Source organism: Pseudolabrys sp. Root1462, assembly GCF_001426945.1.
Classification (GTDB): Bacteria; Pseudomonadota; Alphaproteobacteria; order Rhizobiales; family Xanthobacteraceae; genus Pseudolabrys.
Map to the genome: position 1 here is coordinate 113,249 of NZ_LMFS01000004.1, position 93,354 is coordinate 206,602.

92 protein-coding genes and 1 pseudogene (1 of these 93 running past the window's edge) are annotated in these 93,354 nt (G+C 64.6%); 50 read left to right on the forward strand and 43 right to left on the reverse strand.

Going from position 1 to position 93,354, the window contains the following annotated elements; translation table 11 throughout:
• The 5 genes from ASD45_RS21440 to ASD45_RS21460 form a co-directional block, all read left to right on the forward strand.
• A protein-coding gene (locus ASD45_RS21440; protein WP_056913748.1) for a 4-hydroxyproline epimerase crosses the window boundary here: on the forward strand, positions 1 to 800 show its 3' portion. It extends 202 nt beyond the left edge of the window; only the last 800 of its 1,002 coding nucleotides appear in the window; the start codon falls outside the window, past its left edge; its stop codon occupies positions 798 to 800.
• Positions 801 to 840: 40 nt separating this feature from the next.
• Positions 841 to 1,806 carry an alpha/beta hydrolase gene (locus ASD45_RS21445; RefSeq protein WP_056913749.1) on the forward strand — a complete coding sequence of 322 codons (966 nt, stop codon included), beginning with the start codon at positions 841 to 843 and terminating at the stop codon, positions 1,804 to 1,806.
• Positions 1,807 to 1,815: 9 nt separating this feature from the next.
• A complete protein-coding gene (locus tag ASD45_RS21450) occupies positions 1,816 to 2,658 on the forward strand; it encodes a DUF1989 domain-containing protein (RefSeq protein ID WP_056913750.1) in 843 nt (280 codons plus the stop codon).
• Between the two features lie 594 nt (positions 2,659 to 3,252).
• Complete coding sequence (locus tag ASD45_RS21455) at positions 3,253 to 4,641, forward strand: Spy/CpxP family protein refolding chaperone (protein WP_156381028.1); 1,389 nt, start codon at positions 3,253 to 3,255, stop codon at positions 4,639 to 4,641.
• Positions 4,642 to 4,764: 123 nt separating this feature from the next.
• The gene (locus tag ASD45_RS21460) at positions 4,765 to 5,007 is read left to right on the forward strand and encodes a hypothetical protein (RefSeq protein ID WP_056913752.1); all 243 of its coding nucleotides are present in this window, start codon (positions 4,765 to 4,767) and stop codon (positions 5,005 to 5,007) included.
• Positions 5,008 to 5,071: 64 nt separating this feature from the next.
• Here the strand turns inward: ASD45_RS21460 and ASD45_RS21465 are convergent, their stop codons facing one another.
• Positions 5,072 to 6,694: a phosphoenolpyruvate carboxykinase gene (locus tag ASD45_RS21465; protein WP_056913981.1), complete on the reverse strand. Its 1,623-nt coding sequence runs from the start codon at positions 6,692 to 6,694 to the stop codon at positions 5,072 to 5,074.
• A 294-nt stretch (positions 6,695 to 6,988) separates the two neighbouring features.
• Between ASD45_RS21465 and ASD45_RS21470 the strand changes: the two genes are divergently transcribed.
• Entirely contained in the window at positions 6,989 to 8,200 is a 1,212-nt protein-coding gene (locus ASD45_RS21470; RefSeq protein WP_056913753.1) for a histidine kinase dimerization/phosphoacceptor domain -containing protein, read from the forward strand.
• Positions 8,201 to 8,256: 56 nt separating this feature from the next.
• On the opposite strand, the gene ASD45_RS21475 is transcribed toward ASD45_RS21470, so the two are convergent.
• A complete protein-coding gene (locus tag ASD45_RS21475) occupies positions 8,257 to 9,051 on the reverse strand; it encodes a DUF2470 domain-containing protein (RefSeq protein ID WP_244485602.1) in 795 nt (264 codons plus the stop codon).
• A 156-nt stretch (positions 9,052 to 9,207) separates the two neighbouring features.
• Here ASD45_RS21475 and ASD45_RS21480 point away from each other — a divergent pair, with 156 nt between their 5' ends.
• The 7 genes from ASD45_RS21480 (at position 9,208) to ahcY (ending at position 16,066) form a co-directional block, all read left to right on the forward strand.
• Positions 9,208 to 9,906, forward strand: coding sequence for a response regulator transcription factor (locus ASD45_RS21480; protein ID WP_056913754.1), 699 nt, complete (start codon positions 9,208 to 9,210; stop codon positions 9,904 to 9,906).
• A 261-nt stretch (positions 9,907 to 10,167) separates the two neighbouring features.
• Positions 10,168 to 11,883, forward strand: coding sequence for a sensor histidine kinase (locus tag ASD45_RS21485; protein ID WP_156381049.1), 1,716 nt, complete (start codon positions 10,168 to 10,170; stop codon positions 11,881 to 11,883).
• Positions 11,884 to 11,912: 29 nt separating this feature from the next.
• Positions 11,913 to 12,371, forward strand: coding sequence for an HPr kinase/phosphatase C-terminal domain-containing protein (locus tag ASD45_RS21490; RefSeq protein WP_056913755.1), 459 nt, complete (start codon positions 11,913 to 11,915; stop codon positions 12,369 to 12,371).
• Between the two features lie 262 nt (positions 12,372 to 12,633).
• Complete coding sequence (locus ASD45_RS21495; RefSeq protein WP_056913756.1) at positions 12,634 to 13,035, forward strand: PTS sugar transporter subunit IIA; 402 nt, start codon at positions 12,634 to 12,636, stop codon at positions 13,033 to 13,035.
• Complete coding sequence (locus ASD45_RS21500; RefSeq protein WP_056913757.1) at positions 13,032 to 13,343, forward strand: HPr family phosphocarrier protein; 312 nt, start codon at positions 13,032 to 13,034, stop codon at positions 13,341 to 13,343. The genes ASD45_RS21495 and ASD45_RS21500 overlap by 4 nt, the downstream gene beginning before the upstream one ends.
• Before the next feature lie 124 nt (positions 13,344 to 13,467).
• Complete coding sequence (locus ASD45_RS21505) at positions 13,468 to 14,526, forward strand: linear amide C-N hydrolase (RefSeq protein WP_056913758.1); 1,059 nt, start codon at positions 13,468 to 13,470, stop codon at positions 14,524 to 14,526.
• Between the two features lie 127 nt (positions 14,527 to 14,653).
• A complete protein-coding gene (gene ahcY, locus ASD45_RS21510) occupies positions 14,654 to 16,066 on the forward strand; it encodes an adenosylhomocysteinase (protein ID WP_056913759.1) in 1,413 nt (470 codons plus the stop codon).
• Between the two features lie 129 nt (positions 16,067 to 16,195).
• Here the strand turns inward: ahcY and ASD45_RS21515 are convergent, their stop codons facing one another.
• The 3 genes and pseudogenes from ASD45_RS21515 to ASD45_RS24135 all read right to left on the reverse strand — a co-directional run.
• A complete protein-coding gene (locus tag ASD45_RS21515; protein WP_056913760.1) occupies positions 16,196 to 16,999 on the reverse strand; it encodes an NAD(P)-dependent oxidoreductase in 804 nt (267 codons plus the stop codon).
• Positions 16,992 to 17,602, reverse strand: a 611-nt coding sequence (locus ASD45_RS24130; RefSeq protein WP_244485604.1) for an NAD(P)-dependent alcohol dehydrogenase, incomplete at its 5' end; no start/stop codon positions are given. The genes ASD45_RS24130 and ASD45_RS21515, both read right to left, overlap by 8 nt.
• 1 nt (position 17,603) lies before the next feature.
• Positions 17,604 to 17,962: pseudogene (locus ASD45_RS24135) on the reverse strand (alcohol dehydrogenase catalytic domain-containing protein); the annotation flags it as partial.
• Between the two features lie 85 nt (positions 17,963 to 18,047).
• Between ASD45_RS24135 and ASD45_RS21525 the strand changes: the two are divergent.
• Positions 18,048 to 18,398: a MerR family transcriptional regulator gene (locus tag ASD45_RS21525; protein WP_056913761.1), complete on the forward strand. Its 351-nt coding sequence runs from the start codon at positions 18,048 to 18,050 to the stop codon at positions 18,396 to 18,398.
• A 99-nt stretch (positions 18,399 to 18,497) separates the two neighbouring features.
• Here the strand turns inward: ASD45_RS21525 and ASD45_RS21530 are convergent, their stop codons facing one another.
• Genes ASD45_RS21530 through ASD45_RS21545 form a run of 4 tightly spaced genes read right to left on the reverse strand, consistent with a single transcriptional unit; the run spans position 18,498 to position 22,458 of the window.
• Positions 18,498 to 19,730, reverse strand: a complete 1,233-nt coding sequence (locus ASD45_RS21530; RefSeq protein ID WP_162249481.1) for a glycosyltransferase 87 family protein — start codon at positions 19,728 to 19,730, stop codon at positions 18,498 to 18,500.
• 40 nt (positions 19,731 to 19,770) lie between these two features.
• The gene (locus tag ASD45_RS21535) at positions 19,771 to 21,282 is read right to left on the reverse strand and encodes a glycosyltransferase family 39 protein (protein WP_056913763.1); all 1,512 of its coding nucleotides are present in this window, start codon (positions 21,280 to 21,282) and stop codon (positions 19,771 to 19,773) included.
• A gap of 49 nt (positions 21,283 to 21,331) precedes the next feature.
• A complete protein-coding gene (locus ASD45_RS21540; RefSeq protein ID WP_056913764.1) occupies positions 21,332 to 21,856 on the reverse strand; it encodes a GNAT family N-acetyltransferase in 525 nt (174 codons plus the stop codon).
• Positions 21,857 to 21,867: 11 nt separating this feature from the next.
• A complete protein-coding gene (locus ASD45_RS21545; protein WP_056913765.1) occupies positions 21,868 to 22,458 on the reverse strand; it encodes a helix-turn-helix domain-containing protein in 591 nt (196 codons plus the stop codon).
• 134 nt (positions 22,459 to 22,592) lie between these two features.
• On the opposite strand from ASD45_RS21545, the gene ASD45_RS21550 reads away from it, so the two are divergent.
• Positions 22,593 to 23,711, forward strand: a complete 1,119-nt coding sequence (locus tag ASD45_RS21550; protein WP_348271251.1) for a glycosyltransferase family 2 protein — start codon at positions 22,593 to 22,595, stop codon at positions 23,709 to 23,711.
• A 164-nt stretch (positions 23,712 to 23,875) separates the two neighbouring features.
• A complete protein-coding gene (gene lepA, locus ASD45_RS21555) occupies positions 23,876 to 25,687 on the forward strand; it encodes a translation elongation factor 4 (RefSeq protein ID WP_056913766.1) in 1,812 nt (603 codons plus the stop codon).
• A gap of 12 nt (positions 25,688 to 25,699) precedes the next feature.
• Here the strand turns inward: lepA and ASD45_RS21560 are convergent, their stop codons facing one another.
• Complete coding sequence (locus tag ASD45_RS21560) at positions 25,700 to 26,011, reverse strand: hypothetical protein (RefSeq protein WP_156381030.1); 312 nt, start codon at positions 26,009 to 26,011, stop codon at positions 25,700 to 25,702.
• 221 nt (positions 26,012 to 26,232) lie between these two features.
• Here ASD45_RS21560 and ASD45_RS21565 point away from each other — a divergent pair, with 221 nt between their 5' ends.
• Positions 26,233 to 26,898 (forward strand): RraA family protein, encoded by a 666-nt coding sequence (locus ASD45_RS21565; RefSeq protein WP_056913768.1) that lies wholly within the window; start codon positions 26,233 to 26,235, stop codon positions 26,896 to 26,898.
• On the opposite strand, the gene ASD45_RS21570 is transcribed toward ASD45_RS21565, so the two are convergent.
• Positions 26,895 to 27,788: an alpha/beta hydrolase gene (locus ASD45_RS21570; RefSeq protein WP_056913769.1), complete on the reverse strand. Its 894-nt coding sequence runs from the start codon at positions 27,786 to 27,788 to the stop codon at positions 26,895 to 26,897. The genes ASD45_RS21565 and ASD45_RS21570 overlap by 4 nt on opposite strands.
• A gap of 231 nt (positions 27,789 to 28,019) precedes the next feature.
• Here ASD45_RS21570 and ASD45_RS21575 point away from each other — a divergent pair, with 231 nt between their 5' ends.
• The 4 genes from ASD45_RS21575 (at position 28,020) to ASD45_RS21590 (ending at position 32,365) form a co-directional block, all read left to right on the forward strand.
• Positions 28,020 to 29,111, forward strand: coding sequence for an ABC transporter ATP-binding protein (locus ASD45_RS21575; protein ID WP_056913770.1), 1,092 nt, complete (start codon positions 28,020 to 28,022; stop codon positions 29,109 to 29,111).
• 51 nt (positions 29,112 to 29,162) lie between these two features.
• Positions 29,163 to 30,209 (forward strand): ABC transporter substrate-binding protein, encoded by a 1,047-nt coding sequence (locus tag ASD45_RS21580; protein ID WP_056913771.1) that lies wholly within the window; start codon positions 29,163 to 29,165, stop codon positions 30,207 to 30,209.
• Between the two features lie 139 nt (positions 30,210 to 30,348).
• A complete protein-coding gene (locus ASD45_RS21585) occupies positions 30,349 to 31,521 on the forward strand; it encodes an ABC transporter permease (protein ID WP_082541130.1) in 1,173 nt (390 codons plus the stop codon).
• A gap of 10 nt (positions 31,522 to 31,531) precedes the next feature.
• Positions 31,532 to 32,365 (forward strand): ABC transporter permease, encoded by an 834-nt coding sequence (locus ASD45_RS21590; protein ID WP_056913773.1) that lies wholly within the window; start codon positions 31,532 to 31,534, stop codon positions 32,363 to 32,365.
• A gap of 53 nt (positions 32,366 to 32,418) precedes the next feature.
• Here the strand turns inward: ASD45_RS21590 and trpS are convergent, their stop codons facing one another.
• The 4 genes from trpS to ASD45_RS21610 all read right to left on the reverse strand — a co-directional run bounded on the left by trpS (position 32,419) and on the right by ASD45_RS21610 (position 35,019).
• The gene (gene trpS, locus ASD45_RS21595) at positions 32,419 to 33,435 is read right to left on the reverse strand and encodes a tryptophan--tRNA ligase (RefSeq protein WP_056913774.1); all 1,017 of its coding nucleotides are present in this window, start codon (positions 33,433 to 33,435) and stop codon (positions 32,419 to 32,421) included.
• 234 nt (positions 33,436 to 33,669) lie between these two features.
• Positions 33,670 to 33,840, reverse strand: coding sequence for a hypothetical protein (locus ASD45_RS21600; protein ID WP_156381032.1), 171 nt, complete (start codon positions 33,838 to 33,840; stop codon positions 33,670 to 33,672).
• 12 nt (positions 33,841 to 33,852) lie between these two features.
• Complete coding sequence (locus ASD45_RS21605; RefSeq protein WP_156381033.1) at positions 33,853 to 34,089, reverse strand: hypothetical protein; 237 nt, start codon at positions 34,087 to 34,089, stop codon at positions 33,853 to 33,855.
• A gap of 234 nt (positions 34,090 to 34,323) precedes the next feature.
• Positions 34,324 to 35,019, reverse strand: coding sequence for an SDR family oxidoreductase (locus ASD45_RS21610; RefSeq protein WP_056913777.1), 696 nt, complete (start codon positions 35,017 to 35,019; stop codon positions 34,324 to 34,326).
• Between the two features lie 442 nt (positions 35,020 to 35,461).
• Here ASD45_RS21610 and ASD45_RS21615 point away from each other — a divergent pair, with 442 nt between their 5' ends.
• The 3 genes from ASD45_RS21615 (at position 35,462) to ASD45_RS21625 (ending at position 36,652) form a co-directional block, all read left to right on the forward strand.
• Entirely contained in the window at positions 35,462 to 35,803 is a 342-nt protein-coding gene (locus ASD45_RS21615) for a tRNA-binding protein (protein ID WP_244485606.1), read from the forward strand.
• Positions 35,804 to 35,882: 79 nt separating this feature from the next.
• Positions 35,883 to 36,278 (forward strand): rhodanese-like domain-containing protein, encoded by a 396-nt coding sequence (locus tag ASD45_RS21620; RefSeq protein WP_056913778.1) that lies wholly within the window; start codon positions 35,883 to 35,885, stop codon positions 36,276 to 36,278.
• Positions 36,279 to 36,349: 71 nt separating this feature from the next.
• Complete coding sequence (locus ASD45_RS21625; RefSeq protein WP_056913779.1) at positions 36,350 to 36,652, forward strand: hypothetical protein; 303 nt, start codon at positions 36,350 to 36,352, stop codon at positions 36,650 to 36,652.
• Positions 36,653 to 36,700: 48 nt separating this feature from the next.
• Here ASD45_RS21625 and ASD45_RS23210 read toward each other — a convergent pair whose 3' ends face one another.
• From ASD45_RS23210 to ASD45_RS23770, 3 genes are all read right to left on the reverse strand, one after another.
• Positions 36,701 to 37,330, reverse strand: coding sequence for a L,D-transpeptidase (locus ASD45_RS23210; protein WP_200949771.1), 630 nt, complete (start codon positions 37,328 to 37,330; stop codon positions 36,701 to 36,703).
• Between the two features lie 64 nt (positions 37,331 to 37,394).
• Complete coding sequence (locus ASD45_RS23215; RefSeq protein WP_244485608.1) at positions 37,395 to 38,258, reverse strand: L,D-transpeptidase family protein; 864 nt, start codon at positions 38,256 to 38,258, stop codon at positions 37,395 to 37,397.
• Positions 38,259 to 38,458: 200 nt separating this feature from the next.
• Positions 38,459 to 38,770: a hypothetical protein gene (locus ASD45_RS23770; RefSeq protein WP_162249482.1), complete on the reverse strand. Its 312-nt coding sequence runs from the start codon at positions 38,768 to 38,770 to the stop codon at positions 38,459 to 38,461.
• A 160-nt stretch (positions 38,771 to 38,930) separates the two neighbouring features.
• Here ASD45_RS23770 and mepA point away from each other — a divergent pair, with 160 nt between their 5' ends.
• Positions 38,931 to 39,878, forward strand: a complete 948-nt coding sequence (gene mepA, locus ASD45_RS21645; protein ID WP_056913781.1) for a penicillin-insensitive murein endopeptidase — start codon at positions 38,931 to 38,933, stop codon at positions 39,876 to 39,878.
• Here mepA and ASD45_RS21650 read toward each other — a convergent pair.
• A complete protein-coding gene (locus ASD45_RS21650) occupies positions 39,875 to 40,354 on the reverse strand; it encodes an Lrp/AsnC family transcriptional regulator (RefSeq protein WP_056913782.1) in 480 nt (159 codons plus the stop codon). The two genes, mepA and ASD45_RS21650, sit on opposite strands and share 4 nt — an antisense overlap.
• 247 nt (positions 40,355 to 40,601) lie before the next feature.
• Here ASD45_RS21650 and ASD45_RS21655 point away from each other — a divergent pair, with 247 nt between their 5' ends.
• The gene (locus tag ASD45_RS21655; protein ID WP_056913783.1) at positions 40,602 to 42,995 is read left to right on the forward strand and encodes a hypothetical protein; all 2,394 of its coding nucleotides are present in this window, start codon (positions 40,602 to 40,604) and stop codon (positions 42,993 to 42,995) included.
• A gap of 42 nt (positions 42,996 to 43,037) precedes the next feature.
• On the opposite strand, the gene ASD45_RS21660 is transcribed toward ASD45_RS21655, so the two are convergent.
• Positions 43,038 to 44,663 (reverse strand): GMC family oxidoreductase N-terminal domain-containing protein, encoded by a 1,626-nt coding sequence (locus ASD45_RS21660; RefSeq protein WP_056913784.1) that lies wholly within the window; start codon positions 44,661 to 44,663, stop codon positions 43,038 to 43,040.
• 229 nt (positions 44,664 to 44,892) lie between these two features.
• Between ASD45_RS21660 and modA the strand changes: the two genes are divergently transcribed.
• From modA to ASD45_RS21685, 5 genes are all read left to right on the forward strand, one after another.
• Positions 44,893 to 45,657 (forward strand): molybdate ABC transporter substrate-binding protein, encoded by a 765-nt coding sequence (modA, locus tag ASD45_RS21665; protein ID WP_244485632.1) that lies wholly within the window; start codon positions 44,893 to 44,895, stop codon positions 45,655 to 45,657.
• Positions 45,658 to 45,666: 9 nt separating this feature from the next.
• On the forward strand, positions 45,667 to 46,359 hold the full coding sequence (modB, locus tag ASD45_RS21670; RefSeq protein ID WP_056913785.1) for a molybdate ABC transporter permease subunit: 693 nt from the start codon (positions 45,667 to 45,669) through the stop codon (positions 46,357 to 46,359).
• Position 46,360: 1 nt separating this feature from the next.
• Complete coding sequence (gene modC, locus ASD45_RS21675) at positions 46,361 to 47,020, forward strand: molybdenum ABC transporter ATP-binding protein (protein ID WP_056913987.1); 660 nt, start codon at positions 46,361 to 46,363, stop codon at positions 47,018 to 47,020.
• A gap of 23 nt (positions 47,021 to 47,043) precedes the next feature.
• Positions 47,044 to 47,901, forward strand: a complete 858-nt coding sequence (locus ASD45_RS21680) for a cobalamin-binding protein (protein ID WP_244485610.1) — start codon at positions 47,044 to 47,046, stop codon at positions 47,899 to 47,901.
• A 77-nt stretch (positions 47,902 to 47,978) separates the two neighbouring features.
• Positions 47,979 to 48,524 carry a DUF6580 family putative transport protein gene (locus ASD45_RS21685; RefSeq protein WP_156381035.1) on the forward strand — a complete coding sequence of 182 codons (546 nt, stop codon included), beginning with the start codon at positions 47,979 to 47,981 and terminating at the stop codon, positions 48,522 to 48,524.
• Positions 48,525 to 48,527: 3 nt separating this feature from the next.
• Here ASD45_RS21685 and ASD45_RS21690 read toward each other — a convergent pair whose 3' ends face one another.
• From ASD45_RS21690 to ASD45_RS21710, 5 genes are all read right to left on the reverse strand, one after another.
• Positions 48,528 to 50,309, reverse strand: a complete 1,782-nt coding sequence (locus tag ASD45_RS21690) for a potassium/proton antiporter (protein ID WP_056913788.1) — start codon at positions 50,307 to 50,309, stop codon at positions 48,528 to 48,530.
• 132 nt (positions 50,310 to 50,441) lie between these two features.
• A complete protein-coding gene (gene ybaL, locus ASD45_RS21695; RefSeq protein WP_056913789.1) occupies positions 50,442 to 52,133 on the reverse strand; it encodes a YbaL family putative K(+) efflux transporter in 1,692 nt (563 codons plus the stop codon).
• An 87-nt stretch (positions 52,134 to 52,220) separates the two neighbouring features.
• The gene (locus tag ASD45_RS21700; RefSeq protein ID WP_056913790.1) at positions 52,221 to 53,516 is read right to left on the reverse strand and encodes a TRAP transporter large permease subunit; all 1,296 of its coding nucleotides are present in this window, start codon (positions 53,514 to 53,516) and stop codon (positions 52,221 to 52,223) included.
• 25 nt (positions 53,517 to 53,541) lie between these two features.
• On the reverse strand, positions 53,542 to 54,057 hold the full coding sequence (locus tag ASD45_RS21705; RefSeq protein ID WP_056913791.1) for a TRAP transporter small permease subunit: 516 nt from the start codon (positions 54,055 to 54,057) through the stop codon (positions 53,542 to 53,544).
• A gap of 26 nt (positions 54,058 to 54,083) precedes the next feature.
• Positions 54,084 to 55,019 (reverse strand): 3-keto-5-aminohexanoate cleavage protein, encoded by a 936-nt coding sequence (locus tag ASD45_RS21710; protein ID WP_056913792.1) that lies wholly within the window; start codon positions 55,017 to 55,019, stop codon positions 54,084 to 54,086.
• Between the two features lie 133 nt (positions 55,020 to 55,152).
• Between ASD45_RS21710 and ASD45_RS21715 the strand changes: the two genes are divergently transcribed.
• A complete protein-coding gene (locus ASD45_RS21715) occupies positions 55,153 to 56,067 on the forward strand; it encodes a DMT family transporter (protein ID WP_162249483.1) in 915 nt (304 codons plus the stop codon).
• 141 nt (positions 56,068 to 56,208) lie between these two features.
• A complete protein-coding gene (locus tag ASD45_RS21720) occupies positions 56,209 to 57,561 on the forward strand; it encodes a mechanosensitive ion channel domain-containing protein (protein WP_056913794.1) in 1,353 nt (450 codons plus the stop codon).
• Positions 57,562 to 57,602: 41 nt separating this feature from the next.
• Here ASD45_RS21720 and ASD45_RS21725 read toward each other — a convergent pair whose 3' ends face one another.
• Positions 57,603 to 58,784: a pyridoxal phosphate-dependent aminotransferase gene (locus ASD45_RS21725; RefSeq protein ID WP_056913795.1), complete on the reverse strand. Its 1,182-nt coding sequence runs from the start codon at positions 58,782 to 58,784 to the stop codon at positions 57,603 to 57,605.
• A gap of 346 nt (positions 58,785 to 59,130) precedes the next feature.
• On the opposite strand from ASD45_RS21725, the gene ASD45_RS21730 reads away from it, so the two are divergent.
• The 10 genes from ASD45_RS21730 to ASD45_RS21775 all read left to right on the forward strand — a co-directional run bounded on the left by ASD45_RS21730 (position 59,131) and on the right by ASD45_RS21775 (position 67,930).
• On the forward strand, positions 59,131 to 59,868 hold the full coding sequence (locus ASD45_RS21730) for a LuxR family transcriptional regulator (protein ID WP_056913796.1): 738 nt from the start codon (positions 59,131 to 59,133) through the stop codon (positions 59,866 to 59,868).
• Positions 59,869 to 60,036: 168 nt separating this feature from the next.
• Positions 60,037 to 60,678, forward strand: coding sequence for an acyl-homoserine-lactone synthase (locus ASD45_RS21735; protein WP_056913797.1), 642 nt, complete (start codon positions 60,037 to 60,039; stop codon positions 60,676 to 60,678).
• Entirely contained in the window at positions 60,668 to 61,042 is a 375-nt protein-coding gene (locus tag ASD45_RS21740; protein ID WP_056913798.1) for a hypothetical protein, read from the forward strand. The genes ASD45_RS21735 and ASD45_RS21740 overlap by 11 nt, the downstream gene beginning before the upstream one ends.
• Before the next feature lie 115 nt (positions 61,043 to 61,157).
• Positions 61,158 to 61,994, forward strand: coding sequence for an isocitrate lyase/phosphoenolpyruvate mutase family protein (locus ASD45_RS21745; protein WP_056913799.1), 837 nt, complete (start codon positions 61,158 to 61,160; stop codon positions 61,992 to 61,994).
• A gap of 5 nt (positions 61,995 to 61,999) precedes the next feature.
• On the forward strand, positions 62,000 to 62,719 hold the full coding sequence (locus ASD45_RS21750) for a GNAT family protein (protein WP_056913800.1): 720 nt from the start codon (positions 62,000 to 62,002) through the stop codon (positions 62,717 to 62,719).
• Positions 62,716 to 63,969 (forward strand): MFS transporter, encoded by a 1,254-nt coding sequence (locus ASD45_RS21755; RefSeq protein ID WP_056913801.1) that lies wholly within the window; start codon positions 62,716 to 62,718, stop codon positions 63,967 to 63,969. Before ASD45_RS21750 ends, ASD45_RS21755 begins: the two co-directional genes overlap by 4 nt.
• Positions 63,970 to 63,991: 22 nt before the next feature.
• A complete protein-coding gene (gene denD / locus ASD45_RS21760; RefSeq protein ID WP_056913802.1) occupies positions 63,992 to 64,969 on the forward strand; it encodes a D-erythronate dehydrogenase in 978 nt (325 codons plus the stop codon).
• A 163-nt stretch (positions 64,970 to 65,132) separates the two neighbouring features.
• Positions 65,133 to 65,957: a type I methionyl aminopeptidase gene (map, locus tag ASD45_RS21765; RefSeq protein ID WP_056913803.1), complete on the forward strand. Its 825-nt coding sequence runs from the start codon at positions 65,133 to 65,135 to the stop codon at positions 65,955 to 65,957.
• A 106-nt stretch (positions 65,958 to 66,063) separates the two neighbouring features.
• Complete coding sequence (gene radC, locus ASD45_RS21770; RefSeq protein WP_056913804.1) at positions 66,064 to 66,798, forward strand: DNA repair protein RadC; 735 nt, start codon at positions 66,064 to 66,066, stop codon at positions 66,796 to 66,798.
• Positions 66,799 to 66,850: 52 nt separating this feature from the next.
• Positions 66,851 to 67,930 (forward strand): ionic transporter y4hA, encoded by a 1,080-nt coding sequence (locus ASD45_RS21775; protein ID WP_056913805.1) that lies wholly within the window; start codon positions 66,851 to 66,853, stop codon positions 67,928 to 67,930.
• Between the two features lie 16 nt (positions 67,931 to 67,946).
• On the opposite strand, the gene ASD45_RS21780 is transcribed toward ASD45_RS21775, so the two are convergent.
• From ASD45_RS21780 to ASD45_RS21825, 10 genes are all read right to left on the reverse strand, one after another.
• Positions 67,947 to 68,630: an AprI/Inh family metalloprotease inhibitor gene (locus ASD45_RS21780; protein WP_056913806.1), complete on the reverse strand. Its 684-nt coding sequence runs from the start codon at positions 68,628 to 68,630 to the stop codon at positions 67,947 to 67,949.
• Positions 68,627 to 69,070 (reverse strand): AprI/Inh family metalloprotease inhibitor, encoded by a 444-nt coding sequence (locus ASD45_RS21785; protein WP_082541112.1) that lies wholly within the window; start codon positions 69,068 to 69,070, stop codon positions 68,627 to 68,629. The genes ASD45_RS21780 and ASD45_RS21785 overlap by 4 nt, the downstream gene beginning before the upstream one ends.
• A 4-nt stretch (positions 69,071 to 69,074) precedes the next feature.
• The gene (locus ASD45_RS21790; RefSeq protein ID WP_056913808.1) at positions 69,075 to 70,052 is read right to left on the reverse strand and encodes a 2-hydroxyacid dehydrogenase; all 978 of its coding nucleotides are present in this window, start codon (positions 70,050 to 70,052) and stop codon (positions 69,075 to 69,077) included.
• A gap of 41 nt (positions 70,053 to 70,093) precedes the next feature.
• Positions 70,094 to 71,281 carry a biotin/lipoyl-containing protein gene (locus tag ASD45_RS21795; RefSeq protein ID WP_056913809.1) on the reverse strand — a complete coding sequence of 396 codons (1,188 nt, stop codon included), beginning with the start codon at positions 71,279 to 71,281 and terminating at the stop codon, positions 70,094 to 70,096.
• Between the two features lie 13 nt (positions 71,282 to 71,294).
• Positions 71,295 to 71,696: a lipocalin-like domain-containing protein gene (locus ASD45_RS21800; protein WP_156381036.1), complete on the reverse strand. Its 402-nt coding sequence runs from the start codon at positions 71,694 to 71,696 to the stop codon at positions 71,295 to 71,297.
• Between the two features lie 5 nt (positions 71,697 to 71,701).
• On the reverse strand, positions 71,702 to 73,153 hold the full coding sequence (locus ASD45_RS21805) for an NAD-dependent succinate-semialdehyde dehydrogenase (RefSeq protein ID WP_056913811.1): 1,452 nt from the start codon (positions 73,151 to 73,153) through the stop codon (positions 71,702 to 71,704).
• Between the two features lie 121 nt (positions 73,154 to 73,274).
• Positions 73,275 to 74,255, reverse strand: a complete 981-nt coding sequence (locus tag ASD45_RS21810) for an alpha-ketoacid dehydrogenase subunit beta (protein WP_056913812.1) — start codon at positions 74,253 to 74,255, stop codon at positions 73,275 to 73,277.
• A 3-nt stretch (positions 74,256 to 74,258) separates the two neighbouring features.
• Positions 74,259 to 75,290, reverse strand: coding sequence for a thiamine pyrophosphate-dependent dehydrogenase E1 component subunit alpha (locus ASD45_RS21815; RefSeq protein WP_056913813.1), 1,032 nt, complete (start codon positions 75,288 to 75,290; stop codon positions 74,259 to 74,261).
• A 95-nt stretch (positions 75,291 to 75,385) separates the two neighbouring features.
• Positions 75,386 to 76,300, reverse strand: a complete 915-nt coding sequence (locus ASD45_RS21820; RefSeq protein WP_244485611.1) for a DMT family transporter — start codon at positions 76,298 to 76,300, stop codon at positions 75,386 to 75,388.
• Positions 76,297 to 77,046 carry an SDR family NAD(P)-dependent oxidoreductase gene (locus ASD45_RS21825; RefSeq protein WP_056913815.1) on the reverse strand — a complete coding sequence of 250 codons (750 nt, stop codon included), beginning with the start codon at positions 77,044 to 77,046 and terminating at the stop codon, positions 76,297 to 76,299. The genes ASD45_RS21820 and ASD45_RS21825 overlap by 4 nt, the downstream gene beginning before the upstream one ends.
• A gap of 144 nt (positions 77,047 to 77,190) precedes the next feature.
• Here ASD45_RS21825 and ASD45_RS21830 point away from each other — a divergent pair, with 144 nt between their 5' ends.
• The 3 genes from ASD45_RS21830 (at position 77,191) to chrA (ending at position 80,206) form a co-directional block, all read left to right on the forward strand.
• Positions 77,191 to 77,916, forward strand: coding sequence for a sulfite exporter TauE/SafE family protein (locus ASD45_RS21830; protein WP_056913816.1), 726 nt, complete (start codon positions 77,191 to 77,193; stop codon positions 77,914 to 77,916).
• A gap of 120 nt (positions 77,917 to 78,036) precedes the next feature.
• Positions 78,037 to 78,861 carry a chromate resistance protein ChrB domain-containing protein gene (locus ASD45_RS21835; protein ID WP_056913817.1) on the forward strand — a complete coding sequence of 275 codons (825 nt, stop codon included), beginning with the start codon at positions 78,037 to 78,039 and terminating at the stop codon, positions 78,859 to 78,861.
• Between the two features lie 7 nt (positions 78,862 to 78,868).
• Entirely contained in the window at positions 78,869 to 80,206 is a 1,338-nt protein-coding gene (chrA, locus tag ASD45_RS21840) for a chromate efflux transporter (protein WP_056913818.1), read from the forward strand.
• Here the strand turns inward: chrA and ASD45_RS21845 are convergent.
• The 4 genes from ASD45_RS21845 to ASD45_RS21860 all read right to left on the reverse strand — a co-directional run bounded on the left by ASD45_RS21845 (position 80,203) and on the right by ASD45_RS21860 (position 84,362).
• The gene (locus ASD45_RS21845) at positions 80,203 to 80,985 is read right to left on the reverse strand and encodes an ABC transporter permease (RefSeq protein WP_056913819.1); all 783 of its coding nucleotides are present in this window, start codon (positions 80,983 to 80,985) and stop codon (positions 80,203 to 80,205) included. The genes chrA and ASD45_RS21845 overlap by 4 nt on opposite strands.
• A 133-nt stretch (positions 80,986 to 81,118) precedes the next feature.
• A complete protein-coding gene (locus ASD45_RS21850; protein WP_156381037.1) occupies positions 81,119 to 81,898 on the reverse strand; it encodes an ABC transporter ATP-binding protein in 780 nt (259 codons plus the stop codon).
• A 144-nt stretch (positions 81,899 to 82,042) separates the two neighbouring features.
• A complete protein-coding gene (locus tag ASD45_RS21855) occupies positions 82,043 to 83,104 on the reverse strand; it encodes an ABC transporter substrate-binding protein (protein WP_056913820.1) in 1,062 nt (353 codons plus the stop codon).
• A 4-nt stretch (positions 83,105 to 83,108) separates the two neighbouring features.
• Positions 83,109 to 84,362 carry a sodium:proton antiporter gene (locus ASD45_RS21860; protein WP_056913821.1) on the reverse strand — a complete coding sequence of 418 codons (1,254 nt, stop codon included), beginning with the start codon at positions 84,360 to 84,362 and terminating at the stop codon, positions 83,109 to 83,111.
• Between the two features lie 362 nt (positions 84,363 to 84,724).
• On the opposite strand from ASD45_RS21860, the gene ASD45_RS21865 reads away from it, so the two are divergent.
• The 3 genes from ASD45_RS21865 (at position 84,725) to ASD45_RS21875 (ending at position 87,635) form a co-directional block, all read left to right on the forward strand.
• On the forward strand, positions 84,725 to 85,720 hold the full coding sequence (locus tag ASD45_RS21865) for a TRAP transporter substrate-binding protein (protein WP_244485613.1): 996 nt from the start codon (positions 84,725 to 84,727) through the stop codon (positions 85,718 to 85,720).
• 86 nt (positions 85,721 to 85,806) lie between these two features.
• Positions 85,807 to 86,346 (forward strand): TRAP transporter small permease subunit, encoded by a 540-nt coding sequence (locus ASD45_RS21870; RefSeq protein ID WP_056913822.1) that lies wholly within the window; start codon positions 85,807 to 85,809, stop codon positions 86,344 to 86,346.
• Positions 86,343 to 87,635 (forward strand): TRAP transporter large permease, encoded by a 1,293-nt coding sequence (locus ASD45_RS21875; RefSeq protein ID WP_200949772.1) that lies wholly within the window; start codon positions 86,343 to 86,345, stop codon positions 87,633 to 87,635. Before ASD45_RS21870 ends, ASD45_RS21875 begins: the two co-directional genes overlap by 4 nt.
• Positions 87,636 to 87,691: 56 nt before the next feature.
• Here ASD45_RS21875 and ASD45_RS21880 read toward each other — a convergent pair whose 3' ends face one another.
• The 3 genes from ASD45_RS21880 to ASD45_RS21890 all read right to left on the reverse strand — a co-directional run bounded on the left by ASD45_RS21880 (position 87,692) and on the right by ASD45_RS21890 (position 91,904).
• A complete protein-coding gene (locus ASD45_RS21880) occupies positions 87,692 to 88,444 on the reverse strand; it encodes a glucose 1-dehydrogenase (protein ID WP_056913823.1) in 753 nt (250 codons plus the stop codon).
• A gap of 152 nt (positions 88,445 to 88,596) precedes the next feature.
• Positions 88,597 to 88,890 carry a helix-turn-helix domain-containing protein gene (locus ASD45_RS21885; protein WP_056913824.1) on the reverse strand — a complete coding sequence of 98 codons (294 nt, stop codon included), beginning with the start codon at positions 88,888 to 88,890 and terminating at the stop codon, positions 88,597 to 88,599.
• Positions 88,891 to 88,928: 38 nt separating this feature from the next.
• Positions 88,929 to 91,904 carry an FAD-binding and (Fe-S)-binding domain-containing protein gene (locus ASD45_RS21890; RefSeq protein WP_156381038.1) on the reverse strand — a complete coding sequence of 992 codons (2,976 nt, stop codon included), beginning with the start codon at positions 91,902 to 91,904 and terminating at the stop codon, positions 88,929 to 88,931.
• A 168-nt stretch (positions 91,905 to 92,072) separates the two neighbouring features.
• On the opposite strand from ASD45_RS21890, the gene ASD45_RS21895 reads away from it, so the two are divergent.
• On the forward strand, positions 92,073 to 93,281 hold the full coding sequence (locus ASD45_RS21895; RefSeq protein ID WP_056913825.1) for an aminotransferase class V-fold PLP-dependent enzyme: 1,209 nt from the start codon (positions 92,073 to 92,075) through the stop codon (positions 93,279 to 93,281).
• Positions 93,282 to 93,354 lie beyond the last annotated feature (73 nt).

Genomic DNA, 93,354 nt, shown 5'->3' on the forward strand with positions numbered 1-93,354 from the left:
CCTCAACGCGAGACGACTGCGATGTCGGTGTGCTGTACATCGAGGTGAGCGGCTGTCTGCCGATGTGCGGCCACGGCACCATCGGCACCGTCACCGTCGCGATCGAGGAAGGTCTGGTGACGCCGCGCGAGCCGGGCAAGCTCGCGATCGAGGCCCCGGCCGGCCGCGTTGCCATCGAATACACGCAGAACGGCCGCTTCGTCGATCAGGTGCGCCTCTACAACATCGCCAGCTATCTGCACGCCACCGATGTCGAGATCGATGTACCGACGCTCGGCTCGATCAAGCTCGATGTCGCCTATGGCGGCAACTACTACGCCATCATCGAGCCGCAGGCGAACTGGCCGGGCCTCGACGGCATGCCGGTCAGCGAAATCCAGCGTCTGTCGCCGATCATCCGCACGCTGGCGCAGGAGAAAGTCGCTCCCGTTCATCCGGAAGATGGGCGCATCCGCGGCGTCACCCATGTGCAATGGGCCGACAAGCCGCGCGCCGCGCGCGCCCATGCGCGCAACGCCGTGTTCTACGGCGACAAGGCGATCGACCGCTCGCCCTGCGGCACCGGCTCGTCGGCGCGCATGGCGCAGCTCGCCGGCAAGGGCAAGCTGAAGACCGGACAGGAGTTCATCCACGAGAGCATCATTGGCACGATGTTCGACTGCCGGGTCGAAGCCGAAACTCATGTCGGCAATCATCCCGCCATCCGGCCGAGCGTCGCCGGCTGGGCCCAGGTCATCGGCCACAACACCATTTTCGTCGACGACCGCGATCCGCTCGCTCACGGCTTCCTCGTGGCGTGAACGGCGGCGGTCAACCTCTACCCGAGCTCAGGAAAATTTCATGTCTGTCGCTGCTTCCTATGTTCGTCATCGTGCCGATCTCGGAGAAATGGATGCCGATTCCAAAGCCTACATGGCCTTGCAGCCGCCGCCACCGACGACGCCGGCCACGCCGGAGGCAGCGCGCGAAGGCATGCGCCGCGCGCGCCCCTTCAACCAGCCGGACCTGCCGCACGTCGCTATGGTTCGCGAGCATCAGGTGCCGGGCCCAGGCGGCCCGATCCCGGTGCGCTACTATCGCGGCGTCTCAACGCTGACCGGCGACGCGCTGCCGGTGCAGGTCTATTTCCATGGCGGCGGCTGGGTGATCGGCGATCTCGACAGCCACGACTGGGTCTGCCGCACGGTCGCCAATGCGGCGAACTGCGCGGTGGTCAGCGTCGATTATCGCCTGGCGCCGGAGCACACATTTCCTGCGGCCTATGACGACGCGGTGGCTGCAACGAAATGGGTCGCCGCCAATGCCGGCCTTCTGAATATCGACGCGTCGCGAATCTCGGTCGGCGGCGACAGCGCCGGCGGCAATCTCGCGGCGACGGTCGCTTTGGCGCTGCGCGATGAAGGCAAGATCAAGCTGCGCGCGCAGATCCTCACCTATCCGATCGCCGATCTGACCTTCGAATACGATGAGCGCTTCGACAAGGGCGTCGCCCTGAACAACGCGGGCATGCGCGACTTCATCGACAAATACGTGCCGGACGTCAGCCAGCGCCGCGACTGGCGCTGCTCGCCGCTGTTTGCGCCGACGCTCAAGGGCCTGCCGCCGGCACTCGTCATCCTCGCCGGCTTCGATCCGCTCTGTGACGAAGGCGAGGCCTACGCCGCGCGACTTCAGGACGAGGGCGTCGCCGTTACGGTGTCACGCTATCCCGGACAGATGCACGGCTTCGTGTCGCGACCCCGGCTGCTGCCGAAGTCGCTCGACGCGATCGCCGACATCGCCCGCTTCATGGAAGCGCACCAGTAGGAGAGCTGCTTGTCCGAGCCCCGCGACGCCGCCGACCGCCGCGCCAAACCACCGGTCGTTTGCTATCCGGTCGAGACATTGCCGCGGCCCGATATGGCGTTGCTGGAGCGCGCGCGCGGGACGCTGACCGGGATCTCCGAAGTCATTGTGCCGCCGCGCGATGCCCGCACCTTCGAGGTGCCGGCCGGACACTTTTTCCGGATCGTCTCGATCGAAGGGCCGCAGGTCGGCGACCTCAACCTGTGGAATGCGCACGACCTGTCGGAGCGCTTCTTCAGCGGCAAGACCCGCGCCCTGCATGCAACGCACGTCACCACCGGTAATCGGCTGTGGAGCACGCTGCCGAACTTGCGCCCGCTGGCCACTATCACCCATGACACACTGGGCTGGTACGGCTTCGACGCCGATGGCGGCGGCGTCCACGACGTCGTCGGCACGCGATGCGACCCCTACACCCACCGCCTGCTGTCCGGCGGCGACTATCATTATTGCTGCCACTCCAACCTGACGCGCGCGCTGGCCGCAGCGCGGGGTATGGATGTGCGTGACGCCGAGATGCATGTGCACGACGTGCTCAACGTCTTCATGTGCACCGGCTTCACCCGCGACACGCATCAGTACTTCATGAAGGCGAGCCCGGTGCGGCCGGGCGACTACATCGAATTCTTCGCCGAGATCGATTTGCTGGGTGCCCTGTCGGCCTGCCCCGGCGGCGACTGCGGCAGCGAACATTCCAGCGACGCCGCTGCCTGCCATCCGCTGAAGGTGGAAGTTTTCCAGCCGGCAGACGGCAGCCTGAAAGGCTGGCAGCCGCCGCCGCGTAACGCCTATCCGCGCACGCACGGTCTTTGAAGTTCCTGCATCGAAGTAAAAATCGCGGCGAGATGAACACCGGTTCATCGACGATCACATTTGCCTGAACAACGGCGAAAACTGTCGCAGCGCGAGCGAAGGAAATGCCCCGGGCCGTCCGTTGAATCACCAAAGCGGGAACCTTTTTTCCGGGACGGAGTGATTCACGTCATGACCGATCGTACCCTTCTTCGCCTCATATCGCGGAGTGCGCTCGCGCTCCTGATAGTCGCCGCTGCTTCTGCTGCGCAAGCACAACAACCACCAGATCCGAAAAAACCGGTCCGCCCAGGCCCGCACGCTGCTCCGGCGGCCCGTCCGGCTCCGCATCCTGCTCCCGCAGCGCGCCTGGCCCCGCCCCCGATCGCCGCACGTCCCGCACCCCCGCCGCACATCGCGCGGCCGCAGCCGCCCGCCATTCGCCAGGCGCCACCCCGTATCGCCCGCCCGCAGGCGCCGCCGCATCCCGCCGCGACGCCGCGCATAATCGCACGGCCGCAAATACCCAGCGCCCCGCATATCAACCGCGCCGCACGACGTGCGACACCGCCCGCAGCACAGCCGCGGCAAAATGTTGTGCGTCCCAACAACGCCGTGCAGCGTGCAGCAACGCCGAATATCGCACCCGCGGTGACGCCGGCCCAGCGCCGCGCCACCGCGCGTCAAGAGCGCGTCGAGCGCCGCCGCGAACAGCGCGTCCTGCGTAATCTTCCGCCGGCGCAGCGGGCGGCGCGACGTCAGAAATTTGAGCAAGCGCGGCAGCAGCGTGCGCAGCAGCGTCTACAGCAGCAGCAAACGCAGCAGCAGGCGCAGCCGAGTGCGCGGGTCAACGCCACCGCCTCGGCCGGCCCAGCGAATCCGCGACTCCGTCGTAACGGCCAGCCGCGCATCACGCCGCAGGCCTCGCGGCAGGGCCGTTTCGCCGGCGCTTTCGCCGCGCGCCACGGCACGATCGCGGCAAATGCGGCCGCCAGCGTCAATGCCGCGCGTTGGCAGCGGATCTCCGCGCGACGCGCCTGGCGCGCCGGGCATCGCGCCAACTTCGTCGCCTGGTATGGGCCGGTGTTCTGGCCTTACGCCTATAGCGACATCTTCGACTACACGTTCTGGCCGTCCGGTTACGACGAAGGCTACTGGTACTACGCCTATGACGACTTCGTCGACGGCGTCTATTACGGCGAGTACGGCCCGCCCGAGGAATATGTCGGCTCCATCGAAGCCGCGCCCGGCGGTGGCGGAAGCAACAATGCCCAGCGGCCGACCTATACGGCGGTGCAGAACCTGTGCCGGCAGCCCGGCAACGGCATCACCGCCTGGCCGATTGCCGAGATCGACAGCAAGATCGGGCTCAATGCCGAGCAGAAGAAACTGCTCGGGGACGTGCAGAGCGCCGGCCAGCGCGCTGCCGAGGTGTTCAAGCAAACCTGTCCGTCCGAGAATGCCTATCCGCTGACGCCGCCCGGCCGCCTGGCCTCGATGACGGGCCGTCTCGACGCTACCTTGCAGGCCGTCGAGACGGTGCGGCCGCCGCTAGAGGCGTTTTATTCATCGCTCAGCGATGAGCAGAAGGAACGCTTCAACGAAATCGGCCCCGGCAAGAACGTCGCCAACAACAGCGAGGCGCGCGAGGCCCTGCCGGACGACGCCAGGAAGTGCGGCGAGAACAAGCCCGGCCTTACCAACCTGCCGATCGAGCAGATCGAGGATACGGTGAAGCCGGACGCCAAGCAGCAGACCGCGCTCGATGCGCTCGGCGAAGCAACGGTGAAAGCCGTCGGCGTGCTGCAGGCCGCCTGCCCGAGCGAAACGCCGTTGACGCCGCCCGGCCGCCTGCAGGCGATCGAGACCCGGCTCAGGGCGATGGTCGATGCCGCCAATACGGTGAAGCAGCCGCTCGGCGACTTCTACGCATCGCTGACCCCGGAGCAGAAAGCGCGCTTCAATCGCATGGGCCGCGACCTCACCGTCGGCCAGGCCAATTAACAACGCGCCGCGCCGGGGCCGGGCCCCAACGGCCCGCTCCCGGCCGGGCCGCTCGCGTTCTATATTATTTATTAACCATGCCGGTTCCATCAATGACGCTCCGACCCCCGTCAGAGAGCGCCCATGCCCGCGTCCGAGCCCGGCAGTCCCGCCCCGAACTTCAGCGAGCGCAACGCGCTTATCGAGCGCGTCGAGAGCGCCGTCACCATCGCCGCCCGCCGGGAGACTTTCCGCGCGGAGATCGAGCGTTCGCTGCAAGGCCTTCGTGAAGAGTCCGCGCGCACCATGGCGCTGATCCGGACCTTGCGGACCTCGCCGCTTTATGAACGCGCATCGAGCAATCCGCGCTACGAGGCCGGCTGGTAGGGCAAGACCAATGAAAAAGGGCGGCCACGAGGACCGCCCTTCTTTATTTCTCGCTTGGCGAAACTTATTCCGCCGCGATCTTCACTTCCGGCGCCGCGGCGCGGATGTCGGGCGAGACGTGCTTTTCGTACTTCTCGAAGTTCTTCTGGAACATGCCGACCAGTTCGCGCGCCGTCTTGTCGAACGCGGCCTTGTCCTTCCAGGTCTTGAACGGGTTGAGCAGGTGCGGTTCGACGCCCGGCACCGACGTCGGCACTGCGAAGCCGAAATACGGATCGGTGCGGAAGTCGGCGTTCTTGAGCGAGCCGTTGAGCGCCGCGGTCACCAGCGTGCGCGTCGCCTTGATCGGCATGCGGCGGCCGACGCCGTAGATGCCGCCGGTCCAGCCCGAATTGACCAGCCAGACATCGACCTGGTGCTTGTTGATATATTCCTTCAGCAGGTCGGCATAGACCGACGGATGACGCGGCAGGAACGGCGAGCCGAAACAGGTCGAGAACTCCGGCTGCACGCCGACGAGGCCCTTCTCGGTGCCGGCGACCTTCGCGGTGTAGCCGGAGAGGAAGTGATACATCGCCTGCTCGGGCGTCAGCTTGGCGACCGGCGGCATGACGCCGAAGGCGTCGGCCGTGAGGAAGATGATGTTCTTCGGGTTCGGCGCGCGGCCGGTGCGCGACGCGTTCGGAATGAAATCGAGCGGATAGGCCGAGCGGGTGTTCTCGGTCTTGGAGATGTCGTCGTAATCCGGCACGCGGGTGTCGGGATCGAACACGACGTTCTCGAGCACCGAACCGAAACGGTTGGTGGCGTCCCAGATCATCGGCTCGTTTTCTTTCGACAGCTTCACCGTCTTGGCGTAGCAGCCGCCTTCGAAATTGAAGATGCCGGCCTCGCCCCAGCCGGTCTCGTCGTCGCCGATCAGAATGCGGTTCGGGTCGGCTGACAAAGTGGTCTTGCCGGTGCCGGACAGGCCGAAGAACAGCGCGCTCTCCTTGCCATCCTTCGACACGTTGGCCGAGCAGTGCATCGGCACGACGTTCTTGGCAGGCAGATAGAAGTTCAGCGTCGTGAACACCGACTTCTTCATCTCGCCGGCGTAGGACGAGCCGCAGATCAGCACAATCTTTCGGGTGAAATCGATGGCCACCATCGTGTCGGAGCCTTCACGGCCGCCATGACGCTTGGCGTCCGGCTTGAACGACGGCAGATCGACGATGGTCATTTCCGGCACGAAGCCGGCAAGCGCGGCGCGCTCCGGGCGAATGAGAAGCTGGCGGATGAACAGCGAGTGCCAGGCGAGTTCGGTGAAGACGCGAACCTTGATGCAGTGCGTCGGATCGGCGCCGCCGACGAGGTCCTGCGCGAACAGCGACTTGCCCTTGCAGTGCGCCTGGAAGTCGGCGAGCAGGTTGTCGAAGTTTTCTTTCGACATCTTGCGGTTGCCATCCCACCACACGCTGTCGCGCGTGAGGTCGTCTTCGACGGTATGCTTATCCTTCGGCGACCGGCCGGTGTGGTGACCGGTTTCGGCGCACAGCGCGCCGCCGGCGACGATATTGGCCTCGCCGTTCAGAAGCGCGTGCTCGTAGAGCTTGGGTTCGGTCAGGTTCCAGTTGACGCCTTTGAGCCCCGTGAAACCGAATTTGTCGGCGCCATAAGCGGCGTTCCGTACACCCGTTTCTTGCACGCTATTCTCTCCCGAATCTGGCGTCTGTTTGCCAAGCGGACCGGCCATCGCCGGCCCGACGGTTACGACCTTAGTCTCATGAAAGGCGAGACCATAATCATCAACGTCGTGAATGCCAAGATTAAATGCCATGCATAATGCAGGGCCGGCATTGCGTCGCATCGCTGGATTAACGCGCGAATTGCGCGCGCGGTTTCAACCAATCCAGCGGGTCATATGACGACTGACAAATCGTGCAATGCACCCAGAATACGGTTTTCGACGGTTCAATCGTGACTTGTGCTAGACAGCGTCATGACTAACTCGTCCGACAAAGAAACGCCGGTTGTGGAGTCCAATACCGCGTCACATCCCTCCGACCTGAGCAGGCGAGCATTGAATGTTCGTCTTCGCCAGCAGGAGATACTCGCGGAACTCGGCGTTCAGGCTTTGCAGAACCCGCCGTTTCTCGTGCTTCTCGATCTGACCGCCCGCCTTGTCGCGGAAGGCATCGAGGCCGAATACTGCAAGATCATGGAATACCTGCCGGCCGAGAACCGCCTTCTGGTGCGCGCGGGCGTTGGTTGGAACGAGGGCGTGGTCGGTGTCGCGACCGTCGGCGCCGACCTCGCCTCTCCGGCTGGTTTTGCCTTGCACACCGGCAGGCCTGTTATTTCCAACCATCTCGGGAATGAGCAACGGTTCAGGACTCCGGAACTGCTGATCGAACATGGTATCCGGCGGGCCATGAACGTCATTTTGAAGGGCGACAATTCACCGTTCGGCGTTCTGGAGGTCGACAGCAAATCACCGGGCGAGTTCGGCAAGCACGACCTGGCGTTTCTGCAAGGCGCCGCCAACATTCTCGGCATGGCGATCGAGCAGCAACAATCGCAGCGCAAATTGCAGGACGCGCTCGAGCGCCATCAGCTCTTGATCAAGGAGGTCAATCACCGGGTCAAGAACAGCCTTCAAGTCGTCGCCGGCATGCTTCATTTGCAAGCCAAAGCGACCACGAATCCGGAAGTGATTGCCAGCCTCAACGAAGCGTCGTCCCGCATTTCGACCGTCGGGCGGGCTTATGACCACCTCGCCTACACGGCGGATTATGAAGCAATCGATCTCATCGACTACCTCAGAGTGGTCCTCGACGATCTCGCGGGCGCAGTAACGCCAAACAAGTTGCATTTCGAAGGCGCCGGCACGATCGAGATCGGAGCCGATCGGGCCATGCTGATCGGGCTCATCCTCAATGAACTTGTGACCAATGCCGGCAAGTATGCTTATCCCGAAAAGACCGGCGGTCCAATTTGGGTCACGGTAACGCGCGTCGACAACGATGCTGTTCGCGTGTCGATCTACGACGAGGGCGTCGGCCTGCCGCCCGGCTTCGATATGACAAAGAGCAAGCGGCTCGGAACCCGACTCGTCGCTGCATTGATCCAGCAATTAGGTGCCGAACTTGGCAGTCGGCCAGCGACGCGCGGCGCCAGTTTTACCTTTGTGGTTCCGTTGAAGCCGAAATGAAGCGTCGGTCGACATCTTCGTGGCGCGCAGCGTAACGAGCCCCGATGTGGGCTTTTCTATGCGGCGCGCGCCTGCTCCGCCAGTTTCGCCAAGACGACGCGTAACGTGGCCGCATCGGTGACCCGCTGCGGAAATGAAAGTCGCAGCGACAACGGTCCGTTCGCCAGGTCGAGGCCGTCGGGATCGATGCCGGTGCAGCGCCAGACGCCGGCCGGCGCGCCACACAGTTTCACCGCATAGAGATTGAGCGCGGCCGCATGATCGTCATTCATGTGCGACACCGCGCCCTCCTCGGCATCGATAAGATCCTGTGCGTCGGAGACATCGCTCAGCACGTCGGCGGCTTTCAAGTCCGCGGCGCGAGCGAAGCCGCCATTCAGATGCGCCGCTTCCACCTGCATGCGCCAGAACGCGAAGTCCGCGAACCCGGCATAAAGCTGCGCCTTCGGATGGTGCGCCAGAAAGCGCCGCCGCAGTCGGGCCTCGTCGGGCTGATCGCGCGGCACCGGCGCGAAGCGCCCGAGCACCGTCAGGCGAGGATGCGTCAGAGCATCGCCCTTGCCGGTCTCAGCGAGCAGGATAGACGCGCGGCCGTCGGCCTCGAGATTGGCGGTATGGGTGGCCAGCCGCGAGGTCAGGATGACCGGCGAGCCGTCCGCATCGGTGCCGACATTGACCAGGGAGGCGAAAGGGTGCCCGGTATGGCGGTCCAGGGTGCCCAGCGTTCCGGCGCGAATCCGGCGCAGGAGTTCCCTGGCGACCACCTGCGGGTCGAAATCGGCGGCCTTTGGAGCATTTTCCGGCAGCCGGTCCGGCATGGAACCCGGAAGCGGGCCCGGTCGTTCGGTCATGACTTCAATCCCTCTCGCCTTTGAAATCGGGCGGTTTTTCAGCCATTTGCCCTTGAAACTGGCCCAGAATCACATAGTTGTTGCAAAGAGGCCACAATTCGCACCCCGTTTGCAGGCTTCAAAGCTCGCGGGACGACACCGTCAGAAGGGGCTTTTATGCCAACCATCGCGCTCGTGGACGATGACCGCAATATCCTGACCTCGGTGTCGATGGCACTCGAGGCCGAAGGCTATCGCATCATGACCTACACCGACGGCGCCTCCGCCATCGACGGGTTCAAGACCTCGCCGCCCGACCTCGCCATTCTCGACATCAAGATGCCGCGCATGGACGGCATGGAAACGCTGCGCCGCCTGCGCCAGAAGTCCGACGTTCCCGTCATCTTCCTCACCTCCAAGGACGAGGAAATCGACGAACTGTTCGGCCTGAAGATGGGCGCCGACGACTTCATCCGCAAACCGTTTTCGCAGCGCCTGCTGGTCGAGCGCGTCAAGGCGGTGCTGCGCCGCGCTACGCCGAAGGACGGCTCGGCGCCCAAGGAAATCGACACCACCAAGGTTCTCGAGCGCGGCCTGCTGCGCATGGATCCGGAGCGTCACACCTGCACCTGGAAGGGTGAGCCGGTGACGCTGACCGTCACCGAATTCCTCATTCTGCAGGCGCTCGCCACCCGTCCGGGCGTGGTGAAGAGCCGCAACGCGTTGATGGATGCGGCCTATGACGACCAAGTCTATGTCGACGATCGCACCATCGACAGCCACATCAAGCGCCTGCGCAAGAAGTTCAAGGTCGTCGACGACGACTTCGAAATGATCGAAACGCTTTACGGCGTCGGCTACCGCTTCAAGGAGTGATCCGGCGCTGCGTCTGCGCTAGACTGCGTAGGTAGCAACATCTTCCGTTCATTCCCGCGCAAGCGGGAATCCGGTGCGACCGGAGATCCAGGAGCAAAGACCCGGATCGCCGCTTGCGCGCAGACGAGCGGTTGAGGGGGCGCGCGAAAGATCCTGGATCCAACCAACGTGCTCGATCGAACCGCAGAGCAGCAAGCGCGCGAGGCCGAGATGGCCGACGCCGACGCGGATATTCCATCGAAGAAGCGCGACTGGAATCCGATGCGCTTCGTGCGTTCGGCCTGGGGCGCATTCATCACGCTCAGCTTCTCGAGCCTGACGCGCCGCATCGTCTTTCTCAACCTCGCCGGTCTCGTCGCCCTGCTCGTCGGGCAGATGTATCTGTCGCAATTCCGCGCCGGCCTCATCGACGCGCGGGTGCAGAGCCTGCTGGTGCAGAGCGAGATCATCGCCGGCGCGATTGCCGCATCGGCCACGGTCGAAAGCGACGCCGTCACCATCGATCCTGATCGCCTGCTCGAACTGCAGGCCGGCGAGAGCTACGGGCCGGACGATTCACTCGCCGGCCTCGAATTCCCGATCAATCCCGAACGCGTGGCGCCGGTGCTGCGCCGCCTGGTGTCGCCGACCAAGACCCGCGCCCGCATCTATGATCGCGAGGGCGTGCTCATCCTCGACAGCCGCAATCTGTATGGCCGCGGCGACGTCCTCCGCTTCGACCTGCCGTCGCCGACCGCCGAGCAGCCGAGCCTGATGGAGCGTGCTTTTATCGCCATTCGCCGCTGGCTCGGCCGCGGCGACCTGCCGCTGTACAAGGAACTCGGCCCGGAGAATGGCAAGAGCTATCAGGAAGTGGCCGATGCGCTCGCCGGCCATCACGCCAGCATGGTTCGCGTCAATGACCGCGGCGAGGTGATCGTTTCGGTCGCCGTGCCGGTGCAGCGCTTCCGCGCCGTGCGCGGCGCGCTGATGCTGTCGACGCAGGGCGCCGATATCGACGACATGGTCGAGGCCGAGCGGCTGGCCATCGTCAAGGTGTTCCTGGTGGCCGCCGGCGTGATGGTGGTGCTGTCGATCCTGCTCGCCGGTACCATCGCCGGCCCGGTGCGCCGCCTCGCCGACGCTGCCGAGCGCGTGCGCCGGCGCATCAAGACGCGCGTCGAGATCCCGGATTTCACCCGCCGCCGCGACGAGATCGGCGAACTGTCCGGCGCACTGCGCGACATGACGAATGCGCTCTACAGCCGCATCGAGGCGATCGAGAGCTTCGCCGCCGACGTGTCGCACGAATTGAAGAACCCGCTCACCTCGCTGCGTTCGGCGGTCGAGACGCTGCCGATGGCCAAGACCGATGCCAACCGCAAGCGTTTGCTCGACGTCATCGAGCACGACATCCGGCGCCTCGATCGACTGATCTCGGACATTTCCGACGCCAGCCGTCTCGACGCCGAGTTGCAGCGTCATGAAGTTGCGGTGGTCGAATTCGCCAAGCTGCTCGACGCGCTGGTGTCAGCGGCCAACGAGGTCGACAAGAACAACGTCAGGGTGACGCTCACCTTCGAAGGCGGACAACCGTCACAGTTCAAGATGCCGGGCCACGACTCGCGGCTCGGCCAGGTGGTGTCGAACCTGATCGACAATGCGCGCTCGTTCTCGCCGGAGGGCGGCACCGTGCGCGTCACCTGTCGCAAGCTTAAAAACGAAATCGAGATCATCGTCGATGACGACGGCCCCGGCATCCGGCCCGATGCTCTGCAGAAGGTGTTTGAACGCTTCTACACCGACCGGCCGCACCAGGGCTTCGGCCAGAACTCCGGACTTGGCCTGTCGATCTCCAAGCAGATTGTCGAAGCCCATGGCGGCCGCATCTGGGTCGAGAACCGCATCGGCGCGGGCACGCGGAAAAACGAGGAGACCGGCGAGGACGAGCCGCGCATTCTCGGCGCGCGCTTCATCGTCCGCCTGCCGGCCAAGTGATTGCTCGCGGAACGGATTCGGAGGCTGACGTGAGCGGCGCCAACCCCACCACCCACGCCTCAGCCGTCCTGATCGGAGCCCATGCCGCGCTGATCCGCGGGCCGTCCGGCGCCGGCAAGTCGCGGCTGGCTTTCGACCTCATCCAGATCGCCGGGCGCAGCGATTTACCGTTCGCGCGTCTTGTTGCCGACGACCGGGCTATCCTTGAGGTCCATGGCGGCCGCCTGCTGGTCCGCCCGGCGCCGTCGCTGGCCGGCTTGATCGAGGTCCGTGGCCTCGGCATCCGCCGCCTGCCCTTCGAACCGATGGGCGTGGTCGGCCTCGTGATCGACCTCGCCGCCAGCGATGCCGAGCGATTGCCGCCGCCGGAAGCCGGGCGAACGGCTGTTTCCGGCATCGAATTGCCGCGGCTTGCCGTCGCACCGGATGCCGCCGCCCTGCCGGTCCTGCTCGGCTATCTCGGCTCCCGGCCGATGGCCGGGGGATAGCCTGGTAGGGGAATTGACCGCGGAATCGGCCTGCGCTACGCCCCCAGCCCACGTTTCGTTAAGAAAAATTAACCATAAGGGGCGTAGCGTGTGTTCCGCCCAAAACCCTAGATAGAGCCTGCTTTTGACACCGCCTTTCCGCGTTGCAGCAGAGCACTTATATAGCGAGTCAAGCCCTTGCCATGGGGCTTCGGATGCGCCTCAATGCGCCCCCATTCGTGCGGCGCAAAAAGATGAACAAGGCGCCCGCGAGGAGTTCGGAATGATCGGCCTCGTATTAGTGACCCACGGGCGACTCGCCACCGAGTTTCGCTCAGCTCTTGAGCACGTCGTGGGTCCGCAAACCCAGATCGAGGCTGTCACCATTGGCCCCGACGACGACGCAGAACAGTGCCGCATGGATATTCTCGATGCGGTCAAACGCGTCGATTCCGGCGAAGGCGTCGCCATTCTGACCGACATGTTCGGCGGCACGCCCTCCAATCTCGCCATCTCGGTGATGAGCCAGCCCAAGGTCGAGGTGCTCGCCGGTATCAATCTGCCGATGCTGATCAAGCTCGCCAAGGTACGCGAGACCTGTCCGCTGGAAGACGCCGTGGCCGCCGCGCAGGAAGCCGGGCGCAAGTACTGTACGATCGCCAGCCGCGTACTCAACGGCAAATGACGCTGCCGCGTAGCGACGCTCCCGACCCGCACGGCGCCGGCGTCAGCCGCGACGTAGAGATCGTCAACAAGAAGGGCCTGCACGCCCGGGCCTCGGCCAAATTCGTGCAACATGCCGAAAAATTCGACGCCGCCATCATCGTCACCTGCCGCGGCGAGACCGTCGGCGCGACCTCGATCATGGGACTGATGATGCTCGCCGCTGGGCCTGGCTCGATGATCACCATCAAGGCGACCGGCAAGGAAGCCGCCAAGGCGGTCGAGGATCTGGTGGCGCTGGTCGCCGACCGGTTCGGCGAAGAAGAGTAAGGCGCCACGCCTCTTTCGATACCGTTCATCTGACCGCTGCAATTCGGCGCTTTGACCGAGGTCAAGGCCACCGCCGGCGCGCGACTTCAGGATGCTCGCACCCAATACATTCCGGAGTGCGAGCATGCGATGGCATCGGGGCCTGATGGGCGGAGCGGCCGCTCTGGCGATCGTTGCGACGGCTCCGTCGCTGGCGCATGCCTGTTCGCGCGTACTGTGGGCCGACAACGGCCAGGCCGTCGTCACAGGGCGCAATATGGACTGGCCCGAGGATATGAAGACCGATCTGTGGGCCTTTCCGCGCGGCATCAGCCGCAAGGGCGGCAGCGGCGACAATAACGAACTGGCTTGGACGTCGAAATACGGTAGCGTCGCCGCCGCCGTTTACAACATGGCGACCGGCGACGGCATCAATGAAAAGGGCCTCGTCGCCAACCTGCTGTGGCTGTCGGAATCCGATTACGGCAAGCGCGATGGGAGTAAGCCCGGGCTCGCGCTGTCGCTGTGGGCGCAATACAACCTCGACAACTTCGCCACCGTCGACGAAGCCGTCGCCGACATCGCCAGGGGCGGCTACCAGCTCGTCACCGCCGCCATGCCCGGCCACGCCAAGGCGACCGTGCATCTGTCGCTGTCGGACGCGAGCGGCGATTCCGCAATCATCGAGATCGTCGACGGCGGCCAGGTCCGCATCCATCACGACCGGCGTTATCTGGTGATGACGAACTCGCCGCCGTTCGCCGAGCAGCTCGCCAACCTGGAAAAATATCATGTGTTCGGCGGCGGCCAGCCGCTGCCGGGCACCAGCGAAGCCAGCGACCGCTTCGTCCGCGCCGCCTATTACATCCAGAACCAGACCAAGCCCGCCGACCTGCGGCAGACGGTCGCCCGCGTGCTCTCGGTGATGCGCAACGTGGCGCAGCCCTTCGTGCAGCCGGATCCAAATCGGCCGGAGGCCTCGCACACCATCTGGCGCACGGTCGCCGATTCCACCAACCGGCTGTATTTCTACGAATCCACCCTCAGCCCGAACATCGTCTGGGTGGGGCTGGACGGGCTGGACTTCTCGGCCGGCCAGCCGGTGCGCAAGCTCGACCTGGTCAACAGCGGCGACCTTGTGGGCGACGTTACCGGCCAATTCCGGCCGGCCGAGGCCTTTGTTTTCAAGACGGCAGGCCCCTGAAGCCGTTTTCCCGGCCCGCCAGACTACATAAAGAAATCTTTATATATGCATTGCGGCCTTGGGCGGAGGCTGTTATAGGCACGGCCAACCTATCAACCCCCATCGGATTGCCCGGGAAGGATCGCGCATGGCCATCGCCAAGGAATACATCGTCAAGGACATCGGCCTCGCCGATTTCGGCCGCAAGGAGCTCTCGCTGGCCGAGACCGAAATGCCCGGCCTGATGGCGACCCGCGAGGAATACGGCCCCAAGCAGCCGCTGAAGGGCGCGCGTATCGCCGGCTCGCTGCACATGACCATCCAGACCGGCGTGCTGATCGAGACGCTGGTTGCGCTCGGCGCCGACGTGCGCTGGGTGTCGTGCAATATCTATTCGACGCAGGACCACGCCGCCGCCGCCATCGCCGCTGCCGGCGTGCCGGTGTTCGCGATCAAGGGCGAGAGCCTCAAGGACTACTGGGACTACACCGCCAAGCTGTTTGAATGGCACGGCGGCGGCTACCCAAACATGATCCTCGACGACGGCGGCGACGCCACGATGTACGTCCACCTCGGCCTCAAGGCCGAGAAGGGCGACACCGCGTTCCTCGACAAGCCGGGTTCGGAAGAAGAGGAAGTGTTTTTCGCGCTGCTCAAGAAGCAGCTCAAGGAAAAACCGAAGGGCTACTTCCAGGCGATCGCCGACTCGATCAAGGGCGTCTCGGAAGAGACCACTACCGGCGTGCACCGTCTCTACGACATGCAGAAGGCCGGCACGCTGCTGTGGCCCGCCATCAACGTCAACGACTCGGTCACCAAGTCGAAGTTCGACAACCTCTATGGCTGCCGTGAATCGCTGGTCGACGGCATCCGCCGCGGCACCGACGTCATGATGTCCGGCAAGGTCGCGATGGTCGCCGGCTTCGGCGACGTCGGCAAGGGCTCGGCCGCATCGCTCCGCCAGGCCGGCTGCCGCGTCATGGTCTCGGAAATCGATCCGATCTGCGCGCTGCAGGCGGCGATGGAAGGCTATCAGGTCGTGACGATGGAAGACGCCGCGCCGCAGGCCGACATCTTCGTCACCGCCACCGGTAACAAGGACATCATCACCATCGAGCACATGCGCGCGATGAAGGATCGCGCCATCGTCTGCAACATCGGCCACTTCGACAACGAGATCCAGATCGCCTCGCTGAAGAACCTGAAGTGGACGAACATCAAGCCGCAGGTCGACGAGATCACCTTCCCCGACGGCCACCGTATCATCATGCTGTCGGAAGGCCGCCTGGTGAACCTCGGCAACGCCATGGGCCACCCGAGCTTCGTGATGTCGGCGTCGTTCACCAACCAGACCCTGGCGCAGATCGAACTCTTCGCCAACAACAAGGACGGCAAGTACAAGAAGGAAGTCTACGTGCTGCCGAAGTCGCTCGACGAGAAGGTCGCGCGCCTGCATCTCGCCAAGATCGGCGTCAAGCTCACCGAGCTGCGCAAGGACCAGGCCGACTACATCGGCGTCCCGCAGCAAGGTCCGTTCAAGAGCGATCACTATCGCTACTAGGCGTTCTGTACGGCGAACTTTTCAATGGCCGGGCAATTCGCCCGGCCATTTCTTTATGAGCGCATAGCGCGCTTATGAATCAACGGCAGCCTTCCGGGGCTCATTGCGCGACACCAGGGCGATCTCTCGCTATTGATAGAGCGAAAGAAGCGTCCCGGAGACCGTCGCAGAGACGCCCAGGGCCTCGGCGGCCGATTTGAAAAGCCCCACGTCCTTTGCCGGAATCCTGTTGTCAACAGCGCCTGAGACGCCTTGCGCGATGAGGCGGCCATACGATTGATAAATCGGCGACGGAAAGAGTGTCGTCGTGAGCATATCGACGACGCTCTGCGGGGGGACACCCATCTTCTGCGAAAGTGCAAGCCCCTCTTTCAATGACGCCATCGCCGAGATGATGAGCATGTTTCCGATCAGTTTGACGGCTAAGGCCGCCCCCGCCTGTTCGCCGAAATCGAAGACCCCTTGCGCTCCGGCTGCCCGCAGAACCGGACGCACCCGCTGCTTGGCAGCCTCCGCTCCCGCGGTAACGATCCATAGTTTCTTATCAACAGCCGCTTCCGGTCGGCCGAAAATCGGCGCTTCCACCATGGCCGAGCCGTGCTCGGCATGAAGTGCCATCAGTCGCCGCGAGCAGTCCGGCGAGAGCGTGGTCATCGACACGTGCACCCCGCCTGTCCCGAGGCGAGCGAGAAAGCCCTCGCTGCGAACGATGGTTTCGACCGATGCATCATCCCAAAGCAGGCTCAGAACAACGCCGCCAGGTGAGACAACGTCCAACGGCTGGTTCGCGCACACGGCGCCACGCTCTACGAACGGGGCAACTTTGCCGGCGTCGCGGTTATAAATCGTGAGCTGATGGCCCGCCGCCATCAAATTGGTAACGATGGGCCGGCCGAGATTGCCGAGGCCCAGGAAACCGATTGCTTCATGCATGAACTTCTCCGCTCAATTTCACGGCGATCTTGCCGAAATGCGAGCCGCTACGAAGATAAGTGTACGCTTCGGGGGTTTCGTCGAAGCCGTACACCCGATCAACGACCGGATGTATCGCGTGCTCCGTGAGGAAGCGATTCATCGCGGCGAAATGTTCGCCGGATCCGACGGTGACGCCGATGATGTCGGCATTTTCCCACTGAACGCGCGCAAGGTCGGGCTTCGGGCCGAATCCGGTCAAAACACCGATTTGAACAATCTTGCCACCCGATGTGACCGAACGGATTGACCGGTCATAGGTCCCCGGACCGCCAAGCTCGAGGATGTGGCTAGCGCCTTCGCCATCCGTGGCCTTCATGACGGCGACATCCCAGTCAGGCGTGTCGCGGTAGTTGATGAGAGTCGTGGCGCCGAGCGCCTTGGCGCGGGCCAGTTTTTCATCCGAGGAGGAAATGACAATCGCACGCGCGCCCAGCGCGGCGGCAAACTGAAGGCCGAACAGCGCGACGCCACCCGTGCCCTGAACCAGCAAGGTGGCGTCCTTCCCCATCCCGCCGCGTGCAATGAGGCCGTGCCAGGCCGTAACGGCGGCGCAAGGTAGGGNACGACATACTCGGCCAGCATTCCGTCGAGCACCCGGCTGCCGAGGGCCGATGCGATATAGCTGCTCTTGAACGGCCCCGAGACCCAATCGCGGAAATATGACGCGGCAACGCGGTCGCCAACCTTCCATTGGACGACGCCGGAGCCAATGGCATCGATGACGCCTGCGCCATCGCAGAGCGGCACACGGCCATTGATCGCCCCGTTGCCTGCCGCGTCGAGGATCAGCAGGTCGCGATAGTTCAGACTCGCTGCCTCGACCCGAATGCGGATATCGCCGCTGGCAGGTTCCGGTTTCTCGATATCGGCTTGCACGAGGCTCCCTGCACCATCGCGGCCGATCAAATGGAAAGCCTTCATCGTTGCTCCTCGCAAGTGTCGTATTCACTTGAGTGAGCGCAGCGTGTAGGCTCTGACAGCGCTGTCAGAGTCAAGAGGCCTTCACATGAAGATCGGCGAACTCTCCCGTAGGTCGGGAGTCAGCGTCCGAATGCTGCGTTACTACGAAAGCGAAGGATTGCTCGCGCCGCAACGGACCAAGGCTGGTTACCGTGACTATGGTGTGGCGGAAGAGGAAACCGTCCGGCGGATCAGGATGCTTGGCGCCGCCGGATTGACGCTTCAAACGATCCAGCGGTTGCTGCCTTGCGTGAGGAACGACCACCTCGACTTCAAGCCGTGCAACGAACTGCGAAGAATCCTCGCACAGCAGGTCGGCCTCATCGATGAACGTATCGACTCGCTCAGCCAAAGCAGGAAAATGCTGGCCGGGTTTCTATCAAGCGTGAACCAATAGCCGTCTCCAGCAACCAGGTTTCTTGAGCCGGCCGTTCGCGTCCTGCTGTTGTCCGAAGTCCGCCGTCGTCGCCGTGAGCGCCACGGGGCGACGACCTCTCTATTTGCTCTGCGCCGCCGTCGCCCCGAGCAGTTCCACCCAGCGCCGCATGTCGATGGTCATATAGATCATCCAGCCGAGCACGATGAAGGCGAGCACCGGCTTGAGCACACGGTCGACCGCCAGCGCGCCGTGGAAATCGATCAGCAGGACCGCGATGATGAGCAGCCAGGCGCGGTGGTCGCGGGCGTTACGCCGCAGCAGCATCAACGCCACGCCGGTCAGCGCCGGGGTGAACACCATGTAGGACAGGAACTCGTTACGCGGCCCGAACAGGTTGATGTAGCACGCCGCGTACAGCATCACGGCGACGGCAAAGACGACGATGTTGCCATAGCGCGCGATGCGCCAGACCAGCGCCAGGAAGCCGAGTGCGGCGGCGAGCCGGATCGCGGTCTGTACGGTGTGCGGCAGCGCCAGCCCGAACGAGTCGAGCATCGTCGCGAAGTCGGCCTGATAGAGCCACTGCCCCGGCTCGACCGAGGTCAGTTGCTGCAGCTTGACGATCCAGATGCGGTACTGCTCGGCGACATAGGCCGGATGCGCAAACGCGAACGGCAAGGTCAATGCCGCGACCAGCGCCAGAGCCAGCCACAGCCGCATTTTCGGTTGCGTCGCGCCGCACAGCAGCAGCATCACCAGCGACAGCGGTTTGGTGATGATGCTGAGGAACAGCCAAAGCGCGCCGAGCGCCCAGCGCCGCCGCGCAATCGCCACCGCCGCCAGCATCATGAAGGCGGTCATTCCGACCTGCGCCTGGACGTATTTCAGATTGAACCAGGCGACCGGGATGTTGATCATCAGCAGCACGCCGGCGAGGTTGAGGACATCGCGGCCGCTCTGTTCCGGCAGCAACAGCTTCATGAAGAAGTACGCGGCGACGGACAACAGCGCTGCCGAGATCGCCATGGCGATCGCCGCTGCGACCACCGGCTGCAGCATCGGCAGCGGTCCGAGCACGAGCAGCGACACCGGCCAGTACAGATATTCGCCGAGGGTCGACATGTCGTAGATCGTCTGCCCGCTCCAGAAAGCGTGCGCGGCATCGAGATAGGCCTGGAAGGTCGAGCCGAAGCGCTTCGGATCGGTGCGCACCAGCGAATTGATGCAGAAGACGATCCAGACGCCCCAGCCGATCCAAGGATAGCGCAGAAAGATCTCGCTGACGCGATCCTCGAGGCGCAGCAGGTTCTGATAGCTGAAGAAGCTTCCGTTCTCTTGTTGGGAGTCCACGGCCATGCCCTCTGTAGCCTCGCGTTGAGGCAAGCGCATATCACGACCGCGGCGGTACGACCATGATCGTATAGTGGCGCGGCTCGGCGCCGGGACTGCCAGGTGTGCGGAAGATCGTCGTCTGTGACGTCTGGCTCGGCGCATCGCCGATCGCGGTCTTGGCTCTGGCGAGGCAGGCCTGATCCTCGGTGAAGCACAGTTGCACCATGCCGCCGTGCCGCAAGGTAACCGGGTCAGGCATCGTCACCAGTCCCGGAACGAGTATGCGCGGCTTGTCCTGGGCATAGGCAGCCACCGGCAAAACGATATCGCCGTCGCCGCCGACATAACGCAGCGGCAGCGGCATGACCTGCCGCCAAAGCCGCTCCACCTCGCGCGCCAGCAGCGGCGCCTGCGCCGCCGGCGGCGGGCCCTTCGGCCGGGTCCGCTCGGCGATGAAGGGCGAGGCCGCAAGCAGCACCAGCGGCAGCGCGATGGCAAAAGCGGCGATGCGCTTGGTATCGACCGGCCGCCAGGTCACGGCCGGGGGCGACAGCAGCATCACGGGCAACAAGGTCCAGGCCGACATCGACCACAGCGAGGTGATTTCGGTATGGGCGGCGACGGCCCCCACCATCGGCAGCAACAGCGGCGCCCAGAACGCCAGTGCCACGAGGCGCCTGTCGTCATTCTGCGGCCAGACCATGTCGCGCATGGTTGCAAGATGCGCACGCGAAGCGACGAGCACGATGAGCACCGGTAGCGCGACATAGCCGATCGAGCCGCCGAGATAGCCGAGCGCGGCGACGGCGGTCGCGGCAAAGGGTTTGGCCTCGTGCGCGGCTTCGGCATACTTGAAGGTGATGAAATCGTGCTGGAACAGCCAGACGATGTGCGGCGCAAGGCAGACGGCGCCGAACAGCACGGTGATCCACGGCGCGACGGAGCGGAAATACAACGTGCGGCGACGGTCGGCGAGCGCGGCGACGACGAGGCCGGCGATCAGAAAGATCGACCAGTATTTGCCAAGCATGCAGGCCGCCGCGGCGATGCCGGCGAGCGCGGCCAGGCGCGGGCTGCGCGTGACGTATGATTTCAGGAAGTAATAGGTCGCCGCCGCCCATAGCGGCATCAGCACGGTGTTGACGTTGAACTTCAGCGCATGAAAACTGAAGAACGGCACCAAGGTCAGCAAGGCGAGACCGGCGACGCGCTTCGACAGCGGCAGATAGTCGGCCATCAGCCGCCAGATGATCCACAGCGCCAGCGCCGGCATCAGCATCGCCAGCAGGTAATAGGCCCAGTCCGACACCGGAAAGATTTCGAACCAGCCGCGCACCAGCCAGGCCGCGAGCGGCGGATGCTTGGAATAACCGAAATCGAGATCGCGCGACCACGCGATCAACTCGGTCATGTCAGGATTGAGGCCCTGCGTCTGCTTGGTAATCGTGCCGTAGGCGGTCCACACGCCGACATAGACGGCGAGCGCGAACAGCACCGTCACATTGGCGTTGGCCGGATCGGCGAATGACGCGGCAATGCGCCGGGCGTCTTTTTTGATGTTCGACCACATGGCGGGAGCCTATGCCACGGCGCGCGGCGCAGGTCACCTTACCTTTGTCTCACACTTCCTTATAGAAAAACGCCGTGGCCGTCGGCACGCCGAGGGTCGAGAGCGCGTGGCCCGGCACGATGCCGTATTGGACCCAGCCGCAACTGCGATACAGCAGATCGCCGGAGCTGCCCAAGGTCGTATCGAGCATCAGCAGCGTTCGCCCCTCCTCCCGCGCCAGCGCCTCGACGGCATCGAGCAGGCGGCGCCCGACGCCTTTCCGGCGATGCGACGCCAGCACCAGCATCTTGCCGACATCGGCGCGGTGCGGCTGGTTCGGTTGCGGCGCCTTGGTCAGCACGACGGTGCCGATCAACCGATCGCCGTCTTCCGCGACCAGCAGATGCCGCCCGCCATCGGCGAGACCGGAGATCTGGCCTCGCCAGAATTCCTCCGCCTCGCTTTGCGTGAAGCCCTCCAGGAAATTCACCGAAGCGCCGCTGTCCACCGCGTCGCGCAGGATGGCGCCGAGTTCACCGAGACGCCGCTCGGCCTCGGCGGCAGCGAGCTCACGGATGACGACGGTGCCGGCCATAAACTGTCCTTTCAGAAACGCGGCGCGCCAGGCGCGACCACGACGAGATAATGCGCCGGCTTGACTCCCGGATTGCGAAAGACGATTGGCTGGCCAAGGTGCATATGCAGGCAGTCGCCGGCTTCGAGCCGGTAGGTCGTGTCGCCGACCGTCAATTCCATGCGGCCGGCGAGCAACACGATCTGCTGATCCATCGGCGGCGTGCGCGAGGATTCCATGGTCACCGAGGCGCCGGCGGGAAACTCGACGTCGACAATGTCGGCCGCCGCGTCGCACTTCGGCGGCGTCACCGCGCGCCGCACGTAGCCGCTGGCGGGATCGCGCCACACCACCTGGTCGGCGCGGCGCGACAGCGGCGAGGGCGGCTGTTCGGTCTCGGCGAACAGCGCCGACAGCGTGACATCGAGCCCGGCGCAGACGCGGCCGAGCAGTTGCGCGGTCGGATTCGATTCACCGCGCTCGATGCGCGACAGCATGGCGCGGCTCACGCCGGCCCTTTCCGCCAGTGCCTCCAGCGTCAGGCCGCGGGCGGCGCGCAACGCCTTGATCCGCTCGCCGATGGCGCGATCCAGGCTGTCGAGGTCGGCACTTTCTTGTTCCATGATATAAGAATAGCTGTCTTATATATTGGAACCAAGACGCCTTGCCGCCGCGAACCCGCCGTTAACGTCGGGCCGCCACACTCCCGGCCATGGCGCAGCAGATTTTGCAGAGGACGGCCGTCGAGACGCCACGCGTGGCGGCGCCTGCGCTCGCCCCCATGACCGAGCCGGCGCCCGAACTGTCCGTCATCCTGCCGGCCTTCAATGAGCGCGCCAACATCCCGATGATGGTCGAGCGCCTGTCGCGCGCGCTCGACGGCATCGACTGGGAAGTCATCGTCGTTGACGACAATTCGCCGGACGGCACCAGCGCCCTCACCCGCGACATCGGCTCGCGCGACCGCCGCGTCCGCTGCATTCGCCGCGTCGGCCGCCGCGGCCTCGCCGGCGCCTGCATCGAGGGCATGCTGGCCTCGAGCGCGCCGTACGTCGCGGTGATGGATGCCGACGGCCAGCATGACGAGACGCTGCTCGCGGCCATGGTCGCAAAACTGCGCCAATGCGAGACCGATCTCGTCGTCGCCTCGCGCTATATCGACGGCGTCACGGATTCCGGTTTCAGCGCCAGCCGGGCGAAGGCGAGCCAGTGGTCCACCGTCCTGGCGCGCAAGCTGCTGAAGGTCGAACTGACCGATCCGATGAGCGGCTTCTTCATGCTCCGCCGCGAGGTGATCGACGAACTGGCGCCGAAGCTGTCGACACAAGGCTTCAAGATTCTGCTCGATATCGCCGCCACCGGCCGCGACACCTTGCGCGTCGCCGAACTCCCGTTCGTGTTCGGCGCGCGGCTTCATGGTGAGAGCAAGCTGGATGCCCGCGTCGCGCTCGATTTCGGCCAGCTCCTGCTGGCCAAGCTGTCGAACGACGCCATCTCCTACCGCTTCGTGCTGTTCTGTCTGGTCGGCGCCACCGGCGTCGGCGTGCACATGGCCGCGCTCTACATGGTTCACGCGCTCGGCGTCGAAAGCTTCGGCGTGCAGCAGACCATTGCCACCATAGTCGCGATCGCCTGGAACTACGTTTTCAACAACGCCTATACCTACCGCGACCAGCGCCTCGCCGGTTGGGCCTTCGTCCGCGGCCTGCTCGTGTTCGAACTGGTCTGCTCGGTCGGCGCCATTTCCAATGTCGGCGTCGCCAGCCTGATCTACGCCGGCGGCCCGAGCTGGTGGATCGCCGGCCTTGGCGGCGCCGTCATGGGCGCGGTGTGGAATTACGCCGTTTCCGCCGCAGTCGTGTGGAAGACGCCCTGAGCTCGTCATTCCGGGATGCGCTGAAAGCCCGGACCCGCAATCCACCCTCAAATTCGGCACTTGTTGCTGGATTCCGGGTTCGACCCTGCGGGTCGCCCCGGAATGACGGCGGGTGGCTATGAGATCGCCTTGTAGCCCCGGGATTCGGGTGTTATCTCGCGGCCATGACGTCCGCCCCGATCCAGAATATCCGCAATTTCTCCATCGTCGCCCATATCGACCATGGCAAATCGACGCTGGCCGACCGGCTGATCCAGCTCACCGGCGGCCTCGACGCGCGCGAGATGGCGGGCCGCGAGCAGGTCCTCGACTCGATGGACATCGAGAAAGAGCGCGGCATCACCATCAAGGCGCAGACCGTGCGCCTGAAATACCGCGCCAAGGACGGCAAGGATTACATCCTCAACCTGATGGACACGCCCGGCCACGTCGACTTCGCCTATGAGGTCAACCGGTCGCTGGCCGCCTGCGAGGGTTCGCTGCTGGTGGTCGACGCCTCGCAGGGCGTCGAAGCGCAGACGCTCGCCAATGTCTATCACGCGCTCGACGCCGGCCACGAGATCGTGCCGGTGCTCAACAAGATCGACCTGCCGGCCGCCGAGCCGGAAAAGATCAAGAAGCAGATCGAGGACGTCATCGGCCTCGACGCCTCCGACGCCATCGGCATTTCCGCCAAGACCGGCCTCAACATCGATCAGGTGCTGGAAGCTATCGTCACCAAGCTGCCGCCGCCGAAGGGCGATCGCGACGCGCCGCTCAAGGCGCTGCTGGTCGATAGCTGGTACGACGCCTACCTCGGGGTCGTCGTTCTGGTGCGCGTCGTCGATGGCGCGCTGAAGAAGGGCCAGCGCATCCGCATGATCGGCATCGAGGCGCATTATGAAGTCGATCGTGTCGGCGTATTCCTGCCGAAGCTGACGCCGGTCGACGAACTCGGCCCCGGCGAGATCGGCATGCTCACCGCCTCGATCAAGGAAGTCGCCGACACGCGCGTCGGCGATACCATCACCGACGAGCGCAATCCGAACGACGATCCCCTGCCCGGCTTCCAGCCGGCGATCCCGGTCGTGTTCTGCGGCCTGTTCCCGGTTGATGCTGCCGACTTCGAAGCGCTGCGCGCGGCGATGGGCAAGCTGCGCCTCAACGACGCCAGCTTCACCTTCGAAATGGAAACCTCGGCCGCGCTCGGCTTCGGCTTCCGCTGCGGCTTCCTTGGCCTGCTGCATCTCGAAATCATTCAGGAGCGGCTGGAGCGCGAATTCAATCTCGATCTGATCGCCACGGCGCCATCGGTCATCTACAAGATGAACCTGCGCGACGGCAGCCAGATCGAGCTGCACAATCCGGTCGACATGCCGGACGTGATGCAGATCCTCGAGATCGAGGAGCCGTGGATCGAAGCGACGATCCTGACGCCGGACGAATATCTCGGCGCCGTGCTCAAGCTGTGCCAGGACCGCCGCGGCACGCAGAAGGAGCTGACCTATGTCGGCTCGCGCGCCATGGTCAAATACGACCTGCCGCTCAACGAGGTGGTGTTCGATTTCTACGATCGCCTGAAATCGGTGTCGAAGGGCTATGCCTCGTTCGACTATCATCTCACCGATTACAAGGTGTCCGACCTCGTCAAGATGTCGATCCTCGTCAATGACGAACCGGTCGATGCGCTGTCGATGCTGGTGCACCGGACGCGCGCCGAATCGCGCGGCCGTGGCATGGTCGAGAAGCTGAAGGAACTGATCCCGCCGCACATGTTCCAGGTGCCGATCCAGGCCGCCATCGGCGGCAAGATCATCGCCCGCGAAACCGTGCGCGCGCTGCGCAAGGACGTCACCGCCAAGTGCTACGGCGGCGACGCCACCCGCAAGCGCAAGCTTCTGGACAAGCAGAAGAAGGGCAAGAAGAAGATGCGCCAGTACGGCAAGGTGGACATCCCGCAGGAGGCGTTCATCGCCGCGCTGAAGGTGGATGTGTAGGGAAACGGAAGCCTACTGACCCGCAAATCGGGGCTTCATAGCGATCAGCGAGACAGCGACCTTCCGCGCCCGGTCTTTCGCCTCGGCCGATTTGCCAAGACCCATATATTCAGTCTCAATTGTGTAGAGATAGTCGGCGACCTGTTCGATTGATGCGCCGTCATGCATCACCATGACATAGGCCTTGCTGACATAGGCATCGTACTCGTCCTGCGCCTGCGGTACGTCGCGGACCCCGATCGGATCCCATTCTCGCATCAACAAATCATGGACCATGGCCCTGTTCTGCCTTGCGAGGTATTTTGGATAGGGCTTGATTGTCATGCGACGGCCTCGAAAATCCGCGACAGCCAATTGGGGCTAAGCACAATAGCTCGCAGGCAGTGACTCTGCCCGGCCTAGCCTCTCCCGGCCTAATCCTTCGAGACGCGTCCGTCGGCCGCTCCTCGGAAGAAGGCGGAGAGAAGCCCGCCGCACCGCACGATTGACGCCGTTCCGGCCCGTCAGCCACACTCCGCAAAAATCATACGGCTTTGGAGGGGCGCATGCTGGGCATCGACGATCTCGCGCGGGCGAAAGACAAGCTCTACACCCCCGTCCTGTCTGACGTGCTCGACAGCTTCGGCCACACATCGCAGGCCATGGGCCCGACCATCCGGCCGCTCGACGACACGCAGGTGCTCGTCGGCCGCGTCCGCACCGGCGCCTATATGGCGGTGTGCGATGCCGGCCCCGAAGGCGAGAACCCCTACGAACTCGAGATCCAACTGATCGACGACATCAAGCGCGGTGAAATTCCCGTGCTCGGCTGCGCCGGCAACCTCAACATCGCGCCGTGGGGCGAACTGCTGACCACGGCCACACGCATGCGCGGCGGCGTCGGCTGCATCACCGACGGCCTGTGCCGCGACGTGCGCTTCATTCGCAATTTGAAGTTTCCGGTGTTCTGCGGCGGCATCGGCCCGCTCGACTCGCGCGGTCGAGGCAAGATGCAGGAGATCGACCGGCCGATGGAATGCGGCGGCGTGAAAGTGCGGTCGGGCGACATCGTGTTCGGTGACGTCGACGGCGTCGTCGTCGTCCCGCGGGAGATCGAGGACAAGGTGTTCGAGGCGGCCTTCAAGAAGGTCGAGGGCGAGACCCGCTCGCGCGACGAACTGCTCAAGGGCCGGCTGCTGGCGGACGTTTACGCGAAGTACGGGATCCTTTAAGGCGCGCCGAAGAACGCGATCAGGGCCTCCGCGGTGTCCTGCGGAAACTCTTCGGGAAAAAAGTGACCGCCCTCGACCGGGCCGCCGCTGACCTCGGCGGCCCACGCCCGCCACAAACCCAACGGCCCGCCGGCGTCGCCGTACCAGTTGTTCAGCGGACCGGCCTTGCTCCAATGCACCAGAACGGGGCACGCAATCCGCCGCTGCGCCTGCCGGTCGGCGACATCATGATCGTAGTCGAGGGTCGCGGCCGCGCGATACTCTTCGCAGATGGCGTGCACATGATCCGGATCGCGCAGCACGTCGATATATTCGCCGCGCACGTCGTCACTGAACGTTCCGGGCGCGGAGCCCCAGCCGCTCAGTGCCTGGTCGACGATCGCGTCGGGGCGGCCGAGAACGAGTTGCTCGGGAAACGGCGCGGCCTGCGCCAGCAACGACCACGGCCAGTAACCGACGGCGAACCGCCGGTCCGCGCGATCCCAGGCATCGGCGACGGGCACGACGTCGAGCACGGCGGCGCGGCGGATACGTTCGGGCAGGTCGAGCGCCAGACGATAGGCGACGCGGCCGCCTCGATCGTGACCGGCAACCGAGAACCGCCGAAAACCCAGTAACGTCATCACCGACGCCATGTCGGCCGCCATGGCCCGCTTGGCATAGCGTCCGTGATCGGGCCCAGCCGGCGGACAGCCGCTTCGGCCGTAGCCGGTCAAGTCGGCGCAGACCACGGTGAAACGCTGCGCCAGAGCTGGCGCGATATCGCGCCACATCAGGTGCGTTTGCGGAAAGCCGTGCAGCAGCAGCACCGCCGGCCCGGCACCGCCGCGGCGCACATGGATCGTCGTGTCCTCGATATCGAGATCGACCGTTTCGAAATTATCGAACATCCCCGGGGCTCCCTCGCCGCCTGCGCGCAACGATCAACGCGCAGAGGCCCCGGAGTATCCCGCTCCCCTTTATCCCCTTGCCCGTGCTGCTTTTTCCCGCACCGCTGCCAAAAATTTCGCAGTTGTGCGCCGTTCTAAACTGGGCAATGCTTCGCCCGATCCCGATGCGACCCGGCCGCCGGATGTAACGAGTGCGCGCGCGAGGCGCTTGGGAGGAGGAGCCGCGTAAGCATGTCCGTACCCGAGCCCCTGGTATCGTTCCGCAGGGTGCAGAAAACCTACGACGGCGAATTGCTCGTGGTGAAGGACCTGAACCTCGACATTCGTCGCGGCGAGTTCTTGACCATGCTGGGCCCGTCCGGTTCGGGCAAGACCACGTCGCTGATGATGCTGGCTGGCTTCGAGGTGCCGACCCATGGCGAGATCACGCTCGCCGGCCAATCGCTGCGCGATACCCCGCCGCACAAGCGCGACATCGGCGTCGTCTTCCAGAACTACGCTCTTTTCCCGCACATGACGGTCGAGGAGAACGTCGCCTTTCCGCTCGCGGTACGGCGCATCGGCAAGGCCGAACAGAAAACGCGCGTCGCCCGCGCGCTCGATGTCGTCAAGCTCGGCGCGCTCGGCAGCCGCCGGCCGGGGCAACTGTCCGGCGGTCAGCAGCAGCGCGTCGCGCTGGCCCGCGCTTTGGTGTTCGAGCCCAAGCTGGTGCTGATGGACGAGCCGCTCGGCGCGCTCGACAAGCAGTTGCGCGAACACATGCAGATCGAGATCAAGCACATCCACGACAATCTCGGCCTTACCGTCGTCTATGTCACCCACGACCAGGGCGAGGCGCTGACCATGTCTGACCGCATCGCCGTGTTTCACGAAGGCGTGGTCCAGCAGCTCGACACGCCGCAGGGTTTGTATGAGCAGCCGCAGAACTCCTTCGTCGCCAACTTCATCGGCGAGAACAACATGCTCGGCGGCACGCTGGAAGGCGTCGATGCCGGCTCCTGCCGCGTCCGCCTCGATGACGGCACGCTGATCGAGGCCCGCTCCGGCTGCGCCAACGACGCGGGGCGCCGCGTCAGCCTGTCGCTGCGGCCGGAGAAGATCGATATCGAACCGCAGGGCGAGATCGCCAACCGGCTGCGCGCGACCGTGAAGGAAACGATCTATCACGGCGACCACATGCGCGTGCGCCTCGACGTTCTCGGCAACGACGATTTCACGGTGAAGATGCGCTACCGCGCCAACCGCGTGGTGCCGAAGCCCGGCGACACGCTGTCGATCGGCTTCGCCGCGCGCGACTGCCTGGCGCTCGACGCGCCGCATTGATTCAACAAGGCAGGCCGCATCCGCGGCAGGCCGAGCATGAGGGAGAGTACGATGTATTCGAGGACGTTGGCGACGATTGTCGCGGCGGCGATCACGGTGGGCGCAGGCGCTGCCGCGAACGCGCGCGACCTGACCATCGTGTCGTGGGGCGGCGCCTATCAGACGGCGCAGAAGAAAGTGTATTTCGAGCCCTTCAAGCAGGAAGCCAAGATCCCCCTGATCGACGAATCCTGGGACGGCGGCATCGGCGTGCTGCGCGCCAAGGTACAGGGCGGCGCTTCGACCTGGGACGTGGTGCAGGTGGAGTCTGACGAACTCGCGGCCGGCTGCGAGGAAGGCCTGTTCGTGCCGCTCGATTATTCGAAGATCGGCGGCAAGGACAATTACATTGCCCCGGCCGTGCATGAGTGCGGCGTCGGCGCCATCCTCTATGATTTCGTGCTCGGCTACGACAAGGACAAGATCAAGGATCCGCCGAAGTCGTGGGCCGATTTCTTCGACACCAAGAAGTATCCGGGCAAGCGCGCGCTGCGCGCCGGGCCGAAGACGACGCTCGAGATCGCGCTGATGGCCGACGGCGTCGCGCCGGCCGACGTCTACAAGGTGCTGAAGACCAAGGAAGGCGTCGATCGCGCTTTCAAGAAGCTCGACACCATCCGCGGCGACCTGATCTTCTGGAAGGCCGGTGCGCAGCCGCCGCAGTTGCTCGCTTCCGGCGAAGTGGTGCTGACCTCGGTCTATAACGGCCGTATCGACGCCGCCAACCACGACGACAAGCGCAACTTCGGCATCTCGTGGAACGGCGCGCTGTACACGATCGACTCCTGGGTGATCCTGAAGGGCTCGCCCAATATCGACAACGCCTACAAGCTGATCAACTTCCTCGGCCAGGCCAAGAACCAGGCCAAGCTGCCGGAAGCGATCGCCTACGGCGTCACCGCCAAGGGCGCCAACGCCATGATCCCGAAGGCGCGACTCGCCGACCTGCCGACTGCGGACGAAAACTTCGCCCACGCCGTGCAGATCGACACCGCGTTCTGGATGGAAAACATCGACCGCCTCACCGAGCAGTTCAACAAGTGGGCGGCGACCAAGTAGCCGCACGCGATCCGGCGCCGTCCCGCCTGGCGCGGGGCGGCGTCGCCTTTTTCGTCCGGAGGCGCCGCTGACCAGTCCCGGCCTTGCTGTGCCGCTCGCCAGCGGCTCGCTGAAGGCGCAACTGCGCCGCGCCGAGCGCATGCGCAAGCTGCGCGCCTTCGCGCTGGTGCTGCCGCTGCTGCTGTTCCTGATCGTCACCTTCGTCGTGCCGATCCTCGACATGCTGCGCCTGGCCGTGGTCGATCGCGATCTCGCCGCGGTCTGGCCGCATGTCGCGCAATCGATCGGCACCTGGACCGACCGTAGCAAGGCGCCGCCGCCGCCGGTGTTCGAGGCGCTCGCCACCGATATTCGCGACAGCTATCGCGCCCGCACGCTGCCGCTCGCGGCGCGGCGTTTGAATTACGCCATCGACGATGGCCGCACGCTGGTGTTCGGCACCGCGCGCCGTTTGCCCGAGACGTCGCCAGATTGGCGCGGCACTCTGATCGAGATTGACCCGCACTGGGGCGACCTGAAAACCTGGGCGGCCATCGATCAGGCGAGCGGCCCGCTCACCAGCTTCTTCCTGCTTGCCGCGGTGGACCGCCAGAAGACCGCCGACGGCCACATCGTCTCGACCCCGTCCGGCCAGGCGATCTATGTCGAGGTGTTGACGCGCACCTTCAAGGTCAGCATCACCGTCACGCTGCTTTGCGTCGTGCTCGGTTTTCCGGTCGCCTATCTGCTGGCGACGCAGCCGCCGCGGCGCGCCAATCTGCTGATGATCCTGGTGCTGCTGCCGTTCTGGACCTCGCTGCTGGTGCGCACCGCGGCCTGGATCGTGCTCCTGCAGGAGCAGGGCATCATCAACCACGCCCTGATCTGGCTCGGCGTCATCGATCATCCGGTGCGTCTGATCTACAACCGCATCGGCGTCTATATCGCGATGACGCATATCCTGCTGCCGTTCCTCATCCTGCCGCTCTATTCGGTGATGAAGGGCATCAAGCCGTCCTACATGCTGGCGGCAAAATCGCTCGGCGCCTCGCCGACCGAGGCCTTCATTCGGGTCTATCTGCCGATGACGCTGCCCGGCGTCGGCGCCGGCGCCCTGCTAGTCTTCATTCTGGCGCTCGGCTACTACATCACGCCGGCCTTGGTCGGCGGCGCCGCCGATCAGATGATCAGCTACTTCATCGCCTTCTATACGTCCGACTCGGTGAACTGGGGCATGGCCTCGGCGCTCGGCACCGTATTGCTCGTCGCCACGCTGCTGCTCTACTGGGTGTACGACCGTCTGGTCGGCATCAGCAACGTCAAGCTCGGCTGAGGGAAACGAAATGCCGGCCGGCCATCAGCATCTGACGCGGGAAGAGCGGATCTGGCGCGCGGTGCTCTATGTCACCAGCGGCCTCGTCCTGTTCTTTCTGATGGCGCCGATATTCGCCATCGTGCCGCTGTCGTTCAACTCCGGCACCTTCCTCACCTACCCGCTCGATGGCCTGTCGCTGCGCTGGTACAACGCCTTCATCGCCAGCGAGCAATGGATGCGCGCGCTGCGCAACAGCTTCGTCATCGGCATCTCGAGCGCGGTGCTCGCCACCGCGCTCGGCACGCTCGCCGCGCTCGGCCTGACGCGCGCCGATTTCCGCGGCAAGGGTCTCGTCATGGCGATCCTGCTGTCGCCAATGATCGTGCCCGTCGTCATCGTCGCCGTCGGCTTCTATTTCTTCTTCGCGCCGCTCGGCCTGACTGCGAGTTATACCGGCCTGATCCTTGCCCACACCGCGCTCGGGACGCCCTTCGTCGTCATCACCGTGGCGGCGACGTTGAAGGGCTTCGACGAGAACCTCGCCCGCGCTTCCGCCAGCCTCGGCGCCGCGCCGGTGGAGACGTTCTTCAAGGTCATCCTGCCGCTGATCGCGCCCGGTGTCGCCTCCGGCGCGTTGTTCGCCTTCGCCACCAGTTTCGACGAGGTCGTCGTCGTGCTGATGGTCGCGGGCCCCGAACAACGCACGCTGCCGCGCGAAATGTTCTCCGGTCTGCGCGAGAACATCTCGCCGACGATCACGGCGGTCGCCACCATCATGATCCTGGTGTCGGTGGTAATGCTGGCCTCGCTGGAAATGCTGCGCCGGCGCAACGAGCGCCTGCGCGGCATCCGCAGCACCTGAACGCGTTTTCGAGCGAAGTGGAGACCGGTTCGCGTGAAGAAAACGCGTCAAAGCTAAAGCTTGAACAGCCCGAGCCCGTCGCGCACCTCCTCCAATGTCCCCTGCGTGACGGCGCGCGCTTTTGCCGTGCCGTCGCGCAGGATATCGAGCACGGTGGCCGGATCGCGCGCCAGCGCCGCCCGCCGCTCGCGGATCGGCGTCAGCAGCTCCTGCAGCAAGGTTTCGAGCCGCGCCTTCACGGCCTTGTCGCCGAGGCCGCCGCGCCGGTACTGGGCCTTCAGGGCAGCCACCTCAGCTTCGTCCGGATCGAAGGCATCGAGATAGGTGAACACGACATTACCCTCGACCGAGCCGGGATCGCTGACGCGCAGGTGGTTCGGATCGGTGTACATCAGGTGCACGGCGCGCTTGATCTCGTCCGGCGAGGCCGACAGCAGCAACGCGTTGCCCTGCGACTTGCTCATCTTGGCCTTGCCGTCGATGCCGGGCAGCCGGCCGACCCTGGGGATGACGGCCTCGGCTTCGAGCAGCACGTCGCGGCCGGCCTGATGATTGACGCGGCGGACGATCTCGTTGGTCTGTTCGATCAGCGGCGCCTGGTCCTCGCCGACCGGCACCACGGTCGCCCTGAAGCCGGTGATGTCGGCGGCCTGCGCCACCGGGTAACACATGAACCCCGCCGGAATATCGCGGCCGAAGCCGCGGGCGCGGATTTCGTCCTTGATGGTCGGATTGCGCTCGAGGCGCGTCACCGAAACGAAGTTGAGATAGAGCATCGTCAGTTCGGCGAGCGCCGGCAGCGCCGACTGCACGCAGATCGAGGTTTTCGCCGGGTCGATGCCGACGGCGAGATAATCGAGCGCCACTTCGATGACGTTGCGGCGCACCTTGTCCGGGTCGTGGGCGTTGTCGGTCAGCGCCTGCAGGTCGGCGAGCAGCAGGAATTGCCGGTGGGTGTCCTGGAGCGCCAGCCGGTTCCTGAGCGAACCGACATAGTGGCCGAGGTGCAGCGGTCCGGTGGTGCGGTCGCCGGTGAGGATGACGGGCTTTAGGTCGAGAGGGGCATGCATGGCGGGTTCTCCGGTTGGGAGCCGCCGCGCCTCGGTTAGGTTGTCAACTCATAGACGACGCCTGCCGATACCCGGCGGCCACGTCTGATGAATGAAAAGAAATTCGACGCGCCGCTCCTTTAAAAGGAGCGCCACCAACAGATCGGGGTAAGGATCACGGCGTCGAACATGCGCGGGGAGATGCCACAGTTTCGGCTCGCGGGCAAGCCGGGCCGATCGAAGCGGGCGCCGCTGTCAATGCAGCGATGGCACAAACAGATAGACGCGAAGCGCCACGATCGCGATCGTGGCGGCCGCTATGCCGACAGCAACCAGCATACCTCTGAGCAACTTGCGCGCCGTTCCGGCAGAAACAGTAATCCTGTGCGCTTGGTCCTGAATTTGGCCCCACGTCGTCAGCGTCATGGTCGTCATCCATCAATGGCTGGGGATCGGCGCGCCCTTGGCGGGCTGGGTCTGCGTGGCGGCGTCGAAGCATTTGAGCCGCGCCGTCTGATCCGCAATGCTTCGGCAATCCGCCGGGCTGCCGGCGTTCATCGCCAGCAGCACGCCGAGAAACGCGGCAATGCCGGCGGCAACCAGCACCCAGAACGGTTCAGGTTTGTCGGCGCTTTTGCCGACGTCGCGCTCGACCCAATCGTATCGCGGGCCCATGGCCGCCTCCTTTGTCGCTCGCTTGAGCAGCAAGACGAAAATGGAGCGGCCGGCGCAAAGCTTCGATACGGAAATGCGGCCCAGGGCATAAGGGCTGCATAAAAAGGGACGGCGCCGGATTCCTTGTCGCTCCGGGGCACGTGCGCGCGTGATCCTGGAATCCGTATTACCGGCGCTTCGGTGTCAGGATTCCGGGCCCGCCGCTTTGCGGCGTCCCGGAATGACTGTTGAAGGTCAAATCCCCCGCATCAAACCGCCATCGACCTTCAGGTTCTGCCCGGTGATATAGCCGGCGCCGTCGGACACCAGGAACGCCACGGTGGCGGCAATCTCGTCGGCGGTGCCGTAGCGCGCCATCGGCACCATCTCGCGGCGCTCGTCCTTCTCCGGCAGGCTATCGATCCAGCCGGGCAGCACGTTGTTCATGCGCACATTGTCGGCGGCGTATTTGTCGGCGAACAGCTTGGTGAAGGCGGCGAGCCCGGCGCGGAATACTCCCGAGGTCGGAAACATCGCGTTCGGCTCGAAGGCCCAGGCCGTCGAGATATTGACGATGGCGCCCTTCTTCTGCGCCGCCATGATCGGCGCGACCAACCGCGCCGGCCGGATCGCGCTCAACAGGTACACGTCCATGCCGGCGTGCCACTGCTCGTCGGTGATCTTCAGGATTTCGTCGCGCGGCCCGTGGCCGGCGCTGTTGACCAGGGCGTCGATGCGGCCGAAGGCCTTCATGGTGTCGTCGACCAGCCGTTTGACATCGTCGTTCGACTGGTTCGAGCCGGTGACGCCGATGCCGCCGAGTTCCTTGGCCAGTGCTTCGCCCTTGCCCGACGACGACAGGATCGCGACCTTGTAACCGTCGGACGCCAGTCTCCGCGCCGCCGCCGCACCCATGCCGCTGCCGCCCGCCGTTACGATCGCCACTTTCATTGCTCAACTCCAGATTTGGTTCGCGGCGGATCATGGGTAAGCGCGGGGTGGGACGCAACAACGTCTTGCTCCTGTCAATTCGATTATTGACAATATTCCTATCGCATGCCATGGTGCTTGGGCTGCGCTCCACCCTCACCGTCTCGAGCGGCGATGTGGTGAAGCGAAAGCCGGTGCGCCGACAATGCGCACCGATGGTGGAGCGTCGGGAGGCGCAGCCGGCTTCGCAAGCCGGCGCGTGCTCTCGCAAAGCACGCTCGGCGGGCCCGATCGCAAGGGATCCCGTCATTGGAGGTCTCGCAAACCTCCTGGCGCCTCCCGAGGCTCCATTCGATAAACCGGGAAGCCGGCGCCCCCGCGCCGTTCAAACAACAGGGGTGACGTTGTGCGTCTGCATCAGAGCACCGGTGCCCGCTTCGCGGGCATGAGCGGAGGACACGAATTGCCCATCAAGCCGACCGCCGACTTCTCCCACTTCGACGCGCTCGACATCCGCGTCGGCCGCATCGTCAAGGTCGAGGAAGCGCAGACGAAGAAGCCGACCTGGCGCATGACCATCGACTTCGGCGGCGATATCGGCACCAAAGTGTCGTGCGGCGCCTATCGCCATTATACCAAGGAAGACCTGATCGGCCGCCAGGTGCTCGCCGTCGTCAATTTCGCGCCGCGCAAAATGGGCCCCGAGATTTCCGAAGTGCTGACGCTCGGCGTGCCGGGTGAGCAGGGCGCGACGATTTATGTGACGCCGCAGCAGGAAGTCGAACTCGGCGCCGCGCTGTTCTAGGCCGCAGGAGCACACGCCTTGTCTCGGGGGCGCGCCGCGCCCTATTCTCCGCGGCAGATGGCAACGCAAGGAGGCGAAGATGGCGACGACGCTGAAAGAGCTGATGGAGCAGGCCAACGCTGCGGTGCCGCGCATCGCGCCGGCCGAAGCCAAGGATCTCATCGCCAAGGGCAACGCGCTGGTCGTCGATGTTCGCGATGCGCCGGAAATCGAAAAAAGCGGCATGGTGACCGGTGCGCATCACGTCTCGCGCGGCATGCTTGAGTTCCGCGCCGATCCGGGCTCGCCCTATCACGACAAGAATTTCGCCAAGGACAAGACCATCATCGTCTACTGCGCCTCTGGCGGCCGCTCCGCGCTCGCCGGCAAAGCGCTGAAGGATCTCGGCTTCGACAAGGTACTCAATCTCGGTGCGTTCAAGGATTGGGTCGAGAGCGGTGGCGCCGTCGACAAGCCGATCGAGCCCGGCATGTAGCGCGGCGCGGAACCGCCGCACATTTTGCGGCGTTCATCTCTCTGCAGTGTCAACGGCAGGAGGAACGCATCATGCCCCGCGGCAGCAAGGCGGCCTATACTTCCAAGCAGAAGCGTAAGGCCGAGCATATCGAAGAGGGTTACGAGAAGCGCGGCACCTCGAAGAAGGAAGCCGAACGGCGCGCCTGGGCGACGGTGAACAAGGAATCCGGCGGCGGCAAGAAGTCCGGCTCCGGCCGCGGCAAGAAGGAAAGCCACGCTTCATCGCGCAAGGGCGGCAAGGTCGGCGGCCGCGCCTCGGCGTCACGCTCGAAGGCGGCGCGCTCGCGCTCGGCCAAGAAAGCCGCGGCGACGCGGAAACGCCGGGGCCATTAGCGGGGGCCATTCCGGGCATGCATCAGCGCGAACCCGGAATGGCAATCATCAAAACTCATCGCGCTGGGCACGGTTGGCCCGGTAGCGCGGCCGCTGGCTGAATATCTCTTCGAAATTGCTGTCCTGCCGCAGCGCGCGGCTGTCGACGCGGCGGCGCGAAACCCGATGCTCCAATTGAACGCGGCCGCGCTCGACCACCTCCACCGGCGGCGCCTCGCGATATTTCTTGACCCGCGTGCTGACCATCGCTTCCGGCCGGCTTCCGGTCACTTCGATCCGTGTCGCCCCGGTATTGTGCCGCACCAGTTCGAACAAGGTCGCGGCATTCTTCGGATGCAGCCGGATGCAGCCATGCGAGGCCGGGCGGCCGAGGCGGGAAATTTCATAACTGCCGTGGATCGCATAGCCGCCGGCGAAGAAGATCGAATGCGGCATCGGCGACCAGTCGTATTTGCGTGAATACCACTGCCGCTCCAGCCGCTGCGGCCGATAGACGCCGTTCGGCGTGTTGTAGCCCCAGCGCGCGGTCGACACCGGCCAGCGATAGCGGGTCGCGCCGTCGACGCTAACGGTCAATTGCTGCGTCGATTTGTCGACGGTGATGAGGACCGCGGCGCGGGCCGGCTGACCAGCCACCACGAGCGCACCGAGGGCTGCGATGATCGCGAGAAGACGCATGACTAACTCCTCGGTCTGTTTACCGCGATTTCCGCAGGCCGATCGCGGCGATCGCAAAGCTTGGTTAGCGCGTGATCCCGTATTTGCGGTCGAGGCTGCGCAGCCAGGCTTCGCGGCCGCGCAGCACCGCGGCATCGTCGCCGACCGCTGTGAAAGCGCCGCCGCGCACGATCTCGACCTGCGCGTGGGCCGGCCGCTGCGTCACCGCGATGATCCTCGCCTTCGGCGGAAGCTTCGCGACGTCGGCTTTCACCACCCGGGTTACGCGCGGCGGCGGAGTGTCGGCTTCCGGCTTTTCAACGTCCCGCCTGGCCGCGACCTTGATCACGGGCGCCAGTTCCGGCTTGCGCTCGATCTTCGGCTCGGTTTTGCGCTCGACCTTGGCCTCGCTCTTTTCGGCCTTGGCGACATCCTTGCTCTCGCTTCGCAACGACGACCTGACGTCTGCGATATTCAACCTCGGGTCCGCCAGCGGCGCCGGCAATCGGCCGTCGATCACCTCGATGCGGGCGCTGCTCTTGCCGCGCTCACGCAGCAGCGCGAATAAAGTCGTGGCATTGGCGCGGCTCAGCCGCACGCAGCCATGCGAGGCGGCGCGACCGAGCCGGCGCTCCTCGACGGTGCCGTGCATCGCGTAGCCCTTGTAGAAGAACACGGCATGCGGCATCGGCGCCCAGTCGTACTTGCGCGAGTACCAGCTCCGTTCCAGGCGGATCGGGCGGAACGAGCCAGCCGGCGTGTCGTAGCCGCGCCGCCCGGTGGACACCGGCCAGCGATACCGCTCGGCGCCATCGACATCGACGGTGACGCGCTGATCGGCCTTGCTGACGGTGATGAGAATGTCGGCGCGCGCCGCCGAAGGGGAGGCAACGCCCAGCGCCAACATGAACGACGCGGCCACAGCCGCAGGAACACGGGCGCTACGCATGACACTTTCCTTCCAAGTTTCGCACCGGGATACTGCCCAGGGCCCTAGGATCGCCCATCGGAACGGCCCTTGTAAAGCTTTCGTTAACCATAAAAGTCTTTGGCGGCGCTCGCCTTTTAGCGATGCCGCGCACCGCCGGCCGCGCCGGTTCCGCCTAAACCATGCCGTGCAATTAACCTGACACCCGCCCGGGAAATCGCTTAAATCGCAGCCGTCATGATCAAATCGGCCACCATCTTCGCCGTCTGCGCCGTGGCACTTGCCGCAGGCGTGTACGTGCTCGGCCCGAAAGCCGAACGCCCGGCCGCGGTGGCGACCTCCGGCGCCGCGCAGGACGACATCGTGTCATCGACGGCGAAAACGCCGCCGCCACCACCGGTCGCCATGATGCCGAGACCGGCTTCGCCCATCGCCAGTGCACCGCCGCCGCAAGTCGCATCGGCTGCGTCGGTGCCTCCGGCCACCACGCCGGCATCGCCGCCGGCTGCCGAAGCATCAGCAACACCAGTCACTGCGCCACCCGCACCGCCGAGCGAACCGGCGCCGCAAGAGGCCACAGCGCCCGCAGCCGCCGCGCCTGAGCCGCCGCCGGTTGTTTCTGCGCCGCCGCCGGTTGCGCCGCCCCTCGGCACCGACAGCGCGAAAGGCAATGCCGCTCCCGCTCCTGCCGCTGTGCCTGCGCCCGCCGCGCTGCCGCCGACACCGGCGCCTGCGGTCGCGTTGCCGACGCCGCCGGAGAAACCGACCATCGTCGAGCAGGCGATCAAGTCCGGCGAGCCGATCCCGGCGAAGAAGCTATTCGCGGCCGAGAAGCTGCCAAGCCTCGGCAAGGCCATGGCGATTGGCTACTATCCGCGCGGCTGCCTGCAGGGCGGCGTCGCGCTGCCGGTCAACGGACCGACCTGGCAGGTGATGCGCATCTCGCGCAATCGCATGTGGGGCCATCCCAACCTGGTGCGTTTCCTCGAGCGCTTCGCCCCCGCCGCCGCCAAGGCCACCGGCTGGCACGGCATCCTGATCGGCGACATGGCGCAGCCGCGCGGCGGCCCGCTGCCCTTCGGCCACCTCAGTCATCAGATCGGCCTCGATGTCGATGTCTGGTTCATGCCAATGCCCAGTCACACGCTCTCCGCGGACGAGCGTGAGAAAACATCGGCAATCAATCTCGTCTCCGCCGACTGGAAGCACATCAACACCAAGACCTGGACGCCGCAGCACTACGACTTCATCCGCGTCGCCGCCGAACAACCCGGCGTCGAGCGCGTGCTGGTGAACGCCGCGATCAAACAGGAAATGTGCCGGATGCAGGGGGCAAAACATCCGGAATGGATGGACAAGGTGCGGCCGTGGTACGGCCACCACGACCACATCCACGTCCGCCTCGCCTGCCCGCCGGATTCGCCGAGCTGCCGCAAGCAGCCGCCGGTGCCGGAGAGCGACGGCTGCGGCAAGGCGCTGGATTACTGGTTCTCGGACCGCGTGCTGCATCCGAAACCGAAGCCGCCCAATCCCAATGCCAAGCCGCCAAAGCCGATCACGCTCGCCGACATGCCCCCGGCCTGCAAGACTGTGCTCGCCGCACCGGACAAGCCGCTGACCGCGTTGCAGAAGAACGACTAGGCCCCTGCGTCCACCGGCAGCACGTTGGTGTACTTCACCTGCTCCAGCGCAAAGCTCGACTCGATCGAGGCGATGCCGTCGAGCCGCGTCAGCTTGGTCTTGAGAAAGCGTTCGTAGCTCGGCAGGTCCGGCACCACGACGCGCAGCAGATAATCGCGCTGCCCGGTCATCAGATAGCACTCCAGAACTTCGGGCCAGCGCGAAATCGTCTTGCCGAAGCGCTCGAGCATTTCCTCGCGCTGCTTGTCGAGCTTGATCGAGATGAAGACAGAAACCGGCAGGCCGACCGCACGCTGATCGAGCACCGCCACATAGCGATTGATCACGCCGGCCTTTTCCAGCAGCCGGACGCGGCGCAAGCACGGCGACGGCGACAACCCGACTTGCGCGGCGAGATCGTTGATGCTCATGCGGCCGTCGGATTGCAGCAAATTCAGAATCTTGCGGTCAATCGGGTCCAGTTCTGAAGCTGGCATTTTATGCCTCTAAGTAACGTCAAATTCGCACAATCATCCAATATTTGCCGAATTAATAGCGCGAATTGGCAAGAACCGCCACCGCGACAGGCGCATTATTTGGTTGTCGTCCCGGGCGAGCCACCAGCGCGTTTACGCGCGTCTCTGACGCGCTATGGCCAGACCCGGGACCCATAGCCACAGCCCTATCGTCGCAGGGATTTGGGTCCCCGCTTTCGCGGGGACGACCGATCAAGGGAGACCGCGGATGACATCAGCAGACAACCTCAAGTCCCTGAGTGCCCTCGAGCGCAAGGTGCTGTGGCTGGCGAGCTGGATGATCCACAACGCCAACCACATCCGCGAGAACAATGACGGGCTGAAGGTCGGCGGCCACCAGGCCTCGAGTGCCTCGCTCGCGACCATCATGACGGCGCTGTACTTTGATGTGCTGCGGCCGCAGGACCGCGTCGCGGTGAAGCCCCACGCCTCGCCGATCTATCATGCCATCCAGTATCTGTTCGGCAAGCAGACGCGTGAGAAGATGGAAGCCTTCCGCGGCTACAAGGGCGCGCAGAGCTATCCGTCGCGCACCAAGGACACCGACGACGTCGATTTCTCGACCGGTTCGGTGGGCCTCGGCGTCGCGCAGACTTTATTCTCGTCGCTGGTGCAGGATTACGTGCGGGCGCATGGCTGGGCCAAGGATCGTCCCGAAGGCCGCATGGTGGCGCTGGTCGGCGACGCCGAGCTCGATGAAGGCAACATCTTCGAAGCGCTGCTCGACGGCTGGAAGCAGGGCCTGCGTAATTGCTGGTGGGTCATCGACTATAACCGCCAGAGCCTGGACGCCGTGGTGCGCGAAGGCCTGTGGGAGCGCTACGAGCAACTGTTCAAGAATTTCGGCTGGAACGTCGCCATCGTGAAGTACGGCTCGCTGCAGCAGGCGGCGTTCAAGGAGCCGGGCGGCGACAGGCTGAAACATTGGATCGACACCTGTCCGAACCCGCTGTACTCGGCGCTGGTGTTCGCCGGCGGCGCGGCCTGGCGCAAGCGTCTCAACGACGAGATCGGCGATCAAGGGCCGGTATCGAAACTGATCGAAAAGCGCAGCGACGATGAACTCGCGGCGCTGATGAACAACCTCGGCGGTCACGATCTGCCGGCGCTGCTGGAAGCCTTCCATGGCGCCGATCCGGAAAAGCCGACCTGCTTCATCTGCTATACGGTGAAGGGCTTCGGCCTGCCGATGGCAGGTCACAAGGACAATCATGCCGGACTGATGACCCCGGCACAGATGGAGACCTTCCGGGGCAAGATGGCCGTGCGTCCGGGGCATGAATGGGACAAGTTCGAAGGCCTCGACAATCCGGACACCTTGCAAGCCTTCCTCGACAAGGTGCCTTTCGTCTCCGGCGGCGAACGTCGCTTGACCGCGCCGGCCATTCCGGTGCCGGAAACCCTGCAGATAACGATTCAGCCGACCATGGCGACGCAGACCGGCTTCGGCACGATTCTCCATGAGATCGGCCGCGCCGACACGGAGTTCGCAAGCCGTATCGTTACGACGTCGCCGGACGTCACGGTTTCGACCAATCTCGGCCCCTGGGTGAACCGGCGTGGTCTGTTCGCCCGCGAGGCGATGGCCGACACCTTCAAGAGCGAACAGATTCCGTCGACGTTCAATTGGGAGTTCTCGCCGAAGGGCCAGCACATGGAGCTGGGCATTGCCGAGTCCAACCTGTTCATCAATCTTTCGGCCCTCGGCCTGTCGCATTCCATCAACGGCGTGCGGCTGCTGCCGATCGGTACCTTGTACGATCCATTCATCGCCCGCGGCCTCGATCAGCTCAATTACGGCTGCTATCAGGACTCGCGTTTCATGGTGGTGGCGACGCCGTCGGGCGTCACCTTGGCCGGCGAAGGCGGCGCGCATCAGTCGATCGCCGAACCGCTGATCGGCATGGCGCAGGACGGTCTGGCCTCGTTCGAGCCGGCCTTCGTCGACGAACTCGCGGAGATCATGCGCTGGTCGTTCGACTACATGCAGAAGGACGGCAAGGACGCCGAGGCTTCCGAAAAAAGCTGGCTGCGCGACGAGAGCGGCGGCTCGGTTTACCTGCGGCTGTCGACCCGGCCGATCGAACAGATCCAGCGCACCATGACGCCGGAACTGCGCCAGCACATCATCGACGGCGCCTACTGGCTGCGCGAGCCCGGTCCGAACTGTCAGGTCATCGTCGCCTATAGCGGCGCCATCGCGCCGGAAGCTATTGCCGCCGTCGGCCTGATGGCGGAAGACCGCCGCGACATCGGTTTGCTCGCCGTCACGTCGGCGGATCGTCTCAATGCCGGCTGGACCGCGGCGCAGCGCGCAAGAGAGCGCGGCCTTGTGCATGCACGCTCGCATATCGAACGCCTGCTCGGTGATCTTCAGCCGCACTGCGGCATCGTCACCGTCATCGACGGTCACCCGGCAACGCTGTCGTGGTTGGGGGCCGTGCACGGCAATCGCACGCGCGGGCTCGGCGTCGAGCACTTCGGTCAGACCGGCACGCTCGCCGATCTCTACAAACACTATGGCATCGACTCGAACGCCATCATCGCCGCCGCCGAAGCCATCGCGCCGGGCCGGCCGATGCGATACCTGAAGGCGTTGTAGTTTTCCCTCTCCCCGACCTTACGGGGAGGGAGAGGGGTAACATCACCGCCCATCCTCCATCACCATCGCCGCGCCCTTCTCGGCAATCATCATGGTCGGCGAATTGGTGTTGCCGCTCGTGATCGACGGCATCACCGAGGCATCGATGACGCGCAAGCCGTCGACACCGATGACGCGCAGCCGCGCGTCCACCACGGCCAGGCGATCGTCGTCGCGGCCCATCTTCGCGGTGCCGACCGGATGGAAGATCGTGGTGCCGATATCGCCGGCCGCCTTGGCCAGCGCCACGTCGTCGTCGCTCTTGATGCCTTCGCCCGGCAGATATTCGACTGGATGATAGTTGCGCAACGCCGGCTGTGAAACGATGCGGCGCGTGACGCGGATCGAGTCGGCGGCGACGCGGCGATCCTCCTCGGTCGACAGGTAATGCGGCGCGATCGCCGGGGCCTGCGCCGGATCGGCCGATTTCAGCGTCACCGCACCGCGCGACGTCGGCCGCAGATTGGCGACGCTGGCGGTGAAGGCCGGGAACGGATGCAGCGGGTCACCGAACTTCTCCAGCGACAAGGGCTGCACGTGATACTGAATGTTGGCGCGATCCTGGGTCGGATCGGACTTCGTGAAAGCGCCGAGCTGCGACGGCGCCATCGTCATCGGCCCGCGGCGGCGGAAAACGTAATCCAGGCCCATGCTGAGCTGACCGAGCCGGGTCGCGTTGACGGCGTTGAGCGTGCGCACGCCCTCGACCTTGTAGATCGTGCGCAGCTGCAGATGGTCCTGCAAGTTCTCGCCGACGCCGGGCCGATCAAGGCGCGCGGGAATGTCGTAATTGCCGAGATGCGTGGCCGGACCGATGCCCGACAGCATCAACAAATGCGGTGAGCCGATGGCGCCGGCGGCGAGGATGACTTCGCCGCGGCATTGCGCGCTGCGCGCCACGCCGTGCTGGCGAAAGCGCACGCCGCTGGCGCGCGCGCCGTCGAACAAAAGAGCTTCGGCCTGGCATCCGGTTTCGAGCCGCAAATTCGGGCGATTGAGCGCCGGCTTGAGGAAGCCGCGCGCCGCCGACCAGCGCCGGCCACGTCGCTGATTGACGTGGAAATAGCCGATGCCTTCGTTGTCGCCGGTGTTGAAATCGACACTTTCCGGAATGCCGTACTGGATCGCCGCGCGGCGGAACGCTTCGAGGATTTCCCACGACAGCCGCTGCTGCTCGACGCGCCACTCGCCACCCTGCGCGTGCATGTCGCCCGTGAGAAAGTGATCGACGTGCTTGCGGAAATAAGGCCGGACGTCGTCCCACGACCAGCCGGGCAGGCCGAGCTGGCGCCACTGGTCGTAATCGGTTGCCTGCCCCAGCATGTAAATCATGCCGTTGATCGCCGAGCAGCCGCCGATCACCTTGCCGCGCGGGTAATTGAGGCTGCGGCCGTTGAGGCCCGCCTCCGGCTCGGTCTTGAACATCCAGTCGGCGCGCGGATTGCCGATGGCGAACAGGTAGCCGACCGGAATGTGAAACCAGATCCAATTGTCCTTGCCGCCGGCTTCCAGCAGCAGCACGCGCTTGGACGGATCGGCGGAAAGCCGGTTCGCCAGCACGCAGCCGGCCGAGCCGGCGCCGACGATGATGTAGTCGTACTCGCCCTCGAGGGGCGTAACCGTTGCCATTGACGTTTCCTCTTGCCGCGAGTTTGCGTGATGGCAGGAACGGTGACAAGCGGGCGGGAACTTGCTAGGCTCTTGGCACCGGCGGCGCATTGTGCATGCACCCCGCGAAAGTCGGAACGGCGGTTCCGGCGACGGATCGACACGACAACCGATTTGACGCCATCCGGCGCCGTCAAGGCGCGCGAGGAGTACCGCCGTGTTCAAGACCATGTCCATTGCCGCCGGCCTCATGGCCCTTGCCCTCACCGCAGCGCTGCCGGCGCGCGCGCAGAGCCAGAGCGCCGACAGCCTCACCGTGTTCGCGGCCGCCTCGCTGAAGAACGCGCTCGACGACACCAACGCCGCGTTCACCAAGGCGACGGGCATCAAGGTGACGGCGAGCTACGCTGCATCCTCGGCGCTCGCCAAGCAGATTGAAAACGGCGCGCCGGCCGACATCTTCATCTCCGCCGACCTCAACTGGATGGACTACGTCGCCGGGAAAAATCTCATCAAGGCCGACAGCCGCACGAACCTGCTCGGCAACAAGCTGGTGCTGATCGCGGGCAAGGATTCCAAGCTCGCCAACGTCAAGATCGACCAGGGCTTTGACATCGCCAAGCTCGCCGGCGACAACCGCATCGCCGTCGCGGACGTGAAGGCGGTGCCGGCCGGCCTCTATGCCAAGGCTGCTCTGGAGAAGCTCGGCGCCTGGGCCGCGGCCGAACCGAAGCTGGCTCAGGCCGAGAACGTGCGCGCCACGCTCGCCTTCGTCGCCCGCGGCGAAACGCCGATCGGCATCGTCTATGAGACCGACGCCAAGATCGAGCCGAGCGTCAAGATCATCGGCACGTTCCCTGACGGCTCATATCCGCCGGTGACCTATCCCATCGCGGCGACAACGAGCGCCAAGGCGGGCGCAGCGAAGTATCTGGCTTTTCTGCGCGGTGATGCCGCCAAGGCAATCTTCGAGAGATACGGCTTCAGCGTTTTGGCCAACGCGAAAGCCAGCTAGAACATTCCAATGTTCGCGCTGTCGCCCGAAGAATGGACCGCCATCGCCCTCTCTTTGAGGGTGGCGGCGGTCGCCACCCTCGTGTCCCTGCCACTCGGCATCGCGGTGGCGTGGCTCCTCGCGCGCAAGAATTTCCCCGGCAAGTCGCTGCTCAATGCCTTCATCTATTTGCCCCTGGTGCTGCCGCCGGTCGTCACCGGCTATCTGCTGCTCATCGCCTTCGGCCGCCGCGGCCTGTTCGGCGAATGGCTCGAGAGCGTCGGCATCGTGTTCTCGTTTCGCTGGACCGGCGCGGCGCTGGCCTGCGCAGTGATGTCGTTTCCGCTGATGGTCGGCGCCATCCGCCTGTCCATCGAAGCCGTCGATCGCAAACTCGAGGACGCCGCTTCGACACTGGGTGCCAACCGCGTCTGGACGCTGATCACCGTGACGCTGCCGCTGGCCCTGCCCGGCATCATCGCCGGCGCGGTGCTGGCCTTCGCACGGGCGCTCGGCGAATTCGGCGCCACCATTACCTTTGTCTCCAACATTCCCGGCGAAACCCAGACCATCTCGGCCGCCATCTACACGCTGACGCAGGTGCCCGGCGGCGACGCACAGGCGCTCAGGCTGGTGGTGATCGCGGTCGCGATCTCGCTGCTGGCGTTGATCGTGTCGGAGTGGTTCGGCCGTCGAGCCGGCGCCCGCGTGCATGGTGTTTGACGTGATTTCGGTCGATGTCGACAAACAGCTCGGGGACTTCGCCATCAGCGCCAGCTTCGAGGGCGACAACGGCGTCACCGCGCTGTTCGGACCGTCCGGCTCGGGCAAGACATCGATCGTCGGCATGATCGCCGGCCTGATCAAGCCGGACCGCGGCCGCATTGCGATCGACGGCGACACCGTATTCGACAGCGCCACCGGCATCGACGCGCCGGCTCATCGCCGCCGCATCGGCTACGTTTTTCAGGACGGCCGGCTGTTTCCGCATTTGTCGGTGGCGCGCAATCTCGACTACGGCCGCTGGATGACCGGCCTGCCGCCCGACGAGGCGCAGTTCAAACACGTGATCGAATTGCTCGACATCGCGCCGCTCATCAAGCGGCGTCCCGGCGCGTTGTCCGGCGGCGAGCGCCAGCGCGTCGCGCTCGGCCGCGCGCTTTTGATGAAGCCGCGGCTGATGCTGCTCGACGAGCCGCTGGCATCGCTCGACGCGCGGCGCAAGAACGAGATCCTGCCCTACTTCATTCGCCTGCGCGACGACACCAGGCTGCCGATGATCTATGTCAGCCACGACGCCAATGAGGTGAGGCGGCTCGCCAGCCGCGTCGTGCTGCTCGACGACGGCCAGGTGGCGAAGACCGGGGGCGTGGAGTTGCTGTAGTCGCTGTCGTCCCGGGGGAGTACATGCTTTGGCCCCGCCTTCGCGGCGGCGACTCCATTCGCTACACTGCGCCCATGTTCCCGCCCTCCCGCATCGTGTGCCTGACCGAAGAGACCGTCGAGACGCTTTATCTCCTCGGCGAGGACAGGCGCATTGTCGGTGTTTCCGGCTATGCGGTGCGGCCGCCGCGGGTGCGCAAGGAGAAGCCGCGCGTCGGCGCCTTCATTTCCGCCGACGTGCCGAAGATCCTGGCGCTCGAGCCCGACCTCGTCCTTACCTTCTCCGATCTGCAGGCCGACATCGTCGCCGAACTGATCCGTAGCAACGTCGCCGTGCACGCCTTTAACCAGCGCGACATCGCCGGCATCTTCGACATGATCCGCACGCTCGGTGCGCTGGTCGGCCAGCCGGCCAAAGCCGAGGCTTTGGCGCGCACGCTGGAAACGCGCCTGCATCAGGTGCGCGCGCAATCCTCGAAGCTGATGCGCCGCCCGCGTGTCTATTTCGAGGAATGGGACGAGCCCATGATCTCCGGGCTCGGCTGGGTGTCGGAACTGATCGAAGCCGCCGGCGGCATCGATATCTTCCCCGACCTGTCAAAGCGCAAGAATGCCAAGGACCGCATCGTGACGCCGGAGGCGGTGATGGCAGCCAAGCCCGACATCATCATCGGCTCGTGGTGCGGCAAGAAATTCGTGCCGGGCAAGGTTGCCGCTCGGCCCGGTTTCGAGACCGTGCCGGCGGTCGCCACCGGCTGGCTGCGCGAGATCAAGTCGACCGTCATCCTGCAGCCCGGCCCGGCCGCGCTGACTGACGGGCTCGACCAGCTCGCCGCCATCATGGCGGATTGGGCCGCCGATGGCCGAAAAACGCCGGTTTGACGGTCCACTTGGCGGATAGCCTAGGCGGCGGCGGGTATGCTAAGAAGATGGCGAATAACGAACAGGATTTGACGGCAATGCAATCGACCGAAAACCGCTCCGCCCTGCTGGCCGACCTCGCGCTGATCGCCTTCCTGATCGCGCTCGACGTCACCGCGCGCTTGCTGCCGCACGCCTGGGGTTTCATGCCGGTCGCGGCGAGCGCGCTGTTCGCCGGCCGCATGCTGCGCAACCCGGTGCTGGCGCCGGTGGTACCGCTTGCGGCGATGGCGCTGTCCGGTCTGGCGCTGTCCGGCGACGACTGGCGGGTCTCGCTGATCACCTATGTTGCCATCACCCTGCCCGCCTTCGCCGGCATGGCGACGCGCCAATGGCGCGGTGTCCCCGGCACCGCTGGTACCATGCTCGGCTGCTCGGTGGCCTTCTTCGCGTTGTCGAACTTCGCCGTCTGGCTGTTCAGCGGTATGTACAGCTTGGATCTCGCCGGCCTGACGCGGTGCTACGTACTGGCGTTGCCGTTCTTCCAGCACACCGTCGCCGGTGATTTGTTCTGGACCGCCGTGCTGTTCGGCGGTGCCTGGATGGTACAGCGCACGCCGCTGCTGGCGCGCCGCAACGGCTGAGCCTTAGCGCGAGAGCTTCTTCCGGATTTTCTGCATCAGCGCCTTGGCGCGCCCGCCGATGGTCGCGGGCGCTTCCGGTTCGTCGAGCTGCAGGCCGACCGTGGTGACCCGGCCGTCTTTCACCTTCTGCGCCAGCAGCGCGATGGTGCCGAGCGCGACGATGTCGCCGGCCTTGGCGGCGCGGCCGAGCTGTTCCGTGAAAAACGTCGCCAAGCTTACGTCGGCATGGTCGGCCGCGACCTGGAGGCCGTAGATATCCGCCAGCGCGCCGAGCGTCGCCTCGCCCGGCACGAAGAAGTCGCCGAGCATTTCCGCATCCAGCACGCGGGGCGGCGGCGCTACCATGAAGAAGCGATCAAGCGCCTGGGCCTTCTCCGGCGGGGCCAGCAGATAGACGTAGTCGCCTTCCCGCACCGGCGCGGCTTCGATGGGCGTCAGGATCTCTTCCTTGCGGATCACCAGCGTCGGCCGCGCCCAATTCGGAATCAAGCCGCGCTTCAGGAACGGGCTGTTGGCCGGCACTGGATAGCCGACAATCTCGCGTGACATCTGGCCGGGAAGATCGAGTTCGACGCGGCGCGGTAGCGGATCGGCGCGGCTGAACGACATATCGAGCTTGCGGGCCGACAGCGCCACGGTCCAGCCCTGGATCAGGAGCGAGGATACGACCACAACGAAGGCGACGTCGAAATACATCGACGCCCCAGGCAGCCCGACGAGCAGCGGGATCGAGGCGAGGAAAATTGCGACGGCTCCGCGCAGGCCGACCCATGAGATGAACAGCTTCTCGCGCCACTGGAAATTGAACGGCCACAGGCAGAGAAATACCGCGGCCGGGCGCGCGATCAGCATCAACACAAGCGCGACGACGATGGCGCCGACGAGATTGTCGCCGAGCCGACCCGGCCAGACCAGCAGACCGAGCAGCACGAACATCACGATCTGCGCCAGCCAGGTGATCGCGTCGAGGAACGCCACCACCGAATTATGGGCGCGAATCTGCCGGTTGCCGACGACGAGACCGGCAAGATAGACCGCCAGAAAGCCGGAAGCGTGCACGGAGTTGCCGAAGGCAAAGACTACCAGGGCGCTGACGGCGACGAAGGGCGCATGAAGACCTTGCGGCAGGTCCACGCGATTGAGCACGAAGGTGATGGTGCGTCCGCCGGCATAGCCGATCACCGTGCCGAGCGCGGCATCGCGGATCAAGGTCACGGCGGCGTGCGACCAGGACTGCCCGCCGACCGACAGGATTTCGACCAGCAGCAACGCCAGGAAGATGGCGAACGGGTCGTTGGTGCCGGATTCCACCTCGAGCGTTGCGCGGACCCGAGGACGCAGGCGCAGGCCGCCGGTGCTGAGCAGGAAGAACACCGCGGCCGCGTCGGTTGACGCCACCACCGAACCGAGCAGCAGCGCCTCGATCCAGCCGATGCCGAGCAGGAATTTGGCGGCAGGCGCGGTGAGCAGCGTGGTCACCAGAACGCCAACCGTCGCCAGCATCACCGACGGCGCGAGCACGCTGCGGATGCTGGCGAAGCGCGTACGCAGGCCGCCGTCGAACAAAATCAGTGCCAGCGCCACCGAGCCGACCGTGTAGGCGACGCCGACATCGTCGAAGCGGATGCCGCCCGGCCCGTTTTCTCCCGCCAGCACGCCGACGAACAAGAACACCAGCAGCAGCGGGGCGCCGAACCGCAGTGCCAGCAGGCTCGACAGAATGCCCGCCAGCACCAGCAGGCTGCCGAGCAAAATCGCGATACTGACTGCGTCGAGCGCCGGCATTCGGCTGACAGACCTTTCAAAACAGAGCAGCGGCCGATGGCGAGCCTCACGCCGCGCCGCAAATCACCCGCACACAGGAAACACACTCATCTGGCAAAAATAAACGGCAATCGTTCGACAAAACGTAAATCGTCATGCGGCCCGCGGCGGCACCAGGCCCAGCATGGCGCGGGCGATCTCATGCTCGCCCATGACGACCGACGTCGCGCCATGTTTGAGGAGGTATTGAACTTCTTCTTCTGAATGGGCGCGCGCCACGATCGGCAGCCCGGGATTGATGGCGCGGGCCTGGGCGATCGCCTGGCTGCCCTCGAAGGCATTGGGTACCGCGACCAGGAGGCAGCGCGCGGCCGCCAGATTGCAGGCGGCGATGACCTCGCTGTCGGCGGCATTGCCGGCAATCACCTCTCGGCCCTGCTGGCGCATCCGCTCGACGGTGTCCGAATCCTCTTCGACGATCAGCAGCGGCGCCGCCGTGTCGCCGGCATTGAGCACGAAGAAGCGGCCGACGCGGCCGTATCCGATCAGCACGACGTGGCCCGTCAGGGCCGTCATCGGCACCGGCTCGCGGGCCGGTTCGGCAGGCGCCGCGGGTGCGGCCTCGGCCGTACCGCCCGGTGACGGCGCAGCCGGGGCACGCGCCATCCACCAATCGAGCGCGGCGAAGCACAAGGGATTGAGCAGGATCGACAGGATCGCGCCGGCGAGGATCAGCGCCCGGCCGCTCTCCGGCATCAGGTTCAGCGAAACGCCGAGCCCGGCAAGAATGAAGGAGAATTCGCCGATCTGCGCCAGACTCGCGGAGATCGTCAGCGCCGTCGCCTGCGAATAGCCGAAGGCGCGCACCAGCGCGAACGAGGCCGCCGACTTGCCGACCATGATGATGAGCAGCGTGGCGAGCAGCGGCAACGGCTGTTGCACGACAATCATCGGGTCGAACAGCATGCCGACCGAGACGAAAAACAGAACGGCGAAAGCGTCGCGCAGCGGCAGTGTTTCCTGCGCGGCGCGCTGGCTGAGCTCGGATTCGGCCATCATCATGCCGGCGAAAAACGCGCCGAGCGCAAAGGAGACGTCGAACACCGTTGCGGCCGCAAAGGCGCAGCCGAGCGCAATCGACAGCACCGAGAGGCGGAACAGCTCGCGCGAGCCGGTGTGCGCGATATAATGCAGGATCCACGGAATGACGCGGCGTCCGATCAGCAGCATCAGCGCGAGAAACGCGGCGACCTTTCCGATGGTGAGCGCGATCGGCATCAGGATCGCCTGCAGGTCGGCGCCATTCTGCAGGCCGCCTTTCAGGATTGGCGCCAGCGCCGGCAGCATCACCAGCACCAGGACCGTCGCCAGATCCTCGACGATGAGCCAGCCGACGGCGATGCGGCCGCGTTCGGTATCGAGCAGCCGCCGCTCCTGCATCGCGCGCAGCAGCACCACCGTGGAGGCAACCGAGAGCGCCAGACCGAACACCAGACCGGCGGCGATGCCCCAACCCAGCGCTATGCCTAAGGCCATGCCAAGGATCGTCGCTACGGCTATCTGCGCCACCGCGCCGGGCAGCGAGATGGCCTTCACCGCCATCAGATCCTTGAGCGAGAAATGCAGCCCGACGCCGAACATCAGCAGGATGACACCGATTTCAGCCAGTTCGTTGGCAAGGCTGACGTCGGCGACAAAGCCGGGAGTGGCCGGACCGATCGCCACGCCGGCGAGCAGATAGCCGACCAGCGGCGAGATGCGCAGGCGCTGGGCGATCGCGCCGAGCACAAAGGCCAGGACCAGACCCACCACGATCGTTGATATCAGCGGCATCTGGTGCGTCATCGGCGGGCTCCGGGAAGGATTTCCACGAAGCGCGCAGCGCCGCGTTCGTCAACCCCATGCGCATTATGTCGCTCTCGAAAACGCCGCTTAGAAGGCGAGTCGGGGCAACCACGTGGCGATCGCGGGAAATGTCGTGAGAACGAGCAGCAGGCCAAGCAGGATACCCAGGAAAGGCAGCACGTGGCGAAAGATCTCCGGCAGGGCCACGCCATCGTCTTCGACGGCGGCTTTCGCGGTGAAGACCAGAAGGCCGAAGGGCGGGATCAGTTGCGCAGTCTCGAGTGCGATCACGCCAATCAGGGCGAAGGCCAGCGGGTCGATGCCGAGCTTGATTGCGGCGGGCGCAAATACGGTGACAGTCAGCGCCATGATCGACAACTGATCGAGCACGATCGACAGGATCAGCCAGATCGCGACCATCGTGGCGAGGCCAAGCCCAAAGCCGAGGCCGGCGACGGCACTGGTGAGCGCAGTGCCAAAGCCGGTCACCGCGAGCGCCTGGCTGTAGATCTGTGCCGCGAAAATGAGCAGCAGGATCGGCGCCGAGGCGCGACCCACCGCCAGGATGGCCTCGACGATCGCGGCCAGTCGCATGCCTTGCCGCAGCGCCATCAGCAGCCCGATCACGGTGCCGACGCTGGCGGCCTCGAGCGGCGTCAGCAGCCGTGTCCCGATGCCGCCAAGGATAACGATCAGCACCAGCGCGATGCCGATCGCGCTTTCGATGCCGTGCGCTGTGAAGCCGGTAGAGGCATTGCCGGCGGCGACCGTGCGCCGTGTCGCGGCGCTGGACAGGACGACGACCGCAAACAAGCCCGCGGTCACGATCGCCGGGACCAAGGCGGCCAGGAACAGCGGGCCGATCGGCTGATGTGCGAGCAGGCCCCAGACCGCGAGCAAGACGCTCGGCGGGATGAGCGCGCCGAACGCCGCCGAACTCGCCAAAAGGCCGAGGGCCATAGGTCCGTCCGACAGCGCGGCCTTGAGCGCTGGATAAGTGATGCGTGTAAAGCCGGCCGCGCTCGAGGCGCTCGCGCCCGCGACGAAAGCGTAAAGCGCCTGGCTGACTGTCGCGGCCAGCGCCGTGCCCCCGGACAGGCCGCGCAATTCGCGGCTCAGGCTGCGAAAAAGCGCTGTAATGGCGCCGGAACGGGCGATGAATTCGCCCATCAGCATCAATAGCGGAATGACCAGGAGTGCCGGCTGGCGCATGCCGTCATAGGCGGCACCGGCCAGCAGCGAGGCGACGGCATGCCAGTCGCCGGTCGCCAGATAAGTGCCGAGGAAACCTACGACCCCCAAAGCAACAGCAATCTGGGCGCCGCAGGCGACCAGCACGACAAGTCCGGCAATCAGAAGCGTAGCGCCGCCAAATCCAATCACGAGCCCGCCTTAGCACGCATGACGGTCAGGGCTCCAGTTGGCGCAGATCCTCAATTTCGTCGTCGAGGGTTGGCGCGGAGCCCGCCAGATCAAGCACACCCAGGCTGACGTAATTGACCGCCGCCAGCGCCGCCCCGGCAAGGATGAGAAACCGCGCCGGCCATGCCGGGAACCCGGCGCCGCTGCCACGGAGAAACGCGGTCAGCGCCGGTTCGACGTTGGCCGCAAACACGGCGACAAACAGCAGCACGCCAAGGCCGTAGCCAACCGCCAGCACAAGGCGGCGGGCCGGCCAGGGCATCAGTCCCAGAAGAAAATCGGCTCGCGCCATCGACCGGCAGCGCACCGCATAGCCCGCCTGCAGGAAGACAATCATCACAATGGCATTGCCGACCACGTCGCCCGCTCCACTGAGCGGGCGCTGGCTGAGTTCGCGACTCAGGGTATCGGCCAGGATCACGATCGCCAGCACGAAAGTCAGCGCAGCAGCCATGACCATCATGGACCGCGACAGCCGGTCGGCAAGAGCGACCGGCTGCATCGGGGCTGTGCGATGCTGCCCGCGCATCAGAAGGCGACTTTGTCGCCGCCCTTCAGCGCCAGGATCTCGCGCGCCTCGTCCGGCGTCGCGATGTCGAGGCCAAGGCCTTCGAGAATCTGTCGCACCTTCTTGACCTGCTGCGCGTTCGACTCGGCGAGCTTGCCGGGTCCGATCCACAGCGAGTCCTCGAGACCAACGCGCACGTTGCCGCCCATCGACGCGGCCATCGCGGCGATGCGCATCTGGGCGGCGCCCGCGCCCAGTACCGACCAATGGTACTGGTCACCGAACAGACGATCGGCGGAGCGCTTCATCATCATGACGTCTTCGGGATGCGTACCGATGCCGCCGAGAATGCCGAACACCGACTGGATGAACAGCGGCGCTTTGATGACGCCGCGATCGAGGAAGTGCTTCAGCGTATAAAGATGGCTGATGTCGTAGCACTCGACCTCGAAGCGCGTGTTGTTCTCGGCGCAGGTGGTGAGGATCATCTCGATGTCGGCGAGCGTGTTCTTGAACATGCCTTTGCGCGTGCCTTCGAGATAGGGCTCTTCCCAGTCGTATTTGAACTTGCCCTTGAAGCGCTCGATCATCGGATAGAGGCCGAAGTTCATCGTACCCATGTTGAGCGAAGCGACTTCCGGCTTGAAGGTCGCCGCGGGACGCAGGCGCTCCTCCACGGTCATGGTCGGCGCGCCGCCTGTGGTCAGGTTCAAAACGACATTCGAACGCTGTTTGATAACCTTGAGAAACGGCGAAAACAGTTCGGGCGACTGATCCGGGCGGCCGTCCTGCGGATTGCGCGCATGCAAGTGCACCACCGCGGCGCCGGCTTCGGCCGCGCCGATGGCCGCGTCGGCGATTTCCTGCGCGGTGACCGGCAGATGCGGCGACATCGACGGCGTATGAATGCCGCCGGTGACGGCGCAGGTAATGATGACTTTGCGGGCTTTGGCCATAAGCTATCCGTCCTTGGCGTAGGTGCGATATGTTCTTGGTCGTTGGACTTGTCCGGCGATCTTAGAGTATGTGCCGGGTGGACGTCACCTCGCACGGCGCATGGCCGCGCGCCACAAAAAATTGGATTGGCCGTTGCAGGACACCCCTCCGAAGTCGGCAATTTCGCCGGGCGGAACAGCGCCGGGATTCTTCATCGGCGTCGCCTCCGGCATCGGCGCGGCGCTGGCTTGGGCGGCGGGGTTCGCGGTGGCGAAACACGGCATCGTCCTCGGCTTCTCGCCGGCCGAGCTGGCCGTCCATCGCTATGTCTGGACCGGGCTTCTCCTGATCCCGCTGGTCTTCCATTACGGCATCGCCGATGTCGGCGGCGTTGGCTGGGGACGCGGTTTTATCCTCGCGGCGTTGTCCGGGCCGACCCAGGCGCTGGTCGCCTACACCGGTTTTATTCTGGTGCCGTTCGGACACGGCACCACCATCCAGCCGGCAACGGCGGCGCTGGCCGGCATCCTTCTGGCGGCCGTCCTGCTCAAGGAGCGGCTATCGGCATCCCGGCTTGTCGGAGCCATCACCATCACCGCCGGTCTCATCGTCTTCGGCATCGAATCCGTCACGACGATCGGCACGCATGGCATCGGCGGCGATCTTTTATTTGCCACCGCCGGCGCGTTGTGGGCGATGTTCGGCATCATGTTGCGGCAGTGGCGCGTTGCAGGCATGCGCGTTGCCGCCGCGGTCGGCCTGATGTCGGTGCTGGTCTACGCGCCCGTCTATTTCCTGCTCTTCGGTACCGGCAACCTGTTTCGATTCGGCTGGAGCGAGACGCTCCTGCAGATTGTCGTCCAAGGCTTCATCGCCGGCGTTCTCCCGATCTTTTTATTCGCCCGCTCGGTAACGATCCTCGGCGCAGGCCGTGCCGCGACCTTCCCGGCGCTGGTGCCCGGCTTCTCGATGATCATCGGCTATCTGGCGCTCGGCATCGTGCCGAGCTGGGCGCAAGTCGTCGGCCTCGCCATCGTTCTCATCGGCTTCAGGCTGACGCTGCGGTAAGGCCGCAATTCACCCGTAGATGTGCATAACCCGATCCGGCCTGAACCGCCGGAAAGCTGATTTGCTATGGATTGCCGACGTGCCGTCATGGCGACCAACGGGCTCGCCAGCGTGCGGGAGCACAGTCCCAAGAGAGTTGGCATGGATGGCTTTCAGGATCTCATCGCTCACCTGAGCACCGCGTTACAAAATCTGCGCGGCGGCATTTCGTCGATCTGGCTGATCATCCAATTCGGCATTCTGCTCCTGACCGGCGGAATAGGCGCCTTTGTCGGCGCGATGATCCGACGTCGGGTCGATGTCACATCGCTCAGCATGGGCTGGCCGCCCATGCTGAAGCTTCTGATCCGCGCCTGCCTCGATTGCGTCGGCACCATTGTCTTCATCGCGCTGGCCGCGGCGGCGCGCGCGATCATGCTTTCGCTGACCTGGCCGAGCCAGTCATATCTCATCGGCGTTGCCATCAGCCTCGCCACCGCTTGGGTTGTCATTGCGCTGGTCGCCGGTCTGATCCGCAATCAGTTCATCAATCGCCTGGTGTCGATTTTCGCCTGGACGATCGCGGCGCTCGACATCGTCGGGCTGCGCGAACCGGCGCGACAGGCGCTCGATTCGATGGCGGTCGTCGTCGGCGGTTTGCGCATATCCCTGCTTCTCGTGCTCAAGGCGACAGCCCTGCTGCTGATCACGCTGTGGCTCGCCAACATGCTCGCGGATTTTATCGACCGGCGGCTGCGCACTTCGGTCGATCTTACGGCGTCGGTGCAGGTTCTGATCGGCAAGCTCATCCGCATCCTGCTGATCAGCGTTGCGGTCGTCGTCGCCATGTCAACGGTCGGCATCGACCTCTCCGCTCTCGCCTTTTTCTCCGGCGCGATCGGCGTCGGCATCGGCTTCGGTCTTCAGAAAATCGTGTCGAACCTCGTCAGCGGCATCATCCTTCTTGCCGACAAGTCCATCAAGCCGGGCGATGTGATCTCGGTAGGCGAACATTTCGGCCGCGTGGGTTTCATGGGCGCGCGTTACACCTCGGTCGACACACGCGACGGCCGGGAATATCTGATCCCGAACGAGGACTTCATTACCCAGCGCGTTGCCAACTGGAGCTTTTCGAGCGAACTCGTTCGACTGTCGATCAAGTTCAACACAACTTATGACAGCGATCCCCGCAAGGCGCAGGCGGCGGCGGTCGAGGCGGCGCTGCGTGTCGAACGCGTGCTGCCGAAGCCCGCACCGCAATGCATGCTGACGTCATTCGGTGCCACATCGATTGAATACGAGATGTGGTTCTGGATCAGCGATCCGGCTGCCGGCGTCGTCAACGTGCAGAGCGATGTGTTGCTGGGCTTATGGGACACGCTGGCGCATCAAGGGGTGAAGATTCCGCAACCGGGTCCCGCGCGCGTGATCTACGAACTCGCCCGCGAAGACGAGCCCGATCCGCCAAAGGATCAGGACGACACGCCCCGATCCAAGTCACCGTTTCCGGGGTAAGGCTCGGCTTACTCTCAAGTGCGGAGAGGAAAGAAGAATGGCTACGCCGCTTTTTTCTTCGCCAGGAAAACGCCCATGCGATCGAGTGCCTTGAGAATGTTCTCGGTCGAGTTGGCGTAGGACAGCCGTATATAGCCTTCGCCAAGAATACCGAAGTCCGGGCCGCCGATCGTGACGACGCCGGTCTCGCTGAGCAGCGTGTTGGCGAGGTCCTTCGCCTTCCAGCCGGTCTTCTTGATGTTGGGAAAGGCGTAAAACGCGCCCTTCGGCGTGATGCAGGAAACGCCGGGTAATTTATTGAGCCCCTCGACCACGACTTTGCGCCGCCTGTCGAACTCGGCAATCATCTTCCACACCTCGTCCTGCGGACCGGTGAGCGCCGCAAGTCCGGCGTACTGCGCCGAAGCATTGACGCACGAGTGCAGATTGACCGCGAGCTTGCGGGCATAGTCGTACAATTTGCCAGGCCACACGGCGTAGCCGAGCCGCCAACCCGTCATGGCGTAAGTCTTCGACCAGCCGTTGAGCAGGATCAGACGGTCGCGGATCGAGGGATAAGACAACAGGCAGACGTGCTTTTCGCCGTCATAGACCATGTGGTCATAGATCTCGTCCGACATGATGGCGACGTCCGGCCACCTCTCAAGGCCCGCGACCAGCTTGTCGACTTCGCTCTTGGGCGTGACGCCGCCGGTCGGGTTGGCCGGCGAGTTGATGATGATCAGCCGCGTCTTCGGCGTGATCAGTTTGAGCGTCTCTTCCGCCGAGAAGGCGAACCCGTTCTCCTCGCGGATCGGCACGGGAACCGGCGTGGCGCCGGTGAACTCGATCATCGAGCGATAGATCGGGAATCCGGGGTCGGGATACATAATTTCAGCGCCCGGCTCGCCGAACATCAGGATCGACATGAACATGGTCGGCTTGCCGCCGGGCATAATCATCACGCTGTCGGGTGAGACCTCGACCTGGAAGCGCTTGTGGAGATCGGCGGCGACGGCCTCCCGCAGTTGTGGAATGCCGTTCGCTGCGGTGTAGCCATGATGGCCGTCACGCAGTGCCTTGATCGCAGCTTCAACGATGAAATCTGGCGTGCGGAAGTCGGGCTGGCCGATGCCGAGGCTGATGATGTCGCGCCCTTGTGCGGCGAGCGCATTGGCGCGCGCTAGAACAGCGAATGCGTTTTCTTCACCGATGCGGTCGAAGGCCGCGATCGTTTTGAACATCGTAAGGTCTCCCGGCGCAGGTCGTTTTGCGCGGCACTTCACCGCATCCCCGGTTCAAAAGCAAACGCCTCCGGTTGCGTGTGATCGCATCGCGCTCACATCCCCTGATTGAATTTCTTAAACTACATACTTCTTAGGGTTGCAACAGCGGGTATCCCGAGGCATGCACTACCGGACGCAACCACAACTTTAGATTCGGGTGACGGGACAACTGTCTTCGCATAGAATAATTCTAGCTTGGGGCGATTATTACGCGAAAATGCTGTGATTTCAGCCCCGCGAATTTGTCGCGTGCTGCCGGCAGTTACGAACCAGACCAACGTTAGATCGGAGTGGGCGTCGGACGATGGAATCGGCGAGTTTTGACCACGCCCACGAGGCTTTCGCGTTCGTCGAGCTGCTCGAGAAACTCAGCAGCCCTGACGAGATCATGAACCAAATGGAGAAGGCGCTCGGCCGCTTCGGCTTTGAGAACTTCATCCTGACCGGCCTACCCAATCCGCACCAGAAGGCCGAGCAGATGGTGCTGGCGCGCAAATGGCCGCAAGGCTGGTTTGAAATCTACATCAAGGAAAATTACGTCGCGGTCGACCCGGTCGTGCGCTTGTGCCGGAACAGCGTCAATCCGTTCGACTGGGCCGACGCGCCGTTCGATCAAGCGACCGAGCCACGCGCGCTCGAGGTGATGAATCGCGCTTCCGACTTCCGGATGTCGAACGGGTTCTGCATCCCCATTCATGGCCTCACCGGCTATGAAGCTTGCGTCTCGCTGGGCGGCGTCGATCTCGACCTGTCGCCGCGCACCAAACCGGCAATTCATCTGATGGGCATGTATGCCTTCGAGCATATCCGCCAACTGATGACGCAGAAGAACGAGAGCCGCTTCGACCGGCTGACCGTGCGCGAACGCGAGGTGCTGACCTGGACCGCGGTCGGCAAGACGGCGGCCGAGGTCGCCGAGATCATGAACCTGTCGAAGCGCACGGTGGACGAATACTCGGTGCGCGCCGCGCGAAAACTGCGGGCGCAAAACAAGACGCATGCCGTGGTGAAGGCGCTGCAACAGCGCCTGATCAGCCCGTAGGCTTTCGGTTTTCGTCTGCCCAATCAACAAACGCAAATGCGAACAACGCTTTACACGCGCGCCGCGTCGTCGCGCGGCACGGGCTATGTAAACAATTACAATAGTCAGCCGTCATTAATTATCGCGAACTCCCATTCATGGAACTTTTGGGGGGGGTGGAGAGTTCGCATGACCCAGGTACACGTTATCACGTCGGCCAATCGCCATCTTTATGAGGACACGCTCGATAGTTATCACCGCATCCGGCATGAGGTCTTCGTCGCAGAACGCGGCTGGAGAGCCGTCGCCCGCGCGGACGGGCGCGACATCGACAGCTACGACCGCGACGATACCGTGCACCTCGTCGCCATAGACGGTAGCCGCGTTGTCGGTGGGCAGCGCCTGACACCGACGACGGCATCGCACATGCTGAGCGACATTTTTCCGGAGCTTGCTGCGGTTAAAGGCGTGCCGACCGGCCCAAGCGTTTGGGAGGCGTCGCGCTACTTCGTTGTGCGCGAACGCCGGTCCGGCCGCACCGACTGCACGATGCTCGCCGCGGTCCAGGAATTCGGACTGGACGAAGGCATTACGCATTACTCGGCGGTGATCGAGACCTGGTGGCTGCCGCGTCTGCACGAGGCAGGCTTCGTCGTGCGCCCCCTCGGCCTGCCGACGCTGATCGAGAACCAGTGGGCGATCGCGGCTGAAATCGAGGTCCGCGAGTCCAGTCGGGATCGGGCGCGAGCGCTCGGCGGCATCACCGGCTCCGTCCTGGTGCGGCGCGGGCCGCAATTCCCCCTGATCCGGCAGGTGGAACATGCGACGTAACCCGAAGCCCCGTGACGGTTTCGATGCCGACGACCAGCGCAACGACGAAGTGCGCGACGTCATCAAGACGATCATCAGCGGCGGCGCCGACACCAGTCGCCTGCTCGAGCTGTACTACTGGACGCGAGAGCCGGGCATCATCGAGTTGATCCGGGCGTATCTCGACCTGCCAGAACGCACGCAGCGCAGCCTGAGCACATACCTGCTCAACGGCAAGCCGAAGGCGATCGTCGCGACGTTCGATCCGCAAGGGCGTCTGGTCCTGGCACGATCGTCGAGCACGGAAGCACCTCGTCCGTCAGTCAAGCCGACCAGCGCGGCACCCCCCGTCGCCGGCTATAACGGATCTACCCGGCGGGCATGACCGCCATGCGAAAGCCGATCACGGATCGGACCCATCAAGGATTGGAATTGTCCTTTCCGGCGTAACCATGGCACGGTCCCCGGCCGCTTACAGACGAAGACAAACGGGACCGGCCATGGCAAGCGTTGAAGGGAAGCGAATCGCTTTCGCAGAACTGCATAAGACCGGCTGTTTCGTCATTCCCAATCCCTGGAATGTCGGCACCGCGCTGTACCTGCAAAGCCTCGGTTTCCCGGCGCTGGCCAGCACCAGCTCCGGTCACGCCTATTCGCTCGGTTTCCCCGATGGCGCCCTGAGCCGCGATGTCGTGCTCGCTCATTACGCCGACCTCGCCGCCGCGACCGATATCCCCCTCAACGCCGATTTCGAGAACGGCTATGCACACGAGCCCGACGCGCTCGCCGACAATGTGCGGCTGTGCATCGCTACGGGCGTGGCAGGTCTCTCGATCGAGGATTTTACGGGCGACGAGAGCAATCCCTTATATGACCTCGACAAAGCCGCGGCCCGCGTGCGCGCGGCGCGTCAGGCGATCGACAAGTCCGGCTCGGGCGTCCTGCTCACCGGGCGCGCGGAAGGATTCCTGCATGGTCGCCCCGACCTCGACGAAGCCATTCGCCGGCTGACGGCGTTCGCCGAAGCCGGCGCCGATTGTCTTTACGCGCCCGGCATCAAGACACGCGAGCAGATCGAGGCCGTCGTGAAAGCCGTGGCGCCGAAGCCCGTCAACCTGCTGATGTCGTCGGCGACTGGCCTGACGGTCGAGGATATCGCGGGAATGGGCGTCCGCCGCATCAGTGTCGGCGGCGCACTTGCGCGCGTCGCGATGGACGCCTTCATCAAGGCCGCGACGCTGATTGCCGATGACGGCAAATTCGACCGACTGGGCGGCATCGTTTCCGGCTCCGAACTGGACGGGTTCTTCGCCCGAAACAAGCCATCGAAACAATAGACGCCATGCCGGATTTCAAATTGCAATCAGAGCCGCTGCCGGGAACCGGCCAGCCGGTCGGCCTCAAGGTCGAGACGGCGCCGGCGAAACGGCCCGGCCCGACAACGATCGAAGGGCGCTACGGCCGCCTTGAGAAGCTGCAGGATCATCACGCCGCCGACCTGTGGAGCGCTGTCCAGGGCCACGACGATTTGTGGACCTATATGGGCGACGGACCGTTCGATGACGCCAATATCTTCGCCGAATTTATTGCCAAGCGCGCCGGGCTTGCCGACCCCTACGCCTTCGCCATTATCGACGGGACAGGCCGCGCCGTCGGCTATTTCACCCTGATGGAGATCCGCCCCGAAGCGCGCGTGATCGAAGTCGGCAACGTGCTTTATTCACCGGCACTCAAGCAAACGAGACTCGGCACCGAGGCGCAATATCTTCTCGCCCGCTACGCTTTCGACACGCTCGGCTATCGCCGGTACGAGTGGAAGTGCAACGCGCTCAACGCGCCGTCGCGGCGAGCCGCCTTGCGCTATGGCTTCACGTTCGAGGGCGTGTTCCGCAACGCCATCATCGTCAAAGGGCGCAACCGCGACACGGCGTGGTACTCGATGATCGACAGCGAATGGCCGGCGCGTAAAGCGGCGTTCGAGCGCTGGCTGGCGCCGGATAATTTCGATGCTCAGGGCCGGCAGAAAATGTCCTTGAGTGAACTGAACGGCTTTGCGGGATGAGCGGACTTGAGGCGCGGCCGGCAGGCGGGCTGCTGCGTCAGCGGCCCTTCGTTCTGCTTTGGGTCACCCGTCTTCTGACGACAATCGGCTATCAGGCGCTTGCGGTGGTGATCGGCTGGTCGATCTATGCCATCACCGGCAGCGCCTTCGATCTCGGACTGGTCGGTTTGTTGCAGTTCATTCCGGCGGTCGTGCTGACCTTGCTCATCGGCCACGCCGCCGACCGCTATGATCGGCGGCTGATCGTGCGCCTGGCGCAATCGGTGTACGCGATCTGTGCGGCCATCGTGACAGTGGCAATGTTCGGCGGCTGGCTGTCACGCGAACTGCTTTTTGCCGTCGTATTCGCCATCGGCTGCGCCCGCGCTTTCGAATTGCCGACCGGTCATTCATTGGTGCCAGCGACGGTGCCCACCAATCTGCTGCCGCGCGCCGTCGCGGCCTGGACCTCCGCCAACCAGGTGGCGGTGATCTGCGGTCCCGCGCTCGGCGGTTTCCTTTATGCCATCGAGCCGCGCGCCGTCAGCGCGGTGTGCGTCGTCTTCTTCGTCGCGGCGCTGGTCTGCCTCGGTGCCGTCAGAATCAAGGGCAATGTGCCGAGCCGCGATCCGCCCACCTTGCGTTCGGCGCTGGCGGGCTTCGAATTTATTCTCACTCGCAGGCGCCTGCTCGGCGTCATCACGCTCGATCTGTTCGTGGTCTTGCTCGGCGGCGCCACGGCACTCCTGCCCATCTTCGCCAAGGATATTCTTGCCGCCGGCCCCACCGGATTCGGCCTGTTGCGCTCGGCGCCGGCCGTCGGCGCGCTGCTGACCGCCATCGTACTGTCGCGTGTTCCGATCGAGCGCCACCTCGGCCGCAAGATGTTCATCTCGGTCGCGGTGTTCGGCATCGCCACCGTGGCGTTCGGGCTGTCCACCTGGTTGCCGCTGTCGATGCTGGCGCTTGCCGTGCTCGGCGCGTCCGATGCCGTCAGCGTCGTCATCCGCTTCAGCCTGGTGCAACTCGAGACGCCGGATCACATGCGCGGCCGGGTCAGCGCCATCAACTACCTATTCGTCGGCTCATCGAATACGCTCGGGGACTTCGAAGCCGGCGCGGTCGCCGGCTGGCTCGGCGCGGTAAACTCGGTCATGATCGGCGGCATCGGCTCGCTGATCGTCGCCGGTCTGTGGATGGGGCTGTTTCCGGATCTGCGGCACCTCGACCGGTTTCAGCCGGCCGAGGAGAATGAAGAAGCCAAGACTTAAAAAAACTAAGAGGAAACGCGAAATGCATGTGGTGGTGACCGGCGCAGCCGGCATGGTCGGGAGCAAACTGATCGCCCGTCTGGTCAAGGATGGCGGCCTCAACGGCAAGCCGATCGACAAGTTCACGCTGACCGACGTGGTGGCGCCAGAAAGGCCGGCAGGCTTTGGCGGCAAGGTTGACATCACCACTGGCGATCTCGCCGCACCGGGCGCTGCCGAGAAGCTGATCGCCGAGCGGCCGGAAGTGATATTCCATCTTGCCGGCATCGTCTCCGGCGAAGCCGAACTCGATTTCGACAAGGGCTATCACGTCAATCTCGACGGCACGCGCATTCTGCTCGAGGCGATCCGCCATGCAGAGAACTATCAGCCCAAATTCGTCTTCACATCGTCGATCGCGGTTTACGGCGCGCCGTTCCCGCACGCAATTCCCGACGATTTCCATCTGACGCCGCTCACCTCGTACGGCACGCAAAAGGCGATCAGCGAATTGCTGCTCGCCGATTACAGCCGCCGCGGATTTCTCGACGGCGTCGGCATTCGCCTGCCGACCATCTGCGTGCGACCGGGCAAGCCGAACAAGGCAGCATCGGGCTTCTTCTCCAACATCATGCGAGAACCGCTCGCCGGCCTCGAAGCAATCCTGCCGGTCGCCGATACGGTGCGTCATACCCATGCCTCACCGCGCGCGGCGGTCGGCTTCCTGATCCACGCCGCGGGCCTGAGCCGCGAACAACTCGGGCCCCGCGTCAACCTCGCCATGCCGGGCGTTTGCTGCACCGTGGCGGAACAGATCGACTCGCTGACCCGGATCGCCGGACCGAAGGTCGCCGCCCGCATCAAGCGCGAGCCGGACGAACTGATCACGCGCATTGTGTCAGGCTGGTCGGAGCGAATTGACGCCAAACGCGCTGCGGAACTTGGATTCAAGGCGGAGAATAACTTCGACGAGATCATCAAGGCGCATATCGAGGACGAACTGGGCGGCAAGATTGCCTGAACGGCCCGCCTCGTCCTGAGGAGCACGCCGAAGGTCTGTGTCTCGGAAGGATAGGGCGGCCTTCACCCTTCGAGACGCTGTTCCCGATCCTCGGGATAAGGCCGGTATTGCTGCGGCGGCGGGGCAACTTGCCCCGCAAGCCTTGAAACCCTAAATTAGCGCCATGACCTACATCGACGCCGCCGTCGCCCCCCAGCGCAAAACCGGGCAGATCAAGCTTCACGGCTCCGCCGCCTTCGAAGGCATGCGCAAGGCCGGCCAGCTCACCGCGCGCTGCCTGGACATGCTGACGCCCTACGTCGTGCCGGGTGTGCCGACCGACAAGATCGACCAGTTGGTCTATGAATTCGCCATGGACAACGGCGCGCTGCCGGCGACGCTGATGTACCGCGGCTATCGGAAATCGACCTGCACCTCGATCAACCACGTCGTCTGCCACGGCATCCCGAGCGACAAGCCGCTCAAGGACGGCGACATCGTCAACATCGACGTGACATTGATCCTCGATGGCTGGCACGGCGACTCGAGCCGGATGTATCCGGTCGGCAACATCCCGCGCCGCGCCGAGCGCCTGATCGAAGTGACCCATGAATCGATGATGCGCGGCATCGCCGTCATCCGTCCGGGTGCCACGACCGGCGACATCGGCCACGCCATCCAGAGCTATGTCGAGGCCCAGCACATGAGCGTGGTCCGCGATTTCTGCGGCCACGGCCTTGGCCGGCTTTTCCATGACGAGCCGAACATCGTCCACGTTGGCCGCCCCGGCGAAGGCGTCGTACTCAAGGCCGGTATGTTCTTCACGGTCGAGCCGATGATCAATCTCGGCCGCCCTCATGTGAAGGTGCTGTCCGACGGCTGGACCGCCGTGACCCGCGACCGCTCGCTATCGGCGCAGTTCGAGCACACGGTCGGAGTGACCGCCGACGGCGTCGAGGTCTTCACCTATTCGCCGGCGGGGCTCGACAAGCCACCCTACCCGGTCTGATCCCTCGCGCCGCCGCCCCTTTCGCGGGGACGACGCTGGAAGGCCCCTCGTCCCTGCAATCGAAATCCCCTAGGATACTCGCCTTGGTTGAAAGGCGCGTAACGCCATGGTGGACCCTCACGGCGGGGAAGAGGAAGCGACCGGCGGCCTGCCTGGGCTCGCCGAGGCGACGCCGCACTACCACGGCCATCGGGAAAGGCTGCGCGAACGCTTCCGCAAAGCCGGCGAGGATGCCCTCAGCGACTATGAGCTGCTCGAGCTCGTGTTGTTCCGCGCCATCCCGCAGCGTGACGTCAAACCGCTGGCCAAGGAGCTGGTCGCCAAGTTCGGCTCCTTCGCCGAAGTCATGGCGGCGCCGCGGGGGCGACTGAAGGAAATCAAGGGCGTCGGCGATGCCGTGATCGACGAGCTCAAGATTGTGCACGCCTCGGCCAAGCGGATCGCGCGCGGCGACGTCGGCAAACGGCCGGTGCTGTCGTCATGGAGCAGCGTGATCGATTATTGCCGCACCGCCATGGCTTATGAGGACAAGGAGCAATTCCGGCTGCTGTTCCTGGATAAGCGCAACCAGCTCATCGCCGACGAAGTGCAGCAGAAGGGCACCGTCGATCACACGCCGGTCTACCCGCGCGAGGTGGTCAAGCGCGCGCTGGAACTGTCGGCGACGGCATTGATCCTGGTACACAACCATCCGTCGGGAGACCCCACCCCGTCGCGTGCCGATATCCAGATGACGCAAGCCGTCATCGAGGTGGCGAAGCCGCTAGGAATCGCCGTGCACGACCACATCATCGTCGGCAAGGATGGCCACGCCAGCCTCAAGGGTTTGAAGCTGATCTGATCGGCGCCCCCTGACCTGTTATAAGAGGTCTTCGAAACGCGCGAGGAACTCTATGGTTGCCACAACGACGCCACGATGGACCTGGGCCTGGCCGGCGGCTGCCATTATCACTCTCGCCGTCGTCTGGCTGATCGGCAGCAGCGGTACGATGTCGGCTATCGCCACGATCGTGCTGTTCGGGACCGTGTTTGCTGCAGTCTATCATGCGGAGGTCGTCGCGCACCGGGTCGGCGAACCGTTCGGCACGCTGGTCCTTGCGCTCGCGGTCACCGTCATCGAGGCAACGCTCATCGTCTCGGTGATGATTGCGGCGCCGATCGAGAAGGCCGGGTTGGCGCGCGATACGGTGTTCGCCGCCATCATGATCGTCTGCAACGGCATCGTCGGCGCCTGTCTGCTCATGGGCGGTGCCCGTCATCACGAGCAGGGCTTTCAACTACAGGGCGCCAGCGCCGCGCTCGCCGTTCTGGTAGCGCTGAGCGGGTTGACCTTGATCCTGCCGAATTATGCGACCAGCGGATTGGGGCCGCTCTACAGCACGTCGCAACTCATCTTCGCGGGCATCGTCTCGCTGATCCTCTATGGCTCTTTCGTCTTCATTCAGACGGTGCGGCACCGCGACTACTTTCTGCCGGTCGAGACAACCGACGAAGAAGCCCATGCGCCGCCGCCGACGGCCCGCGCCGCGACGGTAAGCGCCGCATTGCTGGTGGTTTCGCTGATCGCCGTCGTCAGCCTCGCCAAGGTGCTGACTCCAGCCGTCGAACTGGGCATCGCCAATCTCGGCGTGCCGAAAGCCGTGGTCGGTATCGTCATCGCCGCCGTGGTTCTGCTGCCGGAAGGTTTCGCCGCGCTCAACGCAGCGCGCAACAACCGGCTGCAGACCAGCTTGAACCTGGCGCTAGGCTCGGTGCTGGCGACCATCGGCCTGACCATCCCGGCGGTCGCCGCCGTTTCGGTCGTCCTTCAGCAGCCGCTGGAACTTGGCCTCGGCGCCAAGGATCAGGTGCTGCTGACGCTGACCTTGCTGCTGGGCATCATCACCCTGGGGACCGGACGCACCACCATGCTCCAGGGCATCGTGCACCTGGTCATCTTCGTCGCGTTTCTGTTTTTCGCCGTGGTGCCTTAGGGAGCGGCCCAGAGTCCTACTTGCGCAGCAGGGTTATCGGCGTCGCTGATTCCGGAATCCGTTGCCAGGTGTCGGTGTCGTTTTCGACGAAGCGCCACGGCGTGCCCTGCGCCGGCAACAGCAGCAGTTCGCTGCCGTCGATCCGCCAGCGTCCGAACTGCTGTTTGCTAATATCGGCGCTGCAGCCCGGCTTGATGACGAGTTTCATGCCGTCACCTTCGACAGTCGTCGACAGCGAGATTTCACACAGCGGCCCTTGGCCCGTAATGGTCCAGTCGCCGGCGACGTCATCCGGCTTTTTCGGAGGCGGCGCGGCGGCTGCGGCATTCTGCAGGAATAGGACGCCGACGCCCGGCGTCGGCGCCTCGAACATGCCGCTCTCGACTTCGCTGAATTCGGCCAGCGTCCGGCCCCCGGCATCGAACAGGAACAAGTTGTCGTTCTCCGGATAACGCCAGCCGGTTACGTCCGCGATGAACGGAAACAGGTTCGCGCAATCCGGGTCGAACTCGACCTTGAAGCCACCTTTGACGGCGGCGTTTTTGAAAGTCGCGGTACAACGTTTGTCGCGATCGGCGTTGGAGAACTCCCACGCCCCGAGCATATCCTTGGCGGAATCGCCCATCGCGGCCTGCTGCGCCGAAGCCGGCGTCAGCGCCAAGGCGGCCAACATGATCAGGGCGACGCGCATCGCGATCATTTCTTCTTCGGTGCCTTGGTTTCGATCCTGGCGAAGGTGTCGATGCCGGCGACGTCCTTGTCGTCGCCGATGGCGATATAGCGTTCGTCTGGCGTTTCCAAGCGTAATCGAGTCTTGCGTAAAGGGTCTATTAAATCGATCGTCCAGCTTTCCTGCAGATGCCACGCCGCGATATCGCCCATGACCGGAAAGGACTTGGCGCAACCCGGCGCGACCTCGACCTGCCTGCCGCCGATGCCCATTTCCTTCAGCAGGGTGATCCGGCACCGACGTTTGCCGCTTTTGTCGCGCAGTTCCCAGACGCCGAAGACATCCGCCAGCAGCGCCGGCTCGACCTCAGCCTCGTTCATCGGCTCGAGCGGCGGGAAGTCGTAGGCGCGCGCCGCGCCGGCCGCCGTCATGGCGGCCGCCACCGCAGCAAGGCAAAGCGCGCGCCTCATGATTCTACTTCTTCGGCGGATAGGGCGTTTCCGGCACCGGCGTCAGCGGCGGCTTGCCTTCGGCCCAGGCGAGGATGTTGTCGACCACCAGCCGGTCCATCGCCGCGCGTGTCGCTTCACTCGCCGAGCCGACATGCGGGAAAAGCACGACGTGATCCATGTCGATCAGTTCCTGCGGGACCTGCGGCTCGTTGGCGAACACGTCGAGGCCGGCGGAATAGATGGTCTTGTTCTTCAGGGCTTCGATCAGCGCCGGCTCGTCGATGACGCTGCCGCGCGCCATGTTGATGACGACGCCCTGCGGGCCGAGTGCCTTCAGCACTTCGGCATTGATCATGTTCTTGGTCGATGCGCCGCCCGGCACGATGATCATCAACGTATCGACGTCGCGGGCCATGTCGAGCAGCTTCGGGTAGTACTTGTACTCGACGCCGCTCTGCGGATTGCGGCTGTGATAGACGACCTTGGCGTTGAAGGCTTCCAGACGCTTCGCGATCGCCCGGCCGATGCGGCCCATGCCGACCATGCCGACGGTGCGGCCTTGCAGGGTCGCCTTGGTCAGCGGATAGGCCGCTTTCGGCCATTTGCCGGCGCGCACATAGCGATCGGCCTGCGGAAACTCGCGCAGCGTACACAACAGCAGGCCGAGCGCGGTGTCGGCGACTTCCTCGTTCAGGACGTCCGGCGTGTTGGTGACGATGATGCCATGCTCGCCGGCCCATTTGGCGTCGATGTGGTCGTAGCCAACGCCGAAGCTCGAGACCTGTTTGAGATTCGGGAATTGCGACAGGAATGGGCCGTCGACCTTGTTGTTGGTGTAGGCCAGCGCGATGGCGCCGATCTTTGCGCCCACCTCCTTGACGAAGGCGTCCTTGTCCTTGGCCTCGAGGTAGTAGTGCAGGTTGACCTTGCCCTCCAGGCCGCCGACCAGCGCCGGCTTGCGCGCACCGATCAAAAGGACATCGCGTTTTTCAATAGCCATTACGTTTCCCCAAATTCACAAAGACGCATCTTTTGCCGCCCTCAAATCAGGGCGGTAACAGGATTTTCCACCAAACTCTTGAAAACCGCCAGTAGCGCCGCGGCCTGCGTATCGTCGATGGCGCGAGGTTCGCAGGACAAGGTAACGGTCATCTGGCTGACAAACCGGACGCCACCATCCGCCGCTTCGACCGGCGCGCGGCGCGGCTCACCCAGCGCGAGCACCGAGGTGAACGGGGCAGTGACGATCGAACTGAACTCGCGAATGCCCGGCGCCGCCAGGACACGGACAGCAGTGACCGCACTCACACTTGGCGCGCCGTCATCGGGCTCGCGCGTTTGGCGGGCAATCGCCGTCAGTGTCTTGCCGGCGGCGTCGCGGATGATCCTCGTCACGCGCCGGCCATCGCTGTCGAGGACGAGCGCGACGTCGCTCCCGGCCTGCGGATTGGCGCGGCGCAATGCCGCCGCCCAGGCCTTGACAGCGAAATCGCCGATGGAGAACTCGACACCCGCTGCCTTGGCCTCGTCACGCATGACCAGGAGCCGGCCGATTTCGACATCGGCGACGAGATAGAACTGCGCCGCAGCGGGCGCCGCTTCGATGGCCCGCGGTGCGGCGGCGATGTCGGCAGCGACGATGCGGCCATGCGGACCGGAGCCCGACACGCGGTTGAGATCGATGCCGCGCTCGGACGCCAGGCGCCGCGCCAATGGCGTGACATAGGTGCCGGTCCCCAGCTTCGCCGGCCCGTAATTGCGCTCCGGCGTGCGCACCTCGCGCCAGGGCGACATGTCGGGGTAGGCGAAATCGCGAGCACCGATGTTGGTTTGCTCGGGTGCCTGCGCCCGACCCCGTTCGTCCCCGCGAAAGCGGGGACCCAGTTCTTTCTTTGGCTCAGCCTGGGCCCCCGCTTTAGCGGGGGCGAACGGAGATTGGAGCTTGGTCGATGCATTGACGGTTGGCGCCGGTCTGATTTCCGCAGATGCCGCCCCACCCGCTCCGGCAATCACCGCCACGACGGCGCCCACCTTGGCGACCTCGCCAACCTGGAAACGGATGTCGGAGAGCGTGCCGGCGGCGATCGCCGGCACTTCCATGGACGTCTTGTCGGTTTCGATCTCGAACAGGTTCTCGCCCGGCTTCACGGCCTCGCCGGCCTGCTTGAACCATTTGACGATCTTTCCCTCGGCGACGGTTTCGCCGAGCTGGGGCATCAGGACGTCCATGCGTGTCCCCACCTCACTTGATGCGTTCCCAGATCACTTCCAGCGAATTATCGGCCGACCACAGCGACAGCCGGTCGCCCTTGAACTCGCAACGGCGCACGAGATCGCCTTCATCGCCCGGCTGCAGACTGGCCTGGCGATGATGCGTCACGATTCCGGCCGCAGCGTCGACGGTGTAGGTGCCGAGATAGGCGATGAAACCGCTCAGCGCGTGCTTTGCCTCTTCCGCCGTTGCCACCGCGCCGGCGCGCTTGCGCGCGACGTCCGGCGCGATCTGCACCATCATCTCGCCATGCGGCCCGTAATAGATCATGCCCTTCGGATCCGGTCCGAGATCGCGAGGCTGGCCTTTGACATTGGCGCCGATGTACCGCCAGGCCCCCATCAGCCTGGCGGTCAATTCATCACGAGTCACTGCGTTCACCAGGTCACTGAGATGTACTGCGTCTCAAGAAACTCCTTCATGCCCTCTTGCGCGCCTTCGCGGCCGAGGCCGGATTGCTTGACGCCGCCGAACGGGGCCGCCGGATCGGAGACGAGTCCGCGGTTGAGGCCGATCATGCCGAACTCAAGCTTCTCGGAGACGCGCAGGCCGCGCGACATGTCCTTGGTGTAGAGATAGGCGACAAGACCGTATTCAGTGTCGTTCGCGCGCTTGATCGCTTCTTCCTCGGTCTTGAAGGTCTGGATCGATGCGACCGGCCCGAAAATTTCTTCGTTCAGCATCATGGCGCCATCCGGCACGTTGGTGACGACCGTCGCCGGATAGAAGAAGCCGGGACCATCCGGCACCTTGCCGCCAGTGAGAATCTTGGCGCCCTTGGAGACCGCGTCATCGACGAGCTCGACGACCTTGTCGCGGCCTTCCTTGTTCACCAGCGGGCCGACGGCAACGCCGTCATCGAGACCGTTGCCCATCTTGAGGCTGGCCATCTTGGCGCTGAGCTTCTTGGCAAATTCGTCGTGCACCTTCTCGTGCACGTAGAAGCGATTCGCCGCGGTGCAGGCCTCGCCCATGTTGCGCATCTTGGCGATCATGGCGCCCTCGATCGCAGCGTCGATATCGGCATCCTCGAACACCAGGAACGGCGCATTGCCGCCGAGCTCCATTGCCGGCTTGAGGATCTGGTCGGCGGCTTCATGCAGCAGCTTGCGGCCGACCTCGGTCGAGCCGGTGAAGGAGACGACACGGACGCGCGGGTCGTGGAGCATCGCCGACACGACCTTGCCCGACGAGCGCGACGGAATGACGTTGACGACGCCCGGCGGCACGCCAGCTTCCTCCAGCGCCGGCATCAGCGCCAGCATCGTGAGCGGCGTGTCGGACGCGGGCTTGAGCACCACCGGACAACCGGCGGCCAGCGCCGGGCCGATCTTGCGCGTCGCCATCGCCGCCGGGAAATTCCACGGCGTCACCAGCACGGCGATGCCGGCGGGCTTGTGCTGGGCGAGAATGCGCGCGCCCGACGCGGGGGCCATCGACATGGAGCCGAGATTGCGCACCGCTTCCTCGGCGTACCAGCGGAAGAACTCGGCCGAATAGGCGACCTCGCCGCGCGAGTCGCTCAGCGCCTTGCCGTTCTCCAGCGTGATCAGCTTCGCGAAGCGTTCGGCGTCGCGCATGATGATCTCGAACGCCTTGCGCAGGATCTCGGCGCGCTCGCGCGGCTTCTTGGCGGCCCAGGCCGGGAATGCGGCTTGCGCCGCATCGACGGCGGCGATGGCGTCCTCGACGGTCGCGCTGGCGACCGAGGCGATGGTCTTTTCCGTCGCAGGATCGATCACATCGAAGCGGCCGCCGTCGGAAGCCTTTTTCCATTTGCCGCCGATCCACAGATCGGTCGGCACGTTGGCGAGGAGGTTGTCATACATGGCGCATTTCCTTTTATCTGCATCGTTGTTCGCGAGCCGCGAACGTCGATTCTATCGTGCCAAAGCCGGGCGTCATCGTCGTCGCACGAAATAGCAGATTTTCACTCCGCGATATTGCCCATCAGCTTTGCAAACTGCGCCGCACGGTTTCGACGATGCGTTCCGCGGTCGGCAACACCATATCTTCCAGAATGTCGGCCGCGGGTAGCGGAATATGCGGGGTCGTTATACGCACCGGCGGGCCGTCGAGATCGTAGAAGGCTTCGTCGGCGACGATCGAGACGATCTCCGCGCCCCAGCCGCACAGCCGGGGATTCTCCTCGACCGTGAACAGGCGATGCGTCTTGGCGACCGAAGCAAGAATCGTCTGCGTATCGAGCGGCACCAGCGAGCGCACGTCGATAACCTCGCAGTCGATGCCGTGTTCCGCTTTCAGCCGTTCTGCGGCCTCGACCGCGCGCGGCACCATCAGCGCCAGCGCCAGAATGGTGGCGTCGCGGCCCGGCCGGACAATCTTGGCAGTGCCGAGCCGATCGACGATCTCGCCGTCGGGAACCTCGCCCTTGGTTGCGTATAGCGACTTGTGCTCGAGGAAGATGACCGGATCGGGATCGCGCACCGCGGCAGCGAGCAGGCCGATGACGTCGACCGGCGACGATGGCGCCACGACCTTGAGGCCCGGGATCATCATGCACCAGTTCTCGACGCTTTGAGAGTGCTGCGCGCCGAAGCGAGAGCCGGCCCCGTTACCTGTGCGCACGACGAGCGGGCACTTGGTCTGGCCGTTCGACATGTAGCGGCTCTTCGGAAACTCGTTGGCGATGTAATCGAAACACACCGCGAAGAAGTCCGAGAACATGATCTCGGCGATCGGCTTCAGTCCGGTCATCGCCGCACCCATGGCGGCACCCAAGATCGCCTGCTCGGAGATCGGCGTGTCGCGGACGCGCAGCGGACCGAACTGCTCATATAGACCGACGGTCGCCTTGAACACGCCGCCCGCCTTGGCGACGTCCTCGCCGAGGAAAACGACGTCGTTGTCGCGGGCCATTTCCTGCGCAATGCCGCGGATGACCGCGTCGCGGTAGGTGATTTCCGGCATGCCTTAATTCCTCCAGGCCCAGCCGCCGTCGGCGTAGACGTCGGTGGTGAGGATATCGGCCGGCGGCATCGGCGCCGCCTTGCAGGTCTCGGTGGCGTCATCGACCTCCTGGCGCACCGACGCATCGATCTCGGCGATGACCTTGTCGCTGACGCCGAATTGCTGCAGGCGCTCGCGATAGATCTTGATCGGATCGCGCTGCTTCCATTTCTCCAATTCACCTTCGGGGCGATATTTGGCGGGGTCGGCGCGCGAATGGCCGGAGTGGCGATAGGTCAATGCTTCGATCAGCGAGGGGCCCTCGCCGGCCCGCGCCCTGGAAAACGCCCTCTGCGCCGTGCGATAGACGACATCGGCGTCGTTGCCGTCGATGATGATGCGCTCGAGGCCATAGGAGCCGGCGCGGTCGGCCGCCGGATGCGGGACGGCGGTGACGTCGCCGATCGGCGTGTATTCCATGTAGAGATTGTTCTCGCAGACGAAGACTACCGGCAGCTTCCAGATCGCGGCGAAGTTCAGCGCCTCATGGAAGGCGCCGATATTGGTGGTGCCGTCGCCGAAAAAACAAACCGATACGTCCTTGTCGCCCTTGTACTGCGCGCGCCAGGCGGCGCCGCAGGCGATGGGAAGATGCGCGCCGATGATGGCATAGGAGCCCATGACGCCGTGTTCTTCCGAGGTCAGATGCATCGAGCCGCCTTTGCCGCGCATCAAGCCATTGTCGCGCTGCATCAGCTCGCCAAGCACCTTCTCGACGGATACGCAGCGCGCCAGGGTATGGGCATGGCCGCGATAGGTGCAGAACGACAGATCGCCCTTCTGCATGGCCTCGGCAAAGCCGCTCGCCACCGCTTCCTGCCCGAGCGACAGGTGACTGGTGCCCTTCACCAGATTTTGCAGGAACAGGTCATAGGCGCGCTGCTCGGCCTCGCGGATACGGAGCTGCGAGCGGTACATCGCCAACCGCTTGGCTTCACCGATATCGTCGTTCAGCCCCGAGCCGGGAGCCTGGGCCCGGTCTTGCGCCGTCGCCATGAGATTTCCTCGCCGCCGGAAGCCGGCTTGTTTTCGTTATCTGAGCCGAAACTTAGCCCTGATGATCGCGGCGCCGCAACTGTCCCAGGGTGAGCTTAATCGGCGGTGGGACGGCCGTCCGCGGCGGGCTTGCCCACCTTGCGCTCGCGGTACAGCAGATAGAGACCGGAGCCGACGACAATCAGCCCACCGACGATCGTCCAGTGGTGCGGCACATCCCCGAACACGACAAAGCCCCAGGTCGTCGTCCACACCAGTTGCGTGTAGATGAACGGCGCCAGTGTTGACGCCGGCGCCAGACGGTGGGCCCGGATCAGCAGGTAGTGCCCGATGCTGCCGAAAGCACCGATGGCGACCATCAGCAGGACGATGAACCAGTCCTGCGGGGTGCTCCAAACGAACGGAACGACGGGCAGCATCGCCACCGCGCCGAGAAGATTCGAATAAAAAAGCGTCGTCTCGCTCGAGTCGCTTCGCGCGAGCACGCGTGTCGAAATCGAATACAGGGCATAACAAATCGCGCCGCCGAAAGAGAGCAGCGCCGCAGGGTGCAGACCGCCGAAGCCGGGACGCGCGACCAACAGCACGCCGACGAAGCCGACTCCGATGGCGATCCATCGCCGCCAGCCGACCCATTCACCGAGGATGGGTCCGCACAGGACGGCGACCAAAAAGGGCGTCGAGAACAGGATCGACAAAGCCTCGTCGAGTTGCAGGTACTGCAACGCGAAGAAATTGAGCCCGGTCGATCCAAACAAAAGCGCCGCGCGACCGATCTGCAGCCAGGGCCGCCGCGTCACCAGCATACCCGGCTTGGTCACCGGGTTCATGAACAGAAGTGCCAGGACGAAAGCGCCGGCGTAACGAGCCCAGACAACCTGCAACGGATGCATCGAATGCAACAGGTATTTGCCTGTCGCATCGATGCAGGAAAACCCCGCCACCGCCGCGCACATCAGGGCAATGCCGGTCAGCCGCTGGCGCCGGGCAATGGCAGCAGTATCGTTCAATAGGTCGCCCGCCCGCCCGAAATGTCGAAGATCGAGCCGGTGGTGAAGGAGCAATCTTCCGAGGCGCAGAACGCGGCGAGCGCTGCGACCTCTTCGACGTTGACGAAGCGGGCGCGCGGAATTTTCGACAGCATGAAGTCGATGTGCTGCTGCGTCATCTGGTCGAAAATGGCGGTACGCGCCGCAGCCGGCGTGATGCAATTGACGGAAATGTTCTTGCCGGCGGTTTCCTTGGCCAGCGACTTGGTCAGCGAAATGACGCCGGCCTTCGACGCCGAATAGGCAACCGCGTTGGGGTTGCCCTCCTTGCCGGCGATCGAGGCGATGTTGACGATCCGCCCGTAGTCCTGGGCGATCATGCCGGGCGTCACCGCCTTGCAGCAGTAGAACTGGCTGTCGAGATTGACGGTGAGGACGCGCTTCCACTCGTCGAGCGGATAGTCCCAGGTCGTGGTGTTCTTGCCGGCGATGCCGGCGTTGTTGACCAGAATGTCGATGCGGCCGAAGGCCTTCACCGTGGCATCGCGGGCCCGCTCGACGCTGGCGAAATCGGTGACGTCGACGGGCACCACCTCGACGCGGCCTTTCACCTCGCCGGCGGTCTTTTTGGCCAGCGGTTCGTCACGATCCCAGATCGCGACCGCGGCGCCGGAGGCCAGGAAGCGCTCGACGATGGCGCGGCCGATGCCTTGCGCGCCGCCGGTGACGACAGCGAAGCGGCCTTTGAGATCGATGTTATTGGACATAGGTGCGGTTCCCCCAGGTTGATTGTATCGATTTAACGGATGGTATAGTCGGTTTGCCGGGGAAAATGCAGCCTCCCCTGAAGATGGCAGCCATCCGTCCGGGAACTGCATCCAAGCGCTGGTTGAAGGGACTTGGGCACGGCAATGGATGGCCCGATTCTGGCGCTTTTTGTCCTGTCGACTTTCGTGGGGGGCATCGTCAGCGGCCTGGCCGGCTTCGCCATGGGTCTCGTCGTCTCCGGCGTCTGGCTGCACATCCTGACGCCGGCGCAAACCGCGGCGCTGATCGTCGGCTACGGCCTGCTGGTGCAGAGCTACAGCATCTGGAAACTGCGCCACGCGCTCAGCCTGCGGACGCTAGCGCCCTTCATCGGCGGCGGCGTCGTCGGCGTGCCGGTCGGCGCAGCGCTGCTCTCGCACATCAGCCCGGCGATGATCCGCGACGGTGTCGGCGGGCTGCTGATCATCTACTCGAGCTATTTCCTGATCCGGCCGCATGTCCACACCGTGCGACCGTCGCTGCCGGCGGATATTGGCATTGGTTTCCTCAACGGCATCCTCGGCGGCATGACGGGACTGGCCGGTCCGGTCATCACCGTCTGGTGCCAACTGCGCGGTTTCCGCCGGGATGAACAGCGCGCGATATTTCAGCCGGTGATCCTGGCTGCCTTCGCGATCACCGCGGTGTCGCTGACCATAAACGGCACGGTGACGACGGATCTGCTGCGCATCTATCTTTATGGCCTCCCCGCGCTCGGCGCCGGTCTGTGGGTCGGGCTGAAACTCTACGGCCACCTCAACGAACTCACCTTCCGCAAGGTGGTCCTGGTTCTGCTGATGGTGTCCGGCCTGGTGCTGCTGTTCGGCTGACCCTGCTTGCCGGTGCGGAGCCGTTTCGCTACACTTCGAACCGTGGGGCCAGCGGCGGTCGCCCCGCGCTTCAGGCATCCGATGCCCAAGCACCGCTTCCTTCGCTGACGGAGGAAGCTCATGCTTGCTTTCAATTTCTCGATATCACCCCAGGACCTTTGGCATCTGATCGCGACGCCGCGCGCGCCGCAGATCATCGACGTGCGCCGCCGCGACATCTACGAGCAGGTGCCCGGTCTCATTCCGGGCTCCGTGTGGCGCGAGCCGACCGCGCTCGCCGGCTGGATCGGAACGCTGGACCGGGCCCGTCCCATCGTCGTCACCTGCAAGCTCGGCAAGGAATTGAGCCAGGTCATCGTCAGCGACCTGCGGAGCCAGGGCTACGACGCTGCCCAGCTTGCCGGCGGCCAGGGCGCCTGGACCGATGCCGGCCTGCCGCTGGTCGATCGCGCCGCGGCGGACCGGCTGATGCCGCAGCGGCCGTCGCTGTGGGTAACGCGGCGGCATCCGAAGATCGATCGCATCGCCTGCCCATGGCTCATTCGCCGCTTCATCGACCCCGAGGCGCGCTTTGTCTTCGTCGATCCGCCTTACGTGGCCGATGCAGCGACCAACTTCAGCGCCATCCCCTTCGACATCGCCGGCGTCGAAATCTCGCACGTTGGCGAGACCTGCAGTTTCGACACGTTGCTTTCGATATTCGGGCTGGCGGATGAGCCGTCGCTGGCGCGGCTTGCCCTGATCGTTCGCGGCGCCGACACCGCACGCCACGATCTCGCGGCCGAAGCCAGTGGCCTGCACGCCATATCGCTCGGCCTTTCGGCGCTGGCCGGCGACGATGACCATGGACTCCTTCGCCGCGGCTTTGCCATCTATGATGCATTGTTCGCGTGGGCCCGCTTTGCCGCCGACGAGAAGCACAACTGGCCCACGAAGGCGGCGTGACAACACCATGACAAGCGAAACTGCAACCACCAATGCGCGCCCGGCTCATCCGAGCTTCGGCGAGGCCTTTCTGGTGTGGCTGAAGATCGGCTGCATCAATTTCGGCGGCCCGGCCGGACAGATCGCCATGATGCATCGCATCCTGGTCGACGAGAAAAAGTGGATCGACGAACCGCGCTTCCTGCACGCGCTCAATTTCTCGATGCTGCTGCCCGGGCCGGAAGCGACGCAGCTCGCGACCTATGTCGGCTGGCTGCTGCACGGCGTGCGCGGCGGCCTCGCCGCCGGCATCCTGTTCGTGCTGCCCGGCGCCTTCGTCATGCTCGGCCTCAGCCTGCTCTACGCTTACGGGCGAGGCGTGAGCGCCATCGACGGCGCGCTGTTCGGCATCAAGGCCGCGGTCCTGGTGATCGTGATCGAGGCGCTGATCCGCATCGGCAAAAGGGCTCTCAAGTCGTGGCTGATGGTGGCCCTCGCGGCGCTGGCCTTCGTCGGCATCTTCTTCTTCGACCTGCCGTTCCCGCTGATCGTCGGCGCCGCGGCTCTTGCCGGCTTCGTCGTGGCGAAATCGCGTCCCGACCTGATCGGCATCAATGGTGTATCCGAGACCGCCCTCGCCCATGGCGCCGACCGCTGGCGGCACGCCATCCTCGCCCTCGTCATCGGCCTGACGTTGTGGTGGGCGCCGGTCGCGATCGCCGCGCTGACGCTCGGCACGGGCCACGTGATGGTGGCGATCGGACTGTTCTTCTCCAAGCTCGCCGTGGTCACCTTCGGCGGCGCCTATGCCGTGCTGGCCTATATGGCGCAGCAGGTGGTGCAGACGCATCACTGGATGACGGCGCCGGAAATGGTCGATGGTCTCGGCCTCGCCGAGACCACGCCGGGCCCACTGATCCTGGTGACGCAGTTCGTCGGCTTTCTTGCCGCCTTCCGCGCGGCGGCGCCGTTCTCGCCGTTGACGGCGGGGCTGATCGGCGCGGCGCTGACGACCTGGGTGACGTTCGTGCCGGCGATCTTGTGGATCTTTGCCGGCGCGCCGTTTCTCGAAGATCTGCGGGCCAACAAGCGACTGACCGGCGCGCTGGCGGCGATCACGGCAGCCGTCGTCGGCGTCATCCTCAACCTGTCGGTCTGGTTCGCGTTGCACGTCCTGTTCGGCAACGTCACAGAGCATCATGCCGGGCCGCTGCGCTGGTTCGGCTTCGATCCCAACGCGCTCGACCGCCATGCGGCGATGCTCGCCGTGGTCGCCGCAGTGCTCGCCTTCCGCTTCCACCGCGGTCTGATCGAGGTGATCATCGTGATGGCACTGCTGGGGATCGTCTCGACTTATTCGTTCTAGTTCTCGGCGCGCAACTCGCTTTCGTGCCAGCGGCGCAGCACCAGGTGCGACAGCGCCGACAGCGCCAGAAAGATGGCAACGCCGACGAGCGACAGCAGCAGGAGCGCCGCGAACATGCGCGGGATGTTGAGCCGGTAGCCGGATTCGGCGATACGATACGCAAGGCCCGATCCGGCCCCGGCCGATCCGGCGGCGATCTCCGCCACCACGGCGCCGATCAGCGACAGGCCGCCGGCGATGCGCAGGCCGGTGAGGATCTGCGGCAGCGCCGCGGGCAGCTTCAGCCGCATCAGCACCTGCCAGCGCGACGCCTTGTAGAGATCGAACAGCGCCATCAGGTTGCGATCGACCGAGTTGAGGCCGAGCGTGGTGTTGGCAAGCACCGGGAAGAACGCGACGATCCAGGCGCAGGCCAGAACGGCGAGATGCTGCGGCAGGTAGATCAGCAGCAACGGCGCGACCGCCACGACCGGCGTCACCTGGAGGATCACCGCATAGGGATAGAACGAATATTCAATGAGCCGCCATTGGTTGAAGGCCATCGCCAGCACGATGCCGCCGACCGCCGCCAGCATGAAGCCCTCGAAGGTCAGCCCGAGCGTCACCAGCAGCGAATTGAACAGAAGGGCGCGGTCGTCGATCAGCGCGCCGAACACCAGGGCCGGGCTCGGCAGCACATAGGCCGGAATGGCGAAGAACCGGACCGTCGCCTCCCAGACGACGACGACGATGGCGAGCAGCAGCGCCGGCAGGACAAGGCGGAGAACGCGCCCGCTCATCGATGCCCTCCCCCCGCGCTCATCCTGAGGAGGCGCGCAGCGCCGTCTCGAAGGATGCGGGCGGCCACATGGTTCGAGACGCGCTCCTTCGGAGCGCTCCTCACCATGAGGCCGATTGTGCCCGCGACATTCGTCATCCGCGTTCACCCATCGCCGCGGCGAGCGTCTCGGCGACCTGCCGGCAATAGCCGGCATATTCCGCCGAGGTGCGGAAGCGCTCGTCGCGCGGATACGGCGCCGGAATCGCGATCTCCGCGAAGACATGGCCGGGCCGCGGCGTCATCACGATGATGCGCTGCGACAGATAAACCGACTCGAACACGGAATGGGTGACGAAGATCACCGTTCGCCGCAACGCCTGCCACAGCAGCAAGAGGTCGTTGTTGAGCTTGAAGCGGGTGATCTCGTCGAGCGCGGCGAAGGGCTCGTCCATCAGCAGCAGCCGCGGCTCGGTGACCAGCGCGCGGGCGATGGAGACGCGCATCTTCATGCCGCCGGACAGTTCGCGCGGAAACGCCGCCGCGAAGTCGGCAAGCCCGACATGGGCAAGCGCGGTAGCGACCGCCTCGCGCGCCTGCGCCACCCCGGCCAGTGATAATGGCAGCTCGACGTTGCGGGCCACGCTCGCCCACGGCATCAAGGTCGGCTCCTGAAAGACGAAGCCGATCGCACCGGCGGCGGCATCCGCATGACCCTGCGGCCATTCGACCGTGCCGCGCGACGGCGCGCTCAGGCCGGCGACAATGCGAAGCGCCGTCGATTTGCCGCATCCTGACGGCCCGAGCAGCGACACGAACTCGCCGGCGTGGACGTCGAGCGACAGCCCGGCCAGCGCGACGACGCCGCTGTCGAATGTCTTGCCGACATCGCGAAGCGAGACGATGGAATTTGCGATTGTCGGCGAGCTTGCCATTTGCTCCGTCATGACCGGCTTTATGCCGGGCATCCGCGACTTAGGAACTCAATACAGTAAAGACGTGAATGACCGGGGCACAAGGGCGTTCACGCCGTCTTCGACGGGCTATGTCCGGCCATGAGGCCAAATGGGCGGAGATCGTCACTTCGGCCGCAGATTAAGGCCCACGCCCTTGTTGACGAACTGCAGCGTGAAGGCCCTCTTGTAGTCGAGGCCGGCCTTGACCACGCCGGTGCGCACCATCTTGTCGTAGAAGGCGTGCATGCGCGCATCCGTCATGGCGCCGATGCCAAGCTTGAGCGTGTCGCCGGAATCGACGATGCCGTATTCCTTCATCTTGGCGATCGAATAGGCCAGCAGCGCGTCGGTCATTTCCGGGTTGAACTTCTTGATCAGTTCGTTACCCGGCTTGCTGTCACCATAGATGTAATTGTACCAACCGATCGCCGAAGCATCGACGAACTTCTGCACCAGATCGGGATCCTTCTCGACCAGGTCGCGCCGCGTCTCGATGAGCGTCGAGTAGCTGTTGAAGCCGTAATCGGCGAGCAGAAAGACCTTCGGTTTGAACTTGCCCTGGGTCTCGATCGCATAGGGCTCGGAGGTGACATAGCCCTGCATGGCGCTTTTCTCGTCGGCGAGAAATGGCTGCGCATTGAACGTGTACGGCTTCACGCTGCGTTCGGTGAAGCCGTAATCGGCCTTCAGCCACTGGTAGTAGCTCGCCATGCCTTCCTTGGAGACGAACAGCGTCAGGTTCTTGAGATCGTCGAGCGTGTTCGCCATGCCCGGATGCGCAATGAGCACCTGCGGATCCTTCTGGAACGACGCGGCGACGGCGACGGTCGGGATATTCTGCTCGACGGCGTCGAAACTCTGCAAGGAGTTCGCGCTCATGAAGAAGTCGATCTTGCCGACCGGCAGTAGAATGCGGTTGTTGACGTTGGGTCCACCGGGCACAATCTCCACGTCGAGGCCGTACTTCTTGTAGGTGCCGTCGGCGAGCGCCTGATAGAAGCCGCCATGCTCGGCCTCGGCGACCCAGTTGGTGCCGAAGCGGACCTTGCGGAGTTCGGGGCCTTCCTTCTTTGGCGCCGGCGCGCCGCCATGCTGCGCCAAAGCCGGCGTCGAGAGCGCCACCGCCGCCAATAGCAAAATTGCCAGGGTCGATTGCGCCGACTGAATGAAGACATTTCTCCGCATCGTCTCAGCTCTCCGGTTTACGGCGGAAGAAATAGTCCGCGACCCGCTGCAAGGTAAGCCCTTGCACCAGAATCGTAAACAGAACCACGCCGTAAACCGCCGCCAGAATGGGCTGACGGTACCCGGTTTCCGGCAACGACAGAGCCAGCGCGATCGAAATGCCGCCACGCAGTCCCGACCAGGTCAGCAGCATGGTGGCGCCGATTCGCACCTTGAGCCGGGTAATGATCAAGGCCAGCGGCCCGACACTGGCGAAGCGCACAGCCAAGCTCAGCAGCGCGGCAGCGGACGCGGCGATCAAAGTCATTTTGCCGCCCTCGACCACGACAATCTCCAGCCCGATCAGTAGGAACAGCAGCGAGTTAAGCACCTCGTCGATCACCGACCAGAACAGGTCGATGTGACGGCGGGTATTCTCGCTCATGGCGTGTTGGCGCGCGCGGCTGCCGACCAGGACGCCGGCCACGACCACCGCGATCGGCCCGGACAAATGCAATAATTCGGCTACGCTGTAGCAGACGGTCACCAGCGCCAGCGATATCATGATCTCGACGTCGTGCTGATCGATTCCGCGCATGGCGCGATAGGCGAGATAGCCACCCGCCAGGCCGAGCAGCGCGCCTCCAAGGGCCTCGTAGACGAACATGAAGCCGAACTCGCCAAGGCCGATCTTGTCGCCGCCGGCCGCTACACCGACCAGAAGCGTGAACATCAGTACGCCAACGCCGTCATTCAAAAGACTTTCGCCGGCGATAACTGCGCGCAATTCCGCCGGCAAGCCGATCCGTTCGAGCGCCGCCGAGACCGCGATCGGGTCTGTCGGCGCGACAATGGCGCCCAGCACCAGGCACCAGATCAAAGGCACACCGAGTCCGGTGAGCGCGAAGACCAGCCACATCGCCACACCCATAAGGAAGGTCGAGATCAGCACGCCGACGGTTGCAAGGACGATGATCGTGCCTTTCCGATTCCAAAGATCGGAGAAACTCACCGACAGCGCGGCGGCAAACAGCAGGAAGCTCAGCGCCCCGTTCAACAGCGCGGCCGGGAACGACAGATCCCCCAGAATCACTTTGGCCCAGGGCCGCACCAGAATGCCTGGGAAGACGGCATCCCAGCCGATCAATGCCACTGACAGCACCAGCGCGCCGATCAGCATGCCGATGGTGCGCGGCAAATGAAGAAATCGCTGATTGAGGTATCCGAAAACCGCCGCGAGCAGCAATAACGCCGAAAACAGATGGAAAATAGAAAACATGAGGAAATCCGATTGAGGATGGGATTTTAAGCCAAGCGCGATGGGACCTGCGCCAGTTGTTCGAAGGATACGGCCAGGGACGAGCTTTTCGCCTGATCGCGTTTGCGAAAGGCACTTGGCGACGCAGCCAATAGGACCACTAGGTCTGGCAGCAGCCTACACCGATTGGGAGCGGAGCGCTTCACCCTCTCTCTCTTAGGTGCGGTGCCGTATCGGAACATTTGCCGCAGCGGCCCTCGCGCTCGACTTGCCTGCTTGTTTTGCCGGGTCCGATTTGCATTGATACTGGCACAACAACCCTCGCTTTGCCGGCCCTGCGGGTCAGTTAGGCGGGCTACAAAATCTTCGGGAGGATCAGGGTCATGTCGCGTTCCAAAATGTCGCTTGCCAAAACACTGCTTGGCATCGCCGCCGCAACGCTCTTGTCGGCCGGCGCCGCTTCCGCACAGATGGAAATCAAGCTCGGCCATGTCGGCGCGCCCGGCTCGCTGTTCGCGCAATCCGCCGATCTCTACGCCGCCAAGGTCAACGCCAAGCTCGGCGACAAGGCCAAGGTCGTTGTCTACGGCTCGAGCCAGCTCGGCGGCGACGGCGAACTGATGAAGAAGCTGAAGCTCGGCACCGTCGATCTCGCGCTGCCCTCGACGGTGATGACCTCGGTCGCGCCGGAGTTCGGCGTGTTCGAGATGCCTTATCTGGTGCAGAACCGCGACCACGCCGCGCGCATCGCCAAGGACGTGACCCATCCCATCCTAGGACCGATCGCGGAGAAGGCGGGCTACCGCATTCTCGGCGTGTGGGAGAACGGCTACCGCGAGATCACCAACAACAAGCGCCCGATCGTGAAGCCCGCCGATCTCGAAGGCGTAAAGCTGCGCGTGCCGGGTGGCGTGTGGCGCGTGAAGATGTTTCAGGCCTACGGCGCCAGCCCGTCGCCGATGGAGCTCAAGGAGGTGTTCGTCGCGCTGCAGACCGGCGTGATGGACGGCCAGGAAAATCCGCTGACGCAGATCTACTCGCAGAAATTCCAGGAAGTGCAGAAGTATCTCTCGCTCACCGGCCACGTCTACACGCCGGCCTATCTGACCGCCGGCGCTTCGTGGGCGCGCTTCCCGGCCGACGTGCAGAAGATCCTCGCCGACACCGCCGTCGCGGTCGAACCGGAGATCCTCAAGCTCGCCGCCAAGCTCGACGGCGAACTGATCGACAAGATGAAGAGCTCGGGCATCCAGGTGAACCAAGCCGACAAGGCCGCCTTCGTCGCGGCCTCGAAAGGCGTGTACGAGGATTTCGCCAAGGAAGTGCCGAAAGGCAAGGAGCTGATCGACAAGTCGCTCAGCCTCGCGAAAGGCTCTTAAGCCGCGCTTTGCCGTACCGATGACGTTACGGCCGGCTTCGCGCCGGCCGTAACGCGCACCTGCCGCCGCCCTGGAAGCGAGAATCCATGACCGCCATCCGACAGACTTTCGACCGCATCCTCGAACTCATTGCCGTCTTCCTGATGCTGGCGGTCACCGCGATCATCACCCTGGGCTTCGTCTATCGCTGGGCCGGCGCGTCGCTGGTCTGGTACGACGAGGTCGCGTCGATCTCGTTATGCTGGCTGACCTACTATGGCGGCGCGCTGGCCGCGCTGCGCGGCGCCCATATCGGCTTTTCGGGTTTCGTCAATTCGCTGCCGGCGGACTGGCGCGTCGCGGCCACGGCGTTTTCCTCGATCGTGACCATCTTCTTCTTCGCCGTGCTTGCCGTGATGGGCACCAAGGTCGTGCAGATTCTGCAGGGCGATACGCTGGTGTCGCTGCCCTGGCTGTCGCTGCAGGTCACCCAATCCGTCATCCCCATCGCCTCGGTGCTGTTCGTGATCGCCGAACTCCTACGCCTGCCCGAACTGCTGCGCGAAGCGCGGCGCGGACCGCTGGTCGATCATGAGTTGCAGGAAGCCCTGATCCACGGCCAGGCCGGCAAGGAGATCCGCCCATGAACGGCGCCATCTCCCTGATGCTGATCGGCATGGGCGCACTGGTGATGCTGAACGTGCCCATCGCGGTCGCCCTCGGCGTCGTCGCCATGCTGGCGATCTGGATCATGCAGGGCAGCTACATGCTGCCGAACACCGCGCTGGTCATGTTCCAGGGCGCCAGCGACTTCCCGCTGCTCGCGGTGCCGTTGTTCATTCTGGCCGGCGGCATCATGAACGCGTCGTCGATCGCGCGGCGGCTGATCAATCTGGCGACCGCCCTGCTCGGCTTCGTCCGCGGCGGCCTCGCCATGGTGACGGTCGGCTCGTCGATGTTCTTCGCCGAGATTTCCGGCTCGGCCGTGGCCGACGTCGCGGCCCTCGGCAGCCTTCTCATTCCGGCGATGAAGTCGCGCGGTTATTCCAAGGAATTCGCCGCCGCCGTGACGTCGTCCTCGGCGAGCCTGGCCATCATCATCCCGCCGTCGATCCCGATGATCCTGTACGCCGCGATGGCGCAGGAGTCGGCGGTGAAGATCTTCGTCGCCGGCATCATCCCCGGCGTGATCGGCGGCCTCGGCCTGATGGCGCTCTGTTACTATTACGCCTGGAAATACAATTTCCCGGTCGAGCAGCGCTTCGCCCTCGACAAGCTCGGCAAGGCCTTTCGCGAAGGGCTGTGGGCCCTGGTCATGCCGGTCGTCATCCTCGGCGGCATCTTCGGCGGCTTCGTCACCGCGACCGAGGGCGCGGCGCTCGCCGTGCTGGTGGCGCTGTTCATCGGCGTCGTGGTCTATCGCGACCTCGACTTCAAGTCGTTCTATCAGGCCTGCGTCGACTCGGCGATCCAGACCGCCGTGGTGATGCTGCTGGTCGCCGCGTCGGCGCTGGTCGGCGTGTTCCTGACCGAAAGCCAGTTGCCGCAGAAGCTCGCCGGCTCGATCGTCAGCATCACCACCAATCCCTACATGGTGCTGCTGATCCTCAACGTGTTCTTCCTGATCATCGGCATGTTCCTGCACTCGGCGGCGGCGATCATCCTGACCGTGCCGATCGTGCTGCCGCTGATCCATCAAGTCGGCATCGATCCGATCCATTTCGGTCTGGTGCTGACGCTCAACCTCGCCATCGGCCAGCAGACGCCGCCCGTGGCGAGCGTGCTGATCGCCTCGTGCTCGATTGCCAAGTCCGATATCTGGGCGACGACCAAGGCCAATCTTGGCTTCATCAGCGTGCTGACGTTGGTGCTGCTGCTGTGCACCTACGTGCCGTGGCTGTCGCTGGTGCTGATCAAGATGTTCTACGCGAGCTAGCCGCCGGCCATCGGAAAAGGCCCATCCGGCGCGATCCGGATGGGCCTTTGCTGTGTCTAGCGATAGCCGCCGGTGGCGGCGAGACGCTCGCCGGTCATCCACGCCGAATCGTCGGAGGCGAGAAACACCGCGACGCGCGCGATATCGTCGGGCTGGCCGAGGCGGCCGAGCGCCGTGCGATCGACCAGCGCCTTCTCGAACTCGCTGCCCTTGACGCCGGCGGTAACCAGCCCTTCGGTCTCGGTGCCGCCCGGCGCGATGATGTTGACGCGAATCTTGCGCGGGCCGAGTTCGGCCGCCAGCACGCGCGTCAGCGTATCGACGGCGCCCTTGGTCGCCGAATAGACCGACGCCGTCGGCACCGTGGCCTCGGCACTGGCGTTCGAGCCGACATTGATGACGCTGCCGCCGTTCGGGCCGAAATACTTCACCGCCTCGCGCGTCGCCAGCACGGTGCCGAGGACATTGATGTTGAACTGGCGGTGGAATTCATCCTCCGTGACGTTTTCGATGGCATCGAATTTGTAGACGCCGGCATTGTTCACCAGCACATGGACGCCGCCGAAGGTTTCCTTGGCCGTGGCGAACAGTTTCTGCACGTCGGCCGCCTTGGCGACGTCACCCTGCACCGCGATCGCCTTGCCGCCCTTGGCCTTGATGTCGGCGACGACCTTGTCGGCGCCGGCGCGGTCCGACGCGTAATTGACGACGACGGCGGCGCCGACGGCCCCGAACGCGCGGGCGACGCCCGCGCCAATGCCCTTCGACGCGCCGGTTACCACCGCCACCTTGCCCTTGAGATCGCTCATCAAACTCTCCTGTTGCGTTCGATTCGATAATTAGATAATCATCGAAATGACAGGTAGGGCGGCGCCGGCGGGACGCAAGGGCGGGAGCGAAAAATTCGGGGCGGTGTTCCGCAGGTCGAACGAAGATTCGAAGGGCGGGATGATCCGGGGCGCTAGATCTCGGCCAGGCGGTCGAGATAGGCGCGCAAGACGTCGCGATGCAGCACGAGATTGGCGAATTTGCCGTCGCGAACGATTTCGATCAGGCCGGCGGTCTCCAGTTCCTTGATGTGGTGCGAGACGGTGGCGGGACTGATGCCGTGGCAGGTGTGCAGGCCGCCGCACGGCAGCGGCGCATCCTGCGCGCCGATGCTCTTGAGGATAGCGTAACGCCGCGGCTCGGCCAAAGCCCGGGCGATCCGCTCGAATTCGCGGTCGGTGAGAACCTTCTTCTTTGCCTTGGCCATGACTGAAAAATAAGCAGTCGCAGGCGGAAGTCCAGCGCTCACGCGCCGGGCACCGGCCCGAGGCTCATCGCCAGCACACGCGCGACATGAAGCGCCTCGCGGCCGGCGCCGTCGTGAATCTGATGGCGGCACGAGGTGCCGTCGGCGACGATCAGCGCGTCGTCCGGCGCCTTACGCACCGCCGGCAACAGCGACAGCTCGGCCATCTGCAGTGACACGTCGATGGTCTCGGCCTTGTAGCCGAAGGCGCCGGCCATGCCGCAGCAGCTCGATTCGACGGTTTCGACCTTCAGCTCCGGCACCGCGCGAAGCACGCTCTCCACCGCGCCCATGGCGCCGAACGATTTCTGGTGGCAATGGCCGTGCAGCAATGCCTGCCGCGGCAATGGCTGGAGCGGCAAATCGAGGGCGCCGGCTTTGATCTCGCGCGCGAGGAATTCCTCGAGCAGCATGGCCTGCGCCGCGACCTCGGCGACGCCCTCGCCTTTCATCAGCGCCGGCATCTCGTCCCGCAGCGTCAGCAGGCAGCTCGGCTCGAGCCCGACGATCGGCACGCCGCGCCGCGCCAGCGGCGCGATGGCGTCGAGCGTGCGCTGCATTTCCCTGCGCGCCTCATCGACCTTGCCGACCGACAGGAAGGTGCGGCCGCAGCACAGTGGCCGCGCATCGTCGTCCACCGGCCGCGCCGCATGGATGTGATAGCCGCCGGCCCTGAGCACGGTGACGGCGTCGTCGAGATTCTCGCGCTCGAAATAGCGATTGAAGGTGTCGGCGAACAGGACGACCTCGCGCTTCGGCGACGGCTTGCTGGCCGAAGTAGCGGCACCGTCGCTGTCATCGCGATAAATATCGCCGCGCCATTGCGGCAGGCTACGCCGCGCCGAGAATCCGGTGAAGGCCTCCGACAGCCGCCTCAGCATCCCGCTTTTTTCGCGCAGGTTGAACAGCGCCGGGTGACGCGCGGCAAACGGCGCATAGCGCGGCAGATAGCCGACCAACCGGTCATGCAGCGACAGGCCACGCTGCTTCACGCGCGCCGCCTGCACCTCGATCTTCATGCGCGCCATATCGACGCCGGTCGGGCATTCGCGGCGGCATGCCTTGCACGACACACATAACGACAGCGTCTCGGCCATCTCGTCCGAGGACAGCGCATCGGCGCCGAGCTGGCCGGATATCGCGAGCCGCAGCGTGTTGGCGCGGCCGCGGGTGACGTCGCGCTCGTTGCGGGTGACGCGGTACGACGGACACATGGCGCCGCCGGCCAATTGGCGGCAAGCGCCATTGTTGTTGCACATCTCGACGGCGCCCTGAAAACCGCCGCCCGACCCCGAATAGGCCGACCAGTCGAGCTCGGTCTTGATCTCGATGCCGTGATAGCCGGGCTTGTAGCGCAGCAGCGAACGGTCATCGAATTTCGACGGCCGCACCACCTTGCCGGGATTGTACAGGCCGTTCGGATCGAAGCGATCCTTCACCTCTTCGAAGGCGCGCGCCAATCTCGAGCCGAACATCGGTTCATTGAATTCCGAACGCACCAGTCCGTCGCCATGTTCGCCGGAATGGGAGCCCTTGTATTCGCGCACCATGGCGAAGGCCTCTTCGGCAATCGCTCGCATGGCGTGGACGTCCTTCTCGAGCCGCAGATTGAGCACCGGCCGCACGTGCAGGCAGCCGGACCCAGCATGCGCGTACCAGGTGCCGCGCGTGCCGTGCTTGTCGAAGATCGCCGTGAGCCGCGAGGTATAGTCGGCGAGATGCTCGAGCGGCACCGCGCAATCCTCGACGAAGGACACCGGTTTGCCCTGCTCCTTCATCGACATCATGATGTTGAGACCGGAGGTGCGCAGCTCGGTGATTGCCGCCTGCAACGAAGGATCGAGCACCTCGACCACGCCGCCCCATTTGGCGCCGCTGTGCGACCAGTGAAAGCCGAGATCGCCGATCAGCTGTTCGAGCTGGCGCAGCAGGCGAAGATTGGCGTCCTGGTCGGCCTCGCCGAATTCGACGAGCAGGATCGCTTCCGGCATGCCGCGCACGAACTTGTCGAGCGTCGGCTTGAAAATCGGAATGGCGCCGGCAAGCTCAAGCATGGTGCGATCGACGAGTTCGACTGCGATCGGCTTGAGCCGGACGATGTGCTGCGCGCAGTTCATCGCCTCGTAGAACGAGCCGAAATGCACGGCGCCGACGGCTCGGCGGCCGAGCAGCGGCGACAGCTTCAATTCGATGCGCGTCGAGAAGCCGAGCGTGCCTTCGGAGCCGACAAGAATGTGGGCGAGGTTGATGTCGTTGCCGCCTTTATAGGAGCCCGGCACCAGCGCATCGAGATTGTAGCCGCCGACCCGGCGCTGCACTTTCGGAAAGCGGGCGGCGATTTCATCGGCCTCGCGCGCGCCGATGGCGATCAGGTCCTGCGCCAGTGGCCGCAGCGCCGGCGGCACATCGTTGACGCTGCCGCCGATCGGGCCGAAATGCGCCGCCGCCCCGTCGGCGAGTACGGCGTCGATGGCGATGACATTGTCGCGCATTGTGCCGTAGCGCAGCGAGCGGCCGCCGCAGGAGTTGTTGCCGGCCATGCCGCCGATGGTGGCGCGCGACGCCGTCGAAATATCGACCGGAAACCACAGGCCGTGCGGCTTGAGCTGGCGGTTCAGGTCGTCGAGCACGATGCCGGGCTCGACAACGCAGCGCTGCCGCGTGACATCGAGATCGAGGATGCGATTGAGGTATTTCGAGCAGTCCACCACCAGCGACGGGCCGATGGTCTGGCCGCATTGCGAGGTGCCGCCGCCACGGGCCAGTACGGTGGCCCCCTCCTCCCGCGAAATGCCTATCGCGCGTTCGGCTTCCTCTATCGTGCGCGGCGCCACCACGCCCACAGGCGTGATCTGGTAGTGCGAGGCGTCGGTCGCGTAGCGGCCGCGGGTAAAGGCGTCAAAATGAACGTCTCCCGTCAATTCAGCCTTCAAACGCCTTTCCAGGCCGGGGAGCACAACCGCCAAAATGCCCATCCTTATTGGTTTATGTCGATTATTGCATGAGCCAATTGCGGGAATCCGCTTGACCGGAATGTGACATTCATAGTTCAAGGCGACAAGCGCCGCTCCCCGCCGGGACGGAGCCCGTGGTTCAAACCCCACAACACGAACCTTATCAGCCGTTCCAGGAGCGGATTTCCGATGGCTCAGAATTCCTCGCGTCAGGTGGGACGTCACTTCCTGCACATCCCCGGACCGACGCCCGTTCCGGATCGCATCTTGCGGGCGATGGACACGCCGATGATCGATCATCGCGGTCCCGAGTTTGCCAAGCTGGCGAAGCGATGCCTCGATGGCATCAAGACGATCTTCAAGACCACCAACCCGGTCATCATCTACACCGCGACCGGCACCGGCGCCTGGGAAGGCGCGCTGACCAACACGCTGTCGGCCGGCGACAAAGTGCTGATGGTCGAGACCGGCCAGTTCGGTGCGCTGTGGAAGAAGATGGCCGACAAGCTCGGCCTGCAAAGCGAACTCATTCCGACCGACTGGCGCACCGGCGTCGATCCGAAGGTGATCGAGAAGCGTCTCGCCGAGGACAAGAAGCACGAGATCAAGGCGGTGTGCGTATTGCACAACGAGACCTCGACCGGCGCGCTGTCCCCGATCGCCGAGATCCGCAAGGCCATCGACGCCGCCAAGCATCCGGCGCTGCTGATGGTCGACACCATCTCCTCGCTCGCCTCGACCGACTTCCGTCATGACGAATGGGGCGTCGACGTCACCGTCGGCGGCGCGCAGAAGGGCCTGATGCTGCCGCCCGGCATGTCGTTCAACGCCGTCAGCAACAAGGCGCTGGAAGCCAACAAGACATCGAAGCTGCCGAAGTCGTTCCTCGACTGGCAGGACATGCTCAACATGAACAAGTCCGGCTTCTTCCCCTACACGCCGGCGACGCTCATGCTGTTCGGCCTCGATGTCGGCATCACCATGCTGCACGAGGAAGGCCTCGACAACGTGTTCGCCCGCCATGACCGCCTCGCCGAGGCGACGCGGCGCGCGGTCAAGCACTGGGGCCTCGAGACGTTGGTCAAGGATTCGAAATACCAGTCGCCGACCGTCACCGCGGTGCTGCTGCCGGAAGGCTTCAATGCCGACCAGTTCCGCGCCATGGCGCTGGAGACCTTCAACATCTCCTACGGCGCCAGCTTCGGTCCGTTTGCCGGCCGCTACTTCCGCATCGGCCATCTCGGCGACGTCAACGATGCGATGATGCTGGGCTGCCTCGGCGTCACCGAAGTGGCGCTGCAGATGTTCGGCGTGCCGATCAAGACCGGCGGCGTGCAGGCGGCGATGGATTATCTCGTCACCGCGCATGGCGGCGCCAAGAAGCAGGCGGCGGAGTAAGCTTTGCTTCCCTCTCCCCGTTCTTACGGGGAGAGGGTGGCGAACGAAGTGAGCCGGGTGAGGGGCATTCGCG

What these genes read in the sequence shown, in the direction of transcription:
- ASD45_RS21445 (WP_056913749.1), top strand. Translation starts at nt 841, where the DNA reads ATGTCTGTCGCTGCTTCCTATGTTCGTCATCGTGCCGATCTCGGAGAA.
- ASD45_RS21460 (WP_056913752.1), top strand. Translation starts at nt 4,765, where the DNA reads ATGCCCGCGTCCGAGCCCGGCAGTCCCGCCCCGAACTTCAGCGAGCGC.
- ASD45_RS21470 (WP_056913753.1), top strand. Translation starts at nt 6,989, where the DNA reads ATGACTAACTCGTCCGACAAAGAAACGCCGGTTGTGGAGTCCAATACC.
- ASD45_RS21475 (WP_244485602.1), bottom strand. Translation starts at nt 9,051, where the DNA reads ATGACCGAACGACCGGGCCCGCTTCCGGGTTCCATGCCGGACCGGCTG.
- ASD45_RS21480 (WP_056913754.1), top strand. Translation starts at nt 9,208, where the DNA reads ATGCCAACCATCGCGCTCGTGGACGATGACCGCAATATCCTGACCTCG.
- ASD45_RS21485 (WP_156381049.1), top strand. Translation starts at nt 10,168, where the DNA reads ATGCGCTTCGTGCGTTCGGCCTGGGGCGCATTCATCACGCTCAGCTTC.
- ASD45_RS21495 (WP_056913756.1), top strand. Translation starts at nt 12,634, where the DNA reads ATGATCGGCCTCGTATTAGTGACCCACGGGCGACTCGCCACCGAGTTT.
- ASD45_RS21500 (WP_056913757.1), top strand. Translation starts at nt 13,032, where the DNA reads ATGACGCTGCCGCGTAGCGACGCTCCCGACCCGCACGGCGCCGGCGTC.
- ASD45_RS21505 (WP_056913758.1), top strand. Translation starts at nt 13,468, where the DNA reads ATGCGATGGCATCGGGGCCTGATGGGCGGAGCGGCCGCTCTGGCGATC.
- ahcY (WP_056913759.1), top strand. Translation starts at nt 14,654, where the DNA reads ATGGCCATCGCCAAGGAATACATCGTCAAGGACATCGGCCTCGCCGAT.
- ASD45_RS21515 (WP_056913760.1), bottom strand. Translation starts at nt 16,999, where the DNA reads ATGCATGAAGCAATCGGTTTCCTGGGCCTCGGCAATCTCGGCCGGCCC.
- ASD45_RS21525 (WP_056913761.1), top strand. Translation starts at nt 18,048, where the DNA reads ATGAAGATCGGCGAACTCTCCCGTAGGTCGGGAGTCAGCGTCCGAATG.
- ASD45_RS21535 (WP_056913763.1), bottom strand. Translation starts at nt 21,282, where the DNA reads ATGTGGTCGAACATCAAAAAAGACGCCCGGCGCATTGCCGCGTCATTC.
- ASD45_RS21540 (WP_056913764.1), bottom strand. Translation starts at nt 21,856, where the DNA reads ATGGCCGGCACCGTCGTCATCCGTGAGCTCGCTGCCGCCGAGGCCGAG.
- ASD45_RS21545 (WP_056913765.1), bottom strand. Translation starts at nt 22,458, where the DNA reads ATGGAACAAGAAAGTGCCGACCTCGACAGCCTGGATCGCGCCATCGGC.
- lepA (WP_056913766.1), top strand. Translation starts at nt 23,876, where the DNA reads ATGACGTCCGCCCCGATCCAGAATATCCGCAATTTCTCCATCGTCGCC.
- ASD45_RS21560 (WP_156381030.1), bottom strand. Translation starts at nt 26,011, where the DNA reads ATGACAATCAAGCCCTATCCAAAATACCTCGCAAGGCAGAACAGGGCC.
- ASD45_RS21565 (WP_056913768.1), top strand. Translation starts at nt 26,233, where the DNA reads ATGCTGGGCATCGACGATCTCGCGCGGGCGAAAGACAAGCTCTACACC.
- ASD45_RS21570 (WP_056913769.1), bottom strand. Translation starts at nt 27,788, where the DNA reads ATGTTCGATAATTTCGAAACGGTCGATCTCGATATCGAGGACACGACG.
- ASD45_RS21575 (WP_056913770.1), top strand. Translation starts at nt 28,020, where the DNA reads ATGTCCGTACCCGAGCCCCTGGTATCGTTCCGCAGGGTGCAGAAAACC.
- ASD45_RS21580 (WP_056913771.1), top strand. Translation starts at nt 29,163, where the DNA reads ATGTATTCGAGGACGTTGGCGACGATTGTCGCGGCGGCGATCACGGTG.
- ASD45_RS21585 (WP_082541130.1), top strand. Translation starts at nt 30,349, where the DNA reads ATGCGCAAGCTGCGCGCCTTCGCGCTGGTGCTGCCGCTGCTGCTGTTC.
- ASD45_RS21590 (WP_056913773.1), top strand. Translation starts at nt 31,532, where the DNA reads ATGCCGGCCGGCCATCAGCATCTGACGCGGGAAGAGCGGATCTGGCGC.
- trpS (WP_056913774.1), bottom strand. Translation starts at nt 33,435, where the DNA reads ATGCATGCCCCTCTCGACCTAAAGCCCGTCATCCTCACCGGCGACCGC.
- ASD45_RS21600 (WP_156381032.1), bottom strand. Translation starts at nt 33,840, where the DNA reads ATGACGCTGACGACGTGGGGCCAAATTCAGGACCAAGCGCACAGGATT.
- ASD45_RS21605 (WP_156381033.1), bottom strand. Translation starts at nt 34,089, where the DNA reads ATGGGCCCGCGATACGATTGGGTCGAGCGCGACGTCGGCAAAAGCGCC.
- ASD45_RS21610 (WP_056913777.1), bottom strand. Translation starts at nt 35,019, where the DNA reads ATGAAAGTGGCGATCGTAACGGCGGGCGGCAGCGGCATGGGTGCGGCG.
- ASD45_RS21620 (WP_056913778.1), top strand. Translation starts at nt 35,883, where the DNA reads ATGGCGACGACGCTGAAAGAGCTGATGGAGCAGGCCAACGCTGCGGTG.
- ASD45_RS21625 (WP_056913779.1), top strand. Translation starts at nt 36,350, where the DNA reads ATGCCCCGCGGCAGCAAGGCGGCCTATACTTCCAAGCAGAAGCGTAAG.
- ASD45_RS23210 (WP_200949771.1), bottom strand. Translation starts at nt 37,330, where the DNA reads ATGCGTCTTCTCGCGATCATCGCAGCCCTCGGTGCGCTCGTGGTGGCT.
- ASD45_RS23215 (WP_244485608.1), bottom strand. Translation starts at nt 38,258, where the DNA reads ATGCGTAGCGCCCGTGTTCCTGCGGCTGTGGCCGCGTCGTTCATGTTG.
- ASD45_RS21650 (WP_056913782.1), bottom strand. Translation starts at nt 40,354, where the DNA reads ATGCCAGCTTCAGAACTGGACCCGATTGACCGCAAGATTCTGAATTTG.
- ASD45_RS21655 (WP_056913783.1), top strand. Translation starts at nt 40,602, where the DNA reads ATGACATCAGCAGACAACCTCAAGTCCCTGAGTGCCCTCGAGCGCAAG.
- ASD45_RS21660 (WP_056913784.1), bottom strand. Translation starts at nt 44,663, where the DNA reads ATGGCAACGGTTACGCCCCTCGAGGGCGAGTACGACTACATCATCGTC.
- modA (WP_244485632.1), top strand. Translation starts at nt 44,893, where the DNA reads ATGGCCCTTGCCCTCACCGCAGCGCTGCCGGCGCGCGCGCAGAGCCAG.
- modB (WP_056913785.1), top strand. Translation starts at nt 45,667, where the DNA reads ATGTTCGCGCTGTCGCCCGAAGAATGGACCGCCATCGCCCTCTCTTTG.
- ASD45_RS21680 (WP_244485610.1), top strand. Translation starts at nt 47,044, where the DNA reads ATGCTTTGGCCCCGCCTTCGCGGCGGCGACTCCATTCGCTACACTGCG.
- ASD45_RS21685 (WP_156381035.1), top strand. Translation starts at nt 47,979, where the DNA reads ATGCAATCGACCGAAAACCGCTCCGCCCTGCTGGCCGACCTCGCGCTG.
- ASD45_RS21690 (WP_056913788.1), bottom strand. Translation starts at nt 50,309, where the DNA reads ATGCCGGCGCTCGACGCAGTCAGTATCGCGATTTTGCTCGGCAGCCTG.
- ybaL (WP_056913789.1), bottom strand. Translation starts at nt 52,133, where the DNA reads ATGACGCACCAGATGCCGCTGATATCAACGATCGTGGTGGGTCTGGTC.
- ASD45_RS21705 (WP_056913791.1), bottom strand. Translation starts at nt 54,057, where the DNA reads ATGCAGCCGGTCGCTCTTGCCGACCGGCTGTCGCGGTCCATGATGGTC.
- ASD45_RS21710 (WP_056913792.1), bottom strand. Translation starts at nt 55,019, where the DNA reads ATGGCCAAAGCCCGCAAAGTCATCATTACCTGCGCCGTCACCGGCGGC.
- ASD45_RS21720 (WP_056913794.1), top strand. Translation starts at nt 56,209, where the DNA reads ATGGATGGCTTTCAGGATCTCATCGCTCACCTGAGCACCGCGTTACAA.
- ASD45_RS21725 (WP_056913795.1), bottom strand. Translation starts at nt 58,784, where the DNA reads ATGTTCAAAACGATCGCGGCCTTCGACCGCATCGGTGAAGAAAACGCA.
- ASD45_RS21730 (WP_056913796.1), top strand. Translation starts at nt 59,131, where the DNA reads ATGGAATCGGCGAGTTTTGACCACGCCCACGAGGCTTTCGCGTTCGTC.
- ASD45_RS21735 (WP_056913797.1), top strand. Translation starts at nt 60,037, where the DNA reads ATGACCCAGGTACACGTTATCACGTCGGCCAATCGCCATCTTTATGAG.
- ASD45_RS21740 (WP_056913798.1), top strand. Translation starts at nt 60,668, where the DNA reads ATGCGACGTAACCCGAAGCCCCGTGACGGTTTCGATGCCGACGACCAG.
- ASD45_RS21745 (WP_056913799.1), top strand. Translation starts at nt 61,158, where the DNA reads ATGGCAAGCGTTGAAGGGAAGCGAATCGCTTTCGCAGAACTGCATAAG.
- ASD45_RS21750 (WP_056913800.1), top strand. Translation starts at nt 62,000, where the DNA reads ATGCCGGATTTCAAATTGCAATCAGAGCCGCTGCCGGGAACCGGCCAG.
- ASD45_RS21755 (WP_056913801.1), top strand. Translation starts at nt 62,716, where the DNA reads ATGAGCGGACTTGAGGCGCGGCCGGCAGGCGGGCTGCTGCGTCAGCGG.
- denD (WP_056913802.1), top strand. Translation starts at nt 63,992, where the DNA reads ATGCATGTGGTGGTGACCGGCGCAGCCGGCATGGTCGGGAGCAAACTG.
- map (WP_056913803.1), top strand. Translation starts at nt 65,133, where the DNA reads ATGACCTACATCGACGCCGCCGTCGCCCCCCAGCGCAAAACCGGGCAG.
- radC (WP_056913804.1), top strand. Translation starts at nt 66,064, where the DNA reads ATGGTGGACCCTCACGGCGGGGAAGAGGAAGCGACCGGCGGCCTGCCT.
- ASD45_RS21775 (WP_056913805.1), top strand. Translation starts at nt 66,851, where the DNA reads ATGGTTGCCACAACGACGCCACGATGGACCTGGGCCTGGCCGGCGGCT.
- ASD45_RS21780 (WP_056913806.1), bottom strand. Translation starts at nt 68,630, where the DNA reads ATGATCGCGATGCGCGTCGCCCTGATCATGTTGGCCGCCTTGGCGCTG.
- ASD45_RS21785 (WP_082541112.1), bottom strand. Translation starts at nt 69,070, where the DNA reads ATGAGGCGCGCGCTTTGCCTTGCTGCGGTGGCGGCCGCCATGACGGCG.
- ASD45_RS21790 (WP_056913808.1), bottom strand. Translation starts at nt 70,052, where the DNA reads ATGGCTATTGAAAAACGCGATGTCCTTTTGATCGGTGCGCGCAAGCCG.
- ASD45_RS21795 (WP_056913809.1), bottom strand. Translation starts at nt 71,281, where the DNA reads ATGGACGTCCTGATGCCCCAGCTCGGCGAAACCGTCGCCGAGGGAAAG.
- ASD45_RS21805 (WP_056913811.1), bottom strand. Translation starts at nt 73,153, where the DNA reads ATGTATGACAACCTCCTCGCCAACGTGCCGACCGATCTGTGGATCGGC.
- ASD45_RS21810 (WP_056913812.1), bottom strand. Translation starts at nt 74,255, where the DNA reads ATGCCGGAAATCACCTACCGCGACGCGGTCATCCGCGGCATTGCGCAG.
- ASD45_RS21815 (WP_056913813.1), bottom strand. Translation starts at nt 75,290, where the DNA reads ATGGCGACGGCGCAAGACCGGGCCCAGGCTCCCGGCTCGGGGCTGAAC.
- ASD45_RS21825 (WP_056913815.1), bottom strand. Translation starts at nt 77,046, where the DNA reads ATGTCCAATAACATCGATCTCAAAGGCCGCTTCGCTGTCGTCACCGGC.
- ASD45_RS21830 (WP_056913816.1), top strand. Translation starts at nt 77,191, where the DNA reads ATGGATGGCCCGATTCTGGCGCTTTTTGTCCTGTCGACTTTCGTGGGG.
- ASD45_RS21835 (WP_056913817.1), top strand. Translation starts at nt 78,037, where the DNA reads ATGCTTGCTTTCAATTTCTCGATATCACCCCAGGACCTTTGGCATCTG.
- chrA (WP_056913818.1), top strand. Translation starts at nt 78,869, where the DNA reads ATGACAAGCGAAACTGCAACCACCAATGCGCGCCCGGCTCATCCGAGC.
- ASD45_RS21845 (WP_056913819.1), bottom strand. Translation starts at nt 80,985, where the DNA reads ATGAGCGGGCGCGTTCTCCGCCTTGTCCTGCCGGCGCTGCTGCTCGCC.
- ASD45_RS21850 (WP_156381037.1), bottom strand. Translation starts at nt 81,898, where the DNA reads ATGGCAAGCTCGCCGACAATCGCAAATTCCATCGTCTCGCTTCGCGAT.
- ASD45_RS21855 (WP_056913820.1), bottom strand. Translation starts at nt 83,104, where the DNA reads ATGCGGAGAAATGTCTTCATTCAGTCGGCGCAATCGACCCTGGCAATT.
- ASD45_RS21860 (WP_056913821.1), bottom strand. Translation starts at nt 84,362, where the DNA reads ATGTTTTCTATTTTCCATCTGTTTTCGGCGTTATTGCTGCTCGCGGCG.
- ASD45_RS21865 (WP_244485613.1), top strand. Translation starts at nt 84,725, where the DNA reads ATGTCGCGTTCCAAAATGTCGCTTGCCAAAACACTGCTTGGCATCGCC.
- ASD45_RS21870 (WP_056913822.1), top strand. Translation starts at nt 85,807, where the DNA reads ATGACCGCCATCCGACAGACTTTCGACCGCATCCTCGAACTCATTGCC.
- ASD45_RS21875 (WP_200949772.1), top strand. Translation starts at nt 86,343, where the DNA reads ATGAACGGCGCCATCTCCCTGATGCTGATCGGCATGGGCGCACTGGTG.
- ASD45_RS21880 (WP_056913823.1), bottom strand. Translation starts at nt 88,444, where the DNA reads ATGAGCGATCTCAAGGGCAAGGTGGCGGTGGTAACCGGCGCGTCGAAG.
- ASD45_RS21885 (WP_056913824.1), bottom strand. Translation starts at nt 88,890, where the DNA reads ATGGCCAAGGCAAAGAAGAAGGTTCTCACCGACCGCGAATTCGAGCGG.
- ASD45_RS21890 (WP_156381038.1), bottom strand. Translation starts at nt 91,904, where the DNA reads ATGGGCATTTTGGCGGTTGTGCTCCCCGGCCTGGAAAGGCGTTTGAAG.
- ASD45_RS21895 (WP_056913825.1), top strand. Translation starts at nt 92,073, where the DNA reads ATGGCTCAGAATTCCTCGCGTCAGGTGGGACGTCACTTCCTGCACATC.